At 61.7% G+C, this 115,343-nt stretch carries 101 protein-coding genes, 2 other RNA genes and 1 pseudogene (1 of these 104 only partly in view); 36 read left to right on the forward strand and 68 right to left on the reverse strand.

Features of this window, described 5'->3' with window-relative positions:
• Window positions 1-33: 33 nt before the first annotated feature.
• The 5 genes from RHEC894_RS14270 to RHEC894_RS14290 all read right to left on the reverse strand — a co-directional run bounded on the left by RHEC894_RS14270 (window position 34) and on the right by RHEC894_RS14290 (window position 5,469).
• On the reverse strand, window positions 34-1,743 hold the full coding sequence (locus tag RHEC894_RS14270) for a DegQ family serine endoprotease (protein WP_085737748.1): 1,710 nt from the start codon (window positions 1,741-1,743) through the stop codon (window positions 34-36).
• Between the two features lie 205 nt (window positions 1,744-1,948).
• Entirely contained in the window at window positions 1,949-2,908 is a 960-nt protein-coding gene (locus RHEC894_RS14275) for a protease modulator HflC (protein WP_085737749.1), read from the reverse strand.
• A 3-nt stretch (window positions 2,909-2,911) separates the two neighbouring features.
• Window positions 2,912-3,994, reverse strand: coding sequence for an FtsH protease activity modulator HflK (gene hflK, locus RHEC894_RS14280; RefSeq protein ID WP_085737750.1), 1,083 nt, complete (start codon window positions 3,992-3,994; stop codon window positions 2,912-2,914).
• A gap of 149 nt (window positions 3,995-4,143) precedes the next feature.
• Window positions 4,144-4,662, reverse strand: a complete 519-nt coding sequence (locus RHEC894_RS14285) for a dihydrofolate reductase (RefSeq protein WP_085737751.1) — start codon at window positions 4,660-4,662, stop codon at window positions 4,144-4,146.
• Window positions 4,663-4,674: 12 nt separating this feature from the next.
• On the reverse strand, window positions 4,675-5,469 hold the full coding sequence (locus RHEC894_RS14290; RefSeq protein ID WP_085737752.1) for a thymidylate synthase: 795 nt from the start codon (window positions 5,467-5,469) through the stop codon (window positions 4,675-4,677).
• A gap of 111 nt (window positions 5,470-5,580) precedes the next feature.
• Here RHEC894_RS14290 and ssrA point away from each other — a divergent pair.
• The 4 genes from ssrA to RHEC894_RS14310 all read left to right on the forward strand — a co-directional run bounded on the left by ssrA (window position 5,581) and on the right by RHEC894_RS14310 (window position 7,170).
• Window positions 5,581-5,943, forward strand: a transfer-messenger RNA (tmRNA) gene (ssrA, locus tag RHEC894_RS14295).
• 128 nt (window positions 5,944-6,071) lie between these two features.
• Window positions 6,072-6,587 (forward strand): SspB family protein, encoded by a 516-nt coding sequence (locus RHEC894_RS14300; RefSeq protein WP_085737753.1) that lies wholly within the window; start codon window positions 6,072-6,074, stop codon window positions 6,585-6,587.
• Window positions 6,588-6,636: 49 nt separating this feature from the next.
• Window positions 6,637-6,831 carry a DUF4169 family protein gene (locus tag RHEC894_RS14305; protein WP_085738989.1) on the forward strand — a complete coding sequence of 65 codons (195 nt, stop codon included), beginning with the start codon at window positions 6,637-6,639 and terminating at the stop codon, window positions 6,829-6,831.
• A gap of 120 nt (window positions 6,832-6,951) precedes the next feature.
• Window positions 6,952-7,170: a ribbon-helix-helix domain-containing protein gene (locus RHEC894_RS14310; protein ID WP_085737754.1), complete on the forward strand. Its 219-nt coding sequence runs from the start codon at window positions 6,952-6,954 to the stop codon at window positions 7,168-7,170.
• Window positions 7,171-7,180: 10 nt separating this feature from the next.
• On the opposite strand, the gene RHEC894_RS14315 is transcribed toward RHEC894_RS14310, so the two are convergent.
• The 3 genes from RHEC894_RS14315 to RHEC894_RS14325 all read right to left on the reverse strand — a co-directional run bounded on the left by RHEC894_RS14315 (window position 7,181) and on the right by RHEC894_RS14325 (window position 13,759).
• A complete protein-coding gene (locus RHEC894_RS14315) occupies window positions 7,181-10,873 on the reverse strand; it encodes an AsmA family protein (protein ID WP_085737755.1) in 3,693 nt (1,230 codons plus the stop codon).
• Between the two features lie 205 nt (window positions 10,874-11,078).
• The gene (locus tag RHEC894_RS14320; RefSeq protein ID WP_085737756.1) at window positions 11,079-12,491 is read right to left on the reverse strand and encodes an FAD-linked oxidase C-terminal domain-containing protein; all 1,413 of its coding nucleotides are present in this window, start codon (window positions 12,489-12,491) and stop codon (window positions 11,079-11,081) included.
• A 233-nt stretch (window positions 12,492-12,724) separates the two neighbouring features.
• Window positions 12,725-13,759 carry an aldo/keto reductase gene (locus RHEC894_RS14325; RefSeq protein ID WP_085737757.1) on the reverse strand — a complete coding sequence of 345 codons (1,035 nt, stop codon included), beginning with the start codon at window positions 13,757-13,759 and terminating at the stop codon, window positions 12,725-12,727.
• A 93-nt stretch (window positions 13,760-13,852) separates the two neighbouring features.
• Here RHEC894_RS14325 and RHEC894_RS14330 point away from each other — a divergent pair, with 93 nt between their 5' ends.
• Window positions 13,853-14,755, forward strand: coding sequence for a LysR family transcriptional regulator (locus tag RHEC894_RS14330; RefSeq protein ID WP_085737758.1), 903 nt, complete (start codon window positions 13,853-13,855; stop codon window positions 14,753-14,755).
• A gap of 210 nt (window positions 14,756-14,965) precedes the next feature.
• Entirely contained in the window at window positions 14,966-16,060 is a 1,095-nt protein-coding gene (locus RHEC894_RS14335) for an AbrB family transcriptional regulator (RefSeq protein WP_085737759.1), read from the forward strand.
• Here RHEC894_RS14335 and RHEC894_RS14340 read toward each other — a convergent pair.
• Window positions 16,020-16,907, reverse strand: a complete 888-nt coding sequence (locus RHEC894_RS14340) for an AraC family transcriptional regulator (protein WP_085737760.1) — start codon at window positions 16,905-16,907, stop codon at window positions 16,020-16,022. The genes RHEC894_RS14335 and RHEC894_RS14340 overlap by 41 nt on opposite strands.
• Window positions 16,908-16,946: 39 nt before the next feature.
• Between RHEC894_RS14340 and RHEC894_RS14345 the strand changes: the two genes are divergently transcribed.
• Window positions 16,947-17,354: a DUF2000 family protein gene (locus RHEC894_RS14345; RefSeq protein WP_010066476.1), complete on the forward strand. Its 408-nt coding sequence runs from the start codon at window positions 16,947-16,949 to the stop codon at window positions 17,352-17,354.
• A gap of 51 nt (window positions 17,355-17,405) precedes the next feature.
• On the opposite strand, the gene RHEC894_RS14350 is transcribed toward RHEC894_RS14345, so the two are convergent.
• The 10 genes and pseudogenes from RHEC894_RS14350 to RHEC894_RS14390 form a co-directional block, all read right to left on the reverse strand.
• On the reverse strand, window positions 17,406-18,071 hold the full coding sequence (locus RHEC894_RS14350; protein WP_085737761.1) for an OmpA family protein: 666 nt from the start codon (window positions 18,069-18,071) through the stop codon (window positions 17,406-17,408).
• A gap of 247 nt (window positions 18,072-18,318) precedes the next feature.
• Window positions 18,319-19,317 (reverse strand): flagellin, encoded by a 999-nt coding sequence (locus tag RHEC894_RS14355; protein ID WP_085737762.1) that lies wholly within the window; start codon window positions 19,315-19,317, stop codon window positions 18,319-18,321.
• Window positions 19,318-19,595: 278 nt separating this feature from the next.
• A complete protein-coding gene (locus RHEC894_RS14360) occupies window positions 19,596-22,751 on the reverse strand; it encodes an efflux RND transporter permease subunit (protein ID WP_085737763.1) in 3,156 nt (1,051 codons plus the stop codon).
• Window positions 22,748-23,953, reverse strand: a complete 1,206-nt coding sequence (locus tag RHEC894_RS14365; RefSeq protein ID WP_085737764.1) for an efflux RND transporter periplasmic adaptor subunit — start codon at window positions 23,951-23,953, stop codon at window positions 22,748-22,750. Before RHEC894_RS14365 ends, RHEC894_RS14360 begins: the two co-directional genes overlap by 4 nt.
• A 263-nt stretch (window positions 23,954-24,216) precedes the next feature.
• Window positions 24,217-25,125 (reverse strand): adenylate/guanylate cyclase domain-containing protein, encoded by a 909-nt coding sequence (locus tag RHEC894_RS14370; RefSeq protein ID WP_085737765.1) that lies wholly within the window; start codon window positions 25,123-25,125, stop codon window positions 24,217-24,219.
• 237 nt (window positions 25,126-25,362) lie between these two features.
• Window positions 25,363-25,482: pseudogene (locus tag RHEC894_RS33025) on the reverse strand (VapC toxin family PIN domain ribonuclease); the annotation flags it as partial.
• A 132-nt stretch (window positions 25,483-25,614) separates the two neighbouring features.
• On the reverse strand, window positions 25,615-27,165 hold the full coding sequence (locus tag RHEC894_RS14375) for a SpoVR family protein (RefSeq protein ID WP_085737766.1): 1,551 nt from the start codon (window positions 27,163-27,165) through the stop codon (window positions 25,615-25,617).
• Window positions 27,162-28,436: a YeaH/YhbH family protein gene (locus RHEC894_RS14380; protein WP_085737767.1), complete on the reverse strand. Its 1,275-nt coding sequence runs from the start codon at window positions 28,434-28,436 to the stop codon at window positions 27,162-27,164. Before RHEC894_RS14380 ends, RHEC894_RS14375 begins: the two co-directional genes overlap by 4 nt.
• Window positions 28,437-28,448: 12 nt before the next feature.
• A complete protein-coding gene (locus RHEC894_RS14385; RefSeq protein WP_085737768.1) occupies window positions 28,449-30,392 on the reverse strand; it encodes a PrkA family serine protein kinase in 1,944 nt (647 codons plus the stop codon).
• A 398-nt stretch (window positions 30,393-30,790) separates the two neighbouring features.
• A complete protein-coding gene (locus RHEC894_RS14390) occupies window positions 30,791-31,267 on the reverse strand; it encodes a VOC family protein (protein ID WP_085737769.1) in 477 nt (158 codons plus the stop codon).
• 229 nt (window positions 31,268-31,496) lie between these two features.
• Here RHEC894_RS14390 and RHEC894_RS14395 point away from each other — a divergent pair, with 229 nt between their 5' ends.
• Window positions 31,497-33,974, forward strand: coding sequence for a UvrD-helicase domain-containing protein (locus RHEC894_RS14395; RefSeq protein ID WP_085737770.1), 2,478 nt, complete (start codon window positions 31,497-31,499; stop codon window positions 33,972-33,974).
• A 29-nt stretch (window positions 33,975-34,003) separates the two neighbouring features.
• Here the strand turns inward: RHEC894_RS14395 and RHEC894_RS14400 are convergent, their stop codons facing one another.
• Window positions 34,004-34,351, reverse strand: a complete 348-nt coding sequence (locus RHEC894_RS14400) for a hypothetical protein (RefSeq protein ID WP_085738990.1) — start codon at window positions 34,349-34,351, stop codon at window positions 34,004-34,006.
• On the opposite strand from RHEC894_RS14400, the gene RHEC894_RS32455 reads away from it, so the two are divergent.
• The 3 genes from RHEC894_RS32455 (at window position 34,350) to pncA (ending at window position 36,205) form a co-directional block, all read left to right on the forward strand.
• Window positions 34,350-34,667, forward strand: a complete 318-nt coding sequence (locus RHEC894_RS32455) for a hypothetical protein (protein WP_125460968.1) — start codon at window positions 34,350-34,352, stop codon at window positions 34,665-34,667. The genes RHEC894_RS14400 and RHEC894_RS32455 overlap by 2 nt on opposite strands.
• A gap of 83 nt (window positions 34,668-34,750) precedes the next feature.
• A complete protein-coding gene (locus tag RHEC894_RS14405) occupies window positions 34,751-35,257 on the forward strand; it encodes an EF-hand domain-containing protein (RefSeq protein WP_085737771.1) in 507 nt (168 codons plus the stop codon).
• Between the two features lie 321 nt (window positions 35,258-35,578).
• Entirely contained in the window at window positions 35,579-36,205 is a 627-nt protein-coding gene (gene pncA / locus RHEC894_RS14410; RefSeq protein WP_085737772.1) for a bifunctional nicotinamidase/pyrazinamidase, read from the forward strand.
• Between the two features lie 73 nt (window positions 36,206-36,278).
• Here pncA and RHEC894_RS33785 read toward each other — a convergent pair whose 3' ends face one another.
• A complete protein-coding gene (locus RHEC894_RS33785) occupies window positions 36,279-36,404 on the reverse strand; it encodes a hypothetical protein (RefSeq protein ID WP_010068606.1) in 126 nt (41 codons plus the stop codon).
• Window positions 36,405-36,472: 68 nt separating this feature from the next.
• On the opposite strand from RHEC894_RS33785, the gene RHEC894_RS14415 reads away from it, so the two are divergent.
• Complete coding sequence (locus RHEC894_RS14415; RefSeq protein ID WP_164517692.1) at window positions 36,473-37,591, forward strand: GGDEF domain-containing protein; 1,119 nt, start codon at window positions 36,473-36,475, stop codon at window positions 37,589-37,591.
• Between the two features lie 147 nt (window positions 37,592-37,738).
• Here the strand turns inward: RHEC894_RS14415 and RHEC894_RS14420 are convergent, their stop codons facing one another.
• Both RHEC894_RS14420 and RHEC894_RS14425 read right to left on the reverse strand, forming a co-directional pair.
• Window positions 37,739-39,328: a hypothetical protein gene (locus tag RHEC894_RS14420; RefSeq protein ID WP_085737774.1), complete on the reverse strand. Its 1,590-nt coding sequence runs from the start codon at window positions 39,326-39,328 to the stop codon at window positions 37,739-37,741.
• 91 nt (window positions 39,329-39,419) lie between these two features.
• The gene (locus RHEC894_RS14425; protein ID WP_010066796.1) at window positions 39,420-39,665 is read right to left on the reverse strand and encodes a DUF2164 domain-containing protein; all 246 of its coding nucleotides are present in this window, start codon (window positions 39,663-39,665) and stop codon (window positions 39,420-39,422) included.
• A gap of 132 nt (window positions 39,666-39,797) precedes the next feature.
• Between RHEC894_RS14425 and RHEC894_RS14430 the strand changes: the two genes are divergently transcribed.
• Window positions 39,798-40,529: an AzlC family ABC transporter permease gene (locus RHEC894_RS14430; RefSeq protein ID WP_085737775.1), complete on the forward strand. Its 732-nt coding sequence runs from the start codon at window positions 39,798-39,800 to the stop codon at window positions 40,527-40,529.
• Between the two features lie 3 nt (window positions 40,530-40,532).
• Complete coding sequence (locus RHEC894_RS14435; protein ID WP_085737776.1) at window positions 40,533-40,841, forward strand: AzlD family protein; 309 nt, start codon at window positions 40,533-40,535, stop codon at window positions 40,839-40,841.
• A gap of 12 nt (window positions 40,842-40,853) precedes the next feature.
• On the opposite strand, the gene RHEC894_RS14440 is transcribed toward RHEC894_RS14435, so the two are convergent.
• Window positions 40,854-42,689: an aminopeptidase P family protein gene (locus tag RHEC894_RS14440; protein WP_085737777.1), complete on the reverse strand. Its 1,836-nt coding sequence runs from the start codon at window positions 42,687-42,689 to the stop codon at window positions 40,854-40,856.
• Between the two features lie 279 nt (window positions 42,690-42,968).
• Between RHEC894_RS14440 and RHEC894_RS33030 the strand changes: the two genes are divergently transcribed.
• Entirely contained in the window at window positions 42,969-43,142 is a 174-nt protein-coding gene (locus RHEC894_RS33030) for a hypothetical protein (protein ID WP_010068771.1), read from the forward strand.
• 432 nt (window positions 43,143-43,574) lie between these two features.
• Here the strand turns inward: RHEC894_RS33030 and RHEC894_RS14445 are convergent, their stop codons facing one another.
• Window positions 43,575-44,453 (reverse strand): 50S ribosomal protein L11 methyltransferase, encoded by an 879-nt coding sequence (locus RHEC894_RS14445; protein ID WP_085737778.1) that lies wholly within the window; start codon window positions 44,451-44,453, stop codon window positions 43,575-43,577.
• 68 nt (window positions 44,454-44,521) lie between these two features.
• Window positions 44,522-45,124 (reverse strand): SCO family protein, encoded by a 603-nt coding sequence (locus RHEC894_RS14450; protein ID WP_010069060.1) that lies wholly within the window; start codon window positions 45,122-45,124, stop codon window positions 44,522-44,524.
• Between the two features lie 107 nt (window positions 45,125-45,231).
• Between RHEC894_RS14450 and RHEC894_RS32460 the strand changes: the two genes are divergently transcribed.
• Window positions 45,232-45,462, forward strand: coding sequence for a hypothetical protein (locus RHEC894_RS32460; protein ID WP_125460969.1), 231 nt, complete (start codon window positions 45,232-45,234; stop codon window positions 45,460-45,462).
• Window positions 45,463-45,539: 77 nt separating this feature from the next.
• Window positions 45,540-46,010, forward strand: coding sequence for a chemotaxis protein CheW (locus RHEC894_RS14455; RefSeq protein WP_085737779.1), 471 nt, complete (start codon window positions 45,540-45,542; stop codon window positions 46,008-46,010).
• A gap of 292 nt (window positions 46,011-46,302) precedes the next feature.
• Here the strand turns inward: RHEC894_RS14455 and RHEC894_RS14460 are convergent, their stop codons facing one another.
• Window positions 46,303-46,797 (reverse strand): CreA family protein, encoded by a 495-nt coding sequence (locus tag RHEC894_RS14460; protein ID WP_085737780.1) that lies wholly within the window; start codon window positions 46,795-46,797, stop codon window positions 46,303-46,305.
• Between the two features lie 78 nt (window positions 46,798-46,875).
• Complete coding sequence (locus tag RHEC894_RS14465; RefSeq protein WP_085737781.1) at window positions 46,876-47,466, reverse strand: 3'-5' exonuclease; 591 nt, start codon at window positions 47,464-47,466, stop codon at window positions 46,876-46,878.
• 272 nt (window positions 47,467-47,738) lie between these two features.
• Between RHEC894_RS14465 and RHEC894_RS14470 the strand changes: the two genes are divergently transcribed.
• The gene (locus tag RHEC894_RS14470; protein WP_085737782.1) at window positions 47,739-48,275 is read left to right on the forward strand and encodes a GNAT family N-acetyltransferase; all 537 of its coding nucleotides are present in this window, start codon (window positions 47,739-47,741) and stop codon (window positions 48,273-48,275) included.
• 32 nt (window positions 48,276-48,307) lie between these two features.
• Here the strand turns inward: RHEC894_RS14470 and ligA are convergent, their stop codons facing one another.
• The 8 genes from ligA to RHEC894_RS14510 form a co-directional block, all read right to left on the reverse strand.
• Window positions 48,308-50,464: an NAD-dependent DNA ligase LigA gene (ligA, locus tag RHEC894_RS14475; protein WP_085737783.1), complete on the reverse strand. Its 2,157-nt coding sequence runs from the start codon at window positions 50,462-50,464 to the stop codon at window positions 48,308-48,310.
• 446 nt (window positions 50,465-50,910) lie between these two features.
• Complete coding sequence (gene recN / locus RHEC894_RS14480) at window positions 50,911-52,584, reverse strand: DNA repair protein RecN (RefSeq protein WP_085737784.1); 1,674 nt, start codon at window positions 52,582-52,584, stop codon at window positions 50,911-50,913.
• Between the two features lie 5 nt (window positions 52,585-52,589).
• On the reverse strand, window positions 52,590-53,459 hold the full coding sequence (locus tag RHEC894_RS14485) for an outer membrane protein assembly factor BamD (protein ID WP_174824440.1): 870 nt from the start codon (window positions 53,457-53,459) through the stop codon (window positions 52,590-52,592).
• Between the two features lie 268 nt (window positions 53,460-53,727).
• Entirely contained in the window at window positions 53,728-54,684 is a 957-nt protein-coding gene (gene lpxC, locus RHEC894_RS14490) for a UDP-3-O-acyl-N-acetylglucosamine deacetylase (protein WP_010066960.1), read from the reverse strand.
• Window positions 54,685-54,945: 261 nt separating this feature from the next.
• Window positions 54,946-56,661 carry a cell division protein FtsZ gene (gene ftsZ, locus RHEC894_RS14495; protein WP_085737785.1) on the reverse strand — a complete coding sequence of 572 codons (1,716 nt, stop codon included), beginning with the start codon at window positions 56,659-56,661 and terminating at the stop codon, window positions 54,946-54,948.
• A 56-nt stretch (window positions 56,662-56,717) separates the two neighbouring features.
• On the reverse strand, window positions 56,718-58,049 hold the full coding sequence (gene ftsA, locus RHEC894_RS14500; RefSeq protein ID WP_003565034.1) for a cell division protein FtsA: 1,332 nt from the start codon (window positions 58,047-58,049) through the stop codon (window positions 56,718-56,720).
• Complete coding sequence (locus RHEC894_RS14505; RefSeq protein WP_085737786.1) at window positions 58,046-58,978, reverse strand: cell division protein FtsQ/DivIB; 933 nt, start codon at window positions 58,976-58,978, stop codon at window positions 58,046-58,048. Before RHEC894_RS14505 ends, ftsA begins: the two co-directional genes overlap by 4 nt.
• Window positions 58,966-59,892, reverse strand: coding sequence for a D-alanine--D-alanine ligase (locus RHEC894_RS14510; RefSeq protein ID WP_085737787.1), 927 nt, complete (start codon window positions 59,890-59,892; stop codon window positions 58,966-58,968). The genes RHEC894_RS14505 and RHEC894_RS14510 overlap by 13 nt, the downstream gene beginning before the upstream one ends.
• A gap of 363 nt (window positions 59,893-60,255) precedes the next feature.
• Here RHEC894_RS14510 and RHEC894_RS14515 point away from each other — a divergent pair, with 363 nt between their 5' ends.
• Window positions 60,256-61,185: an SDR family oxidoreductase gene (locus RHEC894_RS14515; protein WP_010067083.1), complete on the forward strand. Its 930-nt coding sequence runs from the start codon at window positions 60,256-60,258 to the stop codon at window positions 61,183-61,185.
• 2 nt (window positions 61,186-61,187) lie between these two features.
• Here RHEC894_RS14515 and murB read toward each other — a convergent pair whose 3' ends face one another.
• From murB to RHEC894_RS14605, 18 genes are all read right to left on the reverse strand, one after another.
• Window positions 61,188-62,162 carry a UDP-N-acetylmuramate dehydrogenase gene (murB, locus tag RHEC894_RS14520; RefSeq protein WP_085737788.1) on the reverse strand — a complete coding sequence of 325 codons (975 nt, stop codon included), beginning with the start codon at window positions 62,160-62,162 and terminating at the stop codon, window positions 61,188-61,190.
• A complete protein-coding gene (gene murC, locus RHEC894_RS14525) occupies window positions 62,159-63,574 on the reverse strand; it encodes a UDP-N-acetylmuramate--L-alanine ligase (RefSeq protein ID WP_085737789.1) in 1,416 nt (471 codons plus the stop codon). Before murC ends, murB begins: the two co-directional genes overlap by 4 nt.
• A complete protein-coding gene (gene murG / locus RHEC894_RS14530) occupies window positions 63,571-64,695 on the reverse strand; it encodes an undecaprenyldiphospho-muramoylpentapeptide beta-N-acetylglucosaminyltransferase (RefSeq protein WP_085737790.1) in 1,125 nt (374 codons plus the stop codon). The genes murC and murG overlap by 4 nt, the downstream gene beginning before the upstream one ends.
• A gap of 6 nt (window positions 64,696-64,701) precedes the next feature.
• Window positions 64,702-65,856, reverse strand: coding sequence for a putative lipid II flippase FtsW (gene ftsW, locus RHEC894_RS14535; RefSeq protein ID WP_085737791.1), 1,155 nt, complete (start codon window positions 65,854-65,856; stop codon window positions 64,702-64,704).
• Between the two features lies 1 nt (window position 65,857).
• A complete protein-coding gene (murD, locus tag RHEC894_RS14540; protein ID WP_085737792.1) occupies window positions 65,858-67,270 on the reverse strand; it encodes a UDP-N-acetylmuramoyl-L-alanine--D-glutamate ligase in 1,413 nt (470 codons plus the stop codon).
• Window positions 67,271-67,277: 7 nt separating this feature from the next.
• Window positions 67,278-68,378: a phospho-N-acetylmuramoyl-pentapeptide-transferase gene (mraY, locus tag RHEC894_RS14545; RefSeq protein WP_085737793.1), complete on the reverse strand. Its 1,101-nt coding sequence runs from the start codon at window positions 68,376-68,378 to the stop codon at window positions 67,278-67,280.
• A 22-nt stretch (window positions 68,379-68,400) separates the two neighbouring features.
• Window positions 68,401-69,834 (reverse strand): UDP-N-acetylmuramoylalanyl-D-glutamyl-2,6-diaminopimelate--D-alanyl-D-alanine ligase, encoded by a 1,434-nt coding sequence (locus RHEC894_RS14550; protein ID WP_085737794.1) that lies wholly within the window; start codon window positions 69,832-69,834, stop codon window positions 68,401-68,403.
• Window positions 69,831-71,348, reverse strand: a complete 1,518-nt coding sequence (locus RHEC894_RS14555) for a UDP-N-acetylmuramoyl-L-alanyl-D-glutamate--2,6-diaminopimelate ligase (RefSeq protein WP_206427865.1) — start codon at window positions 71,346-71,348, stop codon at window positions 69,831-69,833. Before RHEC894_RS14555 ends, RHEC894_RS14550 begins: the two co-directional genes overlap by 4 nt.
• Window positions 71,349-71,354: 6 nt before the next feature.
• Window positions 71,355-73,112 (reverse strand): penicillin-binding protein 2, encoded by a 1,758-nt coding sequence (locus RHEC894_RS14560; protein ID WP_085737795.1) that lies wholly within the window; start codon window positions 73,110-73,112, stop codon window positions 71,355-71,357.
• Window positions 73,112-73,678, reverse strand: a complete 567-nt coding sequence (locus RHEC894_RS14565; RefSeq protein ID WP_085737796.1) for a hypothetical protein — start codon at window positions 73,676-73,678, stop codon at window positions 73,112-73,114. The genes RHEC894_RS14560 and RHEC894_RS14565 overlap by 1 nt, the downstream gene beginning before the upstream one ends.
• A 1-nt stretch (window position 73,679) precedes the next feature.
• The gene (gene rsmH, locus RHEC894_RS14570; RefSeq protein WP_085737797.1) at window positions 73,680-74,705 is read right to left on the reverse strand and encodes a 16S rRNA (cytosine(1402)-N(4))-methyltransferase RsmH; all 1,026 of its coding nucleotides are present in this window, start codon (window positions 74,703-74,705) and stop codon (window positions 73,680-73,682) included.
• A 17-nt stretch (window positions 74,706-74,722) separates the two neighbouring features.
• Window positions 74,723-75,160 (reverse strand): division/cell wall cluster transcriptional repressor MraZ, encoded by a 438-nt coding sequence (gene mraZ, locus RHEC894_RS14575; RefSeq protein WP_085737798.1) that lies wholly within the window; start codon window positions 75,158-75,160, stop codon window positions 74,723-74,725.
• A 427-nt stretch (window positions 75,161-75,587) separates the two neighbouring features.
• Window positions 75,588-75,985: RNase P RNA component class A (gene rnpB, locus RHEC894_RS14580), an RNA gene on the reverse strand.
• 55 nt (window positions 75,986-76,040) lie between these two features.
• Entirely contained in the window at window positions 76,041-77,216 is a 1,176-nt protein-coding gene (locus RHEC894_RS14585) for an FAD-dependent oxidoreductase (RefSeq protein WP_085737799.1), read from the reverse strand.
• Window positions 77,217-77,226: 10 nt separating this feature from the next.
• On the reverse strand, window positions 77,227-78,414 hold the full coding sequence (locus tag RHEC894_RS14590) for an FAD-binding oxidoreductase (protein ID WP_085737800.1): 1,188 nt from the start codon (window positions 78,412-78,414) through the stop codon (window positions 77,227-77,229).
• 101 nt (window positions 78,415-78,515) lie between these two features.
• Window positions 78,516-79,043 (reverse strand): lytic transglycosylase domain-containing protein, encoded by a 528-nt coding sequence (locus RHEC894_RS14595; protein WP_010068760.1) that lies wholly within the window; start codon window positions 79,041-79,043, stop codon window positions 78,516-78,518.
• A 261-nt stretch (window positions 79,044-79,304) separates the two neighbouring features.
• Window positions 79,305-80,066 (reverse strand): N-acetylmuramoyl-L-alanine amidase, encoded by a 762-nt coding sequence (locus RHEC894_RS14600; protein WP_085737801.1) that lies wholly within the window; start codon window positions 80,064-80,066, stop codon window positions 79,305-79,307.
• A complete protein-coding gene (locus tag RHEC894_RS14605) occupies window positions 80,063-80,770 on the reverse strand; it encodes a DnaJ family molecular chaperone (RefSeq protein WP_085737802.1) in 708 nt (235 codons plus the stop codon). The genes RHEC894_RS14600 and RHEC894_RS14605 overlap by 4 nt, the downstream gene beginning before the upstream one ends.
• Before the next feature lie 389 nt (window positions 80,771-81,159).
• On the opposite strand from RHEC894_RS14605, the gene RHEC894_RS14610 reads away from it, so the two are divergent.
• The 3 genes from RHEC894_RS14610 (at window position 81,160) to RHEC894_RS14620 (ending at window position 84,115) form a co-directional block, all read left to right on the forward strand.
• Window positions 81,160-82,371 carry a pyrophosphate--fructose-6-phosphate 1-phosphotransferase gene (locus RHEC894_RS14610; protein WP_085737803.1) on the forward strand — a complete coding sequence of 404 codons (1,212 nt, stop codon included), beginning with the start codon at window positions 81,160-81,162 and terminating at the stop codon, window positions 82,369-82,371.
• A 57-nt stretch (window positions 82,372-82,428) separates the two neighbouring features.
• The gene (locus RHEC894_RS14615; RefSeq protein ID WP_085737804.1) at window positions 82,429-83,064 is read left to right on the forward strand and encodes a LysE family translocator; all 636 of its coding nucleotides are present in this window, start codon (window positions 82,429-82,431) and stop codon (window positions 83,062-83,064) included.
• A 115-nt stretch (window positions 83,065-83,179) separates the two neighbouring features.
• Entirely contained in the window at window positions 83,180-84,115 is a 936-nt protein-coding gene (locus tag RHEC894_RS14620; protein WP_010067336.1) for a lytic transglycosylase domain-containing protein, read from the forward strand.
• Between the two features lie 38 nt (window positions 84,116-84,153).
• On the opposite strand, the gene RHEC894_RS14625 is transcribed toward RHEC894_RS14620, so the two are convergent.
• On the reverse strand, window positions 84,154-85,578 hold the full coding sequence (locus RHEC894_RS14625; RefSeq protein WP_085737805.1) for a serine hydrolase: 1,425 nt from the start codon (window positions 85,576-85,578) through the stop codon (window positions 84,154-84,156).
• 190 nt (window positions 85,579-85,768) lie between these two features.
• Between RHEC894_RS14625 and RHEC894_RS14630 the strand changes: the two genes are divergently transcribed.
• The 5 genes from RHEC894_RS14630 to RHEC894_RS14650 all read left to right on the forward strand — a co-directional run bounded on the left by RHEC894_RS14630 (window position 85,769) and on the right by RHEC894_RS14650 (window position 90,961).
• Complete coding sequence (locus tag RHEC894_RS14630) at window positions 85,769-87,013, forward strand: DUF3419 family protein (RefSeq protein ID WP_010069631.1); 1,245 nt, start codon at window positions 85,769-85,771, stop codon at window positions 87,011-87,013.
• The gene (locus RHEC894_RS14635) at window positions 87,010-87,684 is read left to right on the forward strand and encodes a class I SAM-dependent methyltransferase (RefSeq protein WP_010069632.1); all 675 of its coding nucleotides are present in this window, start codon (window positions 87,010-87,012) and stop codon (window positions 87,682-87,684) included. Before RHEC894_RS14630 ends, RHEC894_RS14635 begins: the two co-directional genes overlap by 4 nt.
• A gap of 126 nt (window positions 87,685-87,810) precedes the next feature.
• Entirely contained in the window at window positions 87,811-88,608 is a 798-nt protein-coding gene (locus RHEC894_RS14640) for a GH25 family lysozyme (RefSeq protein WP_010069633.1), read from the forward strand.
• An 81-nt stretch (window positions 88,609-88,689) separates the two neighbouring features.
• Window positions 88,690-89,910, forward strand: a complete 1,221-nt coding sequence (locus RHEC894_RS14645) for a lytic murein transglycosylase (RefSeq protein WP_085738992.1) — start codon at window positions 88,690-88,692, stop codon at window positions 89,908-89,910.
• A 145-nt stretch (window positions 89,911-90,055) separates the two neighbouring features.
• Entirely contained in the window at window positions 90,056-90,961 is a 906-nt protein-coding gene (locus RHEC894_RS14650) for a DMT family transporter (RefSeq protein ID WP_085737806.1), read from the forward strand.
• 462 nt (window positions 90,962-91,423) lie between these two features.
• Here the strand turns inward: RHEC894_RS14650 and metF are convergent, their stop codons facing one another.
• From metF to RHEC894_RS14670, 4 genes are all read right to left on the reverse strand, one after another.
• On the reverse strand, window positions 91,424-92,326 hold the full coding sequence (metF, locus tag RHEC894_RS14655; protein ID WP_085737807.1) for a methylenetetrahydrofolate reductase [NAD(P)H]: 903 nt from the start codon (window positions 92,324-92,326) through the stop codon (window positions 91,424-91,426).
• A 1-nt stretch (window position 92,327) separates the two neighbouring features.
• Window positions 92,328-93,353: a metalloregulator ArsR/SmtB family transcription factor gene (locus RHEC894_RS14660; protein ID WP_085737808.1), complete on the reverse strand. Its 1,026-nt coding sequence runs from the start codon at window positions 93,351-93,353 to the stop codon at window positions 92,328-92,330.
• Window positions 93,354-93,565: 212 nt separating this feature from the next.
• Window positions 93,566-95,215 carry an energy-dependent translational throttle protein EttA gene (gene ettA, locus RHEC894_RS14665; protein ID WP_085737809.1) on the reverse strand — a complete coding sequence of 550 codons (1,650 nt, stop codon included), beginning with the start codon at window positions 95,213-95,215 and terminating at the stop codon, window positions 93,566-93,568.
• Between the two features lie 98 nt (window positions 95,216-95,313).
• Window positions 95,314-96,054 (reverse strand): ribonuclease, encoded by a 741-nt coding sequence (locus tag RHEC894_RS14670; protein WP_085737810.1) that lies wholly within the window; start codon window positions 96,052-96,054, stop codon window positions 95,314-95,316.
• A gap of 160 nt (window positions 96,055-96,214) precedes the next feature.
• Here RHEC894_RS14670 and RHEC894_RS14675 point away from each other — a divergent pair, with 160 nt between their 5' ends.
• From RHEC894_RS14675 to RHEC894_RS14690, 4 genes are read left to right on the forward strand one after another with little or no spacing between them, the layout of a single operon-like run.
• Window positions 96,215-97,144 (forward strand): alpha/beta hydrolase, encoded by a 930-nt coding sequence (locus tag RHEC894_RS14675; protein ID WP_085737811.1) that lies wholly within the window; start codon window positions 96,215-96,217, stop codon window positions 97,142-97,144.
• Between the two features lie 17 nt (window positions 97,145-97,161).
• Window positions 97,162-98,118 carry a DMT family transporter gene (locus RHEC894_RS14680; protein ID WP_085737812.1) on the forward strand — a complete coding sequence of 319 codons (957 nt, stop codon included), beginning with the start codon at window positions 97,162-97,164 and terminating at the stop codon, window positions 98,116-98,118.
• 16 nt (window positions 98,119-98,134) lie between these two features.
• Complete coding sequence (locus tag RHEC894_RS14685) at window positions 98,135-99,334, forward strand: CaiB/BaiF CoA-transferase family protein (protein ID WP_085737813.1); 1,200 nt, start codon at window positions 98,135-98,137, stop codon at window positions 99,332-99,334.
• Window positions 99,331-100,989 carry a thiamine pyrophosphate-binding protein gene (locus RHEC894_RS14690; RefSeq protein ID WP_085737814.1) on the forward strand — a complete coding sequence of 553 codons (1,659 nt, stop codon included), beginning with the start codon at window positions 99,331-99,333 and terminating at the stop codon, window positions 100,987-100,989. The genes RHEC894_RS14685 and RHEC894_RS14690 overlap by 4 nt, the downstream gene beginning before the upstream one ends.
• A 39-nt stretch (window positions 100,990-101,028) precedes the next feature.
• Here RHEC894_RS14690 and RHEC894_RS14695 read toward each other — a convergent pair whose 3' ends face one another.
• The 3 genes from RHEC894_RS14695 to RHEC894_RS14705 form a co-directional block, all read right to left on the reverse strand.
• Window positions 101,029-101,373, reverse strand: coding sequence for a RidA family protein (locus RHEC894_RS14695; protein WP_010066925.1), 345 nt, complete (start codon window positions 101,371-101,373; stop codon window positions 101,029-101,031).
• A 72-nt stretch (window positions 101,374-101,445) separates the two neighbouring features.
• The gene (locus RHEC894_RS14700) at window positions 101,446-101,784 is read right to left on the reverse strand and encodes a TIGR01244 family sulfur transferase (protein ID WP_085737815.1); all 339 of its coding nucleotides are present in this window, start codon (window positions 101,782-101,784) and stop codon (window positions 101,446-101,448) included.
• 72 nt (window positions 101,785-101,856) lie between these two features.
• Window positions 101,857-102,696: a DUF4432 family protein gene (locus RHEC894_RS14705; protein WP_085737816.1), complete on the reverse strand. Its 840-nt coding sequence runs from the start codon at window positions 102,694-102,696 to the stop codon at window positions 101,857-101,859.
• Window positions 102,697-102,951: 255 nt separating this feature from the next.
• Between RHEC894_RS14705 and RHEC894_RS14710 the strand changes: the two genes are divergently transcribed.
• The 4 genes from RHEC894_RS14710 to RHEC894_RS14725 all read left to right on the forward strand — a co-directional run bounded on the left by RHEC894_RS14710 (window position 102,952) and on the right by RHEC894_RS14725 (window position 107,096).
• On the forward strand, window positions 102,952-104,343 hold the full coding sequence (locus RHEC894_RS14710; protein ID WP_085737817.1) for a L,D-transpeptidase: 1,392 nt from the start codon (window positions 102,952-102,954) through the stop codon (window positions 104,341-104,343).
• Between the two features lie 166 nt (window positions 104,344-104,509).
• On the forward strand, window positions 104,510-105,478 hold the full coding sequence (locus RHEC894_RS14715; RefSeq protein WP_085737818.1) for an aliphatic sulfonate ABC transporter substrate-binding protein: 969 nt from the start codon (window positions 104,510-104,512) through the stop codon (window positions 105,476-105,478).
• Between the two features lie 21 nt (window positions 105,479-105,499).
• Complete coding sequence (locus tag RHEC894_RS14720; RefSeq protein WP_085737819.1) at window positions 105,500-106,339, forward strand: ABC transporter permease; 840 nt, start codon at window positions 105,500-105,502, stop codon at window positions 106,337-106,339.
• A 1-nt stretch (window position 106,340) separates the two neighbouring features.
• Entirely contained in the window at window positions 106,341-107,096 is a 756-nt protein-coding gene (locus RHEC894_RS14725; protein WP_010068447.1) for an ABC transporter ATP-binding protein, read from the forward strand.
• A 59-nt stretch (window positions 107,097-107,155) separates the two neighbouring features.
• On the opposite strand, the gene RHEC894_RS14730 is transcribed toward RHEC894_RS14725, so the two are convergent.
• The 6 genes from RHEC894_RS14730 to RHEC894_RS14755 all read right to left on the reverse strand — a co-directional run bounded on the left by RHEC894_RS14730 (window position 107,156) and on the right by RHEC894_RS14755 (window position 114,813).
• Window positions 107,156-107,854, reverse strand: coding sequence for a ParA family protein (locus RHEC894_RS14730; RefSeq protein WP_085737820.1), 699 nt, complete (start codon window positions 107,852-107,854; stop codon window positions 107,156-107,158).
• A 231-nt stretch (window positions 107,855-108,085) separates the two neighbouring features.
• Complete coding sequence (locus tag RHEC894_RS14735; protein ID WP_085737821.1) at window positions 108,086-109,237, reverse strand: iron-containing alcohol dehydrogenase; 1,152 nt, start codon at window positions 109,235-109,237, stop codon at window positions 108,086-108,088.
• A complete protein-coding gene (locus RHEC894_RS14740; RefSeq protein ID WP_085737822.1) occupies window positions 109,234-110,619 on the reverse strand; it encodes an aldehyde dehydrogenase family protein in 1,386 nt (461 codons plus the stop codon). Before RHEC894_RS14740 ends, RHEC894_RS14735 begins: the two co-directional genes overlap by 4 nt.
• Before the next feature lie 208 nt (window positions 110,620-110,827).
• A complete protein-coding gene (locus tag RHEC894_RS14745; RefSeq protein WP_085737823.1) occupies window positions 110,828-112,192 on the reverse strand; it encodes a glutamine synthetase family protein in 1,365 nt (454 codons plus the stop codon).
• Between the two features lie 137 nt (window positions 112,193-112,329).
• The gene (locus RHEC894_RS14750; protein ID WP_085737824.1) at window positions 112,330-113,922 is read right to left on the reverse strand and encodes an amino acid permease; all 1,593 of its coding nucleotides are present in this window, start codon (window positions 113,920-113,922) and stop codon (window positions 112,330-112,332) included.
• A 120-nt stretch (window positions 113,923-114,042) separates the two neighbouring features.
• Window positions 114,043-114,813, reverse strand: a complete 771-nt coding sequence (locus RHEC894_RS14755; RefSeq protein WP_085737825.1) for an N-formylglutamate amidohydrolase — start codon at window positions 114,811-114,813, stop codon at window positions 114,043-114,045.
• Window positions 114,814-114,988: 175 nt separating this feature from the next.
• Between RHEC894_RS14755 and RHEC894_RS14760 the strand changes: the two genes are divergently transcribed.
• A protein-coding gene (locus RHEC894_RS14760; protein WP_085737826.1) for a MurR/RpiR family transcriptional regulator crosses the window boundary here: on the forward strand, window positions 114,989-115,343 show its beginning. Its footprint extends 518 nt past the window's final position; 355 of the gene's 873 nt are visible here — the first part of the coding sequence; the start codon lies at window positions 114,989-114,991; the stop codon falls past the right edge of the window.

Below are 115,343 nucleotides of genomic sequence, written 5' to 3' on the forward strand. Positions count from 1 at the left end.
ACAGGAATGCAGCGGCTAGTCGCCGCCGTCCCCTTACTCCATCGGCACCGCCACGAACCGCAGATCGCCATTTGCCGATGCGATCATCAACTGGGCGTTGCGGCGCCCTTCCTGCTTCAGCGCCTGCACCTTGGCGGCGACCGCATCCGGCGACTTCATGAACTCCTGAGCCACCTCGACGATCACGTCGCCGGGCTTGAGCCCTTTTTCGGCCGAGGCGGAGCCGGGCGTCACTTCGGTGACGACGACACCGTCGACGCTTTCGGCAATGCCGAAAGCCTTGCGCGTCTCAGCGCTCAGAAGCGAGAGCGACAGCCCGAGCACGTTCCTCGGCGTGGCCGCATCCGGCGCCGCCTGGCCCTTATGCTGGTCGGGCGCGCCCGGCGCCGGCTGCGCCTGATCGCCGCCGTCGGGCTGGTCCATATCATTGTTCTCGTCGGGATCCGGCGTAATCACACCATCGTCCTGCGAACCGTCACCATCGCCGGGTGCTGCCGCCTGATCGCTGTCTTCCAGCCGGCCAAGCTTCACTTTGACGGTCTGCTCCTTGCCGTCGCGCAGCACGACCACGTCGACTTCCTTGCCGACCGTGCTTTCCGCCACGACGCGCGGCAGATCGCGCATTTCGCTAACGGTCTTGCCGTCGAATTTGAGGATGACGTCGCCCGCCTTGATCGAGCCGTCGTCGACCGGTCCGCCCTTGATGACGCCGGCGACCAGCGCGCCCTTGGCGCTGTCGAGCCCGAGGCTGTCGGCGATATCGTCGGTCACCGGCTGGATGCGCACACCGAGCCAGCCGCGCCGCGTCTCGCCATATTCGCGCAATTGCTCGACGACGCCGGAGGCAAGCTCCGAAGGCACCGAGAAGCCGATGCCGATCGAGCCGCCGCTCGGCGAAATGATCGCCGTGTTGATGCCGATCACCTCACCCTTCATGTTGAAGAGCGGCCCACCGGAATTGCCCTTGTTGATCGCCGCATCCGTCTGGATGAAATTGTCGTAGGGCCCGGCATTGATGTTGCGGCCGCGCCCGGAAATGATACCCACCGTCACCGAACCGCCGAAGCCGAACGGGTTGCCGATCGCCATCACCCAGTCGCCGATGCGCATCGTGCTGGAATCGCCGAATTTCACGAATTTCAGCGGCGTCTTCGGCTCGACCTTGAGCACCGAAAGATCGGTTTTCGTATCCGTGCCGATCAGCTTCGCCTTGAGCTTCGAACCATTGGCGAAATTGATCTCGATGTCGTCGGCGCCTTCGATCACATGGTTGTTGGTGACGATATAGCCTGTCGGATCAATGACGAAACCGGAGCCGAGCGAGCTGACATTATGGTTGCCGCCCTTGTTGCCCTGCTGTTTGTTGAAGAAATCGTTGAAGAATTCCTGGAACGGCGAGCCGTCGGGCGCGCGCGGCGCCGGGCCGGCGCCCTCGTCGTCCTTCACATTCTGCGAGGTCGAGATGTTGACCACGGCATCGAGCAGCCCCTCGGCAAGATCGGCAACCGAAGCCGGACCATTGCCGGGAACTCCGGCTTGCATCGGCGCGGTCTGCTGCGGTGCGGCAGGTGCAGGCGGTGTAAGCACAGGAGCAGCCGGAGCCGGTGCAGCAACCCCGGGCACCGTCGTCTCAGGCGCGGCTTGCGCATAGGCGACCCCGTTCATGCCGGCATGCGCAAGAATTGCAGCGCTGGCCATAAGCGCGAGCGTTCGTCTGAAGGGCGAGCGATTCGTGGGGGCCATCAAGCTTCCTCATAGGGGGTAAATGCGCACATTGAGCACCAGCATAAGGCGGAATGATGGAGGGTGAAATCACCTTTTCGCGAAATCCCCGTGCAATGTGACGTCGCCTCGCAAATGCCGGATCATCTCAATCATCCCACGAAAAAAGGGCCAGCACGCGGCCGGCCCTTTCAGGATTTTCAGGATGCGCATGGCATCCTCGGCGTCAGTTCGCCGGCTGAGCAGGCGCTGCCGGAGCCACTGCGCCAGGAACTGCCGGCGCCGGATTTGCCGGCGAGCGCAGGGCACCGGCGGCATTGTCGAAATAGCGGAAGAATTCCGTATTCGGCGACAACACCAGCGTCGTATCCTGCGACGAAAGCGCAGAGGAGTAGGCAGCCATCGAGCGATAGAACTCGAAGAAGGCCGGATCCTTGCTGAAGGCGTCGGCGAAGACGCGGTTGCGTTCCGCATCGCCTTGACCGCGCAGGATTTCCGCGTCGCGCTGCGCGCCCGCGGTCAGCTCGACGACCTGGCGGTCGGCGACGGCCCGGCGCCGCTGACCTTCTTCATTGCCCTCCGCGCGGATACGCTCGGCTTCGGCCAGACGTTCGGAGCGCATGGCATTGTAGGTGTTGGGCGCAACCTCCGGCGAAAGATCGGTGCGGCGGATACGAACGTCATCGATATGCAGGCCGAGATTTTCGGCATCCGTGCGCAGGTCGTCGCGGATCTCCAGCATCATCGCGACACGCTCTTCCGAAAGCGCGGCATTGTAGTCACGCAGGCCGTAGACACGGCGAAGCGATGAATCGAGCTGCGCCCTCAGCCGCGCTTCGGCGGCCTCGCGATCACCCGAGACCGTTTCGCGGAAGCGGCGAACATCCGAAATATTGTAGATCACGAAGGCGTCGACGTCGAAGGTCTGGCCGTCCTGAACTTGAACGCGGATATTGTCGAGATCGAGCCTTAGCGCCTGCTTTTCGACCAGTTGGACGCGATCGGCATCCATGAAGCCGAAGGGCAGCTTGAAATAGATGCCGGGTTCGGTCTTGACCGACTGGATCTGGCCGAAGCGGACGACAATCGCCTGTTCGCGTGCATTCACCACGAAGATCGACGAATAAAGCCCGACCAGCACGATGGCGAGGATGAGGAGAATGATGGGAAGTCTGTTCGATGTCATGGTTCAACCTCCCTGCTGCGCCGGCTTGCCGATCTCGTTGAGCGGCAGATAGGGCAACACACCCTGCTTCTCGTCGATGATCACCTTCTTCGAGTTCTTCAGCACCTGTTCCATCGTTTCGATGAACAGCCGCTTGCGGGTCACTTCGGGAGCCTTCGAATATTCGTCGTTGATCGCAGTGAAGCGTTGCGCTTCACCTTCCGCCTCCTTGACGACGCGGTCCTTGTAGGCGGCAGCATCTTCACGGATTCGCGCCGCATCGCCACGCGCCTGACCGAGCTTCTGGTTCGTGTAGCGGTTGGCGTCTTCGATCGTGCTGTCGCGGTCCCGGCCGGCACGCTGCACTTCTTCGAAGGCATCGGCGACTTCGCGCGGCGGCGCCACGTTCTGGATCGTCACGCCGGTCACGGTCACGCCCGCGCCATAGCGGTTCATCGTATCCTGCACGATATTGAGCACATCCACTTCGATCGGCTGGCGATTGCTGCGGAAGGCATCCTGCGCCGGACGGCGGCCGACGATTTCGCGCATGGCGCTGTCGGAAACCTGCTGCAGGGTCTCGGCCGGATTTTCGACGTTGAAGAGATAGGCCTTCGGATCACTGACCGTATAGAACACGGCGAACTGCACGTTGATGACGCTCTTGTCGCTGGACAGCATCAAGCCGTTCGAAGACGACGCCGAGGTCGCCCCGATATTCAGCTGTTGCACGGTCACCTTGACCGTCTCGACGCTTTCCATCGGCCAGAAATGGAAATGCAGACCGGGCATCGAGATCTCTTCCTTCGGCTTGCCGAACCGCAGTTCGACGCCGCGCTCGTCCGGCTGCACCACGTAGACGCACTGGATCAGCCAGAAGATGGCGACGATCGCCACGACAATCACCGCCACGCCGCCGTTGAAACCGCCGGGCACGATGTTGCGCAGTTGGTCCTGTCCACGCCGGATGATGTCTTCCAGGTCGGGCGGTCCGCCCTTGCCGCCGCCGCGCGGGCGGTTCGGCCCCTGGCCCCATGGTCCCTGATTGTTATTACCGCCGCCGCCGCCCCAAGGGCCGCCGCCGCCATTCTGATTGCTCCAGGGCATCAAAACCTCGTTGTTCGTTAAGTCTTCCACGCATCCGGAACCGTGGGGGCTGAGCGGTGGATGCGTTGGTGACCGTTATAGGTATCGCCGCATCGGCTTTCAACGCAACGTGAGAAACTTGGTCAATTTAATTGGAAAATAGTTCATTTTCAGGCGTGTCGGCGTTCATAGACGACGAAGCGCGTGGGATAGGTATCCTTCTCGCCGGCCGGGACCGCGATGGTCTCCCCTGCCCGCCAGATATCGGGATCGATCGCCGGGAACGAAGCGTCCCCATCGAGGGCAGCCTCGACATGCGTGATGCACATCCGGTCGGCAAGGTCGATCGCCTGTGTATAGACCTGCCCGCCGCCGATAATGCAGATCTCGTCGACGCCGGTCTCTCGCGCCAGCCTTTCAGCCGCGGTCATCGCCTCCGGCAGCGAATGGGCCATCTGCACGTCCGGGTGGCCTATCGTCGCCTGCCTTGATATCACCACATTCGGCCGCCCCGGCAGCGGCTTGCCGATCGAATCGTAGGTTTTGCGGCCCATCACGATGGGCTTGCCCAATGTCAGCGCCTTGAAGCGCTTGAGGTCGCTCGAAAGCCGCCAGGGCATGTCGCCGTCGCGGCCGATGATGCCGTTGCGGGCAACGGCGGCGATGATGGTCCTGCGGATGTCGGCCATGAAATATCCCGGTCAGACGGCGATCGGCGCCTTGATGCTGGCATCGGCCTCGTAGCCGATCAGCTCGAAATCGTCGAAGGTGAAGCCGAAAATGTCCTTCACATCGGGGTTGATGCGCATAAAGGGCAGCGGCTTCGGCCGGCGCTCCAGTTGCAGCTTCGCCTGGTCGAAATGGTTGTGGTAGAGGTGGGCGTCGCCCAGCGTGTGGACGAAATCGCCGGGCTTCAGCCCGGTTACTTCAGCCACCATCATCGTCAAAAGCGCATAGGAGGCGATGTTGAACGGCACGCCGAGGAAGATATCGGCCGAGCGCTGATAGAGCTGGCAGGAGAGCTTGCCGTCGGCAACATAGAACTGGAACAGGCAATGGCAGGGCGGCAGCGCCATCTCGTCCACCTCGGCCGGGTTCCATGCCGAGACGATGTGGCGGCGCGAATTCGGGTTGTTGACGATACCTTTGACGAGATTGGCGATCTGGTCGACATGGCCGCCGTCCGGCGCCGGCCAGGAGCGCCATTGGGCGCCGTAGACCGGCCCGAGATCGCCGTTTTCATCGGCCCATTCATCCCAGATCGAAACGCCGTTTTCCTTGAGATAACGGATATTCGTGTCGCCCTTGAGGAACCATAAAAGCTCGTGAATGATCGACCGCAGATGCAGCTTCTTCGTGGTCAGCACGGGGAAGCCTTCCTGGAGGTCGAAGCGCATCTGGTAGCCGAAGACCGAGCGCGTGCCGGTGCCGGTGCGGTCGCCCCGGTCGGAGCCCTTTTCCATCACATGGGCGAGGAGATCGAGATATTGCTTCATGGCGCGCTGATTCCGTTTGGCCTAATTTATGCTCCCAGCAGCAGGAAACCAATCACCGGCGAGTATTTTCCCAATGTTTCTGATGCGGTCCATAACGCTTTTATGACGTTGGCCCTTTCCTTGGGCTGAGGAAACCACTATATCAGCCTTGCCGGCTTTCGGGCCGGCTATGGCGATAAACGAGCGGTGTAATAAGCCTATTGGACCCGGGGGCGGTACCCGGCGCCTCCACCAAAAACCGGCGGCCTTGAAGGCCGGCTTTTGATGGGGGCGAAACAGGATCGACAAGGGTGTAAAGATCGTCTTTTTGCTCGGCATTGTACCGCCGTTATCGGGCTAAAATTATAGTTGCAAACGACAACTATGCGGAAGCTCGTCTCGCTGCTTAATCGCAGTGTGACACTTCAAATCAAGTCCTAGTGGTTCGCACCTCTAGGCGGGGTCCGAAGGCACCTGGCAACAGAAGCCTTCACCTTCTCCCTGCCGCCGAAATCATGTATGCTGCTGAAAAACGTGACTCGGCTCCGGTCTTTCCCAAGGCGCCCGGACGTGGCATATAACCGTGTGAAAAGACTTCCGAACCGACGAAAGACAGGAAAAGCATGGGGCAGGATCATATCCGCTACGACATTCTGGCACAGGATGCACTTCGCGGCGTCATCCGCAAGGTTTTGGCGGAAGTCGGAGCGACGGGCCGTCTGCCCGGCGACCATCACTTCTTCATTACCTTCCTCACCGGTGCTGCCGGCGTACGCATCTCCCAGCACCTGAAGTCGAAATATCCCGAGCAGATGACCATCGTCATCCAGCACCAGTTCTGGGATCTGAAGATCACCGAGACGCATTTCGAGATCGGCCTTTCCTTCTCCGACGTTCCGGAAAAGCTGGTCATCCCGTTCAATGCGATCCGCGGTTTCTACGATCCCTCCGTCAATTTCGAACTCGAATTCGACGTGCCGCTTGCCGATGGCGAGGAGCTGCCGTCAGGCGAGATCACCGCCTATCCTGTCGACGCGGCAGGAAAGCCCGATGAGGCCGCCGCCGCAAAACCCTCCGAAGGTGATGAAAAGAAACCAGGCTCCGTCGTCTCGCTCGACTCTTTCCGCAAAAAGCAGTGATCTGAGGGAGGCCATGCCTCCCTTTTTCATCGGGAATTCAGGCAACCGCATGAGCGCCGAAATCGTCAATCTGCGCCAGTTCCGCAAGAAGCAGGCCCGCTCCGAAAAGGAGAAGCAGGCCGAGCAGAACCGTATTTCCTTCGGCCGCACCAAGGCCGAAAAGCAACTGACCCGCAGCCTGAACGAAAAGGCCGACAGGGCTCATCGCGACGGCCGGATCGAGACGGATGACGACGGCGCGTGACGGCTTCCTCGACTGCATAATTCAAAGCCGGAATGATTCTGCGATCAGTCGCTTGCGCGGATTTCTTGAATCGATCTGCCAACCCATACCCGGCCCATACACGGGATGTGAAGCCGCTTCATGATCCGCAAGCATTCGGCGACACTGCACGGTCATCGCACCAGTTTCTCACTGGAAGATGAGTTCTGGGACGAGTTGAGGACGATCGCCGCAAGCCGTTCGATACCGCTTGCCGCCCTGATTTCCGAAATCGACGATCACCGTCCTGCCGGCAGCAACCTGTCCTCGGCGCTACGCCTCCATGTTCTCGCCTGGATAAAGGCCGGCGGCCAGTCATGACGGCCGCGATTTATTGCGCCTGAACGCCCGGCAATTGGTCGAAGTTGAGTTGGCCAGGCTGTCCCTGCTCGCCGCGCCGTGCCGCCTCTGCCTCCGCGGCCGCTCTGGCTTGCGCTTCCGCCTTCACCTTGGCTTCTGCCTCGGCCGCGGCCTTTTGTTCGGCCGCTGCCTGCGCCAATGCACGCAGCCGCTCTTCCTCCGCCTGCCGCTGCTTTTCGATTTCGGCCGCCTTGACGCGCTCGGCGTCGTTGAACCGGTAGAGCGCCGCCTCGCGGCGCAGCCGCTGCTTTTCGAGCACGATCGCCTGCAGCCGCTCGACACGCCGACGCTCGCGCTCGAAGGCGCGCAGCGACAGATAGCTGGTGATATCGGTCACATCCATCGTCTTGCCGGGTGACGGCAGCATCCCGGAAAAATTCAGCTTGAGCGCCGGTTCGGCGCCGGAAAGCACCTCCGCGCCCGGATTGAACCCGACGCCCAGCGTGGCGCTGATCCGTTCCTCCGGCAGCGCGATCTGCGCGTCGGCGGTGATGCGGGCGAGATCGTTGGCAACCGTGACATTCTGCACGCGCAATGTCCCGTCGGTGATATTGAAGGGAATGCCGAGCGGCGGCAGCTTCGCCTCGCCGTTGCTGAGCAGCGTCTCGACGATCGGATGCACCTTGCCGGCATTGATCTGCTCCTGCATCGTATCGGTCGCGGCAAGCAGCGGCGGAAGGATGGCAAGGTTCAGCCCGCGTATGCTGGTATCGCCGAGCCTCAGTTCACCCGAACCATTGAGCGAGCTGGCGATTTCGCCGACCGTCTTGCCCGAAGCCTCCATCGACAACGACAGGCCGAACTTGCCGTTGGCGATCGGCGCGCCGTCGCGCAGCCAGACGACACCGGAGAGATCGGAATCGGCAAGCGCAAGCTTCGTCTGCACGAAACCGGTGCCGTCGGCGTTGGTGAACAGCAGATTGCCGGAGAGCTTTCCGCCGTCCCAATTGCCAGCCATGTCGTTGAGCTGAAGCTCATCGCCCTTGTAGGCAACGTTGCTGGTGAAGTCGGACACCGCCGTTTCCGGCAGGCCGGGCCAAAACTGCTTGGCCGTCAGTTTCACGTTGACGTCGAGATCCTTGAAGACGGGCAGCCCGAGCGGCGCCGTCGTCAGCGCGCCATTGGCAGGATCGACGATCTGGCCGAACACCGCCTCTCCAAGCCAGCCGGCATCCGCTTTGGAAAGGGTCAGCTCGCCGCTGGCGGTCGTCTTCGCAGCCTTCCGGTCGAAGCGCAGCGCGCCTGAAAACTCGTTGTCGGCCGCATGGCCCTTGAGATCGGAAAAGACGATCTTGTCGCTGTCGATGCCGGCATTGACCTGCAGACCGAACGGCAGCCCGGTTCCCGTCTGAGGCAGAGCGATCCCGTTCATGATGAGATAGGGGTCGATATCGGCGCTGTCGAGCGAAAGCGCGATCTGGCCGTTCATGAAAGTCTCCGGCCGGACATCGACCTTGCCATTGGCGGTGAACGAGGTCCGGTCGGTCGCAAAGGTCAGCGCCGCATCGGCGGGATCGTTGTCCGATGCCTTTACCTTCAGCGTCAGGCGGCCGTTGGCGCCGACATCGACCGGCAGCGGGTCGAGCCCGGCCTGCCCGAACAATATGGAGGGCACGGCATTTTCGAGCGTCGCCTCGAGGCTGGTGGTGCCGTTGCCGGTCAGCGCCAGGAGGTCGGACATGCGGTAGTCGAGATTGACGCGGCTGCCGTTCGACACACCGGCGAGCGTCACCGTCAAGGCGTTGCCCTCGTCGCCGCCGAGCGTCAACGCGCCGCGCAGCGCCGTATTGCCGTACCAGCCGGCATTGCGCACCAGCCGGTCGAGCACCGGATGATGCGGCAGGTGCTCGCGCAGCATGGTGAAAAAGCCGCCGGGATCGGCCGATTTGAAGGTGATCTCGCCCGCGCCCTTATAGTCGAGCAGCGAGCCTTCCGCCCTGCCCGTCGCCGTCAGTTCGGCGCCCGCGATATTCTTGATCGACAGCCGGTCGACGGCCAGCGCGCCGTCGGCGATGGTGAAGGTGGTCTCGACATTCTCGGCATCGACGCCGAAGGCCGTGAACTTGTCTGCCTTGAGCTGGGCTGCGATCTTGTGGTCGAGCACGTTGTCACCGGCATCCTGGCCGGTCATGAGCCCGCTCAGCGCCTGCAGCGCGTCGAGATCGAGCGTGTCGCCGTTCAGCGCCACAGACAGGGTCGGCGTCTGGCCGGAGATTGCCTGCCGCTCCAGCCGGCCCTTCAGCGTCGCCGGTCCGATGGCGATCTCGAGATTTTCGAAACGCTGCAATTCGTGTGTCAGGCTGACATTGGCGGAAAAGCCCGCCTGCCGCAATTGCCGGATGGCCGGATCGACCGAGCCGGCAAGCCAGGAGGCAAGTCCCGTCGGCTGGCTGGAGGCGACCACGATCTGGCCGTTGAACGAGGGGTCGCCCTGAAGCAGCAGCTTGCCCTTGCCTTCCACCTGTGTACGCCCCGGCAGCGTCCCGGTAGCGCTGTCGATCATCCAGCCGGTGCCGGCCGGCTCCAGCTCCAGCTGCACGTCGCGCAGCGTCGTATCGCCGGCGACGATCGCCGGCAGCTTGACACTCGCTTTGCCCGGCACCTGCGGGATCGGCACCTGCCCGATGACATCGATCAGCGAGCTCAGCCGCTGGCGCGCCGAAACTGCCGCATCGCGCGTCGTCTTGCCGGACGCGCCCTGATTGCCGATGCGGTTGACGTCGATCTGCTGCCCGTCGGCGGTCAACAGGAATTCCGGCGCATTGCCGGTATCGAGCGTCGCCTCTCCGGTTATGACGTAGGGATCGTCCGTCGGGCCGATCTCCATCCTGTATTCGGGAATGCGGATGCGTTCGTTGGTGAGCTCGAAACGGCCCTTGACGCGCGGCGGCTGCTCGTTCTTGTTGGCGGACTTGGCCATATTGCGGTTTTCGATCGCCGCCGAAAGCTGGCCCTGATAGTTCGGTTTGCTGTCGACGAGCTTCAGTTCTCCGTCGAGATCGATGCTGACGGGGTGCTTGTCCGGCGAAAGTTTCGTGCGCATGCGCAGCACGCCCTTCTCGTCCGGCTGGCTGCTGGAAATCGAAAATTTGCCGTGGTCGCCGTCGAGCGCCGCATCGCCCTCGATCCGCCAGGGGCCGGCCAGCGACTTGGCCGACATTTCCGCATTGAGGCCGGTGATGCGGCGCGAGCGGCCCGACTGATCGTCGATGAACTCGACTTCGCCGCCATTGACATGCACGTTTTCGAGAACGACGGTTTTTGCCGGTATTTCCGCGCGGCTGCCGTGCGTCCAGTCGAGCGTGCCGTCCTTGAGCAATCTCAGGCGCACCTTCGGATTGACGACGCGCATGTCGAAGATCAGCGCCTCACCCGAGAGGAAGGGCGCGAGCTCCGCATCCATGGAGAACTGCTCGACCTTGACGATCGGCGTGCCGTCCGCTTCCTGGCCGACGCGCACGTCATGCAGCGTCACCGACGGAAACGGCAGCAGGCGTGCATCCACTGTGCCGTAGACGGTGACTTTCTTGCCGATGATGCGGCTCGCCTGATCCTCAAAATTCTTGCGGAAATCCGTCCAGTCGATGAATAGCGGCGCAAGCAGCGCCATAAACAGCACTACGACGATCACTCCCCCCAGAAAGACGAGGAACCGGCCTACCAATGCAAGGAGTCTCCATTCGGGATTTTGTTGCCGACACTAGCGCATGATGTCGAAAAGTGTGCGCGGCTTTCGGACGACATCATGCTCTAACTCTTTAATTGAGAACAGGATTCGGACTTATGCCCGATCGGCATAAATCCAAATCCTGTTCTAGCGCTATTCATGCCGGGAGCAAGGCCCAAGTTCACGAGAATATTCCGCGCTTTCAGCCATGGTGGAAAATCTTGCCGGGATTGAAGATATCGTCCGGATCGAGCGCCTGTTTCACCTGTCGCATCAGATCCACGGCGCCCCCGAGCTCCTGTTCCAGAAACGCCATCTTGCCTTGCCCGATCCCGTGTTCGCCAGTGCATGTCCCGTCCATGTCGAGCGCCCGCCGGTTGAGCCGCTGCACGAAGCTCTCGGCCATGGCGATGTCTTCCGCGCTTTTGTCGTCGAACAACAGCAGCACATGGAAGTTCCCGTCGCCGGCATGGCCGACGATCGGTCCCAGCAACCCGTGCTCCTCGATATCCGCCTGCGTTTGCGAAACACAATCGGCAAGCCTCGAGATCGGAACACACACATCGGTCGAAAGTGCGGCAAGCCCGGGCGCCAGCGCCCTTGCAGCCCAATAGGCATCGTGGCGTGCCTTCCAGAGCCTCGTCCGCTCCTCGGCGTTGGCGGTCCAGAGGAATTCGCCCCCGCCGCACTCCGCGGCGATCTCGCCAAAGGCTGCCGATTGCAGCGGCACCGTCTCGTCGGTGCCGTGGAATTCGAGGAAGAGCGTTGGGCTTTCGGCGTAGGAAAGTTTGGAATAGGCATTGCAAGCCCGCATCTGCACCGTATCGAGCAGCTCGATGCGCGCCACCGGAATGCCCATCTGGATCGTCATGATGACGGCATCGCAAGCGGCCTTGATGCTGGGAAAGGCGCAGGCCCCGCCGGCGATCTTCTGCGGGATCGCCTGCAGGCGCAGCGTCACCGAGGTCAGAACGCCAAGCGTGCCCTCGGCGCCGACGAAGAGCCGCGTCAGATCGTAGCCGGCCGAGGATTTGCGGGCACGCCGGGCGGTGCGGATCTCCTCGCCATTGGCCGTGACGGCGGTAACGGCAAGCACATTGTCCTTCATCGTCCCGTAGCGCACAGCATTGGTGCCGGAAGCCCGCGTCGAGGCCATGCCGCCGATCGAAGCATTGGCGCCGGGGTCGATCGGGAAGAACAGGCCGGTATCGCGCAGATGGATGTTCAGCGCCTCGCGCGTCACACCCGGCTCGACGGTGCAGTCGAGATCCTCGGGATTGACCTCGAGCACCCGGTTCATGCGGCTGAAATCGATCGAAATACCACCATTGGCGGCATTGACCTGGCCCTCCAGCGAGGTGCCGACACCGAAGCCGATCACCGGCACCTTGTGGGCAGCACAGACCTTGACCGCAGCCTTCACGTCCTCGGCGCCCTCGGCAAACAGCACGCCGTCCGGCAACTGCGGCGGGATGTAAGTGGTCGTGTGGGCATGCTGTTCACGGAAGGACTGACCGGTCTGGAAGCGCTCGCCGAAGCTCTGTTTGAGGATGCCGAGCACGGCTGATATCCCCGCCTCGTTGCGTATGCCGGCCTTCGCGTCCTTGAGCGCCATCCCTTTGATCTCCCTGCCATTCCGCAGAAACCATATCGTGTTTCGCTGGGTATGCGGCAAGTCAAAGCGGCTGTCCAGTTAAGAATGGGGAAGATTTCATTCCCCTTTTGTTATACGCCGATGCGTCGTCTAAAGCGCCTCGCACTAAACTTGATTCATGCGACGCGCTTTAGCTCTTTGTTTTTATGCATGTCGTTATCCCGGAACCGCTGCACACTTCCGGGCGACATGCATTAGACGATCGGTGGATTGAGCCGCGCAAAACCTTCCTGCCGCCGATAGGGGAAATAGGGATAGGGAGCCGTCACGGCGCTGACGGCGTCGAGCCTCTCGATCTCATCCTTCGACAGGCCCCAGCCGACCGCGCCGAGGTTCTGCCTGAGCTGCTCCTCGTTGCGGGCGCCGATGATGACGCTCGACACCGTCGGGCGGTTAAGCAGCCAGTTGATGGCGATCTGCGGCACCGTCCGGCCGGTCTCGGCTGCGATGGCGTCCAGCACCTCGACAATGTCGAACAGCTTCTCATCGTCGACAGGCGGGCCATATTGCGCCGTTTCGTGCAACCGGCTCGCCTCAGGCAGCGGCTGGCCACGGCGGATCTTGCCGGTCAGCCGTCCCCAGGCAAGCGGGCTCCAGACGAGCGCACCCACACCCTGGTCGGCGCCAAGCGGCATCAGCTCCCATTCGTAATCGCGCCCCGCCAGCGAATAATAGACCTGATGGGCGACATAACGCGGGTGGCCATGGCGCTCGGCCGCGGCCAACGACTTCATCAGCTCCCAGCCGGCAAAATTGGAAACGCCGGTATAGCGGATCTTGCCCGCCGCAACGAGCCCGTCGAGCGTCGACAGCACTTCGTCCACCGGCGTCGAGGCATCGAAAGCGTGAAGCTGCAGAAGGTCGATATAGTCGGTCCCCAGCCGGCGCAAGGCAGCCTCGACGGCGCGGATCAGCCGCGCCCGCGACGTTCCCCAGTCCTGCGGCCCCTCGCCCATCGGCAGCGCCGTCTTCGTCGAGATCAGCACGTCACCGCGACGGCCGCGGATCGCCTGACCGAGCACTTCTTCGGACGCGCCGCCGGAATAGACGTCGGCCGTGTCGAACAGATTGACGCCCGCTTCAAGACAGATGTCAACCAGCCGCCGCGCCTCTTCGGCATCGGTATTGCCCCAGGCGCCGAACAGCGGGCCACTGCCGCCGAATGTGCCGGCGCCGAAACTTAAAGCCGGCACCCTGAGGCCGGATGCGCCGAGATTTCTGTATTCCATGGATCTGTCTCCTTCGATTTCCCATGAGATAGACGTTGGTCACTTGGTGATATAGATTGCCTGCCGGCATTTCATCTATGACTTGAATTCATCATGGGCCGTCAGGACATCAACCGCTCCGGCGAAATGGAAGTTTTCGTCAGCGTCGTCGAGCGCGGCGGCTTTTCGGCTGCCGCAAGCAGCCGGCGCATGACACCGTCGGCCGTCAGCAAACTCGTCGCCCGGCTGGAGGCGCGCCTCGGCGCCCGCCTCGTCAACCGCTCGACCCGAAAGCTGCAACTGACACCGGAGGGCTGCGCTTTCTATGAGCGCGCCATCGCCATCCTGGCCGATATCGCCGAGGCCGAGCACCAGGCCTCGACGGGCGAAGAAACCGCCGGCCGCATCCGCATCAACACCAGCGGCTCCTTCGGCAATCATGTGCTCGCGCCGCTCGTGCCGGCCTTCATGGCGCTTCATCCCGCCGTGACGCTGGATATTTCTCATACCGACAGGATCGTCGATCTCATGGAGGAGCGTGCAGACGTCGCGATCCGCACCGGCCCGTTGAAAAGTTCCAGCCTGATCGCCCGCAAGCTCGGCGCCACCGGCAAGATCATCGTCGCGTCGCCGGATTACCTCAAGCGTCAAGGCGAACCGCGCACGGTCACCGATCTCCGCCGCCATTGCCGCATCGGTTTTTCCTATGCCCGCGCCGTCGAGGGCTGGCCGCTGCGCGAGGACGGCGAAACGGTAACGCTTCCGATCACCCCTGGCATCCAGGTCGGAGATGGCGAAGCCATGCGGCATCTCGCACTATCCGGCGCCGGCCTTGCTCGCCTTGCCGCCTTCACGGTGCGCGCCGACATCAATGCCGGCCGCCTCGTGCCGGTGCTCGAAGCGGCCAATCCCGGCGATATCGAGGAATTCTATGCCCTCTATATGGGCCAGGGCGGCCCGCTGCCGGCGCGCCTGCGCGCCCTGCTCGATTTTCTCGCCGGCCATGTGCACCTATAATACATACAATGACTTAAAGCGGCCTGATGAATCAGTTTCGCATGCCCGGGCGGCGAGAAACCGGATTTCGCAATTGACCCCGCGCCTCGCGTCCACCTATATCGAACCCGCACCGGCCGCTCCTTGCAGCCGGCCTCTCGTCGTCATGCCGGAGCTTCCTCCCATCTTCAGCCTTAGAGCCTGGCACCGGCCAGGAAAGGTACGGGGATCATGTCATTCAGCGACACCAGCCGCCTGCTGCGCGATACCGGCCTGCCGAAATGGGCGTTGCTGCTGGCGCTTTCGACCGCTCTCGTCATCTTCCTCGAACTCTTCGCCCTGCCCGCCTCGCTGTTGATCGGACCGATGGCTGCGGCCATCCTGCTGGCGCTGACCGTCGGCAAGGGAAAACTTCGCATTCCCGCCTCGCCGCTGCAGTTCGCCCAGGTTCTCGTCGGCCTGATGATGGCGCGCACAATCACTCCCGACATTCTCGCCACCATGGCGAAGGACGCACCGCTTTTCCTGCTGTTCATCTTCTCGGTCATCGCCATTGCCACCGGCCTCGGCTGGCTCCTGACACGCTGGCAGGTGCTGCCGGGGACGACCGCCGTCTGGGGCTCGTCACCGGGCGGCGCTTCCGCCATGGTCATCATGTCGGAAGCCTATGGCGCCGATGCCCGCCTCGTCGCCTTCATGCAATATCTGCGTGTCGTCTTCGTCGCCGTCGGCGCCTCGGTAATCTCGCGCCTGTGGGCGGCGGCCGACGGCGCCGAGCCGCCGCCGCTCATCCTCTTCCCCGAAGTCGACTGGCCGGCCCTTGCGGCGACGATGGCTTTTGCAGCCATTTGTGCCTATGGCGTGCGCCGCCTGCGCATCCAGGGCGGCACGATCATCGTACCGCTCTTCCTCGGCGCCTTCCTGCAGGGTATCGGCCTTTTGAAGATAGAGTTGCCGATGTGGCTGCTCGCCATCGCCTATGCGCTCGTCGGCTGGAGCATCGGCCTGCGTTTCACCCGTTCGATCCTTGAGCATGTGGCGCGTGCCCTGCCGAGAGTGTCGGCTTGCATCATATTGCTGATGGCGCTTTGCGGCGGCATGGCGGCCGCCCTTCACATCTTCGCCGGCATCGATCCGCTGACGGCCTATCTCGCCACCAGCCCCGGTGGTGCCGATTCCGTCGCCATCATCGCCACCGCGAGCGATGTCGACGTGCCCTTCGTCATGGCGATGCAGACCGGCCGCTTTCTTGTCATTCTGATGATCGGCCCGACGCTCGCCCGCTTCATCGCCCGCCGCTCCGGTCTTGCGGAAAATCCCGTCTGAGCGTGACCCATTGGCCGGGCGTCATGCCATAAGCCTTCTTGAAATGCCGATTGAGATGGCTCTGGTCGGCAAAGCCGGTGGCCGCTGCCGCGTCCGATATCCCCTCGCCCGCGCCGATCATCGTGCGTGCCCGCTGCAGCCGCCGCATCAGCAGGTAGCGATGCGGACTGGTGGCGAAGGCCGCCCGGAAATGCCGCGACAGTGCGAAACGGTCGAGCCCGGTCACCGCTTCGAGCTCCATCGAACGCACTGCTCGGGTCGCATGCGCCTCGAGATAATCCCGTGCCGCCCGCGCCTGGCGCCAGGCCACAGTCCCGAGCGGCCGGCGCGGCGCACGCGCATGCCGGGACAGCCCATTTGTTATCCGCGACAGGAAATCGTCGACGAACAGCTCGTCCAGCTCGCGGTCGAGTTCGCCGAGCGCCGCCAGCAGCACACTCGCCAGTGCGGAATCGCCGATGACGGGTTCGTCGACGAAAGGCAGGCCGAGCCCATCCGCCTCCAGGCATTCGAGAAGCAGCGACGGCTCCAGGTAGAGCATGCGGTATTGCAGCCCGTCCTCGGTACCCGCCCCGCCGTCATGCTCCTCGTCGGGATGCAGCACGATCACCTGCCCCGGCAGGCTGAAGCGCTGTTCGCCGCGATAGCGGAAGGTCTGCACGCCTTTCAGCGTCACACCAAGCGCATAGGTGTCGTGCCGGTGCGGTTCGAAGGCATTGCCTGAAAACTGCGCCTCGATGCGCTCGATGCCGGGAAAGGCAGGCGCGGCCAGTATGGCGTTGCCGGAGGATCCCGCGCACAAACGTTCAAGACCTCCGAAGGCCTGCGGATGTAGATCCTGGCTCAACGCGCCCGATACTCCGATAGCTAGATGAAGGAACGTCTGATGTTTGATACCAAAATTGCCGTCGTCCTGCGAAACAATCTTGCCGGCTGGCAGAAACTGAACGTCACCGCCTTCCTGATGACCGGCGTTGCCGGCGGACACCCCGAAATCATCGGAGAGCCCTACAAGGACCGTGCCGGAAACCTCTACAATCCGCTATCGATCCAGCCGATCATCGTGCTCTCGGCCGATGAGGCGACGATGTCGGCCATCCACCGCCGCGCGCTGGAGCGCGATGTCACTCCTTCTCTTTTCATCGAGGAGATGTTTGCGACCGGTCACGATGCGGCCAACCGCGCCGTGTTCGCCGAATTCGCACCCGACGACGCCAAGGTGGTGGGCATCGCGTTGCGCGCCGAAAAGAAAATCGTCGACAAGATCACCAAGGGCGCGACGATGCAGCACTGACGAGAAAGGCCGGGAGCGACCCGGCCTTTCCCAAAGGAGCATGAGCCGGACTCAGCCCTGGGTGATCGGCGCGATCTGGATTTCGACGCGGCGGTTCTGGGCGCGGCCGGCCTCGCTCGCGTTGGATGCAACCGGCTGGGACGGACCGAAGCCGACAGCGGAGACGCGGCGCTGATCGATGCCTTGGCCGCCGAGATAATCGGCAACCGAAAGCGCGCGGCGCTGCGACAGATCCTGATTATGCTGCAGGCTGCCGGTCGAATCCGTATGACCGTTGACGTCGATCAGCGTGCGATTGAATTTGCGCAGCACGATCGCCACCGAATTCAGCGTCGGATAGAAGCCCGGCTTCACCGCGTCCTGGTCGACGTCGAAGGTGATGTTCGACGGCATGTTGAGAATGATGTTGTCGCCGTTGCGGGTCACCGAAATGCCGGTGCCTTGAAGCTGGGCGCGAAGCTCGGATTCCTGCTGGTCCATGTAATTGCCGATCGCGCCGCCGGCGAGAGCGCCGACGCCGGCGCCGATCAGCGCTGCGTTACGCTTGCCGTGGCCGCCGCCGCCGACGGCCACGCCGACGAGAGCGCCGCCGATCGCGCCAAGTGCTGCGCCACCCGCCGTATTGGAAACCTTCTGCTCGCCGGTATAGGGATCGGTCGTCGTGCAGGCGCTGAGATAACTTGCTGCAACAGCCAGAAGTAGGAATTTCTTGATCATGGACAGGACGGTCTCCGTTCAAAACTGATGCGAGCAAATGGCAAGGATTGCGGCAAGAAAATGAAGATGTTCCCTTGATAGGGGAATTTCAGGCGCCGAAACAGCCGCCATGTTGCGGGAATGCGCTGATATCACCAGTTTTAGCAACTGGGCAGGCCTCATGGGCAGCAGGCAACGATAAGCCCTCATGGTGAGGAGGCCCAAGGGGCCGTCTCGAACCACGAGGGCGGATGGTTATGATCAGCTCTTAGAAATTCTGGAACAGCTGCCTGACCGTGTCGTAGGTTGCATTGGCGATATTGAGCGATTGCAGCCCGAGCTGCTGCTGCGTCTGCAATGCCTTGAGCCTACTCGATTCTTCCTCCATGTCGGCATCGACGAGCCGGCCGATGCCAGCGGTGTTGTTGTCGTGCAGCTTGGTGGCGAAGTCGTTCTGCAGGTTGATGCGCTTTTCCAAAGCACCGAAAGCCGAGCCGACTGTCGTCAGCTGCGACAGAGCGGCATCGACGACACTGATCATTTCGCTGACCTGTCCTTGCGTCGTGGTGGACGAAAGCGAGATCACCACTTGTCCCGTGGTGGTGCCGTTTTTGCTCGTCATCAGCACGTAGTTCTGCGAGACGCCGAGTTCGGTGGCAAAATGGTCCGATGTCAGCACGCCGTATTCGCCCGTACCGGTGGCGCGATCGTCGATCAGGTAACGCGCATCCTTGGAGGTGGTGGACCCCACAGGCGTGTTGTCGATATGGTAGCTCAGCATGCCCACGGACACCGTACCGTCGGCGTTACGGATGAAGGAGGCCGGGATTTGGCGCGGCTGCGTCGGTGTCGCGTCGTTGTTGAGGACCACCCAATTGTCGCTGTTGAAGGTCGCCGACTCCGAAACGCTGCGCAACCGCTCCTGCAACTGCTTGAGCTCTTCGTTGATCTTGTCCTTGTCCACCCCGTCTTCACTCGCGGCCACCAGCTTGGCCTTGATCTCCGAGACGACGTCGATGACGTTCTGGACGCCTGTATAGGCCGTGCCCATCGTGGCGGCTGCCATGCCGAGTGCATCCTGTACCGCGGAAATTGCCTTGTTGTCGGTACGCGCGGTGGTGGCGACCGACCAATAGACTGCGTTGTCGCTGGCTTTGGCGACACGCTGGCCAGTCGTGACGTGGTTCTGGGTGACATCCATCTTCCGGTTGATATCGCGCAACACATGGAGCGCCGCATCAACGGAGACGCGCTGGTAAATACTCACGGGACTAAACTCCAAGACACAACAAACGCAAACTGAACAAGAAATGAACCGTCCGCGCAGACAATCATGTCCGGGGTCGCTGGATTTCCAGCGCATTGCGGCCCTCAAGAACGGCGAAGACCAGTCGGTTCCTGCGAACGATCATTGCCGTTTTATGCTTAATAAACGGCTAATCTTCAGAAGTAATTTAGCTTATTTCTCAAGCCTTCATAAACCATAGGAAACTAGGAAACGCCGCCAAACGGGCGTCTGGCGGCGTTACGAAATCGTATGAAAATCTATTCGGCAGCCTGCAGCTGCTCATCGTCAGGCGCGGCACGCGGCCGCGTGGCGATCGCCATCTCTTCGTGCAGCCGCGCTTCCTCATGGGCGTGCGGCTTGGCGAAGCGGGCAAGCAGGAGATAGGCGACCGGCGTGATGAACAGCGTCACCAACGTCGCAAAACCGAGACCGCCGACGATCACCCAGCCGAGCGCGACGCGCGCTTCCGCGCCCGCGCCATGGGCAAAGACCAGCGGCACGCCGCCGAGGATGGTGGCGATCATCGTCATCATGACAGGCCGAAGGCGCAGCGCACAGGCCTTCTCGATCGAGGAACGAACGTCCTCGCCCCTGTCGCGCAGCTGATTGGCGAATTCGACGATCAGGATACCGTTCTTCGCCATGACGCCGACGAGAAGCACGAGGCCGATCTGGCTGTAGATATTCAAGCTGGAGCCGGTGATCACAAGCGCGAAGACAGCGCAGGCAAGACCAAGCGGCACCGTCGACATGATGATCAGCGAGGACAGCACGCTTTCGAACTGCGCGGCCAGCACCAGGAAGATGATGACGATGGCAAAGCCGAAGGTCAGCGCCATACCGCTCGAATTCTCCTCGAGCGTTGCGGCTTCCGCCAGCGGCAACAGGCGCGAACCTGCCGGCAGCAGGGGCGCGGCAAGTTCCGTTACCTGTTTGACGGCGTCGCCGAGCGACATGCCGTTCTTCAGGCCGGCGGTGATCGCCACGGAAGCGAGCTGCTGCTCGCGGTTGAGCTGCGGCGCCACCGAGCCTTCTGTCATCGTAGCGATGACCGACATCGGCACGATCTTGCCGTCACCGGTCTTCAGGAACACGTTTTCGAGATCGGTCGGGTCGTCGATCGGCCGCGTCGTCGAGGTCAAAAGCACGGGATAGGATTCGCCGTCGACGAAGACGTCGACCACCGAGCGCCCTTCGAGCAGCGACTGGATCGCCGTCGAAAGCCCTGATATGTCGATGCCGAGATCGGAAGCGCGCTCGCGGTCGATCGCCACCGACACCTGCGCCTGGCTGGGCTCGTTGGTCAGGCGCGGCGTGTCGTACTGGCCGGTGGCGTCGAGCGCCTGGACCAGCTTGGCGGCCGCCGCCGTCAGCGCCTCGTGATCGTTACCAACAAGCGCCATCTGCACGCCGCTGCCGGCGCCGCGGATGCGCAGGCTGTTGGATGAGATGGCGTTGCCGCGCAGTGCCGGCACCTTTGATGCCGCCTGATTGATGTCGCCGATGATCTCCGCCTGCGTCCTGTGCCGCTCTCCCCAGGGAGCAAGCGTCAGCACCATGAAGCCGCTATTCAAAGAACCACCCTGGCCGGAGATCGAGAAGATGTTGCGAATGTCGCCGCTCGTCACCAGCGGCTGCAGATATTCCTCGACGAGCTGCATCTTGTCGCGGGTATATTCGAGGCTCGATCCCTGCGGCGTCGTCAGCCGCATCATCACCATCGACCGGTCCTCTTCGGGCGTCAGCTCGCTCTTGACTGTGGAAAAGGCGATGACCGCCGCGCCGGCGAAGATCACCGAGAACAGGATGACGACAAAGGGCGCGCTGAGGCAGCCGTGCAGCGCCCATTTATAGAGATCGGCAAGCGCCCCGCCGAAGCGGCCGAGCGCGCCGTGATCTTCCAGCATCGGCTTTGTCAGCATGCGCGAGGCAAGCATCGGGCAGAGCGTCAGCGCCACGATCGACGACAGCCCGACCGAGAAGGCGAGCACGAAGCCGAATTCGCGGAAGAGGCCGCCGACCTGCCCCGGCAGGAAGGAGAGCGGAATGAAGACTGCCGCGAGCGTCGCAGTCGTGGCGATGACGGCGAAGAATACTTCGCGCGTTCCAAGAACCGCCGCCGCGCGTGGACCCATGCCTTCGGCACGCCGGCGCACGATGTTTTCGAGCACCACGATCGCGTCGTCGACGACGAGGCCGGTCGCCAGCACGATGGCGAGCAGCGTCAGGATGTTGATCGAGAAGCCGACCATATAGATCGCCGCCAGCGTGCCGATCAGCGCCACCGGCATGCTGACCGCCGGGATCAGCGTCGCCCGCCAGTCGCGCAGGAAGAGATAGATGACGGCGGTGACGATGACGGCGGCAAGCACCAAGGCCAGCACCACCTCGTGGATCGCGCCCTGGATGAAGACGGCGTCGTCGCTGGTGATGGCGATCGTCGTTCCCTCGGGCAGCGTCTTCGACAGCTGGTCGACGGCGGCCTTGATGCCGGTCGAGATATTGAGCGTGTTCGACTGTGCCTGGCGAATGATGCCGAGGCCGATGCCAGGCTTGCCGTTGGAGCGCAGTGCGGTTTCACCGTCCCGCGGCCCAAGCGTCACCGTGGCGACGTCGCCGAGCCGGATGCGGTCCTGCAGCATGACGTTGGAAAAATCCGCCGGCGTTTGCAGGCTGGCGGTGGCGCGCACCACGATATCCTGCGTATTGCTCTTCAGCGATCCGGCCGGCACGTCGAGTGCGGCATTGTCGAGCGCCTTCGTCAGATCGCCGATGGTCAGCCCGCGGCTGGCAAGCGCACCCTGGTCGACGTCGACGCGGAAGACCTTCTCCTGATCGCCGTATTCCTCGACGTCGGCGACACCGTCGACAGAGGCAAGACGATCAATCACCTCGTTCTCGACGAGTTGCGTCAGGTCGTCCATGTTGAGTTTGGTCGAGGTGACGGCAAGGCGCATGATCGGCGAGGAATCCGAATCCGCCTTGACGATCTGCGGCGCATCCGCCTCGTCGGGCAGATTCTGGGTGATCCGGCCGATCGCGTCGCGCACATCGTTGGCGGCAACCGCGAGGTCGATCGCATCGGAGAATTCCAGCGTCACCCGGCTCTGGCCGAAGGAAGAGGTCGACGAGATCGACTTCAGGCCGCTGACGCGGGCGACCGCCCCCTCAATGACCTTGGTCAGCTCCTGGTCGATGGTCTGTGGCGACGCACCGTCGAAGCCGGTGCGCACGGTGACGACGGGACGGTCGACATCCGGCAGTTCGCGCACTTCGACGCCGACATAGGCCGCAAGGCCGGCGACGACGATCAGCGTATTGAACACCAGCGCCAGGATCGGCCGGCGCACGAAAAGCGCGGTGAAGCTCTGCTTGCCCGAGGCCCTGTCCTGATGAAGCTCGGTCACGCTCATTGGGTAACGGCCTCCCCATTCGAGGCCACGTCGGCCGAGACGCGCACTGCCCCTCCCTCGCGCACGCGCTGCAGGCCCTCCGTCACGATCTTGTCGCCGTCCTTGAGATCGGCTTTGACGAGCACGAAATCCGGGTTGCGCTGTACGACGCTGACCCGCACCTTGTGCGACTTGTCGTCGTCGACCTGCCAGACGAAGGCCCCTTGAGAATCCCACTGCACGGAAACCGGATCGACGGCCGGATATTTGTCACCCGGAAATTTCATGCTGACGCTGAAGGACATGCCGGCGCGCAGTTCATCCGAACTATTGTCGATCTTGGCGCGCAGGCGAAGCGTGCGGCTTGCCGCGTCGATGCGGTTGTCGACAGACTCGACCGTGCCCGAAAAGACCTGTCCGGGCTTTGCCACCGACATAGCCTCGACCGGCTGGCCGACCGACACCGTGTTGGCGAAGCGCTCCGGCACCCAGAAATCGACGAGGATTTCCGACCGGTCGTCGAGTGTGACGATCGGAATGCTTGTCGTGACGTTATCGCCGATATTCACCGGTACGATGCCGACGATGCCGTCGATCGGCGCAATAATGTTGCGCCGCGCGAGATTGAGTTCGGCCGCCTGCAGCTGCAGCCGCGCCCCCTGCTCGGCGATCTCGGAATCGAACACGTCCATGCGCGACACGCTGGATTTTATGTTGTGATAGAGATTGGATTTCTCGACGGCGGCTTTGACCGCCACATCGGCCTGGCCCCGGGCAATCACCTGTTCCTCGCTGTCGAGCTTGGCAAGCACCTGGCCGGCCTTGACCTTATCGCCCGACTTGATGAGGATTTCGCGGATCGTGCCCGATGCCTGTGCGGTCACCGCCACCGAACGGATCGCGTCACCCGTGCCGATGGCGTTCAGCCGGTCGTTGACGACGCCCTGGACGACGGCCTGCGTTGCGACGAGAGTGGCGCCGTTGCGCCCGCCGCCATTGCGGCGGTTCTGTCCCTGCCCCTCGCCCCGCTGCTGCCCTTGTGCCCGGGCGGGCGTGTCGGCATCCGCCGTCTCCTCAGCCTTCGGCGCGATCCTGGAAACGATGCCGTCTGGAATACCTGCATCGCGCATCCTATCGCCGGCACCGGGCACAAAGAAAACCCACGCGGCAAAGCCGGCAACAATGATGATGAGCGAAAGTATAAACTGCTTCCAAAAAGCCATTCACGTCTCCGGAGGGACTCGAGGTTGGGCCAGGGTCGGTCGAAAGAGGCGCTGCGGGATCACAATCCCATGGTGCGACAATATCGCGCGTTTACAGCTTACCGGCAAGCATAAGCAGCCGGCATTACGGATTTGTAATATCAACAAAGAATGGAAATAATCCGGCCGCTCACTTTTGCTTGAACGAACCCTCGCCATCTCTTCGACACCGCCGATTGCCGGGCGGGCTGCCGCGCGAAATCTCTACCAATATCGGCTGACGCCTATCGACGCATCGACCATCGCACGCCCATGACGGCCGCAATCCCCAATATCGGCCACACCGCCCAGAACTGCCCCGTCCAGGTGAAGAGGTTGATGCCGACAATGCCGAGCGCCACGATCGCCAGCGAGGTGATCTTGCGGTTGAACCGGGTCTGGTCGCGATTCCAGGCGAGTGCCGCGACGACGGCGAGCGCAAGCACCGGAAAGCGCGCCCAGAAAACGCCCTGCCACGACAAAAGATTGATGGCGATCAGGACGGCCGCGATGACGCCGAGCACACCGAACAACCTGCGTCTGCCAGACACCGCTCTTGCCCCGGCGATTTCAGCCACCGGCTGCGGCCGTGCGTGACCTGACCGTTCGGCAGTCGGCGCTTGGTCCCTGGCATTGCCGATCCTAACCGCATAGCTCGGCACGCCTTCGTCGACATTCTTCACCATCAGCGGTCCGAGAAACTCGAAACCGACCGCGACCTTGTTGCGAACCTGATCGTAGACGGTACTGGATATGACGATGCCGCCGGCCGCAGCCGAGGCCTGCAGCCGCGCGGCGATGTTGACGCCGTCGCCGTAAATGTCGTCGCCTTCGACGATCACATCGCCGAGATTGATGCCGATGCGGAACAGCATGCGCCCGTCGGACGGGCGGCGGGCGTTGAAGCCGGCAAGTTCATTCTGGGTATCGACAGCCGCGCGCACTGCCTCGACCACGCTCGGGAAATCGGCGATCAGCCCATCGCCCCAGGTATTGATGACGCGGCCGCCATGGCTTTCGATCAGGCGCCCCATCGCCTCCCGGCAGCACTTCAGCGCCGCAAGCGTCTCTTCCTCGTCAGCCCCCATCAGCCGGGTATAGTCCTGCACGTCAGCACAGAAGATCGTCGTCAGCTTGCGCCGCGTTTCACCCATGGTCTCTCGTCTCCGCGCTATCCGTCCCGGAAAGATCGCCGCAAAGGCCGAACCTGGTTGAGTAAATCGGCAGAGCGATCACAGCGGTCGCAGATTACGAAGGCTTTGCCTTTGTTGCTATCGATAATTGCCGATCATCGATCGATCATTTCCGAGCGTAACCGGTTCCGCTTTTTTCGCTCGCCCGGTCGTCGACCTTCAAAGCCCCCGAAATGCGGGCAAAAGCCTTGTCACGCGTGTGACCGATGAGATGACGATCTCGTCCGTCGGAAGCACCGCCGGCCTTTCAGGGATTTCCGGCCGATCGCCCTTGATGACATGGCTGGCGATATTGGTGTCGAGCATCCACGCCGTCATTCCTTCCGGCCTTCGAACGGATCACGATCTGGCGAAGACTGGTCGCGATCAGCCGACCCCATGAAATCGTCCGGAAACCGACTCACCACCGGCTCCAGAGCCTTCCAAATCAGGGCTCAAGAGAAAACGCTCTCACTGAACGATCTTGCGCGGGCTCGCCGTGTGTTCCCTTCCCACAGTGTTCGAACCGTCGATTTCCTGTAGCAGGACGTCATAGCCCCAGAGATCGGCGAGATGCTGCAGGACGAGTTTCGTATCGTCTTCCTGGAGATAGCAGCCATTCATGACGATGTGCTGCAGCAACAGACGCCGGTCGCCGGCGAGATCGACATCGACGATATCGATGGCCGGATCGGTCCAGCCGATATCGTATTCGCGCGAGAGCTGGCGGCGAATACGCAGATAACCGCGCTCGTTGTGAATTGCCGAAACGAGCACCCCCTCGGCCTGTTCCGGATCGTCATAGAGATGGAACAGCCGCAACTGCCGTATCAGGTGCGGGCTCAGGAACTGGCTGATGAAACTTTCGTCGCGGTAATTGGCCCAGATATCGCGCAGGACACCCATCGCATCGCCGCGGCCCGCGATATCGGGAAACCATGCGCGATCCTCTTCCGTCGGCGCCGTCACGATCCTCTCGATGTCCTGCATCATCGCAAAACCGAGCGCATAGGGATTGAAGCCGGAGAACCGCCGGTCGTCGTAATTCGGCTGGAACACGACATTGGCATGCGACTTCAGAAATTCGAGAATGTTTCCATCGCTGATCTGCCCGCGTTCGTGCAGCCGGTTCATGATCTGGTAATGGACGAAAGTGGCAGTTCCCTCGTTCATCACCTTGGTCTGCCGCTGAGGATGGAAATATTGGGCGACATGGCGGACGATGCGAAGGATCTCGCGCTGCCATGGCTGCAGCCGCGGCGCCGTCTTCTCGAGAAAATAAAGGATGTTGTCCTGCGGAAGGCCGAGGGCGGCGCGACGCTTTTCCAGGCCGATGTCGCCCGCCTTCTTGGCCTTGCCGACGGGAACCGTGCGCCACAGATCGTTGAACATCTGTTCTTCGTGAGCCCGGCGCTCCTGTAGCCGCTTCTCCTCCTGGCGGAGGTCGAGAGTATTCTTGCCGGCATATCGGTGCACCCCATGCGACATCAGCGCATGCGCCGCATCGAGCGTGCGCTCGACGGCCACCTCTCCATAACGTTCCTCGCAACGGGAGATATAGCCCTTGGCGAAATCGAGGTAGTCGAGGATGCCTTCCGCATCGGTCCAGAGCTTGAAGAGATAGTTGTTCTTGAAAAAGTGGTTATGGCCGAAAGCTGCATGCGCGATGACGAGCGTCTGCATCGTCGCCGTGTTTTCCTCCATCAGATAGGAGATGCACGGAGAGCTGTTGATGACGATCTCATAGGCAAGGTCGCGCATGCCGCGGCGGTAGAAGGCTTCATGATGGGCAAAGTGCTTGCCGAAGGACCAATGGCGGTAGAAGAGCGGCATGCCGGTCGAGGAATAGGCATCCAGCATCTGCTCGGAAGTGATGACTTCGATCTGGTTCGGATAGACGTCGAGGCCGAGTTCGCCGAGCGCGATTGCCTCACAGGCATCGTGGATCCGCTGCAGTGTTGAAAAATCCCAATCGGCACCTTCGAACAGAAGCAGCTCTTTCGACCTCAGCATCGTGGTCATGGCGTTACCTTCGATTGCGCGTCACGTTTCTGGAAGAGATCGTGGAAAACCGGGAATATTTCGTTTCGCCGGCAGACCTTGCGCATTGAGAGCGGCAGCAGTTCGGACCGGATCCCGTCATAGAGCATCCAGAGAGGCGAACGGGATATCGAGGAGTCGCCGCCTTCTTCCCCGACCTCGATATAGGCGAAATACTGGCACAGCGGCAAAATATCGCGCACCAGCTGGCCGGTCAGGTTTCCGTCCGAATGGGCGTTGTCGCCGTCCGAGGCCTGGGCGCCGTAGATGTTCCACTCCGCCGGATCGAAGCGCGCCGCGATGATCGCCCGCATCGCCGCCAGCGCGCTGGATACCAGCGTGCCGCCCGTCGCCGGACCGTAAAAGAAGGTTTCCTCATCGACTTCTTCGGCCCTGTCGGTATGGCGGATGAAGACGATCTCCACTTTCTTGTAGCGCTTCGACAGGAAGAGGTAGAGCAGCAGGTAGAACCGTTTCGCCAGGTCCTTCATGTGTTCCGACATGGAGCCGGACACGTCCATCAGGCAGAACATCACCGCCTTTGCCACAGGCTTCGGCTCGTTTTCAAAGCGGCGATATCTGACGTCGAGCGGATCGATATAGGGAATGCGCCGGCTTTTATCCGTCAGGGTCTTGAGTTTCGCCTCAAGTGCCACGCGGCTCTCATCGTCCTCGCATTCCTCGATCTGCCGCTGCAGGGCTTCGATCTCTTCGCGGCGCGGGCGGTGAAGCGCGACGCGGCGCATCATCGCGAGCTTCGTCGTGCGACCGACGGCGATGTTGGACGGCGATCCGGATACGGAATAACCGGCCCGGAACGGCGTTTCCTCCTCGGTTTCGGCCAGGCGCCGCTTGGCAAGGTCCGGCAGTTCCAGATCGTCGAGGAACACGTCGAGGAATTCTTCGCGCGTCAGCACGAAACGGAAGCCGTCCTCGCCGTCGCCCTCGCCTGCATCCTTGGGTTTTCCGCCCCGGCTCCCCGGCGGGCGCGGAAGGATGTCACCCTCGACGAAGGCCCTGTTTCCAGGCAGGATGTGATCGCGGATGCCACCGCCGCCCCGGCGCAAATTCGGTTCGGCCATTCCGTCGATCGGCAGGCTGATCTCCCCGCCGTCGAGCACGTCGCGGATATTGCGGTTTTGCAGAGAGCGTTTCACCGCCTGCTGCACGGCGCCCTTCATGCGTCGAAGGAACCGCTGCCGATTTTCCAGACTTTTACCGCGCGGATTTAACCGCCGGTCGACAATGTGCATAATGGCTCCGCATTAACTTGCCTGTTTGACGCGCATGTACCATTCCACAAGGCGTCGAACCTGCCTCTCGGTGTAACCCCGCGCGGCCATGCGCGAGACGAATTCGCTGTGCTTCTTTTCCGTTTCGGAATCTTTCTTCGATCCGAAGGAAATGACCGGCAAGAGATCCTCGACCTGCGAGAACATTCGCTTTTCGATGACTTCCCGAATTTTCTCGTAACTGGTCCATGACGGATTCTTTCCGCCGTTGGCTGCCCGCGATCTCAAGCAGAACTTGACGATTTCGTTGCGGAAATCCTTCGGATTGGCGATGCCGGCGGGCTTTTCGATTTTCGTCAGTTCCTGATTGAGGAGCTCACGGTCGAGAAGCTGGCCGGTATCGGGATCCTTGAAGTCCACATCTTCGATCCAGGCATCGGCATAATCGACGTAGCGGTCGAACAGGTTCTGTCCGTAGTCCGCATAGGATTCAAGATAGGCCTTCTGGATCTCATTGCCAATGAACTCTGCGTAACGCGGCGCAAGATCGGCCTTGATGAACTCCAGATAGCGCTTCTCGACATCGTCGGAAAATTGCTCGCGGCGGATCGACTGCTCCAGCACATACATCAGGTGAACCGGATCGGCGCCGATGTCTGTCGTGTCGTGGTTGAAGGTGGAGGCAAGCACCTTGAAGGCGAACCGGGTCGATATTCCGTCCATGCCCTCATCGATGCCGGCAGCATCGCGGTATTCCTGAACGCTGCGGGCGCGCGGGTCGGTTTCCTTGAGGCTCTCGCCGTCATAGGTGCGCATCTTCGAGAAGAACGTCGAGTTTTCGTGTTTGCGCAGGCGTGAAAGCACGGAAAAACGGGCGAGCATTTCGAGCGTTGCCGGGGCGCATGGCGCATCGGCGAGTTCCGACCCCTCGATCAGCTTCTCGTAGATCTTCTGCTCTTCCATCACGCGCAGGCAATAGGGCACCTTGATCACGCAGATACGGTCGATGAATGCCTCGTTGTTCTTGTTGGCCTTGAAGGTCTGCCATTCCGCTTCGTTCGAATGCGCCAGCACGATGCCGGAGAAGGGGATCGCGCCGATATTCTCGGAGCCGATATAGTTGCCCTCCTGCGTCGCCGTCAGCAGCGGATGCAGCATCTTGATCGGCGCCTTGAACATCTCGACGAATTCAAGGATGCCCTGATTGGCGCGGTTGAGCCCGCCCGAATAGCTGTAGGCATCGGGATCGTTCTGGGAATAGGTTTCCAGTTTGCGGATGTCGACCTTGCCGACCAGCGAGGAGATATCCTGATTGTTCTCGTCACCGGGCTCGGTCTTGGCGATGGCGATCTGGCGCAACCGCGAAGGCTGAACTCTGACGACGCGGAAGCGGGAAATATCGCCGCCGAAATCGTCGAGGCGTTTCAGGCACCACGGGCTCATCAGCCCGTTCAGGCGCCGCAGCGGGATGCCGTATTGCTCCTGGAGCAGCGACCCCATCGTCTCCGGATCGAAGAGATTGAGCGGACTTTCGAAAACAGGGCTGATCTCGTCGCCTGCCTTCAGCACATAGATCGGATGAACTTCCATCAAGAGCTTCAGCCGCTCCGCCAAGGACGACTTGCCGCCGCCGACCGGGCCGAGCAGATAGAGGATCTGCTTGCGCTCCTCCAGCCCCTGCGCGGCATGCCGGAAGAAGGAAACGATGCGTTCGATCGTCTCTTCCATGCCATGGAAGCCGGCAAAGGCCGGATAGATGCGGATGGTCCTGTTCATGAAAATGCGGCCGAGGCGCGCATCCCTGGCGGTGTCGACCATCTGCGGCTCACCTATCGCGGCGAGCAGACGCTCCGTCGCATTGGCATAGGCGATCGGGTCCTTTTTGCAGAGATCGAGATACTCCTGCACCGACATATCGGTTTCGCGGCGCGCTTCGTAACTGCGCGTAAACGCATCGAATACGGATTCACTCAGCATGGTACCTCCATTAAGGTTATGCCGCAGGCTCTAAGCCGTATAACCATCGAGATGGTCACGGCGTTCCTAAGAATCAATAATTTCGCAGATATATTCGACGCCCACCGGCTGTTTCTAGCAATGCACAAAAGTGTGCATGCACCGGTTCTTTTTTGAACTCTACGAAACTGTTCATTATTGTAGTTGAGAAGGGTGCCTTCGCGATATCAGCACATTTCGCGACGTGACAGAAAGATGAAAAGGGTGTGCAATGTCGCCCGTGATTCGAACTCTCGAAAAATCGACGATTGGCAGCCGGATCTGCGCAAAGTCGATGCTGGACAGCACGTGCCGAGGCGCCCCAGACAGATGGAAGCGGGCGCATCCCGGCAACCGGATCATGCGCCCGCCGAGACAATTCAGCCGTTGAACGCCTTTTCCAGTGCACCGACATCGATCTTGACCATGCCGAGCATCGCCTCGGTCACGCGCTTCGCCCGCTCGCGGTCGCTGTCGGCGATCATTTCAGAAAGAACACGCGGCACGATCTGCCAGGAAAGCCCCCAGCGGTCCTTCAGCCAGCCGCAGGCCTCCGGCGTGCCGCCATTGGCGAGAAAGGCATCCCAGACCCGATCGATCTCCGCCTGGCTTTCCAGCAGGATTGCAATCGAGAAGGAATGGTTGAAGCTGTCGAGCGGGCCGGCCTTCATCGCCAGGAAGGCCTGTTCGCCGAGCGTGAACTCGATCAGTTCGACACTGCCGGGAGGCCCGCTCGGCGTTTCCGCCGGCAATATGGTGCTGCGGCCGATCTTGGAATTCGGAATGATCGACACGTAGAATTCGACGGCCTCGCGGGCTTCCTCCGCAAACCAGAGATTTGAAACGACCTTCGGCATGAACAGCCTCCTTGTTGACGATTGATCCGGACTGTTGTCCGCTGCTCCAAGGACGGCCGCCCCGGATCGGTTCCGACAGGCTGCATCAGGATTTTTCGGCCGCCTCCGCTGGAGGGAGATCGCAGCCGCGACTTCCGCGCCTGGAAACCCCTTGGGATAGCGCCGGTTCGGGAATGAAAGCAGAACATCTTTTCTGGTCTTTCCTTCCCGAATCACTACATTACGCGCCATGAGCAATAGTTTCGACGATATTCCCTTCTTCGACGAAGAGCCGGGCGAGATGGCGCGCAAGCCGCAGCCGCCTGCCGCGCCCGCCGGAAGAGCGCCCGCCGGCGGCGGCATCGCGGCGCGCGCCATGGCGGCGCGTGACGGCGGCAAGCGGCCGGATTATCTCGCCGGGCTGAACCCGGAGCAGACCGAAGCCGTCGAAACCCTGGAAGGCCCCGTCCTGGTGCTCGCCGGCGCCGGCACCGGCAAGACGCGCGTGCTGACCACCCGCATCGCCCATATCCTCAATACCGGCCGCGCCTTCCCCTCACAGATCCTCGCGGTCACCTTCACCAACAAGGCCGCCCGCGAGATGAAGGAGCGCATCGCGCTGCTCGTCGGCGGCGCCGTCGAGGGCATGCCCTGGCTCGGCACCTTCCACTCGATCGGCGTCAAGCTTCTGCGCCGCCATGGCGAACTCGTCGGCCTGAGCTCCGGTTTCACCATTCTCGACACAGACGATGTCGTCCGCCTGATCAAGCAGCTGATCCAGGCCGAAGGCCTCGACGACAAACGCTGGCCGGCCAAGCAGTTCGCCGGCATGATCGACACCTGGAAGAACAAGGGCCTCGGCCCCGCCGATATCCCCGAGGGCGATGCCCGGGCCTTTGCCAACGGCCGTGGCCGCGATCTATATTTCGCCTATCAGGCGCGCCTGACGACGCTGAACGCCTGCGATTTCGGCGACCTTTTGATGCATCCGATCGCGATCTTCCGCAAGAACCCGGACCTCTTGAAGGAATATCACGGCCGCTTCCGCTATATCCTCGTCGACGAGTACCAGGACACCAACACCGCGCAGTATATGTGGCTGAGGCTTCTGGCCCAGCGCGCCAGGGGCGAGCCGCAGAATGTCTGCTGCGTCGGTGACGACGACCAGTCGATCTATGGCTGGCGCGGCGCGGAGGTCGACAATATCCTGCGCTTCGAGAAGGATTTCCCCGGCGCCAAGGTCATCAAGCTGGAGCGCAACTACCGTTCGACCGAACATATCCTCGGGGCAGCCGCCCATCTGATCGCCCACAATGAGGGCCGCCTCGGCAAGACGCTGTTCACCGACCGCGCCGATCCCGACGACGTCAAGGTGCAGGTCCACGCCTCTTGGGATTCGGAGGAGGAAGCCCGCGCCATCGGCGAGGAGATCGAGCAGCTCCAGCGGAACAAACATCTCCTGAACGACATGGCGATCCTGGTGCGCGCCTCCTTCCAGATGCGCGAATTCGAAGACCGCTTCGTCACCCTCGGCCTCAATTACCGCGTCATCGGCGGCCCGCGCTTCTACGAGCGCCTCGAAATCCGCGATGCCCTGGCCTATTTCCGGCTGGTGGCGCAGCCAGCCGACGATCTCGCCTTCGAACGTATCATCAACACGCCGAAGCGCGGTCTCGGCGATACCACGGTGCGCGCGCTACACGACTATGCCCGCGCCCGCGACATTCCAATGCTGGCAGCGGCCGCCGACATCATCGAGACGGACGAGCTGAAGCCGAAGGCGCGAAAAGCCCTCTTCGACGTGATTCAATCTTTCCGCCGATGGCAGGAACTGCTTGAAAACACACCGCATACCGAACTTGCCGAGCAGATCCTCGAAGAGTCCGGCTATACCGACATGTGGAAGAACGACAAGAGCGCCGAAGCGCCCGGCCGCCTCGAAAACCTGAAGGAACTCATCCGCTCGATGGAAAGCTTCGAGTCGATGCGCGGCTTCCTCGAGCACGTGTCCCTTGTGATGGATGCCGAGACCAACGAGAACCTCGACGCCGTCTCGATCATGACGCTGCACTCGGCCAAGGGCCTGGAGTTCGACACCGTCTTCCTGCCGGGCTGGGAGGAAGGCCTGTTCCCGCATCAGCGCTCGCTCGATGAAAGCGGCCGCGCCGGCTTGGAGGAGGAGCGCCGCCTCGCCTATGTCGGCATCACCCGCGCCAAGCGCCGCTGCCACATCTGGTTCGTCTCCAACCGCCGCATCCACGGCCTTTGGCAATCGACCCTGCCCTCGCGCTTTCTCGACGAACTGCCGGAAACCCATGTCGAGGTCGCCGCGATGGAGCAGAGCTACGGCGGTTACGGCCGCGGCGGCTACGGTCAATCCCGCTTCGACAAGGCGGAACCCTTCGCCAACTCCTATTCCACGCCCGGCTGGAAACGCGCCCAGGCCAACAAGACAGAGGCCACCCGCGACAACTGGGGCAGCCGCTCCGGCCACGCCGTCGAACGCATCGGCTACGGCGAAAGCGGCCCGAAGGGACGCACGATCGACGGCGAACTGGTGGCGAAATCGACCTCGTCGGAACCGTCAAAATTCACCCTCGGCGACCGCGTATTCCACATGAAATTCGGCAACGGCAACATCACCGGCATCGAAGGCAACAAGCTGACGATCGAATTCGATCGCGCGGGCCAGAAGCGCGTACTGGACGGGTTCGTCGAGCGCGTATGATTATCAAGGTCGGCGCGGCGCCGGCCTCTTCAGCCGAGCATCCGCATGCTTCCGAGCCCGAGAATATCGTTGATCAGGGCAATCCCCATCCCAACGGCAACGATCGACAATCCGATCAGGAAGAGCCGCCGAGCCTTGTCGTATTTGAGCGCAAGCAGCGAGTCGCGCGCCAAGAGGTCGGCAAAAACCTTTACCTGAATGGCGATGCCGACGGTCAGGAACACCATCGGCAGCAGATCGACACGGCTCCAGTCATTGGGATTGGACACCCACAGACTGATGAAGTTGAGGGAGAAACCGAGGATGATCCCGGTCGCCGTCAGCGATCCGTTGCGGAACGTCGCATCAATCTTTTCGTCTGGCCCAGGCTCGGACATGGCTTCGGTTCCGGCTCGCTTTTGCGCAAGAAAGGCAGAAATCACGGCGACGAGCAAGATCGATCCGGCATTGCCCGCTGAGAAGGCGGACGAAATGCCGCAGCCGCACAAGGCAGGCCGCATCCTCCATCGCTCGTTCCACCCGCCGCGCCGGCACGATCTCAGCCGAGAAAAGGCATGGATTTGCACGGCTGCGAACACGAATGCGGCCAAAAAATCCAATATTTTCAATGAAAAAATTTTGGTAACCGAAAGATTAACGTGCGTCGCCCGGCCTCGTCAATCGCACTTCTCCCCTGTCAAAACGTCGCTTTGACGCTTTCCGCAAATCAGCTTAGCCCGAAGGCTGTCCGTCCATGAAAGGCGGGCTTCACGACGAACTTTTTGAAGGAGGTTCAAGTGACCAGTGTTTCATCTCTCGGCAGCACATTAACCCAATACCAGTCTCCGCTTTCAAGTCTCGACAAAAATGGCGACGGCGTGATTTCGCCCGACGAACTTGCCGCCGCTTCCCAATCCTCGACAACGAGCAAGACCTCGACCTCGGCCGGCGACAGCGACGACAAGAGCAGCGATATCGTCAAGAAGATCACCGCCGACATCCTGTCGCTGATGTTGTCCATGCAGAAGACCGACGGCAGCGACGATCAAAGCGACAGCAGCGATCAGAGCGACGACTCTTCCAAGGGCGTCTTCGCCTCGATGGATACGAATGGCGACGGCAAATTGACCGAGTCCGAATTCCTCGCCGCCGATCCGAGCAGCATCAAAACGTCAAGCGACAGCGATCCGCTCCTCACCAAGGTGTTGAGCGACATGCAGACAGCCCTTCAGGCCTACAACAATACCTACGGCTCATCAGCCGCGGCGACCGATACGGCAACCGACGACGTGAGCGCGGCCTAACCGGCCGAGATGGGGCTCCGCCGGGGGAGCCTCGATCCATCGATACCGCGAAAAGCGTCTTGCCAGGCAGCCGAGTTTGGCGGCAGTCGCCGGCTTGCCGCTGCCTGCGATCCCGCATCATCAAAGGAACATCGCCCTCCATTTCAACACGAGAGCCCGCCCAGAAGCAACTCATTGGTTGTATTAGGATATTCTTTTTCAGTCGTTTGCTACCGCTAGTACCAGAATTAGCACTTGCATGTGCGCGCTCGGAAATTCACTAGTTGATGCGTTCAATGTGCTTGGCGTCTTACACTGACATAAGCGAAGGGATTGGCCTTGATGAAAGCGCTGCTGCTCGTCGACATTCAGAACGGCTTCTGCCCGGGCGGCAATCTGCCGGTGCCGGATGGCGACAAAGTGGTTCCCATCGCAAACAGCCTGATCGATAGCGGCAAATACGACCTGATCGTCGCCTCGCAGGACTGGCATCCGCCGGGCCATGGCAGCTTCGCTTCCGCCCATCCGGGCGCTGCTCCCTTCGAGATGGGCGAACTCGCCGGCAAACCGCAAATGATGTGGCCGGACCACTGTATCCAGGGCACGCTCGATGCAGAACTGCATCCCGCGCTCAAATCGGCTGAGATCGACCTGATCCAGCAGAAGGGCGAGAATCCCCGGATCGACAGCTATTCGGCCTTCCGCGATAATGACCGGGATGCCTCCACCGGCCTTTCCGACTTCCTCGAGGATCAGGGCATCACCGACCTCGATGTCTGCGGTCTCGCGACCGATTACTGCGTTAAGTTCTCCGCGCTCGACGCGCTGGAAATGATGCCCCATGTGCGCGTCCGCTTCATCGAGGATGCCAGCCGCGGCATCTCGCCCGAAGGTGTGGCCGCTGCGATCGAGGAGATGCGCGCCCATGGCGTCACCATTATCGACAGCGCCAAGGTTTTGACCGGCTGACTCCAATACTTTCTCCCCACGAACATACGGTTTAAGCCTCAAACCGCCGCGTCGATCGCCGTCGGCATCACAATCACGAAATCCGCCGGCCGGTGATCGCTGACGGGATGTCGCGGTCGCCGAGATCGGCCTGAAGGTCTCCGTATTGCGGCGAAAGGCCAGGGCCAGCGCCGCGCCCATCAAGCAGGAATTTATTCATCCGCATCGCCTATAAATATGAACACATGGGTGCAAGGGTGCGGGGCAATGGACGGGACGCGCAGACGCTTGTCGGAGATATCAAACGTTAAATCTCATTGGCACGGCCTGCTGATCTCCGTGCTCCGGCCTTCGCCCGATTTCGCCGCCCGGCATTATGATGAGCACAGGTTCAATTGCCTCGTCATGACGCTGGTGACAGCCTTGGCCGGCACTTCGCTCTGGACGTGGGACTTTACCCACGATCCCGCCGGCGCGGCCCATACGGTTTGGTTACGCCTCGCCACGCTGCCTGTCGCATTGCCCTACATGGCGGCGCTTTGGTTGCGGCTTGATCGGCGTCTTGCCCTTGTCGCCGCATTGTTCATGTTCCTCGGCTGGGAGGCATGTTTTTTCGTCATCATGGGACGCATCGAAGGCGGTTTTGTCTATGGCCTTGCCGGCTTCATGTATTTCGTCTTCATGCCGCTTTTGGCAACCCGATGCTTCACATTCGCCGGCAATGCAGCACTGGTCGTTGCCATTGTCGCCTTTCCGGAAGTGGTTGCCATGACGGGCGCCGTCCCGCTGTTTGCTGCGGACAAATACGCAGCTTTGCTGGTGCCGGCGGGAAACATGAGCATCATCGCTGCCTTTATCATGGCATGGCTTTATGGCGCCAATGATGCTTTCCGGCAAAAGCTCGAGCTTGAGGCTGCGACCGACGCGCTGACGGGACTTTCCAACCGGCGGCGGTTCCGCCAGAAGCTTGAAGAAGTCGCTCGGCGGCAGGGCGTGGTCGGCCTTTTGACGCTCGATCTCGATCATTTCAAACAGGTCAACGACACGATTGGTCACTTCGGCGGTGACGAATTGCTCATTCAGGTCGCTCGCCGCCTGCAGGCCTGCGTCCGCGCCGAAGACGAAGTCGCCCGCCTGGGTGGCGACGAGTTCGCTGTCATCCTCGGCGGTGAAATAAATGAGCGCGAAGCGCGTCTCGTCGCCGAGAGGATGCTGGAGGCACTCGAGCGGCCGTTCTCGATCAGCGGCCAGAACTTAACGATTTCAGCCAGCATCGGGGTGTCGATCCGCCCGACCCATGACGGAACTGTGACGCAGATCTACGAAATTGCCGATGCCGCCATGTATGCGGTCAAGGCTAAGGGGCGGCGGGGGTACGGGTTTGAAGCGGTGAAGACGGCGGTCTGAGAGAAAATCTCGCCGTTGACTTCTCGCGATCACAATGCCGTCGCTTGGCGCCTAAACGTAAGAATGCATGTTTGGCATTCAAATACCAGAATCATTGAGGCCGATAGGCGCCGACGAGCGAAAAGCTGGGGGTGAGAAGGTAGCACCTTATTTCAATAGATAGGCGTCGTACGTCTCATCGCTGCCGACGACCGGTCCGAAACGTTTGACGAGGTCGGTTGCGCTCAGGAAAGCTGCAATCTCATCCGGCGTCAGCGACAACCGCCACGCGTAGCTCTCATGCAAGGAGACAGGCGCGTTAATCTGATCAAGCCGCTGCGAAAGAAGAACGATAACAGGTACATGCTCGCTCTGTTGCAGCCGGCGTGCCGTTTGGAGAATATCGGCAAGGCTGAGCGAAAGCCGCGCATTGCGGGTATATCGCACGATGGCGCCGAACCGCTCCTCCCGCATCAGATAAGTGCGATTGGAAATATAATAAGGCAAGGCTTCCACGAGATAGTCGGGATCTGCCATGATGATCGCATCCTTGAGATCAGGGCGCGATTGAATGAACGCACCGAAATCCTTGCTTCGGCTCAAGGGGATTTCGGCGACGAAGGCCCGATTGAATTTCTCGAGACCGGACACAGCCTGTAGCGCCAACAATATCAGGAAGCATAGACGCCCGAACTTTACGATGCCGCCAGCATTCGTCACGCCGGTAACGCCCGCCTTTTCGCGCCGGACGTGTGCAGCGGCTGAGATCGCGATCATGAAAACCAGCCAGAGCGCCTGATGTCTGTATCCGCCGGGATAGACAAGCGTAAAAAGCAGCGAAAGCCCTAAAAGAACGAGTGCCACTGCGATCATTGCCGGCGGCCGGTTCGCCAGCGCCAACAGACTGCCGTAGACAAGCACGGACATCAACGTCGCGAAAATTCCGGAAGCCAACGGATACGCCACGATCAGTTCAAGGATCCTGTCGGGATAGAACCCCATAAAATGCGAGCTGGGCGCGGCAAGAGCACCAAGGGCAAGCAAAACGAAACTCTTGCCGGCGAGATCGTTCTGCCCCGTATCGTTGAAGGTCGGATAGACTGTCACGAAACATAGAACAATTCCAACCGCGGCGATGGCAGCGGCCGTTGCCAAGGCCCGATATTCCGTCACGGAAGGCTTTGGTCGCACCAGAATCAGATCGAAAAACCAATAGGCAAGGAAACCACCGACGAGGACCACCGAATGGACGTTGGTGTTTGCCAGCAGTGCAAACAGCAGACCGAGCAATATCCCGTTGCGTGTCCGTTTCTCCCAACTCAGCACGATGAGGAAAACGACAAGCATGCTGATGCCATAATTTCGCGACATCGCGGCATAGTCGAAAATCGAAAAACTACTGCACAGCGACAGCAGCATGATGGAAGGCGGCAGTTTCAGCCTGAAAACAAGGAGATAAGTCGCCGCCGCCGCAATCATCAGCGCGAGGATCTTCAGGACGACAGGTGAGCCGACCACGATATAGCCGGCGCGCAGCAGAATATACCAGAGAGCAGGATGACCCTCGCCATGCATCTGGCGAAGCATGTCGATGAAATTGTTCCCCTGAAGGGCGAGTGACAATGCGCGAACCTCGTCACGCCAGACCGTTTCGGACCAGCAAAGCGCGGACGCCACCGCAAGCCAGACCATAAAGATCAGCACCTTGCCGAGCTTGGCGGATCGAGATTCACCGATAATAGACACAATCAAGGCCAAGCAGCACGCACCCCAGTGACGAAAGCATGACGACCGTATCGGCGCGGAAATAATTTGGCGTTAAGTGTAGGCCTGAGCTGATTTTAGGGCGCTAGAATTTTCTCTCCCTCTCAAGAAGATGAATATCCTCGGCGACGTCTTCCATCCTTGCCAACAAGGCGGCTTGAGCGTCTCTTAAGCCCTGATTGTAGAAGTGCGGCCCAATCTCCTCGGCGAAGAAATCGAGCAGGAATTCGGCCGGCAATGCGCCGATGGGATCGAGTTCCCGGTCGAAATAAGCGCGGATGCGCGAAACGAGCCCAGCCTTTTCTTCCTTGGAAAATTCGATCTTCTTCATACGTGCCTCTCCGACGAATGCGATTAGCACTTTGATGGTTCAGCGAAATCGATTGGTCAATCAACGAAATTCAATTGCCGCCGCAGGCCTTAGATCATAAGGAAAACCTGAATTTCCAACAGGATCACCCACATGAATCGCGCCGACTTTGTTGAAGGTTTGCGGGGCGGCTCCGCCGTTGCGCTGGCGTCGGCGCCGTTTGGCGCGCTGTTCGGGGCGCTCGCGGTCGAAAACGGCCTGTCGCTTTCCGAGATCGCGTTTATGAGCGCCACCGTCTATGCCGGCGCCAGCCAGATGGTCGGCATCGAGCTCTTCGGCCACAATGTCCATGCCTGGCTGATCGTGCTGTCGATCCTCGCCGTCAATTTCCGCCACGTGCTCTATTCGGCGGCCCTCGCGCGCTATATCGGCCATTTCACGCCGCTGCAGAAATTCCTCACTTTCTTCCTGCTCGTCGATCCGCAATTTGCCGAAGCGGTGAAACGCAGCGAGTCCGGCCGGCCACTCACCTTCGCCTGGTATTTCGGTTTCGGCATCATCATCTACATTCCCTGGGTGCTGATCAGCGTCGCCGGCGGCCTGCTCGGCAAATTCATCGGCGACCCCAAGGCGATTGGTCTCGATATCCTGCTGCCGGCCTATTTCCTCGGCATCGTCCTCGGCTTCCGCAAGCGTGACAATTTCCTGCCCGTGGCCCTCGTCAGCGCCGTGGCTTCCGTGCTCGCCTATCGCTATGTCGGTTCGCCCTGGCATGTGAGCCTCGGTGCGGCCGCCGGCATCGTGCTCGCCGCGCTGCTGCCATTGCCGTCGCCGGAGCCTGATCTCGAAGCCGACGCTCTGCAATCCGAAGTGCACGAGGTCTGAGCCATGGAATTCGATCTTCACATGGCGCTCGTCATCCTCGCCGCCGCAGTCGCCACCTTCGCCACCCGCATCGGCGGCTATATCCTCATCACCCGGATGAAAAGCATTCCGCCGCGCATGGAAGCGGCGCTGAACGCCGTGCCGGCCGCCGTGCTGACGACGCTGGTCGCACCTGCCTTCTTCATCGGTGGATGGGAATCGAAGCTGGCGCTGATCGTCGCTCTCTTCGTCGGCCTGCGCTTCAGCCATACATGGATGCTGGTTGCCGCCTGGATCGTCGTGATGATCTGGCGCCATGCCGGCGGCTTCTGAGCCAGTATTCTCCTAATACTCCAGCGGCAGCGTGGCGTTTTCGAGCCATGCCCTGGCATCGCGATCGTGGATCAGCGGCATCAGCGCCTCGCATGTGCGGCGGTGATAGTCGTTGAACCAGTGCAGCTCGTCATGGGTCAGAAGCTCCGGAATGACGAGGCTGCGGTCGATCGGGCAGAAGGTCAGCGTCTCGAAGCCGAGCATCGGCGCATCGCCGCCATCGATCTCCTCGGCGCCGCGCACATAGACGAGGTTCTCGATGCGGATGCCGAAGCTGCCGGGCCGATAATAACCCGGCTCGTTAGAAAGGATCATGCCGGGCAGCAGTTCCTGCGTCGAAAGCCTGGAAATGCGCTGTGGCCCCTCATGCACCGAGAGATAGGAACCGACGCCATGGCCCGTGCCGTGAGCGAAATCGGCGCCGGCCCGCCACAGAGCGATGCGCGCCAGCGGATCGAGGTCGCAGCCGCGCGTGCCCTTCGGGAAACGCGCCGTGCTGATCTGGATCATCCCCTTCAGCACCAGCGTGAAGAAGCGCCGATGCTCTTCCGAGACCGTGCCGATGCCGACGGTGCGGGTGATATCGGTAGTGCCGTTGATATATTGCGCGCCGGAATCGATCAGGAAGAGTTCGCCGGCCTCGATCATCCGGTTGGTCTCGGTCGTCACCCGGTAATGCATGATCGCCGCATGTTCGCCGGCGCCCGAAATCGTGTCGAAGGAAATATCCTTCAGCGGGTTCTGCATGCTCTCGCCGACGCGGGCCCGCGTCGCTTCGAGATGTTCGGCGGCGGCGATTTCGCTCACCGTGCCGGGCTTCGTCTGTGACAGCCAATAGAGGAATTCCACCATCGCCGCCCCGTCCTGCAGGTGCGCGGCCGCCGAGCCGTTGATCTCGACGTCGTTTTTCACCGCGCGCGGCAGCTTGGCGGGGTCGGCGCCTTCCACCACCTCGCCGCCGGCCTTGCGGATGATCTCAGCCAGCGCATAGGAGGCGATATCGGGATCGATCAATATCCGGCCGCCGTCCCTGGAAACGGCAGAAAGCCTCTCCTCCAGCGCCGAGGGCGGCAACTGCGTAGAGATTTGCCCGAGATAGGCTTCGGGCTCGATGCCGGTCTTGCGCTTGTCGAGGAAAAGCTCGGCTCGCCCCTCGGCATGGATGATGGCGCGCGCCAACGGATGCGGCGTGTGCGGCACATCGGCGCCACGGATATTGAAGGTCCAGGCGACCGAGGAGGGATCGGCGATCAGCACTGCAGAAAGGTTCTTCTTCGAAAGATCGGCTGCGATCGTCGCGATCTTGTCGCTCGCCAGCACGCCTGCCTGGGCGACGTTCTGGATGCCGACGGCGCCGAGCGGCTCGGCTGGCCGGTCGCTCCAAAGCCTGTCGAGCGGGTTGTGCGGCAGGAAGACCAGCGTCCCGCCGATCTGCGAAAGCGCCCTATCCAGACGGCGCACCTCGGCACCGGCATGCAGCCAGGGATCGATGCCGAGCCGCAGGCCCTTGGCTCCGTTGGCGCCTAGCCAGAGATGCGGCGGCTCATTGACGAGATCGCCGCCCGTAAACACCGAACCGTCGACCTGTTCGGCAAGCTGCGTCACATAGCGCCCGTCGACGAAGACGATTGCCTGCGTGCGCAGGATCAGCGCAATCCCGGCCGAACCGGTGAAGCCCGTCAGCCATGCCAGGCGTTCCGAACATGCCGGAACATATTCGCCATTGAACTCGTCGGCGCGCGGCACGAGGAAGGCGTCGATGCCGAGCGAATCGAAAGCAGCGCGCAGCGCCGATACCCGATCCCTGCCGAAATGCGGCGTGGAAGTGACCTCGAAAGACTGGAACATGCTGGAAAACCCGAATGGTTGAGACGAATCCGGTTAATGGGATGCCGGCCATGTTATCGAAATTTCAACCGATGGGGAGAAAAAGCGACGAAACGAGTCGAAACCCCTGGGGCCTCTCAACATTTTGACAGAACTGTGACGCCAAAAGTTAATTTGGCACGCTTTATGCATTGGCCGCATGGCTCCCATGAGCGAAACCCTCTGCCTCCGCATTTCAGAATAGCTATATAGGCGCCATCGAACGGTTTGCGATGAACCGGCAACAAAGGAATTATTGAAATGACCGCCTCTCTCTCGCGCTTCGCATATGGCAGCCCGGTTCAGGCTGGCGAACGCCAGACCGTACGTCACGTGATCGGCGCCCGCCGCCCGCAGAATGAGGACAGCCTCAAGCTGCTCGGCGCCGGCCAGCGCGCCGCGCGCCACAAGGGCGCCCCCAGCTACGCGTTCTAAGTCAGAAAGCCTGTCCGTCTCCTCCCTCCCGGACCGGCCTATTGGAATGCAGTAGAGCCCGCTCGAGCCTCCTCCCCTTGAGTTCGCGGGCATTGACCGGATAGACCGGTCCAAGGCGGTGCCATCGGCGCCGCCTTTTTTGTTGTGTTGAGGCGAGTTTGATTATTTTCGGGGCGGTGCAAAGAATGGTTTCGCCTCGGTGAAATGCACAACCTCTCCTCCCTCATCCCTGTGCTCGTCACAGGGATCCAGCGCGCCCAAGTCCTTGGGCGTGGGAAACTCTTCAAAGTCTGCTGGAGTCATTCACGGCGCGGACGCGCCGTGGCTGGATTCCTGTGACATCCCTCGGGTCGAAGCCCGAGGACAGGAATGAGGGTGGGAGGACGCGGAGCGCCTACAGCAGGCGTGCTGCAGACCCAGCCTCAAAAAAACTCACGGCCGATCGAAATGGATCGTCACCCAGCCGTTGCGCCAAATCGTCCTGACATGCCGAAGCCGCGCGCCGCTATAGGCGGCAATCACCTTCCAGCGCTGCGCGGCGAGAATGCCCGAAAGGATCACCGATCCGCCGGGTGCCAGATGCATCGCAAGCTTCGGCGCCATCTTAATCAGCGGCCGGGCCAGAATATTGGCGATGATGAGATCGAAAGGACCGTGTTCGGAAAAGGCCGTCGAATGGAAACCCGGCGCGGTCCGGGTGACGATACCCGAGGCGATGCCATTGCGGCGCACGTTTTCAGCGGCGACCTTGGTTGCGATCGGATCGATGTCGGTGGCAAGCACCGGAATGTTCTTAAGCTTACGCACCGCAATCGCCAGCACACCGCTGCCGGTGCCGAGATCGAGCGCATTGCGGACCGGGCGTGAACGCACGACGGCGTCGATCACCTCGAGGCAGCCTGCCGTCGTTCCGTGATGGCCGGTGCCGAAGGCCTGGCCGGCATCGATCTCGATGGCGATATCGCCGGGGCGGACCTTGTCGCGGTCATGCGAGCCGTGCACCAGAAAGCGCCCTGCCCTGACGGGCTTCAGCCCCTCCAGCGATTTCACCACCCAGTCGACATCGGGAATGACTTCCCGCTGCAACTGGGCATCAGGAAAGGCGCTCTTGAGAGCTGCCTCGACGCGGGAGCGCACATCGGCCTCGTCCTCGGTCATCATATAGATCGAGGCTTCCCAAATATCTTTCTTCTCATCAATTTCGGTGGTGCCGATGGCAAAGTCTTCTTCGCCGAAGACTTCGCTCAGAAGGTCGAGAATCTCTTCGGCCTTGCTTTCGGTCGTCGTCACGTAAAGGCGGATTTCACTCACGATAGGCGGTCTTTCCCGTTGCCGTTGCCCGCCACCGATCGAGCCAACGCCCTGTCATGCGCAAGCCGTCATCCCTTGTTGACGAGATTCTCCAGCTTCTTTACCGCCGTGTCCGGGTTTTCGCCATAGGCGATCGTTCCGGAAAACCGGCCGGCCGAATCGAGCAGAAACACCGAGGCGGTGTGATCCATCGTATAGTCGCCGTTCGGATCCTTCTCGTCGACCGGCACTTTCTTGGCGTAGACGCGGAACCCCTTGATCACCTCGGCGATTTTATCAGGCGGACCCGAAATGCCGATGATGCGCTTGGAAACATTGGAAACATATTCGTTCATGATCTCGGGCGTGTCACGCTCCGGATCGACGGTCACGAAATAGGCCTGCAGCTTGTCACCCTTGGGATCGACCTTCTCCATCCAGCCGTTCAACTCGAAAAGCGTCGTCGGGCAGACTTCCGGGCAATGGGTGAAGCCGAAAAACAGAGCCGTCGGCTTGCCGCGCAGCGCCTCTTCGGTGATCGGCTGTCCGCTCTGGGAAACCAGGGTAAAGGGTACGCCGAAGGGCGGTTCCGCCACGACATCCCCGGACTTCGTGGGGAAGAACTCAATCGCGCCGAGAATGCCGGCAAGTATCAGGACACCGACCCAGACGGCGATGCGGAATGTCTTCATTGGCATGATCCTCGATCCAGGCGGCTATCTGCCGTCCGCCCCTTGGCTCGCGTGATTATAGTTCCGATCGCAGGCGCGCAATTCAAGAATATGTTTCCCAAGCTGTGATGAATTATCTCGCCGCTGGAAATTGCCACGGCGACGAAATCGTCAAAGGAATCGGCATGGACCAAAAGTGCCATGCCCTTCAACGGCTTGCCTTCAAAGCGCGTCGTATCGAACTTGCCTCGTACGACGGTTTTGGCGTTTTGTTTTCCTGCCTGTCGTTATCCCCCAGCGGCCCACGTCCGGGCGACGGACGCACGAAAGAAGGGCAATCCCAAAATACATATCGTTAGGAAAGACTTAAGCCGTCACATCTATATTTAAAAGCCATCACTTCTGCCGCCGGGGACAACTGGGAAGAATTCTGATCATGAACAACAACAATGCCATCAAGCAGTCGGGTGCTTATCTCGAAATCGTTTCGTTCCATCTGGGCGATCAGGAATTCTGCATCGACATCATGGCCATCCGCGAAATCCGCGGCTGGGCGCCCGTGACGCCGATGCCGCACACCCCGCCCTATGTGCTGGGCCTGATCAACCTGCGCGGCGCAGTCATCCCGGTCATCGACATGGCCTGCCGCCTCGGCATGAAAATGACCGAGCCCTCCGAGCGCTCGGCGATCATCGTCACCGACATCGCCGGCAAACTGGTCGGCCTGCTGGTCGAACAGGTTTCCGACATGATGACCATCAAGAGCGAAGACCTGCAGCCGCCGCCGGAAATCATCCCGGAAGCCCAGCGCGCCTTCTGCCGCGGCATCGTCGCGCTGGAAAAGACCATGGTCTGCTTCCTGAACCTCGACACCGTCATCGCCGACGAACTGAATCAGGCGGCTTGATATTTTTCCATTCTGGCGTTGGAAGGCCCGGTTTGTCCGGGCCTTTTCGTTTGAAGAAGACATCTCCAATCTCTCCGAGTCGCATGGCACACCCTCTCCTCCCTCATCTCTGTGCTCGTCACATAGATCCAGCCACCGCGCGTCTGCGCGGTGAATGGCTCGCTTGTCAAAAAGAGTCTCCCGCGCCCAAGGACTTGGGCACGCTGGATGCCTGTGACAAGCACAGGCATGAGGGAACTCGGAGAGATGCACTACTCAAGATGAAACTCGCGTTGCGCACCAACCTGCAGCCTTATTGCGGCTTCCCATTTTTCCACGTCACACTCTGCCCATAGAGCGGTATCGTCGAGATCGACATCTTCGCCGAGCCGTCCGTCAGTTCCCTGGAATGGGCGAGGTATATCAGCGTGTCGTTGGTCTTGTCGTAGATGCGGTTGACGACCAGCGTCTTCCAGATCAGCGACATGCCCTGGCGGAACACTTCGCTGCCATCCTTGGACAGGTCGATATTGCCGATCTCGATCGGCCCCGTCTGCCGGCAGGCGATGGAATTGTTGGAGGGATCTTCGAACCAATTGCCGTTCTTGAACCGATCGATCAGGCTGCGGTCGAAATAGGTGACGTGGCAGGTGACGCCCTTGACCTCGGGATCGGAGAGCGCCTCAACAATGATGTCATTGCCGATCCAGTCGACCCCGACCTTGCCGACGACTTCGGCCGAGGCGGTGCCTGCGGAAAGGGCGGCGAAAGAAAAGGCAGCGAGGAAAAGATTGCGCAGCTTGGACATGGCGGCTCCCTGGATGATCCGCCTTCTAGATAAGCATGCACCCATGCTTTGCAAGAAATGGCGCCCCGGCGGAAGCGATCAGCCTTTCCGGCAGGTGCAGGGCTCGTAGGCCCTCGCCGTCAACCGTCCGGGCTTCATGCCGATCAGCGCCGGTATGGCGTGAACGGCGTTGGCCTTGACCGCCTTGGCCATCTCGATCGCTGCGGCCGCGCAGACAGCGGCATCTTCGGCGGCGTTATGGTGCACGAAGCGCAGGCCGAGGTGCTCGGCAATCAGGTTCAGCCGGTGCGAGAGGAAATGCGGCCAGATCCGCTGCGCCATCTTCAGACTGCAGAGATAGGTCAACTCCGGATAGGATTGCCGATAGTGATCGAGGCTCGCCCGCCAGACGCTGAAATCGAAGGCGGCATTATGCGCGATCATCGTCGCGCCGCTGATATCCTCGTGGAACTCGTCCATCACCTCGGGAAATTCCGGCGCATCCTCGACATGCTCCGGCCGGATGCCATGGATCGCAATGTTCATTCCGGAAAAGCGCATCTCCCGCGGCCGGATCAGCCGTTCCTCGACCCGCGTGACCCTGCCCTCCTCGATCCAGGCAAGCCCGACGGAACAGGCGCTGCCGCGCTGTTCATTGGCTGTCTCGAAATCGATGGCGATGGTCTTCAAGGGCAAAATCCGAATCGTCTGCCCTACCGGAATAATCATAGCCGCAGGCGAAGGCAAATTGCGGCCTGTTGACATCTGCACGCGAATGGGGAAACTTCCGCGCATGATCAACTCGGTGACCCTTACCATGCATCATATCGCCACGACCCTTCCGGGGTACGCGGGAGCGATGGTGCGTCACTAGCCGTCCGATCATCCCGAAAACCCTGCCGAGGCGAGCAGGGTTTTCGAAAAATCCGGCTCTCCCCCTGAAAACCCAAGGAGAGCATCCCATGTCTGAAAACGAACAGAATGCCCCCCGCAGCCGAGCGGGCCTGCCGGCCGACGTCGTCGTGCGCGCTGTACGCCTTTCCGATGCCGAGGAGATCACCGATCTCATAAATTTGCCGGGCTATCGGGCGGGCACCCTGCGGCCGCCGTACCAGAGGGTCGAAGAGGTTCGCAAGAGCATGGAGAATCCGTCGCCAGGCGCGCTCAACCTCGTCGTCACCCTCAATGGCAAGATCGTCGGCAATTGCGGCCTCAACCGCTTCTCCGGCCGCCGGCAGCACGTTGCCAGCATCGGCATGGGCGTGCATGACGATTTCACCGGTCGCGGTTTCGGCCGGATCCTGCTCGGCGCCATGGTCGACGCCGCCGACGACTGGCTTGACGTCAAACGGCTGGAACTGACCGTCTACACCGACAATGACGCCGCCATCGGCCTCTATGAGAAGTTCGGCTTTGAGCGGGAAGGCCTTCTGAAGGCCTTCGGTTTTCGATCGGGAGAGTATGTCGACGCCTATACGATGGCACGGCTGAGACCTTGAACGAACCAGGCTGACGGCCCGCCGTCAGCCCCTCACCCGCTGATCAGCGCCAGCCACTCGTCCTCGTCCATGGTCTGCACGCCGAGTTCGCGTGCCTTATCGAGCTTGGAGCCGGCGCCGGGGCCGGCGACGACAATATCAGTCTTCTTGGAGACCGATCCCGCCACCTTGGCGCCGAGGCTCTCGGCCCTCGCCTTTGCCTCGTCGCGGGTGAATTTTTCCAGCGAGCCGGTAAAGACCACGGTCTTGCCGGCGACCGGGCTGCCTGTCGTCACCGGCTGTTCGGCCTCCGCCGGCGTCACCTCGCCGATCAGGCGATTGATCACCTCGATGTTGCGCGGCTCCTTGTAAAACTCGACCATGGCGCGCGCCACGACCTCGCCGATGCCCTCGATGGCGTTGAGATCGTTCCAGGCCTCGCCGGAAAGCGGTGCCGCCTCCTTCATCGCAGTCGCAAAGGCCTCGTAGGTGTTATAGGAGCGCGCCAAGAGCTTCGCCGTGGTTTCGCCGACGTGGCGGATGCCGAGCGCGTAGATGAAGCGGTGGAGCGCAATGCTGCGCCGTTCGTTGATCGCCGCATAGAGCTTGCCGACGCTGACCTTGCCGAAGCCGTCGATATTCTCGAGTTTGGTCAGCGATTGCTGCTGCCGCTTTTCCAGCGTGAAGATATCGGGCGCCGTACGGATTTGCAGCGACGGATCCTCGTTTTCGAAGAAGAAGTCGATCTGCTTCGAGCCCAGCCCCTCGATATCAAAAGCGTTGCGCGAGACGAAGTGCTTCAGATGCTCGGTCGCCTGCGCCCGGCAGATGAAGCCGCCGGTGCAGCGGCGCACCGAATCCATCTTGCCGGTCTTCTCGTTGACCTCGCGCACGGCATGCGAGCCGCAGACCGGGCAGGTCCTCGGAAACTCGTAGGAGCCGGCCTCGGCGGTGCGTTTTTCCATCACCACGTCAAGGATCTGCGGAATGACGTCGCCGGCGCGCTGGACGATAACGGTATCACCCTCGCGGATATCGTGGTCTTCAGGCCGAATGCGCTCGCCGTTATTGCCGATACCCTTGATGTAATCCTCATTGTGCAGCGTCGCATTGGTGACGACGACGCCGCCGACGGTGATCGGCTTCAGCCGCGCGACCGGCGTCAGGGCGCCGGTACGGCCGACCTGGATCTCGATCTTCTCGACCTCGGTAAAGGCCTGTTCGGCCGGAAATTTGTGCGCCGTCGCCCAGCGCGGCGAACGCGAGCGGAAGCCAAGGCGCTGCTGCAGTTCCAGACTGTCGACCTTGTAGACGACGCCATCGATATCGTAATCGAGATCCGGGCGTTTCAGACCGATCTCGTCATAATGCGCCAGGACGTCGGCGACCGAATTCAGCCGCTTCATCAGCGGGTTCACCGGAAAACCCCAATCCTTGAAGGTCTGCACCATGCCGAACTGCGTATCGGCGGGCATGTCAGACATCTCGCCCCAGGCATAGGCGAAAAACTTCAGCTTGCGGCTCGCCGTGACCTTGGCATCGAGCTGGCGCAGCGATCCGGCGGCCGTATTGCGCGGGTTGACATAGGTCTGCTTGCCCTCCGCCTCCATCTGCCGGTTCAGCGCCAGGAAGTCGCTCTTGGCCATATAGACCTCGCCGCGGATCTCCACCACCGCCGGAACACCCTTCGGCAGCTCATTCGGAATTTCCGCAATGGTGCGGATATTGGCGGTGACATTCTCCCCCGTCGTGCCGTCGCCGCGCGTCGCGGCCGTCACAAGCCTGCCATTCTCGTAGCGGATCGACATCGACAGACCGTCGATCTTCGGCTCGGCGGTAAAGGCGATCGACTGGTCCGGCAGGCGGCCGAGGAAGCGATAGATGCTGGCGACAAAATCCTGCACGTCTTCCTGCGAAAAAGTGTTGTCGAGCGACAGCATCGGCCGCGCATGGACGACAGGCGAGAAGGTCACGGAGGGCGCAGCCCCCACACGCCGCGACGGGCTGTCCTCACGGATCAGTTCCGGAAACCGCACTTCCAGCGCGTCGTTGCGGCGCTTCAGCGCATCGTAATCGGCATCCGAAATCTCCGGCTGGTCCTTGCCGTGATAGAGCGCATCGTGATGCGCGATCTCCTTTGCCAGCCGCTCAAGCTCGGCGGCGGCCTCTTCGATCGTCAACGTGTCGACGGCGGAACCTTCGGTGGACATGGAACATCACTCCAGAGAATCTGGCCCAAGAAATCTGGATTGTTTTTAGAGCAAAATTGCCGGATGAAAAGAGAGGGTGGATATGCTGCATTGGGAAGATTGCCTGCCCAGGCAATGAGGGAGTTTGGAGACGGCGGCCTCGCCAAACTTCACTCAAAGGAGCAGACAGCATGCCGGATGATTCATGATCGAGCGGCGCACCCACCTCTCCTCCCTCATTCCTGTGCCCGTCACAGGAATCCAGCCACCCGCGCGTCCGCGCGGTGAATGAGTCTACGTGACTCCGAAGAGATATCTCCTGCGCCCAAGGACTTAGGCGCGCTGGATCCCTGTGACGAGCACAGGGATGAGGGAGATTGAGGAAGGCGTTCGCGCTCAATTTTGGTCCTTGGAACGCGAAACGAAACGCATGTTATCGCCGCCAGCCTTACAGACGGTTTTGGCGATCAGCCGTTGCCCGCCAGCAGCCGCTTCGCTGCCGCCCTCGCCTCTTCGGTCACCGAAGCGCCGGCCAGCATGCGGGCGATCTCCTCGGTGCGATCCTTGTGCGCCATCGCCGCCACGCGCGTGGCGATCTTTTCCGATCCCTCGGCCGCTGGTCCCTTGGAAATCAACAGATGTGTCGCCGCCCGTGCCGCCACCTGCGGCGCGTGCGTGACCGAGAGCACCTGCACCCGCTCGGACAGCCGCTTCAGCCGCTGGCCGATCGCATCGGCCACGGCGCCGCCGACGCCGGTGTCGATTTCGTCGAAGACGAGCGTCGGGGCCGAGCCGCGGTCAGCGAGCGCCACTTTCAGCGCCAGCAGGAAACGCGACAGTTCGCCGCCCGAGGCGACCTTCATGATCGAGCCCGGCCGCGTGCCCGGATTGGTCTGGACATGGAACTCGACGACGTCGATGCCTTCGGCGAGCGCCTCCTGCGCATCCGTGGTGATCTCGACCATGAAACGGGCGCGTTCGAGCTTCAGCGCCGGCAGCTCGGTCATGACAGCGGCGGCCAATGCGGTGCCGGCGTGATGGCGCTTGTCGGAGAGCGAACGCGCCGCCGCATCGTAATTTTCCCGCGCCAGGCCGAGTTCGGCTTCGAGGCGCGCGAGCTTCTCCTCGCCCGCATCGAGATCGGCAAGATCGGCAAACATCCGGGCGGCGAGCGCTGGCAGTTCGGTGACCGGCACGGAATATTTGCGCGAGGCGGCCCGGAGCGCGAAAAGCCGCTCCTCCACCCGCTCCAGCTCCCTGGGATCATATTCGGTCTTGCGCAGCGCCGCCTCTACTTCCATCTGCGCGTTGGAGAGCTGGTCGAGCGCAGCATCAAGCAGCGTCACAGTGTCTTCGAGCAGGCCCGGCGCCTCGTGGCTCTTGCGCTCCAGCCGGCGCACCAGCGAAGCGATATGAGGCACGGGCGAGGCATTGCCGTTCAGGAATTCGGACGCCTCGGCAATATCGCCGGCGATTCGCTCGGCCTTCATCATTTTCTGCCTGGTATCGGCGAGTTCGTCCTCCTCGCCATCCTGCGGCGAGAGCTTCTCGAGTTCCTCGACCGAAGAGCGCAGATAGTCGGCTTCGCGCGCTGCACCCTCCACCTTCTCGCGATGCTTCTTCAGCGTCCGCTCGCTGTCGCGCCACAGGCGATACAGCCGGGAAACCTCCGAAACCTCATCGGCAAGGCCGGCGAAAGCATCGAGTAGAGTGCGGTGGGCATTGGTGTCGACCAGGGCGCGATCGTCGTGCTGACCGTGGATTTCGACCAGCAACTGACCGGCCTGGCGCATTAGCTGCACGCTGACCGGCTGGTCGTTGACATAGGCCTTGGTGCGCCCATCCGCCGATTGCTGGCGGCGGAAGATCAGGTCGCCTTCATCGTCGATGCCGTTTTCACGCAGCAACGCGCGGGCGCTGTGATCCATGCCGACGTCGAACACCGCCGTTACCTGCCCCTTGTCCTCGCCATGGCGCACGAGGCCACCATCGCCGCGCCCACCGAGCGCCAGCGAAAGACTGTCGAGCAGGATGGATTTGCCTGCCCCGGTCTCGCCCGTCAGCACGGAAAGACCGGTCTCGAAGGCAAGATCCAGCCGCTCGATCAGGACGATATCGCGGATCGAAAGCTGGATCAGCATTGGACTTATGAACCGAGCAGGAGTTTCTTGCCTGCCGCAGCGATCCAAGAGCCCTTGTTTTCCCGTGGCTCGGCGCCACCGGTCTGTAGCAGCTTGTAGGAATCGGCGTACCACTGGCTGTCGGGATAATTGTGGCCGAGAACGGCGGCCGCCGTCTGCGCCTCGTCGACGATACCCATCGCGTAATAAGCTTCGACGAGACGCGCCAAGGCCTCTTCGATCTGGTTCGTGTTCGGATATTTCTCGACGACGATGCGGAAGCGCGAGATCGCAGCGAGATATTCCTTCCGCTCCATGTAGTAGCGGCCGATCTGCATTTCCTTGCCGGCGAGCTGGTCGCGCGCAAAGCGGATCTTAGCCTGCGCGTCGTCGACATATTCGGAGTTCGGATAATTGTCGATGACGGCCTGCATCGCCTCGATCGTCTTTGCCGAGGCGCGCTGGTCCTGCGTCACGTCGACGATCTGCTTGGAATAAGTGAGACCGATGAGATACTGCACATAGGCGGCATCCTGGGATTTCGGATATTGCGACATGTAGCGGTTGCCGGAAGCAAGCGCATCGTCCAGGCGGCCCTGGCGGTATTTGACGAAGGTGCTCATCACGAGTGCCTTGCGCGCCCATTCGGAGAACGGATTCTCGCGGTCGATCGCGTCGAACTTGCGCGCCGCTTCCGCCATGTTGCCGGCCTTCATGTTGGCAAGGCCCTGGGTATAGAGCACATCCGGCGGATCGGTTTCGAGGCCGAGTTTGGTGATGTCGATATCGGGATCCGACTGGCAACCCGAGATCGCGGCGCCTGCGCTGAGCACCAGAAGCGATGCGAACAAAGCGCGCGCTGTCTTCATCATACCTTCAGATCCTGCATAACCCATTCGAAAGAACCCCACTGCCGCCGCTCGCTCCACGGCAGCCACGCCTCGCTGGCGTTTCTAGCCACAAATGTGCATCGAGAGCAACGCAATGATAAGGCATTAACGCATTTTTGTGGCAGCAGCCGCCAGAATGACCGGCTTTTCCTCTTCTCTCCAAGCTGTGGCAGCTAAGCAACTGCGATAAAACACCTACCGCCGCAGATTAAGGTCCACATAAAAAAACCGCCTCCGGGAAAGAGGCGGCCTGGTCTTGAGAATATGCTGGAGGTCATGCCGACCAGGGAGCGAATTCGGAAGCGCTGACCGCAATCAGTTCGCGGGCAGCGACACGCTGGCGCCGAGTCGACGTCTCCACCACCTCGTAGGCGGAAGGATCGGCGAGCAGCGCCTTCAGTGCATTGGCATTCATCTTGTGACCGCCGCGATAGGAACGGTAGCAGCCGATGAACTGGGCGCCGGCAAGCGACAGATCGCCGACGGCATCGAGCGTCTTGTGGCGGACGAATTCGTCCTTGGCGTAACGTAGCCCTTCGACGTTGATGACGGTATTGTCGTCCGAAATGACGACGGAATTTTCGAGCGAGGAGCCGAGCGCGTGGCCCGAAGCCCAGAGCCGCTCGACATCGCGCATGAAGCCGAAGGTGCGGGCGCGGGAAAGCTCGGCCTTGAAGACGGCGGCGGTCATGTCGCCGGCCCACTTCTGCCGACCGATCAGCGGGCAATCGAAATCGATCTCGACTTCGAAGCGCGTACCGTCATAAGGACGGAACTCGCTCCAGGAGCCGCCGTGTTCGATGCGCACAGGCTTGGTGATACGGATATAACGGCGCTTGACGCCGAGCGAGACGAGGCCAACCTGCTCGATCGCCTCGACGAAGGGCAGCGAACTGCCGTCCATGATCGGCATTTCCGAGCCCTGCACTTCGATCACCACATTGTCGAGGCCGAGCGCATAGATGGCGGCCATGACATGCTCGATCGTCGCGATCGAATGAGCCGGCGAGAAGCCGAGCACGGTGCAGAGGTCGGTATTGCCGACCTGCGATGAGACGGCCTTAAGTTCGGTGATGTCGCCATTGTCATGCAGGCGCTGGAAAACGACGCCGGTGCCCGATTCGGCCGGGTTCAGGGTGATCGAGACTTCAGCGCCGGAATGCACTCCGATGCCCGAAAGCGTCACGGGACGCGATACCGTCGTTTGAAAACCCAGCAAGCCAATAGCCATAAAATCTGCCTTTATTTTTCCGCTCCAGCGGTTGGTGCCACGGCGCGGTTATCATTCATTCTGCAGAAGGAGCTTTATCCAGAGGACTCCGACGGCAGTTTTCTCGCACCATACTTACGTGCGCCGGCGCTCCAATCCAAATCACTGTTTCTTTCGCTTTGTTACGAAGTCAGGCGATTGAAATCGCTCGCGAATCACAGGCTGAAAAACAGCAATGCCCGGGACCTCGATCCCGGGCATGAATGGTGCTGAAGAAGCCCCTCAGTTCGACTGGCGACGCAGGAATGCCGGGATTTCCAGCTGGTCGTCTTCCTGCATCATCCGGGCCTGCGGAACCGCGCGGCCCTGGTCGTCGAGGTTGCCGCGACGCGGTGCGTAAAGGCTTGCCTCCGGCGACAGCGGACGGCGCTGCTGCGAAGCGGCCGGCGGTGCTGCCGTCATGTCGGCGGCAACGGCGTCGTCTTCGCGGCGGCCGAGCGAATTGGTGATTCGCTTCAGCAGGCCCATCGGACCGCGCTCTTCCGCCGCATGAGCGGAGGCCGGCTGCGTGCGGTGGTCGAGTTCCGCCTGAACGACAGGCGGGAAATCCTCAACCTTCGGCATGCGCATCGGCTCAGGCGCCTGGCGGATGATCGGCTCCTGCCGAACCGGCTGCTGCTGGATGGGCTGGCTCACGACCGGCTGGCTCATCACGGGTGCCGGAGCTTGCTGCTGCACCTGGGGACGCATGATCGGAGCTTCCGGTGCAGGCGCGAAGATCTTGCTCTGCGGACGGAAGGTTTCCTGCTGTACCACCGGCTGCTGGAGCGGTGCGGCGGCACGCGGGGCCGGGATTTCGAGCTCGCGTTCCATCTCGGCTGCGCGGATGGTCTGCGCGATCGGATCCACGGCCTTCGGCGCCTGCATCACGGGGGCAGGCTGGACTGCGGCCGCTGCCGGAGCAACAGCCGCGGAAGGACGGATAGCAGGCTTTGCGGCCGGCTGGAAATTGCGCTCGACGGCTTCGTTCACCGCCCGGTCGATGCCGGTCGCGACGACCGAGACGCGGATGATGCCTTCAAGCGATTCGTCGAAGGTGGCGCCGAGAATGATGTTGGCATCGGGATCGACTTCCTCGCGGATGCGGGTCGCGGCTTCGTCGACTTCGAAGAGGGTGAGGTCGCGACCGCCGGTGATGGAGATCAGCAGGCCCTGGGCACCCTTCATTGAGGTCTCGTCGAGCAGCGGGTTGGCGATTGCCGCCTCGGCGGCCTGCAGCGCGCGGCCGGAGCCGGAGGCTTCGCCGGTGCCCATCATCGCACGGCCCATTTCGCGCATGACCGAGCGGACGTCGGCGAAGTCGAGGTTGATGAGACCTTCCTTCACCATCAGGTCGGTGATGCAGGCAACGCCCGAGTAGAGAACCTGGTCGGCCATCGCGAAGGCGTCGGCGAAGGTCGTCTTGTCGTTGGCAATGCGGAAGAGGTTCTGGTTCGGAATGACGATCAGCGTATCGACAGACTTCTGCAGTTCCTGGATGCCCATCTCGGCCAGACGCATGCGGCGGCCGCCTTCGAAATGGAACGGCTTGGTGACGACGCCGACCGTCAGGATGCCCTTGTTGCGGGCGGCCTGTGCGACAACGGGCGCTGCGCCCGTTCCGGTGCCGCCGCCCATGCCGGCGGTGACGAAGCACATATGCGTGCCGTTCAGGTGATCGATGATCTCGTCGATGCACTCTTCGGCGGCTGCACGGCCGACTTCCGGCTGCGAACCGGCGCCGAGGCCTTCGGTGACGTTGGCGCCGAGCTGGATGACCCGTTCGGCCTTCGTCATCGTCAGTGCCTGGGCGTCCGTGTTGGCGACGACGAAGTCGACGCCCTGGAGGCCGGCGGTGATCATGTTGTTGACGGCGTTGCCGCCGCCGCCGCCGACGCCGAATACGGTGATGCGCGGCTTCAGCTCTGTGATGTCAGGCTTTTGCAGCTTGATGGTCATGGTACCTGTTCCTTCTCTCTCTGGCCGCATCGCCACGCCGGCCAATTACGCAAATTTCAGAAGCTTTCCTTCAGCCACTGGCCCATCCGGGCTATGCGGCTGTTATTTCCCCCAAGCGACATGAGCAGACCGCTCTGTGACGCATGTGTTTCCATGTCCGCGACCTGCGGATAGATCATCAGGCCGACCGCCGTCGAAAAGGCCGGGCCCTTGGCCGCCGTCGGCAGTCCCGAGACGCCCATCGGACGGCCGATGCGGACGTTGCGGGCAAGGATGCGCCGCGCCACATCGGCAAGGCCGGTCAATTGGCTCGCGCCGCCGGTCAGGACGACGCGCTTGCCGACGATCGGGCTGAAGCCGGAGCGCTGGATGCGGTCACGGATCAGTTCCATCGTCTCTTCGATTCTGGCCGAAACGATGCGCGAAACCAGCGCTCGCGGCACCTGCGACGGCTGGTCGCGATCATCCTCGCCGATCGGCGGGATCGAGATCAGTTCGCGCTCGTCGGAGGAGTTCGAAAGCGCCGTGGCGTGCACGACCTTCAGCCGCTCCGCATCCTCGATGCGGGTCGAAAGGCCGCGCGCCAGATCGGTGGTGACGTGATGGCCGCCGAGGCCGACGGCATCGGTATGAACGAGCTTGCCTTCGGCAAAGACCGAGATCGTCGTCGTGCCGCCACCCATGTCGATCGCCGCGCAGCCGAGTTCGACCTCATCGTCGACGAGAGCCGCAAGGCCGGATGCATAGGGCGTCGCAACAATGCCCTCGACCGACAGATGCGCGCGGTTGACGCTGAGTTCGAGATTCTTCAGCGCCGAGCGCTCTGCGGTGACGACATGCATGTCGACGCCGAGCGCATCGCCGTACATCGCCAGCGGATCGCGGATGCCGCGCTCACCGTCAAGAGAAAAGCCGGTCGCAAGCGAGTGCAGCACCGAACGGTCCTGGCGCAGAGACTGCTGGCAGGCCGCCGACAGCACTTTCTTCAGATCGTTGAGTTCGACTTCCTGGCCACCGAGATCTATCGTCGCGGTGTAGATGTCGCTGCCGAGACGGCCAGCCGTCAAATTGACGATCAGGCTCTCGACGGTCAGCCCGGCCATGCGTTCAGCGGCGTCGACGGCCAGCCGAATGACGCCTTCCAGCGCATCGAGATCGGCAATCACGCCGGTCTTGATGCCGCGGGAGCGCTGATGGCCGATGCCGATGATCTCGATATTGTGCGTGCGGCCCGGCAGGATCTGGCTTTCCTCGCGCGGCGTCAGCCGGCCGATCATGCAGACGACCTTGGTCGAGCCGATGTCGAGCACCGAAACGACATGCGACCGCTTCGACGAAAGCGGCTTCAGGCGCGGCAATCCGAAATGGGATGAACCGAACAAGCTCATATATTCTGCCCCGCCTTCTTCAATTCCTTGGTACGCTCCGTCACCGCCGCCTGCCTGCGGACCGCCGCCTCCGGCGTCAGCTGGATCGCGGTTCTGTCCGACAGCCTGAGATCGACCGCAGCAATGTCCCGCTCCAGGAGTTGGTGCTCCTTGTCGAACTTCGACAGCGTCGCCAGCGCCTGGTCGATACCGTCTTCCGGCAGCTTGACGACGACGCCGTTATCCATGTGCAGGTCCCAGCGACGGCCCGATATCCAGACATAAGCCTTCACGCGGGCCTTCACATCAGGCCACTTCGAGAAGGCATCGTCGAGCGAGGCTGCTGCCGTTTCCGCATCGCGGCCGACAACGAGCGGCAGCGCCGAAAACTTGTTGTCGCGCAGCGGCGCAATGACGCTGCCGTTCTTTTCGATCAGCGAAAGCTCCTGCCCGTGCTGCCAGATCGCGTAGGCCTGGCGCTCCTTGAGCTTCACCTCGATCGTCTTCGGATAGACCTTGCGGACCTCGACACTTTCAACCCAGGGAAGATGCGCGATCTTCCGGCGGGCAGCATCGACGTCGAGGGCGACCAGCGAAGTCGTGCCGTCGAGGCCGATCAGTTGCAGGATTTCGATTTCGGAAGTCTCCGAATTGCCGGAAACCTTCACGTCCTCGATGGCAAAACCAGCCGCCGTCGTCGTTGCCTGGGCGACAGCTTCCGTGTGACCGCCAAGCGACATGCCGTAAAGCCCCGTCGCAGCCAGAAAAACCAGCGCCGAAACCGTGCCCGTATGGGCGGGAATGTAGATACGGCCGCTGCCGAGGCTGATCAGGAAGCGGGTGACGCGGCGCAGGGGACGCGGCAGCACGAATCGCTCTTCGGCTTCCATCATCGGAAGCGCGGCATGATGGCTGGGGCGCCCTATCTTCTTGACCGTCAACGCAAACAAGACGCGTCCTCCACCATCCACCGGAGAAACTCACCAAAGGAATAGCCGGCATGACCGGCCATTTCGGGCACGAGCGAAGTTGGAGTCATGCCTGGCTGGGTATTGACCTCCAGCCAAATGATTTCGCCGTCTTCGGAGAAACGATCGTCGTAACGAAAGTCCGACCGACTGACGCCGCGACAACCGATTGCCTGATGCGCCCTTAGGGCCAATGTTTGTATTTTTTGGTAAATATTCGGTGAAATTTTCGCTGGGATGACGTGTTTTGAACCGCCTGCCGCGTACTTGGAATCGTAATCATAGAAATTGTGTCCCTGCGGCACCACCTCCGTGACGCCGAGCGCAGTCTCGCCCATAACGCCGCAGGTGAGCTCACGGCCGTAGACGTAGCGCTCGACGAGCACATCCTCGCCGTAATGCCACTCGGGCGAACTGACGACCTGTGGCGGATGCGCCTGATCCTCCGTGACGATGACGACGCCGAAGCTTGACCCTTCACGCACCGGCTTCACCACATAGGGCGGCCTCATCGGATGCACCGAAGGAAAAGCGAAACGATTGATGACTTGCGATTCGGCGACCGGAATGCCGGCGGCAGCGGCGACAAGCTTCGCCTTGTCCTTGTCCATCGCCAGAGCCGAGGCAAGCACGCCCGAATGCGTATAGGGGATCTGGAGATATTCGAGGATACCCTGGATGGTGCCGTCCTCACCGAAGGGCCCATGCAGCGCATTGAAGACCACGTCGGGCTTCAGCGCCGCAAGCTTCTCGGAGACGTCGCGCGCCACGTCGATGCACGTCACCTTGAAGCCTTCGGCTTCGAGGGCCTCTGCGCAAGCCTTTCCCGAGGAAAGGCTGACGGGCCTTTCCGAGGAAAATCCGCCCATCAGGACAGCGACATGCTTGCGACTCATCAACACCCCCAAAAATAACTTCCACTCTCGAAATCGAGGCTTGCGCGAAGCTGTCGGCACCATTTCAGGCCTTTGTCCGACGCGAATGCATTAGAGCATCATTATGGTTAATGAAGTGTTTACTTTCGTTAACTTCGTCTTCCCTGGCTCGGCATTTGTCCGTGCCGCGGACTCGTCTCGGGAATGCCAGAGCGAACACGCCCTCCGAATCGAGAAACTGCGGGTTCGGGCTGTGAAATAGGCGACACGAGGAGAGGTTTTCTCGGGGTTGAGGCGACAACAGCCGCCCTCGCGGCTTAATTTATTGATGCGGTGAGCAGTTCCGGCTAACCGGAGCACTGAAGGTAAACCGGGGAACGGATCATGCGATGCCTCATTACCGGCGCAGCCGGCTTTGTCGGCGGGCCTCTCGTCGACAGACTGCAGAAAGAGCGACACTGGGAGCTTCAGGTCACCACGCGATCTGCAGGCGCAAGCTTCCCGGCGGACATCCGGCATTTCCCTATCGAAATAACAAGCGAAACGGACTGGACGGCAGCGCTCGACGGCGTCGATGTCGTCGTCCATCTCGCGGCCCGCGTCCATATCATGAATGACCGCGCAGCCGATCCGCTGAGCGAATTCCGCCGGATCAACACCGCCGCCACGCTGAACCTCGCCGAGCAGGCCGCACACGCGGGGGTAAAAAGGCTCGTTTTCATCAGCAGCATCAAGGTCAATGGCGAAGAAACCGACCGGGCTTTCCGCCACGACGACACGCCGATGCCGCTTGATCCCTATGGCATTTCGAAGCTGGAAAGCGAAATCGGGCTGCATGAAATCGCCGCCCGAACAGGCATCGAAGTCGTCGTCATTCGACCGCCCCTCGTCTATGGGCCCGGCGCCAGGGGCAACTTCGCCCTGCTCGTCGGGCTTGTCCGCAAGAGAATACCTCTGCCCTTCGCGTCGCTGAAGAACCGCCGGACACTGGTTGCGCTTCCAAATCTCGTCGATCTGATCGTGACCGGCATGACGCATCAGCGCGCTGCCGGCCAGACCTTTCTCGCCGGCGACGGAGAAGATCTCTCAACGCCCGGGCTCATCGAGGGGATTGCCGCAGGCTTGGGTGTCAAGCCGATGCTGCTCCCCTTCCCTCCCGCCTTGCTGCAGCTGGGCGCCAGAGTCACGGGCAAGGACGCCGTCTACCAACGTCTTTGCGGCTCCCTGCAGGTCGACATATCCCATGCCCGCGACGTTCTCGGCTGGTCGCCCATCGTCACGCCGCGCGAAGGTCTGAAGCTTGCTGTGAAATAAACCTATTCGCTGGTGACGCCGTGGAACGGGCGCACTTCGCGGCCGGGCATGAAGACGCCGAGGCGCTTGATTTCCCATTCGAGCTTGATGCCCTCTTTCTCGAAGACCTCGCGACGCACCTGTTCGCCGAGATATTCGAGATCGTAGCCGGTCGCCTGCCCCATATTGATCATGAAGTTACAGTGAAGCGACGACATCTGCGCACCGCCGATGACGAGGCCGCGACAGTCTGCTTCGTCGATCAGCTTCCAGGCGGAATGGCCCTCCGGGTTCTTGAAGGTCGAACCGCCGGTCTTTTCACGAATCGGCTGCACCGTCTCGCGATGATTGCGAACAGCGTCCATCTCGGCGCGAATCTGGGCGCGCTCCTCCGGATACCCCTCGAACAGCACCGAGGTGAAGATCAGGTCGGCGGGAGCTGAGGAATGCCGGTAGGAATAGCCCATCTCGGCATTGGAGAGCACATGCTTGTTGCCCTTGCGGTCGACGGCGTTGACCTCGATCAGCCGCTCGCGCGTCTCCACGCCGTTGGCCCCGGCATTCATGCGCGCCGCGCCGCCGATGCTGCCCGGAATACCGTAGAAGAAATGAAAGCCGCCAATACCGTTGTCCATCGCCATCGCCGCCACATGTTTGTCCGGGCAGATGGTGCCGGCCAGAATGCGGTTTTCGCCGGCAAGCTCGACGAAGCCGAACCCCTTGGCCGACAGGCGCAGTACGACGCCGGGAATGCCGCCGTCACGCACCAGGATGTTGGAGCCGACGCCGACCACCGTCAGCGGTACCTCTTCCGGCAATATCTTCAGGAAGGCGACGAGATCGTCGATGTCGTGCGGCTGGAACATCAACTCGGCCAGGCCACCGGCCCTGAACCAGGTGACGCGGTCCATGGGAGCATCCGGCGTGATACGGCCGCGGATATCCTTTACACCGTCTCCAAGAGACGCGAGAAGCTTTTCCCCATTCACCTGTTTCATGCGGACTTTCCCGATAGGCCTTCCAGTTGCTTGGGCAGCGCCGCCGCCCAGGATGTGATGCTCCCAGCCCCCAACAGAACCACGAAATCGCCAGGCTTTGCAACCTCGGCAACCATCTGCGGCAGAAGTTCCGCGGAGGTGAGAAAACGGGCGTCGCGATGGCCGCCGGATTTGATCCGCGAGACGAGCGACGTGGAGTCGACGCCTTCGATCGGATCTTCGCCCGCCGCATAGACCGGCGCGAGGAAAATGCTGTCGGCATCGTTGAAGCAGGCGGCGAATTCCTCGAACAGGCTTGCGAGGCGGCTATAGCGATGCGGCTGGTGGACCGCGATGATCCGGCCCTTGCAGGCTTCGCGGGCAGCCTTCAACACCGCCTTGATTTCGACGGGATGGTGGCCGTAATCGTCGAAGATCTGCACTCCGTTCCATTCCCCGGTCAGCGTGAAACGGCGCTTGACGCCGCCGAAGGAGGCAAGCCCCTTGGCGATATCGGCGTTCGAGATGCCGAGCCGGTTGGCAACGGCGATCGCCGCCGTCGCGTTGGATATATTATGGCGCCCGGGCATCGGCATGACCAGCCCCTTGAGCTCGATCAACTGGCCGGTGCGGCGGCGGCGGATTGCGACATCGAAGATCGACCGCGTGCCGTCGATGCGCACATTGGTGAAACGCACGTCGGCCTGCGGGTTCTCGCCATAGGTGATGATCTTGCGATCCTCGATGCGGCCGACCAGCGACTGCACTTCGGGATGGTCGAGGCACATGACGCCGAAGCCGTAGAACGGCACGTTCTCCACGAACTGCCGGAAGGCGGCGCGCACGGCATCGAAATTGCCGTAATGGTCGAGATGCTCCGGGTCGATATTGGTGATGACGGCGACATCGGCCGGAAGCTTCAGGAAGGTGCCGTCCGATTCGTCGGCCTCGACCACCATCCACTCGCCCTCGCCCATGCGGGCATTGGTGCCGTAGGCGTTGATGATGCCGCCATTGATGACGGTCGGATCAAGCCCGCCGGCTTCGAGCAATGTGGCGACCAGCGAGGTGGTCGTCGTCTTGCCGTGGGTGCCGCCGATGGCGATCGCATTGCGGAAGCGCATCAGTTCGGCCAGCATTTCGGCGCGGCGCACCACCGGCAGCAGCTTTTCGCGCGCGGCGATGAGTTCCGGATTGCTCTTCTTGATCGCCGTCGAAACGACGACGACTTCGGCATCGCCTAGGTTTTCCGCCCGATGGCCGACGAACACCTCGATGCCCTTGTCGCGCAGGCGCTGGACGTTGGCGCTGTCGGCCTGGTCCGATCCCTGCACCTTGTGGCCGAGATTGTGCAGCACCTCGGCGATACCACTCATGCCGATGCCGCCAATGCCGATGAAATGGACGAGACCGATCGCCTTCGGCAGTTTCATGCGCGTGTCCTCTTGAATTCCGCTATTGTCCGTTTGGCGGCAATAGCCTCAACCATGTCGGCAAGCAAGTTCGCGGCATCGGGTTTTCCGGCGAGTTTCGCCGCCGCCGCCATATGCTCGAGCTTTTCGGGATCGTTCATCACAGCCGTCAGAATCGCCGCGATCTTCTCCGGCGAAAGCTCCGATTGAGCAATTACCTTCGCCCCGCCGGTGGCCGCCAGTGCGGCGGCATTCGCCGCCTGGTCGTGATCGAGAGCATACGGGTAAGGCACGAGCACGGCAGGCCGGCCGATGACGGAGATTTCCGAAACCGTCGAGGCGCCAGAGCGGCAGATGACGAGATGCGCTTTCGCCAGCCGCTCGGCCATGTCGGTGAAGAAGGGGGCGATATCGGCGCCCATCTCCAGCTTGGCAACGCAGCCGCCGACCCTTTCCATGTCCTCGGGGCGCACCTGCTGGGTGATGCGAAGGCGCAGGCGAAGCGCGTCGTCGAGCAGGCTGATCGCCGTCGGCAGCGCCGTGGAGAAATACTGCGCGCCCTGGCTGCCGCCGAAGACGACGAGATTGAAGGCCTCGCCTGCATGCGACGGCGTATAAGGCACCTCGGCGGCTGCGATGATTGCCGGGCGGACGGGATTGCCCGTCGTCACCGTCTTGTCCGCGAAGGCAGTGCCGCCCTCCGGCAGGAAGCCGCCGGCAATGGCCTGCACACGGGTCGCCAGGGCCTTGTTGGCGCGACCCATCACGGCATTCTGCTCGTGGATCATCGACGGTACGCCGAGCCGCGTAGCGGCAAGCAGCGGCGGCACTGTCGGATAACCGCCGAAACCGACGACAATGACCGGCCGCAACCGCTGGATCAGCTTCTTTGCCGCCCGCATACCGTTCCAAAGTGTCCATAGCGAGCGGGCGACGGCGATCGGGTTTTTCGAGCCGATCGTTGCCGACGGCACGACATGGATCTCCTCGGCCGGGAACTTGCCGGCATAACGCTCGGCCCGGCTGTCAGTGACGAGATGCACCGAATAGCCGCGCTCCTTCAGCTTGAAGGCGAGCGCCTCCGCCGGGAACACATGGCCGCCGGTCCCCCCGGCGGCAAGCAGCACGATGCCTTTGCTCATAATCTTTTACTCCGCCGGCATGCCGTGCGGGACGCGGAAGAGGCTCCGGTCCTGCGCACGTTTTTCCGGCCGATGGCGCGTCAACGCCAGAATGAAGCCTGCGGTGACGCAGATCGCCACCATCGACGAGCCGCCGTAGGAAATCAGCGGCAGCGTCATGCCCTTCGCCGGCAGCAGTTCGAGATTGACGCCGACATTGATGATCGACTGGATGCCCATCTGCAGCACCAGGCCGGCGACGGCGAAGCGGTTGAAATCGTTGCGCTCGCGATAGGCATGCGAGAGGCCGCGCAGCACCAGCACGGAAAACAGCGCGACGAGCGCCATGCAGAAGACGATGCCGAACTCCTCGGCCGCGACCGAGAAGATGAAGTCGGTATGCGCATCCGGGATGATGCGCTTGACGATGCCTTCGCCGGGTCCCTGGCCAAACCAGCTGCCGCGAATGATTGCCTCGCGCGCAGTGTCGATCTGGAACGTGTCGCCTTCGCCGGTCATGAACTTGTCTATTCGCAGCGCCACGTGCGGGAAGACGTAATAGGCAGTGACCAGGCCGCCGGCCCCGCCGACGCCGAGCAGCATGATCCAGATCCACGGCATGCCGGCCATGAAGAACATCCCGCCCCAGACGGCCGTCGTCAGGATGGTCTGACCAAGGTCCGGCTGCGCGACGAGAAGAGCGGCGACGATGCCAAAGAGGATGATGGCGAAGAGATTGCCGGGGATTTCAGGCTGGCGCGCATGTTCGGCAAACAGCCAGGCGCAGACCACGACGAAGGCGGGCTTCATGAACTCCGAAGGCTGGATGGAGAGGCCGGCGATCCAGATCCAGCGCCTGCCGCCCTTGACCTCCTGCCCGACGAACAGCACCAGCACCATCATGGCAAGCGAGATGATCAAAAGCAGGATTGCGGTTCGCCGCACCTGGCGCGGCGTCAGGAACGACAGCCCGAGCATGACGCCGATCGAGGGGATCATGAAGGCGGCGTGGCGCTTGACGAAGTGGAAGGGCTCGAGCCCGATGCGCTCGGCAACGGCAGGAGATGCCGCGAAGGACAGCATGAAGCCGATGCCCATCAGGAAGATGAACATCGCCAGGAAGAAGCGGTCGATGGTCCAGAACCAATCGGCCAGAGGCCCACGTTCCGCGCGGCTTACCATGTCATTTCTCTCCTGTTGCCGGACCGATCAGCATCGTCATTCCGTCAAGTGCCGCCACGTGGCCGACGAAGGCATCGCCCCTGACTTCGAAGTTCTTATACTGGTCGAAGCTTGCGCAAGCCGGGGATAACATCACCGCCGAAGAGCCGCTCTCGTCGCGCTCCGCATCGGCTGCCGCGTGCGCGACCGCCCGCTCCAGTGTGCCGGAGATCTCGTACGGCACGGCCTCGCCGAGAGTGGCTGCAAATTCCGCCGCCGCCTCACCGATCAGATAGGCCTTGGCGATATGGGGGAAATAGGGCGCGAGCGTCGTGATGCCGCCTGATTTCGGCAGACCACCGGCAATCCAGTAGATGCGATCATAGCTCGAAAGCGCGGGTGCTGCCGCATCGGCATTCGTCGCCTTGGAATCGTTGACGAAGACGACGCGGCCGCGTTTACCCACAGGCTGCATGCGGTGCTTGAGGCCGGGAAACGAGGCAAGGCCTGCGCGAATGTCGTCGGCGGAAACGCCGACCGCAAGGCAGGCGGCAACCGCGGCGGCCGCGTTCTGCGCATTGTGGCTGCCGCGCAGCGTCTGGATACCGTCGAGATCGGCGAAAGGCAGCATGGCGCCGCCGCCGGCCTGAACGAGCTTGCTGCCCTCGGCATAAATGCCCGATGCCACCACGTTGCGGCGCGAGATGCGCACCACCTTGACGCCTGCCCGCTCGACGCGGTCGGCGATCAGCGCCGAATGACTGTCGTCGATGCCGACGATCGCGGTATCGCTGCCGGCGACCAGCCGCTCCTTGACGTCGGCATAATGCTGCATCGTGCCGTGACGGTCGAGATGATCGGGCGTCAGATTGAGCAGGATGCCGGCAGAGGGGTCCAGCGTCGGCGCCAGGTCGATCTGGTAGGAGGAGCACTCGACAACGTAGTAACGCTCGGCCTTCGGCGGATCGAGCGTCAGAACCGCGGTGCCGATATTGCCGCCGAGCTGCGTATCATAGCCCGCGGATTTCAGGATATGGGCGATCAGCGCCGTCGTCGTCGACTTGCCGTTGGTGCCGGTGATGGCGATGAAGGGGCAATCCGGCGCATGGGCGCGGCGCTCGCGCACGAAGAGTTCGACGTCGCCGACAATATCGACGCCGGCGGCGCGCGCAAGATCGACGGTCCAGTGCGGCTTCGGATGAGTGAGCGGCACGCCGGGCGACAGCACGAACAGTGCCTGCTGGCTCCAGTCGATCGTATGAAGGTCTTCGGTCCTGATACCCTCAGCCGCAGCCTTGGCGACGCTGTCAGGATTATCGTCCCAGGCGGTCACATCGGCGCCGCCCGCAATCAGCGCGCGGGCAGTGGCAAAACCGGAGCCGCCGAGCCCGAAGAGCGCGACCTTCCTGTCCCTGAGCGTCGTGACCGGGATCATTGCCACCTCACCGCAGCTTCAGCGTCGACAGGCCGAGCATGGCAAGGCCGACCGCGATGATCCAGAAGCGGATCACCACCTGGCTCTCGGTCCAGCCCTTCTTCTCGAAGTGATGATGGATCGGCGCCATCAGGAAGACGCGCCGGCCGGTCATCTTGAAGAAGCCGACCTGGATGATGACCGAGAGCGTCTCCATGACGAAGAGGCCGCCGATGATCGCCATGACGATCTCGTGCTTGGTGGCGACGGCGACGGTGCCGATCGTGCCGCCGAGTGCGAGCGAACCGGTGTCACCCATGAAGATGGCCGCCGGCGGCGCGTTGAACCAGAGAAAGCCGAGGCCGGCGCCGATGACGGCGCCGAGCACCACGGCAAGCTCGCCGGTGCCGGGCACGAAATTGATCTGCAGATAGTTCGCAAACACCACGTTGCCGGCGAGATAGGCGATGACGCCGAAGGAGGCGGCGGCGATCATGACAGGCACGATGGCAAGCCCGTCGAGGCCGTCCGTCAGGTTGACGGCATTACCGGCGCCGACGATGACGAAGCCGCCGAAGACGACGAACATGATGCCGAGATTGATCAGGAAGTCCTTGAAGAAGGGAAAGGCAATCGAGGAACCGAAGGTCGAGCCGGCAGTCCCCGAGGCAAGGGCGGTGCGCATCATGAAGTAGACGGCGATGCCGGCGATCACGAATTCGATGCCGAGGCGCGCCTTGCCGGAGAAGCCCTTGTGGCTCTGCTTGGTCACCTTGAGATAATCGTCATAGAAGCCGATCGCACCGAAGCCGAGCGTCACCAGCAGCGTGGCGACGACATAGACGTTGGAAAGATCGGCCCAGAGCAGCGACGCGCCGACGATGCCGGCAAGGATCATCAGCCCGCCCATGGTCGGCGTGCCGGCCTTCTTGAAATGCGTCTGCGGTCCGTCGGCGCGGATTGGCTGGCCTTTGCCCTGGCGGATGCGCAGCGAATTGATGATCGTCGGCCCGAACAGGAAAACGATCAGCGCTGAGGTGAAAAGAGCGGCCCCTGTGCGGAAGGTAATATATCTGAACAGGTTCAGAAATTTGAAATATTCCGACAGTTCGACAAGCCAGATCAGCATTCAGGGCCCCTTGTTTACCCGATCAAAGTTCGCGTTGCGTGTCGGAAAATGGTGGGAACTTGTCAAGGAGCGCGGCGACGATCTTGCCGAAACCGATGCCCAGAGACGATTTCACCATGAACACGTCGCCTGGTACGACCGAGTCCAGTACATAATCCGTCAATTCGCTGGTGTTCTCGCGATATTCGACATGGACGCTTTCCGGCAGTGATTCCTTGAGCGCAGCCATCTCCGCTCCGGCGAGCCAGACATGTTCGATGCCGGCCGCAAGCAGCGGCACGGCGAGATCGCTATGAACCTTCTGCGCATACTCGCCCATCTCCAGCATGTCGCCGAGCACGGCGATACGGCGTCCGCGGCCGGTCGGCTCGGAGGCCGCCAGCAATGCGATCGCCGCGCGCATCGAAGCCGGATTGGCGTTGTAGCTCTCGTCGATCAGCGTGAAGCTGCCGTTGCCGATCGAAAGCCGATGGCGCTTGCCCCTGCCCTTTTCCGGCTTCAGCGTCGCAAGCGCTTCGATCGCCTTTTCCATGTCGGCGCCGACGATCCTGACGACGCCGAGTGCGGCGAGCGCATTCTCGGCGATATGGCGGCCGGGCGCGCCGATCGCGACTTCAAGCGTCTCGCCGCCGATCGTCAGCCACAACGTCGAATTCTCGTCCGAGCCGTTGAATTCCGCCAGCCGGAATTCGGCCTTGGCATGCTGGCCGAACGAATGGATACGCTCGATGCCGAGCGACTGCGCCGTGCGGTCGAGAAAATTGAACTGGTCGTTGTCGCGGTTGAGCACCACATGGCCGCCGGGTTCCAGCCCCTCGAAAATCTCCGCCTTAGCGGCCGCGATCTCCTTGATACTCTTGAAATTACCGAGATGCGCCGGCGCGATCGTCGTGATGACGGCGACATCGGGACGGATCATCGCCACCAGCGGCCGGATCTCGCCGGGATGGTTCATGCCGACTTCGAAGACGCCGTAATCCGTATCGTCAGGCATGCGTGCCAGCGTCAGCGGCACCCCCCAATGGTTGTTGAAGGAGGCGACGGAGGCATGCACCTTGCCCGACGGCGACAGCACATGCCGCAGCATTTCCTTGGTGGTCGTCTTTCCAACGGAACCCGTGACCGCAATGATCCGAGCCCGCGAGCGCTCGCGCGAGGCAAGGCCGAGCCGGCCGAGCGCGGAGAGCACGTCTTCGACGACGATCATCGGCACCGTCAGGCGGCCCATGGCGGGAAGCCTCGCCTCGCTGACGACGAGCAGTGCGGCGCCGTTCGCCACCGCCATCGATGCGTAATCATGACCGTCGACACGGTCGCCCTTGATCGCGAAGAAGGCCTCGCCTGGAGCAATCGAACGGCTGTCGATGGAAATGCCGGTGATGCCTTCGGGCAGAGTGCCGAAGGGGCGCCCCGCCATCGCCGCGATCATGTCTTCGGTCGTCCAGAGCCAGCTCAAGATTTCAGTTCCTCCAAGGCCTTGCGCACCTCCGCATGATCGGAGAACGGCAGTGTGACGCTGCCGATCGTCTGTCCTTCCTCATGCCCCTTGCCGGCGACGATCAGCGTATCGCCTGATTTCAGCATGCCGACCGCCTCGCGGATCGCCGCAGCGCGATCGCCGATCTCGGAGGCGCAGCCTGCCGCCGCCATGATCTCCGCCCGGATCGAAGCCGGCTCCTCCGAACGCGGATTGTCGTCGGTGACGATGACGACATCGGCAAGGCGGCAGGCGATTTCGCCCATGATCGGCCGCTTGCCGCGGTCGCGGTCGCCGCCGCAGCCGAAGACAACGACGACGCGGCCTGTCGTGAATGGCCTGACCGAGCTCAGCACGTTTTCCAGCGCATCCGGCTTATGGGCGTAATCGACATAGGCGAGCGCGCCGTCCTTGGTGTGGCCGACGAGTTCGAGACGGCCGGACGCGCCGATGAGTTTCTCGAGCGCGGCCATCGCGACCTTCGGCTCGATGCCGGTCGACATCGCAAGACCCGCCGCGACAAGCGCGTTGGCAACCTGGAAATCACCGGCCAGCGGGATATCCACCTCGAAAATCTCTCCGCCGATATGGATCTCGGCCGTCTGCTTGTGGCGAAAATGCTCGACGCGCTTCAGCGTGAGATAATCGCCTTTGCGTCCGACGGTGCGCACGTCGTGACCGGCATCGGCTGCCGCCTTGATCGCCTCAGCCGACCAGGGATCGTCGGCAAAGATCACCGCCGGCGAGCCCTTCGGCAGCAGCTGGAAAAGCCGCATCTTGGCGGCCATATAGTCCTCGATCGTGGGATGATAATCCATGTGGTCGCGGCCGAGATTGGTGAAGGCGGCCGCCGCCAGCCTCACGCCGTCGAGCCGGCACTGGTCGAGACCGTGGCTGGAAGCCTCCATCGAGGCATGGGTAACGCCTTCGTCGGCAAGTTCTGCAAGCAGCTTGTGAAGCGACACCGGATCGGGCGTCGTCAGCGAGCCATATTCGTTGCGTGTCGGCGAAACCACGCCCGTCGTGCCGATCATCGCGGCCGCATGGCCCGCATGCGCCCAGATCTGCCTGACGAAGGAGGCGACGGAGGTTTTTCCCGCCGTGCCGGTAACGGCAACCATGATCTCGGGCTGCCTGCTATGGAAGCGCGAAGCGGCGATCGACAGGAAACGGCGCGGCTCTTTAACCACGAGCACCGGAATGGAGGCATCGATGGCTTGGGAGGCAATCGCCACCGCAGCACCACGGCTGGCGGCGTCCGCGATGAAGCCCGCGCCATCAGCCTTGGTGCCGGCGACTGCGACGAAGACATTGCCCCGCTCCACCTTGCGGCTGTCCGACGACAGGCCTGAAATATCAAGCAAGCCTGCGGGGCCTTCGAGCTGTGCTTCAAGTTCCGGAAAATGCTTTCCGGCCAGGTCTCGCAATTTCATCGAATGCACTTTTCTCTGTTGAAGCCGGTTCACCCCTCGCGAATCGGTGTCGCTATTCATTCACACTCAATAAGACACCAGCAAGGCCGATCCCCCTTCCCCGAATTTCGGCTCAATGCCGAGAATGGGGGCCGCGCGGCGGATGATCTCACGGGCGATCGGGCCGGCGGTGCCGGCGGAGATCGTTCCGCCATATTGCTTTTCGCCGGTCTTCGGCTCATCGCAGAAGGTGATCACGGCATATTTGGGATCGTTGATGGGGAATGCGGCAATGAAGGAGTTGAAGTTCAGCGTCGCCGAATAACGTCCGTTCACCACCTTGTCGGCCGTCCCTGTCTTGCTGCCGACGGCAAAGCCCGGCACGCGGGCGACGCGGCCCGATCCCTTGTATCCGTTGAAGTCAAGCAGATAGCGGATCTCGTCGCTGGTCGTCTTCTTGATCACCTGCGTCGCGATCTCATCGGCCTGTTCGCGCGTACGCGGCAGGAATGTCGGCTCGATCAGCTTGCCGCCGTTGACGAGAGCCGCGGCCGCCACCCCTGTCTGCAGCGCCGTCGTCGAGACACCGTGGCCGAAGGAAATCGTGATCGAATTAATCTTCTTCCAGACGCGCGGCTGGCTCGGCATCTTCACCTCAGGCAGTTCGGTCTGCATCTTCGTCAACAGGCCGAACTTGGTCAGATAATCCTTCTGCGCGTCGATGCCGACGATGTCGATGACGCGCGCCGTGCCGATATTCGAAGAATACTGGAAAATCTCGGGAACGGTCAGCCAGCGGCGCTGGCCGTGAAAATCGTGGATGGTGAAGCCGCCGATATAGATCGATTTGCTGGCATCGAAACTGTCGGTCATCTTCACCTTGCCGGTGTCGAGCGCCATGGCCAGCGAAAAGGTCTTGAAAGTCGAGCCCATTTCGAAGGTACCGTTGGTCATCCGGTTGAGCCAACCGTCCTTGGCGCCTTGCTGCGGCTCGTTCGGATCGAAATCCGGCGCCGACGCCATCGCCAGCACTTCTCCCGTATGCACGTCGATAACAGCGGCACCAGCACCCTTGGACTGGAAGTTGTTGACGGCGTTGACGACCGCGTCGCGGACGATGTTCTGCACACGAAGGTCGATCGAAAGCCGCACCGGCTCGAGAGGCTGATCGCTGGTCATGCCGACCGAAGCCAGGTCGGCAAGTCCCTGGTCGTCGATATATTTCTCCATGCCGGCGACGCCACGGTTGTCGATATTGACGTAACCGAGGATATGCGCGGCAGTCGAGCCGCCCGGATAGAAGCGGCGCTTCTCCGGCCGGAAGCCGATGCCGGGAATGCCGAGCGCCAGGATCTGACTCTGCTGCTTCGGCGTCAGCTGCCGGCGCAGCCAGGCGAAATGCGAGGTCTTGACCGATAGCTTCTTATAGGTGTCCCTGACGTCGAGCTCGGGCAGAACAGTTGCGAGCTTCTCCACGGCCTCGTCGGCATCGACGATCTTGTTCGGCTCGGCAAACAGCGAGACGGTGCGGATATCGGTCGCCAGCACCTCGCCGTTGCGGTCGAGAATGTCGGGGCGCGAAGCCATCAGCCGGTCCGGGGGCAGGATGCTGGAGACGACCTCCTGATCCTTCATCGCATATTCGACGAGACGGCCACCGATGATGACGTAGACGCCCATGAAACCGAGGATCAGCAGGCCGACGCGGCTTTTTGCCTGTCCCGATTTCTTCTTGCGGGTTCCCTCGATCGCCACGCCGGCGGAAGGGCCGCCGAAACGATTATAAACGCCGGCAGAAAAATGCGCCTGGCTCTTCAAAACCATGATGCGGGAAAGAAACGACATTATTCCACCGACCCCGTTTCGATCTCGTCTGCGTCTGCGTCATCCTCCGCCCCGCCGTCGGGCGCCACTGCGCCGTGCGGTTCCACTGCGCCGCGAGACGCAGGCGTCGGAACGGGCTGCGCCTTGGAGGCACCGGCCGCGCCCTTGGCGCTGACTACGGTCGCGCCCTTGGCGCTGGCTACGGTCGCGTCTTTGGCGCTGGCCACGGTCGCGCCCTTGGCACCGGTTGCGGTCGTGCCGCCGGCCTTAGCCTCCGTTACATCAGGCACGGGAACCTCGGATTTCAGCATCGGCAATTCCTTGGCATGCACGAGCGCCGTCGAATCCGTCGGCTGCAGCTGCAACTCGTCGCTATAGGCGTTGACCAGCCGCTCCAGACGGTTCGGCTGCGATTGCAGCGCCCAGTCGGCCTTGAGAAGGTCGATCGTATCCTCCTCGAGCTTGATCTCGGCTTCGAGGCGATGAACCTCCTCAAGCTTCAATTCGGCGCGATGCTTGATCGTATAGGTGACGGCGGCTGTGGCCGTCATAACGCCGATGAGCACGAGATCGAACGTTTTCAGCATATCAACCTCCAAGCTTTCCGAGACTGGCGAGATTGGGAAACCCGAAGAGCGACATATCCGCAGCCTCGGCAGCGGCATCCGTCCGCAGACCGGCGCGGAGCTTCGCGGAGCGGGCACGCGGATTGATCTGCGCCTCCGCCTCGCTTGCCGAAACCATCGGCTTGCCGACCGCGGCAAAAGTTGCCGCCCGCTCATGCGCGACCGGCAGATGCCGCGATCCCGAGGCCTTGCCGGCGCGGTCGGAGAAGAATTTCTTGACGATGCGGTCTTCCAGCGAATGAAAGGTGACGACGACGAGCCGACCGCCCGGCTTCAGCGCCGCTTCCGCCGCAAACAGCGCCTGGGCCAGTTCGCCGAGCTCATCATTGACGAAAATGCGCAAGGCCTGGAAGACACGCGTTGCCGGATGGATCTTGTCCTTCATCTTGCGCGGCGTGACGAGCTCGATGAGACCAGCAAGATCGCGCGTCGTTTCGAACGGCTTTTCCTCGCGACGCTTCTCGATCGCATGCGCGATGCGCGGCGACTGGCTCTCCTCGCCGAGAAAGTGAAAGATGCGGATGAGGTCAGCGACCTTGGCGCGATTGACGACATCGGCGGCCGAAACGCCTGTCGCCGACATGCGCATGTCGAGCGGCCCGTTCTTCTGGAAAGAGAAACCACGCTCGGCTTCGTCGATCTGCATGGAAGAAACGCCGATATCGAGCACGACGCCGTCAAGCCCGCCTTGCGGCACATGATCGGCAAGATGCGAAAATTGTGAATGAACGAGCTTGAGACGGCCGCCATGGGCGGCGACCATCGCCTGGCCAGCGGCAATGGCGCTCGGATCGCGGTCGAGCGCAATCACTTCGGCACCGGCCGCAAGAATGGCCGAACTGTAACCGCCCGCACCGAATGTGCCATCAAGGATGAGCTTGCCGGGTGCAGGCGCCAGCGCCGAAAGCACCTCATCGAGAAGAACCGGAATGTGACGAACCGGTCCACCACCGGCGTCAGCTGAACCTCCGCCAGGATTCGCCACCATTCCGTTCCCTCGCTCTTTCAGGAACGCTTGCCCGCCAGCTTGCGCTCCCCTCGTGCCTGCGCCTGCGCAGCCACAAAAGCCTGCGGCTGCCAAAGCTGAAAATGATCCGCCCGACCGACGAAGGTCACTTCGTCCGAGATGCCGGTGAAGCCGCGAATGAAATCCGTGACCATCAGCCGCCCCTCGGCGTCGAGCTTCATGAAGATCCCGCCCCCATGAATGAGAAGCGACATCTCGTTCGCGTCCGGCGAAAACGGATCCTCCGCAGCAATCTGCCGCTCGAATCTTTCGAGAAGATCCGGACCGCCGACGCTGATCGCCGGAAACACAAAGTCCTGAAAGCAATAGAGCTCTTGAACATTGCGCTGCGCCAGCACGGAACGAAATGCCGAAGGCACGGAAACCCTGCCCTTGGCATCGATCCTGTTGGTCGCGTTCGAAAGGAAGCGGCTCATCACACGAAACATCCGTTCCCGTAGGGATCCGGACCAAAAGACGCCCGAAACTCCCGATATCAGGCACAGCTTCGCAAGCCGGATGAGTAAGAACCCTTCCGACGCTTCCGGAGAGGAAGGCGCCTTTGCTTTGCGATGAGTGGGCAGGTGATTGCCCCGGTGCAGTGCACATTTGGGATAGCATGGGACCATATGGGCGTCAATGGGATACGCCCAGTTTGCAATGGACGCATGATCAAAAATTTATAAGCTGTTAAGTTTAACAAAGGGTTAGGATCACCACCCGCAAGAGGCGCGAAGACGCCACTTTCACAAAAAGAATTTTCGCCCGAAGGAACACATCAGCATCCCCTTGAAAGCGTTTTATTTCAGCGGCTTATATGAAAATTATCCCGTAATTCGGCGGTTGATCGCGCCACAAATGTTAATCGCCAGTTGGCCTGTAAGCCGGGTTCTGTATGGCTCCGGCGTGAACCGGAACGTGGCAGCCATTCCTCTGGGACAGCGTTCGCACGCTGCCTCGCGCAACCCACCCGGATGACTGGCCTGGAAACCGGCCGGAGGGCCTTTCGGCCTGCCGCGTCATCCCTATTCGGTCTTGCTCCCGGTGGGGTTTACCGTGCCATTTCCGTTGCCGGAGATGCGGTGGGCTCTTACCCCACCCTTTCACCCTTACCTGTCATGACAGGCGGTTTGCTTTCTGTGGCACTTTCCCTGAGGTCGCCCTCGCCGGACGTTATCCGGCACCGTGTTTCCGTGGAGCCCGGACTTTCCTCACCCTACCGCCTTTCGGCATTGGTAAAGCGCGGCTGCCCAGCCAACTGGCAGGGCTCCCATAAACGAGAGAGATGGCAATTGCTATCGAATAAATGATTATGAGTTAGCGAAATTGCGGTGTGAAATCCGTGGAGTAGCCCTGCTGGCTGATTCCGCCCGCCAAAAGCAGCTCGGCCCCAAGCCGGCCGATTTCATCCGAACTCTTGGCCGAAGTACCGGCACAGCCCGTCAGCACGGCGATCTCAGGCGAAGAGGTATAGCCGATCATCGGGTAGCCGCTTTCCGTCTGCGACACGACGCAGGCAGCCGTCGAAATCGAGAGCGGCACGATGTCGGGCACGAGATTTTCGACGATACGGGTAAGATGCCCGCGCACGCTGTCGCGCCCCTCGGTCTTGAACCAGGCACGCATCGCCGCATCGTCGCTAAGCGCCAGATCGTCCGGGTCGCCGCCGATCTTCAGGTAGAATTTGCCGTCGGGATAACGGATCGGCGGCAGCAGATAGATATGAATGTCGGGTGTTTTGAGAATGAGCGACGGCATCCCGGCAAGGCGCGCCGCATCGGCCTCGCTTACCCCGAAAAGCGTTACTGTCCGGCCATAAACCGTCATGGCAACCGGACGCGGCAACAGATTCTTCGCAATGGAAAATCCGCCCGCCGCCAGCAGCACCTTTTCGGCGCGATAGCTGAGACCGCCAGCGGTCCTGACCACAGCCGTCCCGCCCTCGCTTCTGATCGAGACGACATGGTCGCGGATCACAGCAGCACCCGCCTTTTCCGCCAGCAGCGACTGCGCCTTGACCAGCTTGCGCGGACTGACATGCCCAGCCCCCTTCGCCTCGAAGACACCGCCGCCGCCGTCAGGAAAGGCGAAGAAGGGAAATGCCTCCTTCAGCCCGCCCTCATCGAGAAAGCGGGTCTCGACGCCGAGCGAAATGGCCGCCCGCCGGGTTCTCTCGAGATAATCGCTTCCATCAGGCGCGACGACGACGCAGCCGGCCTCCCGATAGAAGTCGATGCCGCTCTCGCTCGCGATCTCGCCGTAACGGCCGATCGAGCGGTTGGCGAGCAGCGCCCAGTTGCGGTCGGGATCGATGGTGCGGGTGATGCGCCCCTCGTCGTAGTGGCTGGCGAAGACGCCCTGATGCGCCTTGCGATCCTCAGGCTCATCCGGGCCGATCACCGCCACGCCATCCGCTTGGCGCGCCAGATGCCGCGCAGCCGCAGCCCCCATCAACCCGCGGCCGACGACGATATATTTGAAATCGACTGCCATGATATTCCTCTCAAGAAAAGACGGGCGTCAACTCGCCGCCGAAGTCCTTGTCTTCAAGCGCGCCCTCCGCCAGAAGCAACGCTCCCAGCCGCCCGAGTTCGTCGGAGGATTTTGCCGCGACGAAATTGCCGCCGGTCAGCACCGCGACGCGCGGCGATTGCGTGAACCCGATATAGGGATAGCCGGTCGAAGTGAAATTCGCCACGCACGGCGCAGAAGTGACCGGGCAGCCGGCAAGCGCCGGCATCAGTTGCAGGGCGAGGCGGCAGAGATGATCGCGCTCGGCGGCGCTGCCGTCCGAACGGAACCATGCGCCGGCATCCTCCAGCCTGCCAAAGGAAAGCCCCTCGGTGTCGCCACCAAGCTTCAGATAGGTCTTGCCGTCAGGATAACGCACCGGCGGCAAGATATAGATATGATCCTCCTCCCGGTCGCCGAGCACGATGGTCGATGGCATATCGCCGAAGACCGCCATCTCGCGCTCACCTATTTCATAGAAGACGACCGTGCGCGCCATGACCCTGCTATCGACAGGACGCGGCAGCAGGGCATGAAAATTGCTGAAACCGCCGGCAGCGACCAGCACGCGCTCAGCGCTGTAACGTCTGTCGCCGGCCGTCACCTCGACATGGGAACCGACGTCGCGCACCAATGTCACGGTGGCCTCGATCAGCGAGACGCCACCCTGTTCGGCAAGCCTCGCCTGCGCCTGCACCAGCGCCCGCGGGTTGATGTGGCCGGCGCGCTTGCGCTCGAAATATCCTGTGAAATCGGGATCGACGGAAAGATAGGAAAAACGTTCGCGAAGTTGCGACGGCGCGATGGTCTCGATATCGCTGCCGAGCGTCCGGCTGACCGTCAGCGCCCGGTTGATATAGTCCTGCTCATCCTTTGGCGTCGGACCGGCAAAGAGGCAGCCGACCTCGGAATAAAAGGAAATGCCGCTCCTCGCCTCGATCTCGCGGTAGCGCTCGAGCGCGCGGGCGGCGAAGGTTCCCCAGGCCAGATTGCCGTCGAAGGTGCGGGTGATGCGGGCTTCGTCGTAATGACTGGCGAAGACGCCGTGATGGGCCTTTCGCTCTTCCGGCTCGCGCGGGCCGATCAACGCAATGCCGTCGGCCATCGACGAGAGGTGGCGTGCGGCAGCGGCACCCATCATGCCGCGTCCGATGATGATGAACCTGAAGTCGACTGCCATATCCCGCCTCGTTTCGCGAAGGTGGAGTATCACGGCAAGCGTCCTGATTCATATCGCAAAAATCCCGGGAAGGATTTTCACCGGGATGCGTCCGGCCACACTCAGTCGAGCATCGCCAGGACCTTGCCGCAATAGGTCTTCGACACCGGGTTCATGCGGGTTGCGGCATGGCCGGCATTGTATTTCAGGATGGTGTTGCAGGTCTGTCCGCCGCCGAGCTGATGGGCGGCCGCCAGGTATTTCATGCCGTATTTGATGTTGGTCTCGGGATCGAACAGGCCCTTCCGCGTGCCGGCATAGCCCATCATCCGCGCCGTCGCCGGCTTGATCTGCATCAGGCCGATTTCGCCGGCGCTGCCGCGTGCCTTCGGATTGAAGTTGCTCTCGACCCGCACGACGGCCTGGGCAAGTGCGACCGGCACGTTGTATTCAGCCGCATATTTGTTGATCAGTGCAGCATAGGGAATGCTGGCGGAGAAATCGGGCATGGCATAGCCGCTCTGGCGATCGACGGTTTTCAGCGGGATGGTTTGCGCCCTGACGCCCCAGTCATCGTTTGCCGAGGCAAAGCTATATCCCGCCAGCAGCATGCCAACGCATGTCGCAGCACCAACAATCATATTCTTCATAAAGTCTCTTCACTCCGACCCAAAGAATTGCATGACTGCGCGCCTCGCCGTCATCCGGTCGCACTCGATCAAGGACTGATCGTATTCCGCAACAATTCTTATCGTTTCATTTGGCGCTCATGGTTACACTTGAAAAAGCCGCGAGCGCTGTTCAGCGGGCGTTCTTAGACCATCGCAATGAGGAGATAATAGGGAAATGATGTGGCGGGAGGGATTTCTCGCCGGCCGGGAGAAATCCGCCCGGATATCCGGTTCTTCGGCTCAGGAATAACGCGGCAGCGCCGACAGCAGCCGGTGCAGCGTGTCGATCGTCGAGAAATCGGCGATTCCATCGACCCGTTCGGGCCGGAAGTGGCGCTGGAAAGCTTCCACGTCGCCCGCCGTCTTTTCGGAAAATTGGCTTGTGATCTCAGTGCCATAACCATAGAGCGACAGCATCGACTGCAGCGCTTCGACGGGCTGGCCGGCATCACCCCGCTGGAAGAAGCGCCCACCGGCGATTGTTGCCGGCTCGACCCAATGTCCGATGCCCGCCCGGTGGAGCTCGGCCCAGGGGAACTTTTCGCCCGGATCGACCTTACGAACAGGGGCGACATCGGAATGCCCAAGGACCCGTTCCGGCGCGATCGACCAACGTTTGACACAGTCGCGACACAATTCGATCACCGCGGCGATCTGCTCTTTCGGATAGTCGGGAAGCCCGCCGGGATGGCCGGCATTGGCGATCTCGATGCCGATCGACAGCGAATTGATATCCGTTTCGCCGTGCCAGCTGCTCTTTCCCGCGTGCCACGCTCGGCGCGTTTCCGGCACCAGCTGCACCACTTCACCATTCTCATGCACGAAATAATGGCTGGAGACCTGGCTCTCCGCGCGGCAGAGCCAGTCGAGCGCGCTGTCTGCCGTCGGCATGCCGGTGTAGTGCAACAGGACCATGTCTGGACGACGCCCGTCCGCCCGCTCGCCATGGTTCGGAGAAGGCTGCACACGGGCGCTTCTGAAGTCGGCCTCGAACGAGGTCATGCGGCGCGGCGTTCCTTCTCGATCGCCGCATAGGCGGCGTTCAACGCCGCCATGCGTTCATTGGCGATCACATGGAATTCCTTCGGCACCCCGCGCGAGATCAGCCGATCGGGATGATGCTCGCTGACGAGGCCATGATAACGGCGGCGGATGGTCGGGAAATCATCCGAGGGCGAGACGCCGAGCACCTTATAGGGATCCCGGCCGGACGAGACGTGGCGGGCGGCGATCTGCTCGAAGCGGGTCTCGCTCATCTCGAAGATCTCGCCGATATGGCGCAGGAAAATCAGTTCCTTCTCGTGGATCAGCCCGTCGGCCTTGGCGATATGGAAGAGGCCGTCGAGCACGTCTTCCAGCACCGTGCAATTGGCCGCACAAGTGACGCAGAGCGTCGAGAGTCGCTCGGCATAGGCTTCGTAGCCGGCCACATCCTGGCGTGCGAGATTATAGAGCCTGGCGACGTTCTTGGCCTGGTCCTCGGGAAATTCGAAGATTTCTCGGAAGGCTTCGACCTCCTTCTCGCTGACGATGCCGTCGGCCTTGGCCATCTTGGCCGAAAGCGCGATGATCGCCACGGAGAAAGCCACTTTGCGCCGGGTCTCGGGATCGCCTTCGAAAACCGTTCGGATAGCCTCGACCACCGCGGAAAGCGCATTGCCCGCGGTATTGCCAATGGCATTCAACAGTTTTTCCCAGAAGGACATCGAAAATCTCGCACATGCTTGTCAACTTATAGCAAACAGCTTGACCAAAGAATCGTAGCCTTTGCAAGGCGGCTATTGGTCGTAGGGCCGAACACAGTTTTCACGATTCTGTAATTATTGCATCGCAACAAGCGATCGATCCATTTCGCCTGATCGGCCGTGGGAGTTCCGCCCGCTCCATCCTCCTCAACGCTTAACCGTCAATTTCCACAACTGTTCCCGACAGGCAGATCGGGCTTGAAACGATTATATCGACGCTTCGCACCACCTTTACCGTTCAACCCGGCAGAAAGGCGCGTTTTCGTAAATTCTTTACTTTACAGGGCCCTTTCCCTGCCGCATCCATGCGCTAGCTAACGCTGCCGCACTGAAACACCATAGGAGGGATCATGGCCAAACAGAAAGTCGCAATGCTGACCGCTGGAGGCCTGGCGCCCTGTCTTTCCTCCGCCGTCGGCGGCCTCATCGAACGCTACAGCGACGTCGCTCCCGAGATCGATATCGTCGCTTACAAGTCCGGGTACCAGGGCGTATTGCTCGGCGACAGCATCGAGATCACCCGCGACATGCGCGAAAAGGCGCCGCTGCTGCACCGTTACGGCGGTTCGCCGATCGGCAACAGCCGCGTCAAACTCACCAATGCCGCCGATTGCGTCAAGCGCGGCCTGGTCAAGGAAGGCGAGAACCCGCTCAGGATCGCGGCCGAACGTCTTGCCAATGACGGCATCACCATTCTCCACACGATCGGTGGCGACGACACCAACACCACCGCCGCCGACCTTGCCGCCTATCTCGCCGCCAACGGCTACAATCTGACCGTCGTCGGCCTGCCGAAGACCGTCGACAACGACGTCGTGCCGATCCGCCAGTCGCTCGGCGCCTGGACGGCCGCCGAAGTCGGCGCGCATTTCTTCGACAATGTCGGCAACGAACAGACCGCCGCCCCCCGCACGCTCGTCATCCACGAGGTCATGGGCCGCCATTGCGGCTGGCTGACGGCTGCAACCGCCCGCGCCTACCTCCAGCGCACCAGCCGCAACCAGTATGTCGACGGCCTGATGATGGATGCGCATCTGAAGAGCATCGACGCCGTCTACCTGCCGGAGATGGCCTTCGACCTCGATGCCGAGGCCGCCCGCCTGAGGGAGAGCATGGACCGCAATGGCCACGCCACGGTCTTCGTCTCCGAAGGCGCCTGCCTCGACGCCATCGTCGCCGAGCGCGAAGCCGCCGGCGAGACCGTCAAGCGCGATGCCTTCGGCCATGTGAAGATCGATACGATCAATGTCGGCGCCTGGTTCCAGAAGCAGTTCGCCAGCCTCTTGAACGCCGAACGCTCTCTCGTGCAGAAATCGGGCTACTTCGCCCGCTCGGCGCCCGCCAATAGCGACGACCTCAGGCTGATCCAGAGCATGGTCGATCTCGCCGTCGAAAGCGCGCTCAACAAAGTCTCCGGCGTCACCGGTCACGATGAAGCGCAGAATGGTAAATTGCGCACTATAGAATTCCCGCGCATCAAGGGCGGCAAGGCTTTTGACCTTTCGACGGCATGGTTTGCCGAAGTCATGGACAATATAGGTCAGAAATACAAAGAAGCGTGATTGACGGATGGTTAATATGATGTCTTTGCTTGTTCCTGAGGAATAGGAGGAGACACCATGTCAGTTGAAGCCTGGCTCGCTTTTGCGGCCGCATCCGCCATCATGCTGGCCATACCGGGGCCGACGATACTGCTCGTCGTCTCCTATGCGCTCGGTCATGGACGCAGGACTGCGCTTGCGACGGTCAGCGGCGTGGCGCTTGGTGACTTCACCGCGATGACGGCGTCCCTCTTCGGACTCGGCGCCGTCCTTGCCGCCTCCGCCACCCTCTTCACCGTCTTGAAGTGGATCGGCGGCGCCTATCTGATCTGGCTGGGAATCAAGCTCTGGCGGGCTCCGGTGATCGGCGAACCGGTTGCAGACAACGACAACCTGCCGGAAGAAAAGTCGCTCAAGATCTTCCTCCACGCCTATATCGTCACCGCCCTCAATCCGAAGAGCATCATCTTCTTCGTCGCCTTCGTGCCGCAGTTCCTCAATCCGGCCCTGCCCTTCTTCGGGCAGATGGCGATCATGGAAGCGACGTTCCTCGTGCTGGCGATCCTCAACGCCTCCACCTACGCCTTTCTCGCCCATACGGCACGCGGCCTGATTCGCAAGGCAAGCGTCCAGCGCGCTGTAAACCGCACCGGCGGCACCCTGCTGATCGCTGCAGGCGCCGTAACGGCCGGGTATCGCCGTATTGCAGCCTAGAAATATTCCGTGGTTGCCGGAATGCCACGAATAGGTTAATGGGGTCGTCAGGGCTTAAGGTATTTAGTAACTTTTATACGCTGCCGGGGCGGCGCGATTTCACGAAAGTGGCGGAATGGTAGCGATCGGATTATCCGGCCTGAAACGCAGTCTTGTCGTTTCGACGATACTCTGCGGTGTGATGACGGGATGCGCGAGCGTCGAATACACCTCGCAGGCCGAACTGACAGCCGCCCAGACCGTGGTGCCGATGCCGAAACCAGGCGAGGATGCAACCCTCGCCGCGATCCCGACCGCCGAAGGTGCAATTGGCCCGGCAGGCACCGCCATTGCCCAGGCATCTCCCTCTCTGACCGCAACGGCGATGCCGGCCGTCACAGGCTCTCAGCCGGCCGATCTCACCACGCAGGCAGGCATTCAGCCGGCCGCCTATGCGCAGATCCCGCTGACGCCCGAGATGACGGCCATCCAGTCCGTGGTGCCGACGCCGCGCCCGGGAACCCCGGCGCAGCCGACAACGCAGCTCGCCTTTGCAGCGACACCGCAAAACAGCGCACTTGCTGCACTTGCCGCAGTCGACACCACGCCGCGTGCCAGCATGGACTACGGTTTCGACGAATCCGGGCCGATCGATCCGCCGACGGCGCCGCCTATGTTCAGCGACGACGACAAAGACGATGCGCCGACGGTCGAAAAGAGCTTCGTCACCAAGCTTATCCAGAAATATTCGAAGATCTACGAAATTCCCGAGACGCTGCTCCATCGCATCGTCCATCGCGAGAGCCGCTACAATCCGAAGGCCTACAACAAGCGCGGCTATTTCGGCCTCATGCAGATCAAGTACAACACCGCCAAGTCCATGGGCTATGACGGTGCGCCAGGCGGCCTCTTCGACGCCGAAACCAACATCAAATATGCCGCGAAATATCTGCGCGGCGCCTGGCTCGTCTCCGACAACAAGGAAGACGATGCCGTCCGCCTCTACGCGCGCGGCTATTATTACGATGCCAAGCGCAAGGGCATGACCGACGTCGCCCAGGGCAACTACTGACGCCAGATAATTGCTGAAACTGCGATCGAAGCTCCAGCCTATGGCTGTGGCTGCGCCTGTTGCGGCGACCCGGCCTGCTGTTGCGGCGCCCCCGATTGCGGCAAGGCCGCCAGGATCGCCTTGAGAAGCGTCTGCGGCTGATAACCGAGCCAGCCCGGCGTCAGGCCGAGCCTGATGACGACCAGATCGGCTGAAGGCACGATCGCCATGCTCTGCCCGTCATGGCCCGTCAGCCAAAACGTATCCTCCGGAAGCCCGAACTGAGCGCTCGAGCCGCCCGGCGCAAGCCAGGCCTGTGCCTGCGTATACCGCCCGTTCGAAGCCGCCGTCGGCGTGCGCATGGCGCCGACGAAACCTTCGGGTAACAGCCGCCGGCCGTTCCACACACCATCCTGTAGCAGGAACTGCCCGAAGCGGGCCCAATCATGCGCCGTCGCATAGAGATAGGAGCTTCCGGCAAACGTGCCGCGCGCATCGAGCTCGAACACGGCGCTCGTCATGCCGAGCGGCGCAAACAGCGCGTCATGCGGATAGGAGAAGGCCGCCTGTGCATTGCCGACCCTGTCCATCCAGATGCGTGACAGAAGCACCGCCGTACCGCTCGAATAGCGGAAACGCTGGCCGGGCGCTGCCTCCATCGGCGCATTGGCCGGCAGCGACACCATGTCGGGATCGAGGTAAAGCATCCGCGTCACATCGGCGACGTCGCCATAATCCTCGTTGAAGGCAAGGCCGCTCTCCATGCCGAGCAGATCCGATACCCTGATCTTGGCGCGCGCATCGTTCTTCCACTGCGCCAGCAGATGATCGTCGTCGAAGGAAATCTTGCCGTCGAGCATCAGTCGGCCGAGGATCGCAGCATTCACCGTCTTCGTCATCGACCAGCCGATCAGCGGCGTCTTTGCCGAAAATCCGGGACCATAGGTCTCGGCGACGATGCGGCCGTTGCGCACCACCACGATCGCCCGCATGGCCGGGCCGGCAAGTCGGGCATCGGCCAGCAGCGTGGCGATCTTCGCATCCGGCTGATCGCCGGCGCCCTCACCCTGCGGCCATACCGCGTCGCTGGTCTGCGCCCCGGCCGGCGCATCGAAAGGCACGGCATTCGCCGCCGCCTCGAAATTGCCGTCCGGCACGCTCGTGCAGCCGAAGGCGCCGCGATAGAGCGCATAACTCGGGGCAAACAGCCCCATGAAACGCGCCGTCACATGGTCGTTGTCGCGGTCGACACTGACGCGCACCAGCCGCAGCAGCGGATTTCCGGGCGCCTGGACGTCATCTTCGAGCACCTCCTCCGCCTCACGGCCTGATATGAAGACATTGGAGCAGACGATCTTGGCCGCATAGCCGTCACCGACACGCAGCAGTTCCGGCGGCTGAACGAAGAGCCAGCCGGCGACGGCGATGACGACGAGCACGACAAGGAGAGCAAGCCCTTTCAGAATACGCAGGACAAATCGCATGGCATTCCTCCATGCCGGGAGAGAAGCAGGAATCGCACGCGCCGGAAAGGGGCCGGACAGAAGAAGAGCCGTCATTGCGATCACTTTACCAGGAAGGCGCTCTCTCCGGAGAACGGTGCCCACAGCCCGCGTCATCAAACTGTAGCAGTGGCGCGCTACACGCCCTGAACGCTAAAAAGGTGACAGACTCATGTCAGAATTTGCACCGGATGCCGGCTTCCGCAAGAACCGGAAACTCAAGGACGCCCTGCTCCGCCACAAGGCTTTTTCGAAGGACGGTTTCTCCGAGCGTCTCTTCGGCCTTCTCTTTTCCGGCCTCGTCTATCCGCAGATCTGGGAAGATCCGGATCTCGATATGCAGGCGATGGAGCTGAAGCCGAACCACCGCATCGTCACCATCGGCTCCGGCGGCTGCAACATGCTCGCCTATCTCTCCAAAGCGCCGGCCTCGATCGATGTCGTCGACCTCAACCCGCACCACATCGCGCTGAACCGGCTGAAGCTTGCCGCCTTCAAGCACCTGCCTGTCCATGCCGATCTCGTCCGCTTCCTGGCGATGCCGAACGAGAAGTCGAACAGCCGCGCTTATGACCAGCATCTCGCTGCCAAACTCGATGAAGCAACCCGCAGCTATTGGAACGGCCGCAAGTTCGGCCGCCGCCGCGTCACGGTCTTCGACCGCAACATCTACGAAACCGGCCTGCTTGGCCGCTTCATCGGCGCAGCCCACCTTCTCGCCCGCCTGCATGGCGTCAAGCTGCGCGAAATGACCAAGACCCGCTCGATCCGCGAGCAGCGCCAGTTCTTCGAAGAGCAGATCGCGCCGCTGTTCGAAAAGCCGGTCGTGCGCTGGATCACCGGCCGCAAGAGCTCACTCTTCGGCCTCGGCATTCCGCCGCAGCAATATGACGAGCTCGCAAGTCTTACCGCCGATCATTCGATCGCACCGGTGCTGAAGCATCGCCTGGAAAAGCTCGCCTGTCATTTCCCGATGCGCGACAATTATTTCGCCTGGCAGGCCTTCGGCCGCCGCTACGGCACTGAAGAGGAAGGCCCGCTGCCGACCTATCTGAAGTCGGAACACTATGAGGTGATCCGCGCCAATGTCGACCGCGTCAACGTTCACCACGCAAGCTTCACCGAGCTTCTGGCCCGCGAGCCGGCTGCCTCGCGCGACCGTTACATCCTGCTCGACGCGCAGGACTGGATGACCGACGCGCAGCTGAACGACGTCTGGCGGGAAATCACCCGCACGGCGCGTGAAGGCGCGCGCGTGATCTTCCGCACCGCCGCCGAAAAGAGCATCATCGAAGGCCGCCTGTCTCCTTCGATCCGCGATCAGTGGGATTATTTCGAGGAGAAGTCGCGTGAGCTGACGGCGCTCGACCGCTCGGCGATCTATGGCGGCTTCCACATTTACGGGAAGAAGGCGTGAGCAAGGTCGGCACCGAGACGGCAGGAAACAGCAACGAACATGCCAGCCTGATGGATGGCATGTATCGCTACCAGCGCCATATATACGACCTCACCCGCAAATATTACCTTCTCGGCCGAGACAGTACGATCCGCAATCTCGACGTGCCGGACGGCGGCACCTTGCTTGAGGTCGGCTGCGGCACTGGCCGCAACATGGCCTTCGCCCATAAGCATTTCCCGACCGCCAAGCTCTTCGGCCTCGACATTTCCCAGGAAATGCTGATCTCGGCGCGCAAGACCTTCGCCACCAAGGCGACAATCCCAGAATTCCGGGTCGCTGACGCCACGGCGTACACGCCGCGCGAATTCGGCGTCAGCGGCTTCGACCGCATCCTGATTTCCTATGCCCTGTCGATGATCCCGGATTGGGAGCGCGCCGTCGATGCATCGATCGCCGCACTCAATCCCGGCGGCCAGTTGCACATCGTCGATTTCGGCCAGCAGGAAGGCCTGCCGCGCTGGTTCCGCCGCATGCTGCAGTCCTGGCTTACGAAATTCCACGTCACCCCGCGCGCCGATCTGCGCGAGGTCCTGGAAGCCCAAGCCCATGAAAACAACGCGAGATTGTTGTTTGAAACCGTCGGCGGCGGTTATGCCTGGCGGGCGGCTATTATCAGCAAGCGCTCATAATTCGCTTGAAACTAACCGATTTTTTACGTTGATATGGTGAAAAGAGGGTTATTCCTCTGCTGGACTCGTTTTCTCGAAGGTCAGGCTGTGGGGCAAAGAGATCATTCGGTTCACGACGGGATACCCATGCGCCGGCTTTTGTTTTGCGTTTTGCCTCTGGCCATCATGCTGGCCGGCTGCTCCTCTTCCGGTCACGACTATCTCGAAACCGCATCGATAAAGCCGAAGACGCGCTTCCAGGACACCGATCCGCAGGATTTCGGCCCGAAGCATCCGCAGCAGAATGCGATCCATGGCATCGACATCTCCAAATGGCAGGGTGATATCGACTGGGCGACGGTGAGGAATTCCGGTGTCGGCTTCGCCTTCATCAAGGCGACGGAAGGCAAGGACAGGGTCGATCCACGCTTCGACGAATATTGGCGAGAGGCGCGCGCCGCCGGCATCCCGCACGCCCCCTACCATTTCTATTATTTCTGCTCCTCGGCCGATGAGCAGGCCGACTGGTTCATCCGCAACGTGCCGAAGGAGGCCATGCGCCTGCCGCCGGTGCTCGACGTCGAATGGAACGGCGAATCGAAGACTTGCCGCTACCGTCCCGACCCGGAAACGGTGCGCTCCGAAATGCAGCGTTTCATGGACCGGCTGGAGGCTTACTACGGCAAGCGCCCGATCATCTATACTTCGGTGGATTTCCACCGCGACAATCTCGCCGGCTATTTCCAGGATTATCATTTCTGGGTCCGCTCGGTGGCGAAACATCCCGAAGTGACCTATTCCGACCGCCGCTGGGCCTTCTGGCAATATACCTCGACCGGCGTTATTCCCGGCATCAAGGGGCCGACCGACATCAACGTCTTTGCCGGCAGCGCAAAGAACTGGAACAATTGGGTCGCGGCCGTTTCCAAGGATAGAAATTCTTAGTAACGTCTTTCAATGTTTCTTGCTTCCGTCACATTCCTCTGGGAAAGCGACGGACATCCGTTTGATATAAGGACCGCATTCATGCACCGCTCGCTCGCAAGCCGCTCTGCACTCGCCCTCCTGTTTGCCCTCGCCCTTGCCGGCGGCGCAGCCGCCCAACAGGCCCCCGCGGCCTCGGCCCCGGCAGCCCCTTGCGGCGGCGATCTTTCCGCCTTCCTCCAGGGCGTCAAGGCCGATGCGGTCGCCGCAGGCGCCAGCGCCGCAGCCGCCGACGAGGCCCTTGCCGGCGCCGAGATCGATCCCAAGGTCCTGAGCCGGGATCGCGCCCAGGGCGTCTTCAAGCAGACCTTCCTCGAATTCTCCCAGCGCACCGTCAGCCAGGCCCGTCTCGACATCGGCCGCCAGAAGATGAAGCAACATGCCGACGTCTTTGCCCGCGCCGAACAGGAGTTCGGCGTTCCCGCTGGCGTCATCACCGCCTTCTGGGCGATGGAAACCGATTTCGGCGCCGTTCAGGGCGATTTCAACACCCGCAACGCCCTGGTGACGCTGTCGCACGACTGCCGCCGCCCGGAACTCTTCCGCCCGCAACTGATCGCCCTCATCGAGATGGTCGAGCACGGCGATCTCGACCCCGCGACCAACACTGGCGCCTGGGCCGGCGAGATCGGCCAGGTGCAGATGCTGCCGCGCGATATCATCGCCTACGGCATGGACGGCGACGGCGACGGCCATATCCACGTGAAGCAGAGCGGCCCGGACGCCGTCCTGACGGCGGCGAAATTCATCCAGCACCTCGGCTTCGAACGCGGCCAGCCCTGGCTGCAGGAGGTCACCGTGCCCGACAACCTGCCCTGGGAGAAATCCGGCCTCGGCGGCACGATGAAGGCAGGCGAATGGTTCGCGCTCGGCGTCAAGCCGCGCGACGGCAACACCGCTTTCGGCGATCTCGAAGGCGATCTCGTGCTGCCGCAGGGCCGCATGGGGCCGGCTTTCATCGCCTATCCGAATTTCAAGATCTATCTCGAATGGAACAAGTCGTTCATCTACACGACTTCGGCCGCCTATTTCGCCACCCGCCTTTCCGGCGCCCCGACCTATCTCAAGGGCGCGCCTGAACAGGGGCTTGCCAACGACCAGATGAAGGCGCTGCAGACCAAGCTGCAGTCGCTCGGCCACGATGTCGGCGAGATCGACGGCATCCTCGGCTCCGGTACGCGTATCGCGATCCAGAAGGAACAGCAGCGCTTGGGCATACCGGCCGACGGCTGGGCCACACCTGCCCTTCTCAACGCGCTCTGATCGCCGCTGATGGCCTGTCGCCACCCGCTTCGCAAGAAACGGGTGGCGACGTTTCCCGCTTGCGCTAAAACTTCGCAATGAAAAGCCGCCGCCGGTTTTCGACGAACGATCCGGCGGCGTTGCGATTTGCGGTGGAGGACGCGGCGTGGAAAGCAGAATGAATGCCTGGACCTGGGGGCTGCTGGTCCTGCTCGGCCTGATCTGGGGCGGCTCCTTCTTCTTTGCCCGCATCGCCGTCCAACACGTACCGCCGCTGACCCTCGTCTTCCTCAGGCTGCTGCTGGCAGCGCTCGCGCTACATGTCTATATTGCCGGCCGTCTCGATATCTATTCGATCCTCAAGGCCCGCTGGCGCGAGTTCCTGATCCTCGGCCTTATCAACAATGCGCTCCCGCACGCGCTGATCTTTTTCGGCCAGACCCGCATCGGCGCCGGCCTTGCGGCGATCCTGAACGCCACGACGCCGATCTGGACCGTGATCATCGCCAACCACTTCACATCGGACGAGAAGCTGTCCTCGGCAAAGATCGCCGGTTGCCTCGTCGGCCTCGCCGGAACGATCGTATTGATCGGCCCCGGCGTTACGGCCGGCAGCGAAGCGCCGCTCTGGGCGCTGCTGCTTCCCGTGCTGGCCGCCGTCTCCTATGGTTTCGCCGCCACTTACGGCAAACGTTTCAGGGACGTGCCCGCCCCCGTCACATCAGCCGGTCAGCTGACGGCCTCCTCGCTGATCGCGCTGCCGCTATCGCTGCTGGCCGATCGCCCCTGGACGCTTGCCGTACCGCCGCTCGATGCAATCCTTGCCATACTGGCGCTGGCGCTGCTGTCGACCGCCTTCGGCTATATCCTGTACTTCCGGATCATGGCCGCCGCCGGCGCCACCAACGCCTCGCTCGTCACCCTTCTGGTACCGCCGAGCGCCATCCTTCTCGGCTTCCTCTTCCTCGGCGAAAGGCTCAGTCCTGCCGAATTCGCCGGCATGGCGTTGATCGGTTTCGGCCTCGTCATCCTCGACGGCCGCGCCTATCGCCGGCCGGCGGGGACAGCCTGAAAACCGGTTGCAGTTTCCTTATGTTTTCAACCGCTTGCGGCTCGGCCATGTTTTGGGCGCATAGATAAACCAGCAATCGCCCGATTTAACGGCACGTTAAATTCTGTGAACAAAAATTAATTCAAAATTATAAAGCCATTTCAATATCTTAAAAAATCATACTAAGACTTATCCACTGACTGGTTCGGCACTGCAGCATAAAATCCGCTTTTCAACCGACATATTTCAGACATAATATCGGCCGGTTAACGCGAGGAGACAGACATGGGACTTACGCAATCCTTGAATGTTCTGTTGGTCAGTGCAGCGTTTGCTTTCGTCCTGTCCATGCTCTTTATCTGAGCCGGATCACGAAGGCGTAACGACTGATAATGCCTAAACTCCTGAAGAACTGATCATCCGCCAACGAAAAAGCGCATGTCCCGCCCGACATGCGCTTTTCAATTTTGAGCCCCGCAAGGATCAGGCTGCTGCGCCCGCGCTCTTTGGCGCCCGGCGGGAGAAGCCGAGATTGTCGAGAACGGCGGAAACCAGCGGCGCGCGATTCATCGTATAGAGATGGAACTCATCGAGGCCGCGCCGCACGAGATCCTCAATCTGCTCGGCAGCAACGTCGGCCGCGACCTTCGCCCGCTCCTCGGGCTTGTCGTCGAAGCCCGCGAAACGCTCGTCGAGGAATGCGGGGATGACCGTGCCGCAGGCGCCGGCGAAACGCTTCAACTGCGTCAGGTTCTGGATCGGCATGATGCCGGGCACAACGGGGATCTTGATGCCGGCGGCGCGCACACGCTCCAGATAACGCTCGAAATTGTCGTTGTCGAAGAAGAACTGCGTCAGCGCCCGGTCAGCGCCGTTGTCAGCCTTGCGCTTCAGCATGTCGATATCGGCGGCCGTATCGCGGCTTTCCGGGTGTTTTTCCGGATAGGCGGAGACCGAAATCTCGAAATCGCCGACCGATTTGAGGCCGGCCACCAGTTCCGCGGCATTGGCGTAACCGCCGGGATGCGGCTGATAGGGCGCGCCTGCACCGCCGGGCGCATCGCCGCGCAGCGCCACGAAATGCGTCACGCCGACCTTGCGGAAGGTCTCGATCATCTGATGCGTCTCTTCCTTCGTCGCGCCAACGCAGGTCAGGTGCGACGCAGTGGCAAGCGGCGTCTGCGACAGGAAACGTGTGACGGCGGTGAGCGTCGGCGCCTTGGTGGTGCCGCCGGCGCCATAGGTCACCGAGACGAAATCCGGATCCCAGTCCTGCAGCTCGCTGACCGTCTGCCAGAGCTGGCCTTCCATCTCTTCCGATTTCGGCGGGAAGAATTCGAAGGAAATCCCGATGTTGCGGCCGCGTGCCTCGTTATTCAAAGCCATGTCATACTCTCCCGGCAAATGTAGGTTCGGCGCCTTCACTGGTCTGCGAAGCCATAAGGCGCCTCGGGTCGCGCGCGAGCCAGACGGTGACCGTCAAGCCCTGCCCGCTCTGCTGACCCGGATGAAGATCGACGACCTGCTCGACATCGAGCCCGGCCCTGTGCAGCCAGTCGGATATCGCCTGGTGCGAAAAACCGAGACGGACATGCGCATGCTCGTCGCGGAGATATTCGAGCGTGTGCGGCGCAAGGTCGATGACCACGAGCCGGCCGCCCGGCCGCAGCATGCGCGCCGCTTCGGCGATCGCAATCTCCGGCTGGTCGAAGAAATGCAGCACCTGATGGATCGTCACCAGGTCGAAATCCTGGCCCTCGAAGGGCAGGTTCAGGATATCGGCGTGACGCACGGTGGCCTTGGTGATGCGGGATTTGTCGAGATTGGCGCGCGCCACGCTCAGCATGTCGCGACTGGCATCGACACCGACCGCCCGGCGGTAGAGCCCGGAAAGAAGTTCGAGAATGCGGCCGGTGCCGGTGCCGAGATCAAGCAGCGAATCGATCGGCTGGCTGCCGAGCAGCCGGATGACGGCGGCGTCGACCTCCTCGTCGGCAGCATGCAGGCGGCGAAGCTCGTCCCATTCCGCCGCGTTGCGGCTGAAATAGGCCTGCGCCCGCTCGGCCCGCTGGCGCTTGACCGCCGACAGCCGCTCGCCGTCGCGAAGAATGGTCGGATCGTTCTCGGAGACATGCTTCAGCAATGCCCGCACCAGCATGGCCGCCTTGCCGTCCTGCTTGAGGCGGAAATAGGCCCAGGCGCCTTCCTGGTAACGTTCGATCAGTTCGGCCTCGCCGAGCAGCTTCAGATGCCGCGAGATACGCGGCTGGGATTGGCCGAGAATTTCGGTAAGGTCGGTCACCGTCAGGTCACCGCCGTCGAGAAGTGCGAGAAGACGCAGGCGCGTGGGCTCGCCGGCCGCCTTCAAGACGTCCACCAGCGCATCCAGTCCAAGCTTCAAGGGTTCGCTCATCTTCGATCCAATCAAGATATAAAGATATCTTTATGTGAGTTGGACTGCGATGACAAGCGGCAATTCGCACTGAAGCGAAATTGCCTACTCAAATTGCGACAGGGCCGGATATGAAAAAGCCCCGGCCGAATGAACTGCCCCCCGAAAGTTGGACATCAACCTTCGGGGGTCAGTTCACGCACCGGGGCTTTCTTAAACGAAAAGAAGGGCGATCAGCGCGTCAGGCGCTTGTGGGCCTGGCTACCCGGGTTCAGCGCATCAGGGCCGAGGCGGCGGATCTTGTCCTGTTCATAATCCTCGAAGTTGCCCTCGAACCATTCGACATGGCCTTCGCCTTCGAAAGCCAAAATATGCGTCGCCAGACGGTCGAGGAACATGCGATCGTGGCTGATGATGATGGCGCAGCCGGCAAAATTCTCCAGCGCGTTTTCGAGCGCACCCAGCGTTTCCGTATCGAGGTCGTTGGTCGGTTCGTCGAGCAGCAGAACGTTGCCGCCGGCCTTCAGCATTTTGGCGAGGTGGACGCGGTTACGCTGACCACCCGAGAGATTGCCGACCTTCTGCTGCTGGTCACCGCCCTTGAAGTTGAAGGCGCCGCAATAGGCACGCGAGTTCATGTCGAACTTGCCGAGCTTGATGACTTCGGCGCCGCCGGAGATTTCCTCCCACACCGTCTTGTCGGCGGCCAGCGCGTCGCGGCTCTGGTCGACATAACCCAGATGCACGGTCTCGCCGATGCGGATCGAACCGCCATCCGGCTTTTCCTGGCCGGTGATCATCTTGAACAGCGTCGTCTTGCCGGCGCCGTTCGGGCCGATGATGCCGACGATGCCGCCCGGCGGCAGCTTGATCGACAGGTCGTTGATCAGCGTGCGGCCCTCGAAGCCCTTGGTGATGCCCTCCATCTCGATGACCACCTGGCCGAGGCGCTCGCTGACCGGGATAATGATCTGCGCATCGCCGGGACGCTGCTTCTCGGCTGCATCCACCAACTGCTCGTAGGACTTGATACGCGCCTTGGACTTGGCCTGACGCGCCTTCGGGCTGGAGGCGATCCATTCCTGTTCGCGGCTGATCGCCTTCTGGCGCGAAGCCTCTTCGCGGTTTTCCTGCAGCATGCGCTTGGCCTTCGCCTGCAGATAGGCGGAGTAGTTGCCTTCGTAGGGAATACCCCGGCCGCGGTCGAGTTCGAGGATCCAGCCGGTGACATTGTCGAGGAAGTAGCGATCGTGGGTAATCATCATCACGGCGCCGGGATAGTCGCGCAGGTGCTTTTCGAGCCAGGCGATGGTTTCGGCATCAAGATGGTTGGTCGGTTCGTCGAGCAGCAGCAGATCCGGCTGCGACAGCAGCAGGCGGCACAGCGCGATGCGGCGACGCTCACCACCGGACAGGCTGGTGACTTCGGCATCGCGCGGCGGGCAACGCAGGGCTTCCATCGCCATCTCGACCTGGCTTTCCAGATCCCAGAGATTCTGGCTGTCGATGATGTCCTGAAGCTTGGCGCCCTCTTCCGCCGTCTCGTCGGAGTAGTTCATCATCAGTTCATTGTAGCGATCGAGGATCGCCGTCTTCGAGGCAACGCCTTCCATGACGTTCTCGAACACCGTCTTGTTGGGATCGAGGCGCGGCTCCTGCTCGAGGTAGCCGACCGTCGCTCCTTCGGCGAGCCAGGCTTCGCCGGTATACTCCTTGTCCTGGCCGGCAATGATGCGCAGCACGGTGGATTTACCGGCGCCGTTCGGCCCGAGAATACCGATCTTGGCATCCGGGTAGAAGGAAAGGTGGATGTTCTCCAGGATCTTCTTGTTGCCATAGGCCTTGTTGAGGCCGGACATATGATAGATGAACTGACGTGCCATGCTGCGCTGCTCCGGGCGGGAAACTTCGATTGTGCCGCTATGTAGGCGAAACGGCGCCTTCGAGCAACGCCGAAACCCGGTTTACGCAGGATTTCCGGTCAGAAGCCCGCAGCGTCGACGACACCCTCATCGCAGCCGAAGGAGGTTTTTCCCGCCCCCTGGATCAGATCGGCAAGGCCGGCGCTTTTGGCTGACGCCGTCCCGGCGGCTTCCGAAAGCCCGATCGTCAACCCGCTGACCATCTTGACATTGCCGACCCGCCGGCAGCTCATCTTGACACGGTCGCCGGCACCCGGCCCGAAGCTCTTGTCGAAAGCCGCCTTGATCGCCTCGGCCTTAACAGGCTTGCCGATATTGGCGGCGAAGAGATCGCGCACCGCCGATGTGTTGAGTGCGTCGAGAAGATGCACGCCAACGCCGAAATAATCCTCGGCGCTCATTTTCGTGCAGGTGCCGTGTTTCGTCCATTCATGCCGTTCCAGGCCGGATTGCGTGCCGGGCATCGCCTTTGCGAGCGCCGCCTTCGTCTCGGCCGAAAGCGTCACCTCCGGCAATGTGTTCCAGTTGCCGTCCTTGTCGGCGGCCTTCTGCTCGGCGCTCACATCGCAATAATTCTGCCGCATCGGCCAGAGCCCATGCAGCGAAAAATTCGTCGCATCGGGGCGCTCGCCGGTCTGGCTGGCGCATTCGGCCTTCTTCTGGTTCGTCTGGCAAAAGGCGGGCTGCCAGCTTGCCGCAAGAATAAAACGGGTGCGCCCGCCGGCCTCCTGCGCCACGGCGGCGCCGGCAAGAACCATCGACACGGCGAACGTCAAGGTACGCAACTGCATGCTGCTCATTTCAACCCCCAAAAAAAGAACAATACAGGAACAAATAAGCACGAAGATCGAAAGCCCGCAACCCTGAATCGCAACAGAAACGCAATTTGTTATCGGATAAACCCGGAACCGATGTTGCTTTTGGGCGCTGATCTGGTCTGTTGCGGCAAGGAGGACCCACATGTTTTCTGAAACGCAGAGGCTCGCCGTGCCGGGAGCGTCGCTCGCCTATCACCATGCCGAGGTCGCCGGCCCGCCACGCGGCATCCTGTTGATATCGCACGGCCTTGCCGAACATTCGAAACGATACCGCCGCTTTGCCGAGGCGATGGCGGCGCGCGGTTATCACGTCTATGCCCATGATCACCGCGGGCACGGCGAGACGACGGCGCCCGATGCGCCGATCGGCCGTTTCGCCCGGCGGGACGGCGTCGAAAAAGTGATCGGCGACGTCCTTGCCCTGCGCAACTATGCGGCCTCCCGTCATCCCGGCCTGCCGGTGATCCTCTTCGGCCACTCGATGGGCGGCCTGATCGCCCTCAACGCTGCCGTCACGGCGCCGGCCGATTTCGACGCCGTCGCCGTCTGGAATTCGAATTTCGCCGTCGGCCTTGCCGGCCGCGCCGCCCAGGCGATCCTGCTTGCCGAGCGCATGCTGAAGGGCTCCGATGTACCGAGCGGCCTGTTGCCGAAGCTCACCTTCGGCGCCTGGGGCAAATCGATTTCGGGCCATCGCACCGAGTTCGACTGGCTGTCGCACCGCCCTGACGAAGTCGACAAATATGTCGCCGATCCGCTCTGCGGCTTCGACGCTTCGGTCTCGCTCTGGCTGGATCTCTTCGAGCTCACCTTTCGAGCGCCGCAAAAATCTCATCTCGACCGGCTGCCGCGCGACATGCCGATCCATCTGGTCGGCGGTGGAGAGGATCCGGCGACCGAGCGTGGAAAAGCCATCCTCTGGCTGTCAAACCATTTGAAAGCCCAAGGCTTCTCTCGTATCAGCACTCAGATATATCAGGATATGCGACACGAAACGCTGAACGAGATCGGCGCCGACGCGGCGATCGCAGCCTTCGCGGACTGGTGCGACAAGGCCGTCGCAAGATCCTGAGCCAGAGAGATTCCATCATGAGCAGCATCTCCGCCCGCCCCGCTTCGTCCACCTCCGAGGTGACGACGGGGCTTGCGCTGATGTTTCTTTCGGTGATGTTCTCGCCGCTGATCGATATTTTCGCCAAGCTTGCCGTCGTCACCGTTCCCTCCGCCGAGGTCACTGCCGGCCGCTTCGTCGTGCAGGCGCTCTGCATGCTGCCGATCGTGATATGGCGGCGCAGCTTTGCCGATTTCTCCTGGCGCCAGAGCCTGTTCCATGCCATCCGCGGCGCCATCATCACCATCTCGATGATCTCTTTCGTCACCACGCTGAAATACATGGCAGTCGCCGACGCGATTGCGATCTTCTTCGTCGAGCCGATCATGGTGACGATCCTCGGCGGCATTTTCCTGAAGGAGACCATCGGCTGGCGGCGCTACACCGCCTGCGGCGTCGGTTTCTTCGGGGCGATGCTGATCATCCAGCCGAGTTTCGAGGAGGTCGGCTACATCGCGCTCCTGCCCGTCGTCAGCGCGCTCTGCATCGCGGTCTTCGTGCTGATGACCCGCGTGCTCTCGCACCGGGAAGATCCCTGGTCGATGCAGTTCCAGATGGGCATCTGGGGTCTCATCTTCTGCGCCCTCCTGCTTTTTATCGGCGACGGAAGCGGCTCCGATCTCTTCGACCCGGTCATGCCCGTGGGCAGCGCCTGGTTCTACGTCGCCGGCGTCGGCGCCATGGCCGCGATCGCCGGCATCTTCGGCGTCTATGCCTATCGCGCGGCCCCGGCCTCGACGCTGGCGCCGCTGCAATATTTCGAAATCGTCTCGGCGACGATCTTTGCCTGGCTTGTTTTCGGCGACTTTCCGGATGCGATCAAATGGCTCGGCATCATGATCATCACGGCATCGGGCTTGTACATCCTCTGGCGCGAGCGCCGCTTTGCTTCAAAGCCGGTATCCGATACATCTGAGGTGACGCTGGCGCCGTAGAACGGCACGAGGGAATATGACCGAGACGACGAAAAAGCCACCGCTTGCCGGCATCCGGGTGATCGAGCTAGCCCGCGTGCTCGCCGGTCCCTGGGCGGGGCAGATGCTCGCCGATCTCGGCGCCGACGTCATCAAGGTCGAAAATCCGGACGGCGGCGACGACACCCGCCAATGGGGGCCGCCCTTCGTCGAAGGTGCCGATGGCGAAAACCTCTCGGCCGCCTATTATCACGCCGCCAATCGCGGCAAGCGCTCGATCACCGCCGATCTGAAGACCCCCGAAGGCCAGGATCTCGTCCGTCGCCTGGTTGCGTCAGCCGATGTGGTGATCGAGAATTTCAAGCGCGGCGGCCTCGTCAAATACGGGCTCGATTACGACAGCCTGCGCAAGCTGAACCCGAAGCTCGTCTATTGCTCGATCACCGGCTTCGGCCAGACCGGCCCCTATGCCGGCCTGGCCGGCTATGACTACATCGTCCAGGGCATGTCCGGCTTCATGTCGATAACAGGCGAGCCGGACGGCCAGCCGATGAAGGCGGGCGTAGCGATCGCCGATATCTTCACCGGCATCTATGCCGTCGCGGCGATCGAGGCCGCCCTGATCCATGCGCTCAAATCGGGCGAAGGCCAGCTCGTCGACATGGCGTTGCTCGACGTGCAATCGGCCGTGCTCGCCAATCAGAACATGAATTACCTGGTCTCCGGCGCCCCGCCCAGCCGTCTCGGCAACGCACACCCCAATATTTCGCCCTATGAGGTCGTGCCGGTGGCGGACGGTTATCTCATTCTTGCGGTCGGCAACGACGGCCAGTTCCGCCGCCTCTGCACCATCCTCGGTCTGGAGACGATGTCAGGCGACGAGCGTTTTTCCACCAACAAGGCCCGCGTCGCCAACCGCGGCGAAGTGCACCGTCTCGTCTCCACCGAAACGCTGAAATGGCAGAAGGCGGATCTGTTGAAGGCCTGCGAGGAAAATGCCGTTCCTGCTGGCGCGATCAACACGATCGAAGAGATGTTCGCCGACCCACAGATCGAGGCCCGCGGCCTGCGCATCGACCTTGCGGATGCCGCCGGCACCGTCATTCCGGGGGTCAGGACGCCGGTGGTGCTGTCGGAGACGCCGTTGCATTACAGCAGGCCGAGCCCGCGTCTCGGCGAGCATCAAGCAGAAATTCTGGCGGAACTCGCCGAGTGCGAGAGGAAGGTATCGTCATGAAAAGAACGGGCGGGCAACTCATCGTCGAGGCGCTGAAGGCGAACGGCGTCAAACGTCTGTCCTGCGTGCCGGGCGAGAGCTTCCTCGCCGTCCTCGACGCACTGCGCGACAGCGAGATCGATGTGCTCGTCTGCCGCCAGGAGGGCGGGGCGGCGATGATGGCGGATTGCTGGGGCAGGCTCACCGGCGAACCCGGCATCTGTATGGTCACCCGCGGCCCCGGCGCCACCAACGCTTCAGCCGGCCTGCATATATCAAAGCAGGATTCGGTCCCGATGATCCTCTTCATCGGCCAGGTGCAGCGCGAAGCCCGCGAGCGCGAGGCCTTCCAGGAGGTCGAATTCCGGCGCGCCTTCACCGAATTCGCCAAATGGGTGGGCGAGATCGACGATGCCGCCCGCATTCCCGAATTCGTCACCCGCGCCTTTGCGATTGCCACATCGGGTCGCCCGGGTCCGGTGGTGCTGACGCTGCCTGAGGATATGCTGCGCGACGAGGTGGAAGCCCCCCGCGCCAAACGCTACGTCAGCATTGAGGCCCATCCGGGCCGAAGGCAGATCGACGATTTCTATCTGCGCCTTCTGAAGGCCGAGCGGCCGATGGTGATCCTCGGCGGCACGCGCTGGGATGCCGATGCCGTTGCCGATTTTCAGACCTTCGCGGAACGTTTCAAATTGCCGGTCGGCTGCTCCTTCCGCCGGCAGATGCTGTTCGATCATCTTCATCCCTGTTATGCCGGCGATGTCGGCATCGGCATCAATCCGGCGCTGGCCAAGGAGATCAAGGAGAGCGACCTGCTGATCCTGCTCGGCGCCCGCATGTCGGAAATGCCCTCCTCGTCCTATACGCTGATCGACATCCCCTACCCCCAGCAATCGCTGGTCCACATCTATCCCGACGCGTCCGAACTCGGCCGTCTCTACCGCCCTGATCTGGCGATCTGCGCCGCACCGGCCGATTTCGTCGCGGCACTGGCCGATCTGGAAGCGCCGGCCGAGCCGCACTGGGCAGAGCGCACGCAGCGCATGCACCAGGCCTATCTCGCCTGGTCGAAGCCGCCGGCGACAGGTCCGGGCGCTGTCCATATGGGGCCGATCATGGAGTGGCTGGAGGCCAATACCGGGCCGGATGCGATCTTCACCAACGGCGCCGGCAATTATGCCACCTGGCTGCACCGCTTCCATCGCTTCCGCCGCTTCAACACCCAGGCCGCCCCCACTTCCGGCTCGATGGGCTACGGCCTGCCCGCCGCCGTCGCCGCCAAGCGGCTGTTTCCCGAGCGTGAGGTCATCTGCTTTGCCGGCGACGGCTGTTTCCTGATGCACGGCCAGGAATTCGCCACCGCCATCCGCTACGGCCTGCCGATCATCGCTGTCGTCGTCAACAACGGCATGTACGGCACGATCCGCATGCATCAGGAGCGCGAATATCCCGGCCGCGTCAGCAGCACCGATTTGACCAATCCCGATTTCGCAGCCCTTGCCCGCGCCTATGGCGGCCACGGCGAGACGGTGGAAAGCACAGAGGAATTCGCCCCGGCTTTCGAGCGCGCGCGAGAGAGCGGCAAGCCGGCGATCATCGAGGTGAAGCTCGATCCGGAGGCGATCACGCCAACGCGGACCTTGTCGGAAATCGCGCAAACAAAAAGCCGGTAGGTTCCCCCACCGGCTTTCAGAGACATAACCGCGGCGACGTTAGTCGAGCGCGGCCGTGACGATGAACTCGACCTTGTACTTCGGCGCTGCGAGCTTGGCTTCGCTGGTGGCGCGGGCCGGCGGATTGGCCGGGTCGATCCAGGCTTCCCAGGCTGCGTTCATTTCGCCGAAATAAGCGATGTCGGAGAGATAGACGAGGGTCTGCAGGATCTTCGACTTGTTGCTGCCCGATGCGGCCAGCAGCCGGTCAACCTCGGCAAGCGCCGACTTGCACTGATCGGTGACGCTTTCGCCTTCGCCGACCTGGCCTGCGAGATAGACCGTGTTGCCGTGAATGACGGCGCCGCTCATGCGTGCGCCGACGTCGATACGCTTAATGCTCATCATAGTCTCCTGAGTGAATGGAACGTGGCGGCGCTGCGGCGCAGCGCCGTGAAATCGGTAGCCGGAATGGATTTAGCTGCGGATATGGTGGGTTTTCTGGTAGATCGCCGTCGAGCGGGCGCCGGAGCGGCAATAGCCGAGCATCGGCCGCGGGAATTCATCGAGCGCATCGACCATGCCCTGCACCGCTTCCTCGGTCACGCCCATCGGCCCGACAGGCACATGGGTGATCTCGAGTCCGAGTTCCCTAGCGCGCGCCTCGATGACGGAGAACGACGTCTGATCCGGGCTCTCGTGGTCGGGGCGGTGGCAGACGATCGATTTGAAGCCCAGCGCCTTGATCTCGTCGAGGTCTACAGGCGTGATCTGACCCGAAACCGAATATTCATCGTCGATCTGGCGAATATCCATCGTCTTGTCTCCTCATAAATCGTGGGCTGAAGGTCTACGACGGTAGCCCGGCAAGCGTCAACAACACTTCGCTTACAGGAAGGTGAAGGTCAGCGCATAGCTGCGGCTTTCGCCTGATGCCAGCATGTTGAACTCGCCGGCTGCCTCAAGCTCGTCACGCAACACCCAGCGATGCGAAACCGGCTCGATGCCGATGATATGGGCCGGCGCCTTCTGGTTCCGCCACACTTGCAGATGAGGCAGCGTGTCGGCGCGGAAGCGCACGCTGAGCGTCCTGCCGCCGATCGCGGCGATAGGCCCGAGGCGGATTTCCGCAAAGCCCTCCTCCCGCGCCGGCGTCGGCACGCAGAAGATGCCGCCCGGCTCCTCGCCGAATGTCCAGGGGAAGCCGCCGTTTTCCAGCATCCGGCCTTCGAGCCGTGTGCCCTCGTCCAACCATTTGCCGCCAATATTCATGTGATACATCAGAAAGGTCGGCACCGTCTGGTCGCTGGTATTGACGACCCGGTCCTCGAGCAGCACTTCGCCGGTCGCCCCATCGATCCGCCACAGCCGCTCGATGCGCTGCGGCAATCCCTCGACGGTCACGATGTCGATATCGGCGCGGCATTCGGCATTGCCATTCTCGAACTTCGTCCACAACACCTTGGCCGCATGGCCGGAGGCCGATCCGTGCAGCGGATAGACCTTGCCGTCGGCCCGGCCGGCGATCGGCTGGCGATGGCGGATATGGTCCGGCCCGCAGGTGAAGAGGAAGCCTTCGAGCGAGTGATCGATTCGTGGATCGCCATCGTCGGGAATGGCGCGCTTCGGTGCAATATCGACGCCTTCGACGATGCATCCGCCGATATCCAACACCGATGTTTCATCGAGCATCAGGCGCGGCCCGCTTACGGCGGCAAATTCGATCATCGCAGTCTCCTCAGGAGGTTGTCGGCGGCCGTAGCGTTAGGTTTCCCACCGCTCTTCGTCAATCGGCGCCATCTGCATCTTGTGTTTTTGCCGCAACCATGGATTTTGGGGAACTGACACGGAGACGCAAACGTTTATGAGTAAAAGGAAATCTTAGGGATTTTCATATTTTGTTCAGTACGCTTTCATAAATTCCACACTAGCGTCAAAATTCGCAGGTGTGTGTCTGCCAGTCACTGTTCGAGGTTTTGAGACGTGAATCGCTTTTTGAAGTCGGCATTTTCGCTTGCGGCCGTGCTGGCAGCCATTGCGGCTGCAGCGCCGGAAGCAGGCGCGCAGCAATTCCGCGACCGCCGTCAGAGCGATGTCGTGCTGGTGACGCCGAGCGGCGAAATCCTCGATTATGTCCCGCGCGGCTATATCTATGCCCGCGACCGCAGCGGCAACCGCGTGCTGATCGACGACTACGGCAACATCGTCGCCACCGAGATGCGCGCCCGCGGCTACTATCCGCCCCGGCCCGGCTCGCGTGATGTCTATGCCGACCAGGGCGCCAACGACCCCTATTCTGCCGAGGATGGCGATACGCGTTATTCCGAGCGCGGTGCGGTCACCGGCGGCATCCCGCGCGATGCGGCGATCGAACGCCAGCCGCTCGATGGGCAGCCTTATCCCGAGGATAACAGCATCGGCAATCCGCAACCCGGCGACGATTATGCCTCGATCGATCCCGACCAGCAGATTCCGCCCGCCGACGCGCCGAAGGCCGCGCCTGATGAACCCGTCATCACACTGAAGAACAAGTCGAAGCCCGAGATCGTCGCGCTGCAGGTCTTCCTTGACCGCGCCGGCATCTCTCCCGGCGTCATCGACGGCCATATGGGCTCGAACGTCACCAAGGGCATCTATGCCTATGACCAGATGACCGGGTCGAAGCTCGATCCCAACGACACCGATGCCATTCTGGAAGAGCTGCGCATGAACGGCGGCCTGCCGGTCGTCAGCTATACGATCACGCCGGCGGATGCCGCCGGCCCCTTCGTCGCTGAGATCCCGGAAGACTATTCGCATAAGGCGCTGCTGCCGTCGCTTGCCTACACCTCAACCACTGAAATGCTGGCTGAGCGTTTCCACATGGATGAAGCCTTCCTCAAGGAGATGAACCCCGGCGCCGATTTCAGCGTTGCCGGCACGGTCATCAAGGTCGTCAATCCGGGCGAGCCGAAGAGCGGCGAGGTTGCCCGCATCATAGCCGACAAGGGCCGCAAACAGGTCTTCGCCTATGACAGCGCCGGCAATCTGCTCGCAGCCTATCCGGCATCGATCGGCTCCACCGACACGCCCTCGCCGTCGGGCACCGTGACGGTCGAGCGCGTCGCCTTCAATCCCGGCTATACCTACAATCCGAAGATAAATTTCCAGCAGGGCGCCAACGACAAGATCCTCAACATTCCGCCCGGCCCGAACGGCCCCGTCGGCACCGTCTGGATGGCGCTCTCCAAGCCGACCTACGGCATCCACGGCACGCCCGAGCCTTCCAAGATCGGCCGTACCCAGAGCCACGGCTGCATTCGCCTGACCAACTGGGATGCCACCGAGCTTGCCAAGATGGTCAAGCCGGGCGTGACCGTTGAGTTCGTGGATTGACGAAGACACGGGCGAGATCGGCGCCGCCCGCCGTTTGACACAACAATCTAGCGCCCCCCGGAGCGGCAGTTCAAATTTACTTCTCCCATCCTGAAGTTTGGAATCTGAAAGCGCGCCAAAAGCCATTAAATCTGTAGATTTCATCTCCTGACATTTAGGAGGTCGTATGAAATCGTTTATTCGCTTGGCTTTGAGCGTGTTCGCGGGTTTGGTCGCAGTCGGGACGGCACGGGCTACCGATGTCTCGGAAATTCGGGTGGATTGGGCGACTTATAACCCGGTCAGCCTCATCCTCAAGGATGAAGGCATCCTGGAAAAGGAATTCGAAAAGGACGGGATCAAGATAACCTGGGTCCAGTCCGCCGGCTCCAACAAGGCGCTGGAATTCTTGAATGCCGGCTCCCTCGACTTCGGCTCGACCGCCGGTGCGGCGGCCTTGATCGGCCGCATCAACGGCAATCCGATCAAATCCATCTACGTCTATTCGCGTCCGGAATGGACCGCGCTGGTCACACGCAGCGATACCGGCATCGCCAAGGTCGAGGACCTCAAGGGCAAATCCATCGCCGTGACGCGCGGCACCGATCCGCATATTTTCCTGGTCCGCGCGCTCGCTGATGCCGGCCTCACCGAAAAGGACGTTTCGCTTGTTCTGCTGCAGCATGCGGACGGACGGCTTGCGCTGAAGCGCGGCGATGTCGACGCCTGGGCGGGCCTCGATCCGATCATGGCCTCCGCCGAGATCGAAGATGGCGATGTGCTCTTCTACCGCAAGCCGGAGAACAACAGCTGGGGCGTTCTCAACGTGCGTGAAGAGTTTGCCGCTGCCCACCCCGATATCGTCAAACGCGTGCTTGCTTCCTACGAGAAGGCACGCGCTGAAGCCTTGAAAGACCCGGGCAAGCTGAAAGCCGCCCTCGTCGCCGCCACCAAGCTGCCCGAGACCGTGATCGATCGCCAGCTGGAGCGCACGAATCTCGGCTATTCCGTCATTGGCGACGCACAGCGTGAGACGATCGTAGCCGCAGGCCTCGCCCTGCAAAAGGCCGATGTCATCAAGGCGGATGTCGATATCAAGCAGACGGTATCGGCACTGATCGATCCCAGCTACGTCTCCGCCGCTCTCGGCCAGTGACGCGATAGGAAACACATCCCCATGTCGTTGGTGGATATAGCGCTGTCATGGCGCAATACAGAAACAGGAAGGAAGACCCGGCTGCGCCGGGTTTCGTCTTTCGATCACCCCATGGTCGGCATCCTGTTTCCGGTTGTCTTGTTCGCCGCCTGGGAGATCCTGGTCCGCACCGGGACGGTCGGAGGCCGTTTGATGCCCCCGCCTTCGAAAATTCTCTATACGGTCTATACGCTGGCGGCATCGGGCGATTTGGCGACGCATGTCGGCGCGACGCTGCGCAGAGTGACGATCGGATTTGCCTTCGGCTCTTTGGCGGGGACCGTGCTCGGCGCGCTGACCGGGTATTCCAGGCTGCTCGCGCGTCTGCTCGATCCGACGCTGCAGGCGCTCAGAGCCATTCCGTCGATCGCCTGGGTACCGCTGTTCATCCTGTGGTTCGGCATCTTCGAGGCCTCCAAAGTCGCCTTGATCGCCGTCGGTGTCTTCTTCCCGGTCTATCTCGGGGTCTACGGCGCCGTCGTCGGCGTCGACCGGCGCATCGTCGAGGTCGGCCGCGTCTTCCGGCTTTCCGGGCTCGAACTCATTCGCCTGATCCTGCTGCCGGCAGTCCTTCCCGATTATGTCCTGGCGCTGCGCGCCGGCCTCGGTCTCGGCTGGATGTTCGTCGTCGCGGCGGAATTCATGGGTGCGTCGGAGGGGCTGGGATATCTCCTGGTGGACGGTCAGCAGCTCGGAAAACCGGATCAGATCCTGGCCGCTATCTTGATCTTTGCCATTGTCGGCAAGGCGACCGACAGCCTGCTTCTGATTGCGACCACACCGTTTCTGCGCTGGCGCGACAGTCATACGAGCGGGATCTGACATGCTCGATATCCGCTCTCTCTCCAAGATTTATCCCAACGGAACGCATGCGCTGCAAGATTTCTCCCTGAAGGTCGGAAAGGGCGAGCTGATCGCAGTCATCGGCGGGTCGGGCTGCGGCAAGAGCACTCTTCTGCGGCTGTTGTCAGGCCTGGAAGCGCCCACCCAGGGCGAGATCAGCCTGGAGGGACAGCGGCTGACGGAGCCGGACGCGCTCGTGAATATCGTCTTCCAGGAGCTCCGGCTTTTTCCCTGGCTGACGGTTGCGGGTAATATCGGTTTCGGCCTGCGCCATCTGGCAAGCGACGAACGCGAGGAGCAGGTATCGGCGGCCCTGGAGAAGATCGGCCTTGCCGGCTATGAGAAACGCTGGATCAAAGAATTGTCCGGCGGACAGGCTCAGCGTGTGGCCTTGGCGCGCGCGCTCGTGACAAAACCCTCCGTGCTTCTATTGGACGAGCCCTTCTCAGCACTCGATGCGATGACGCGTGTCGAACTCCAGGATCATTTGATCGATCTCTGGCGTGTGAATGCCACGACGATGCTGCTGGTCACGCACGATATCGAAGAGGCCGCTTTTCTCGCGGATCGCGTGGTCGTGATGCGCCCCTGGCCGGGGCGTATTCTCGAAGTGGTCGACATAGGTTTGCCGCGGCAACGCAATCGCATGTCGGACGAACTGGCCTCAGTCAAAAGACGCCTTTCCGACCTTCTGGCCCACTCCCTCAATGAGGGCGGCCGCTCCGCAACCGCCTGAAAGACGAAATGCGTCACGGGACGAACCGGACGCATTTCATTCGAGAATACGGGAAACTATCAGGCTGCCGTTGCCATGCGGGCCGAGGCCGTCAGCCTGACCGGCAGTTTGCGCATGATTTCCTCGGCAAAACAGGTGGCGTTCTCACGCGCCTTGTCGAGATTGCTGACGCGTGACGGGTCGATCGTGTGCAGCGTACCGCCACAGTCGAAGATGTCGCGGAAGGCCGAGCGCTCGATGATCGCCGTATCCAGCACCGGCACGTGCCGCTCGCTGAGCAGCGACTTGACGAGCTGCAGCGCCCGCGTCGTCACCATCGAGTTGACGCGGGTCAGCACCACCGAATGTCCGATCTTGATGCCCGCCTTCTCGTCCAGATACTGCAGCAGTTCGAGCACCTGCGCGCCGCCGCGCGCATCCATCGCACAGCCCTGGATCGGGATCAGCACGTGGTCGGAAAGGCCGACGGCGGTGGCGAGCAGCGGATTGCGCGCGCCCGGCAGGTCGACGATGAAATAGTCGGTATTATGCTTGTTCTCGCTGATATGCTGCGGCAGCGAGGCGGTGGTCACGAAATCGATGACGGATATATTGGCCACATCGCCAGAGATCTCATGCCAGCGCGAAATCCAGTGCTGCGGATCGGCATCGAGAATGGTGACGCGGTAACCTTTGCGGGCAAGCTCGGTCGCGAGCAGCAGAACAGCGGTCGTCTTGCCGGCGCCGCCCTTGGTGTTTGCGAAAGTAATGACAGGCATGTTCGGTCCTCGGAGGAAAAATGGCGCGAGCCGGAATCGCTCTTTTTACGCACCGTCGGAGCATCGTGCGGTTAACCCATCCTTTCCAATCATGGTTAACAAAATCGAAACGCGCGCGGCGAAATTGCAGTCGGTATTTTTCACATCCCTAAAATTGGGGATGCCCCAAGACGAAAAAAGCCCGGAAAGCCAAAGCCTTCCGGGCCAATATGCAGGTCCACCCTCAAATTCTCAGAAGCAATCCCTGAAAAGGGCTTTGGTATTCTCAAGCGTCATCGCCACCGGGTTGCCGCCAGCACTCGGATCTTCGATCGCCATGGCCGACAATTCGTCGATGCGGTCGGGGGCGATTCCCATAGCCGTCAGCGTGTCCGGCACGCCGAGTTCGGAGCGAAGCTTCAGCACATAATCGTAGAAGCCGTCGAAACCGCCCGAAATGCCGAGATAGGCGGCCGCCCGGCCGATCTTCTCCTCGATCACGGCGCGGTTGAAGCGCAGCACCGCCGGCATGACGACCGCATTGGTCATGCCGTGATGGGTGTTGTAGACGGCGCCGATCGGGTGCGACAGCGCATGGATGGCGCCGAGCCCCTTCTGGAAGGCGACCGCGCCCATGGCGGCGGCTGACATCATGTTGGCGCGGGCTTCGAGATCGGTCCCTTCGCGATAGGCGCGCGGCAGGAATTCCTTGACGAGCCGCATGCCTTCGAGCGCGATGCCGGCCGACATCGGGTGATAGAAGGGCGAGGAATAGGCCTCCAGGCAATGGGCGAAAGCATCCATGCCGGTGCCGGCGGTGATGATCTTCGGCATGCCGACCGTCAGTTCCGGATCGGAGATGACGACACCCGGCAGGAACTTCGGATGGAAGATGATCTTCTTCACATGCGTGACGGAATTGGTGATGACGCTGGCGCGGCCGACTTCCGAACCGGTGCCTGCCGTCGTCGGCACCGCGACGATCGGGGCGATGCCTTCGAGGCTCGCACGTGTCCACCAGTCGCCGATATCCTCGAAATCCCAGACCGGCCGGCTCTGGCCGGCCATGAAGGCGACGCATTTGCCGAGATCGAGGCCCGAGCCGCCGCCGAAGGCAACGACGCCGTCATGGCCGCCGTCCTTGAAAGCCTTGACGCCGGCCTCGAGGTTCTTCTCGTTCGGGTTCGGATCGACATCGGCGAAGATCGCCCGGCCGAGGCCGGCGTCTTCGAGGATATCGAGCGCATTCTTGGTGATCGCCATCGCGGCGAGGCCGCGGTCGGTGACAAGCAGCGGCTTCTTGATGCCGAGGCTCTTGCAGGCGTCCGCCAGTTCCTTGATGCGGCCCCGGCCGAGCTTGACCGATGTCGGATAGCTCCAGTTTGCGGTGATGTTGCTGCTCATGCTGTGACTTTCTTCAGGTGGAAGGATTTCGGGCGAGTCAGATTCTGAAAACCGATGATCGACAGCGAGCCGCCGCGGCCCGTCTCCTTGACGCCGGTCCAGCAGAGCGCCGGATCGAGATAGTCAGCGCGGTTCATGAAGACGGTGCCGGTTTCGATCTCGCGCCCGAGACGCGCGGCCCGCTCGACATCCTTGGTCCAGAGCGAGGCGGTCAGCCCGTACTGGCTGTCGTTCATCAAGGCGAGTGCCTCCTCGTCGCTCTTCACCTTCATGATGCCGACGGCCGGACCGAAGGTCTCCTCGCGCATGAAGGCCATGGAATGGTCGACATCGACGAGGACTTGTGGCGCGAGATAGGCGCCGCCGTCATCCTGGGGGAAAAGCTTGGGGTCGACAAGCGCCTTGGCGCCCTTCGCGACCGCATCGGCGATCTGCTCGCGCACCACCTTGGCGAAACGCTTGTTCGCCATCGGCCCGAGCGTCGTTTCCGGATCGAGCGGATTGCCGAGCTTGTAGTTCGACACCCAGGCGACCGATTTCTCGACGAAGGCATCGTAGAGCGATTCATGCACATAGACGCGCTCGATGCCGCAGCAGCACTGGCCGGAATTATAGGTCGCGCCGTCCATCAGCGTGTCGACGGCCGCATCGAGATCAGCGTCTTCCATGACGTAGCCCGGATCCTTGCCGCCGAGTTCGAGACCGAGGCCGGTAAAGGTGCCGGCGGCGGCCCGCTCCATTGAGCGGCCGCCTTCGACCGATCCGGTGAAGTTGACGAAATTGAAGCTGCCGGCGGCAATCAGCGCCGACGTGGTCTCATGATCGAGGAAAACGTTCTGGAACACGTCCTCGGGAACGCCGGCCTCGACGAAGGCCTGTACCAGCCGCTCGCCGACGAGCAATGTCTGCGAGGCATGTTTCAGCACCACGGTATTGCCGGCCATCAATGCCGGTGCGATCGTGTTGATCGCCGTCATATAGGGATAGTTCCAGGGTGCGACGACGAAGACGACGCCATGCGCTTCGCGTTCGATACGGCGCTCGAAACGCTCGCTCTCCTCGACGACAACAGGCGCCAGCGCATCCGCTGCGATCGAGGCGACATAGTTGGAGCGTTCGTTGAAGCCCTTGTATTCGCCGCCATACTTGATCGGCCGGCCCATCTGCCAGGCAAGCTCCGGCACGACGACGTCGGACATCTCGTTCAGCCGTGCAGCACCCTTCAGGACAAGCTGAACACGCTCTTCAAGCGGCCGTCTCGCCCAAGCCTTCTGCGCCTTGCGGGCACGCGCCACCACGTCCTTGGCGGCATCGAGAGAAAGCGCTGCACGCTCCGCGTAAACCGATCCGTCGATCGGTGAAATGCATTGGATCATTGCCATGATCGATTTCCGTCCTCGTATTGATCAAAAATTCCGTCGAGGGCCATAGCCCCTCATCCGCCTGCCGGCACCTTCTCCCCGTAAACGGGGCGAAGGGGGATAGCCGCACCCTCTCCGGCCCTCGCCAACGTCTCGCAGGGCACGTCCCCTCTCCCCGTTTTTACGGGGAGAGGGTTAGGGTGAGGGGCAAGCAACCCGCAAAATGCTATTAAGCTCTTTCGAACCCGCGCGCCACTTCCCAATCGGTGATGCGGCGGTCGTATTCTTCCTGCTCCCATTCGGCAGCACGGGTGTAATGATCGATAACCTCGTCGCCGAAGGCTTTGCGCAGCATTGCCGATTCGGTCATCGCGGTCGTGGCCGCGCGCAGCGTGCGCGGAATTTCGCGAATATCCTTGCCGCCATAGGCGTCGCCGACGAAGGGGGCTTCGAGCTCAAGCTTGTTCTCGATGCCGTCGATGCCGGCGGCCAGCAGCGCGGCAAAGGCGAGATAAGGATTGAGGTCGGAGCCGCCGACGCGGCATTCGATGCGGATCCCCTTTGTTTCCTCACCGCAGAGGCGATAGCCGGCGGTGCGGTTGTCCTTGCTCCAGATCGCCTTGGTCGGCGCGAAGGTGCCGGCCATGAAGCGCTTGTAGGAGTTGATGTAAGGCGCCAGGAAATAGGTGATCTCGCTCGCATGGGCGAGAAGCCCGGCAACGTAATTGTGCATCAGCGGCGACATGCCGTATTTGCCGGTGTGATCGAAGAACAGCGGCTTTTCCTCGAGGCTCCAGAGCGACTGGTGAATATGCGAGGAGCTGCCGGCAGCGTTGTAATTCCACTTGGCGAGGAAGGTGATGGCCTTGCCCTTCGACCAGGCGATCTCCTTGCAGCCGTTCTTGATGATCGCATGCCGGTCGGCCATGGCGAGCGCATCGGCATAGCGCACGTTGATTTCCTCCTGGCCGGCGGAAGCCTCGCCCTTGGAGTTTTCGACCGGAATGCCGGCGCCCTGCAGGCCGGTGCGGATCGCCCGCATCACCTCTTCTTCCTTGGTAGTCTGGAAGATGTGATAGTCCTCGTTATAGGCGCTGGCGAGCTTGAGATTGCGGTAGCCCGCGCTATGCGCAGCCTCGTAGCTCTGGTCGAACAGGAAGAATTCGAGTTCGGAGGCCATATAGGCCTTCATGCCCATGTCTTCGAGGCGCTTCACCTGCTTCTTCAGGATCGCGCGCGGGGAATGGGCGATCTCCTCATGGGTGTGATGATCGAGCATGTCGCAGAGCACCAGCGCCGTGCCCTCAAGCCAGGGAATGCGGCGCAGCGTCGAAAGATCCGGCTTCATCGTATAGTCGCCGTAGCCCTTTTCCCAGCTCGTCGCCTTATAGCCGGAGACCGTCTCCATCTCCATGTCGGTGGCGATCAGATAGTTGCAGCTATGCGTTTCCTTCCAGGCGCTTTCGACGAAATATTCCGCCTGGAAACGTTTGCCCATCAGCCGGCCCTGCATGTCCACCTGGCAGGCCAAAACCGTATCGATGCGCCCTTCGGCAACATCCTTCTTGAGATCGTCGAATGTGTAGCTGCTCATGATTGATCCGCCTGACATTGGAATTGAGAAAATCGGGGCAACGAAATCGCATGCCCCCGGCCGGATGCGGGCCTGATGCCTTTTCGTTGAACCGGTGATGGGGCCGCAGGCTGCGGCCCCGTTTCCTTGCAATATGCCTAACTATTCGCCGGGACGGCGACGGTGCCGGTTTCGCCGACAGCCGCTTCCGCGGCGGCGATTTCGCCCCGTCGTTTGGCGATCATGTCGCCGATCGGCGGGCCCTGGAAGCGACGTTTTTCAACGGCGAACCAGATGACGATCGCCAGCACGATAAAGGCGAGGGTGATCTCGAAGACCTTGTCATTCGGCGGCTGGATCGCGATGTAGACGATGAGGATCATGCCGAGCGTCGCGAGAACGCCGACCACCTTGTAGAGGCCGCCGCCGAGATTCCACGGTCCCGGTGCCGGCCACTTCTTGGTACCGTAGGCGAAGATGCCGAGCACGATCGGGAAGAGGAAGGACAGGAAGAGGAAGATCAGCGTCGCGTTGACCACGGTGACATAGAGGCTTGCCTCGCCGACCGAGATAAACAGCGCGCCCCAGACGAACAGGCTTTCGAGAGCCGCACCCGTCCAGATCGCCGCAACCGGCGTGCGGAATTTCGGGCTGACGCTGGCGAGCGTTTTCGAGCCCACCGGAATGCCGCCGTCTCGCGAGAAGGCAAAGATCATGCGCGAGCAGGACGTAACAGTCGCAAGGCCGCACAGGAACTGCGAGATGAAGATCGCGATGTAAAGCAGCGTGACCAGCCAGGCCGGCATGATGGCGTTGATGGTCATGAAGAACACGCTCCAGCCCTGCTTTGCGCCCACCGCCATATCGGGAATGGCGATGACGAAGGCCGAAAGCATTACCCAGCCGGCAAGCGACGACCAGATAACCGCGGACACCATCGAACGCGGCACCGACAGCGCTGCCTTCTTGGTTTCCTCAGAGGTATGAGCGGAGGCGTCGTAGCCGGTGATTGTGTAGATCGGCAGAAGCAGGCCCAGGCCGAAAATATACCACATGCTGTCCGACTGCGGCCAAACCCCGCCGCCGGCATCGCCTGAATAATTGGTGAACGTCCATAGACGCGAGAAGTCATGGGTCGGGGCGAAATAGAAGCAGGCAATCGTCAGCACGGCGGCCGTCACAAGGATCAGCGTCCCCGAAAAATCGGTGAGCTTTGCCGTCAGGCCGATACCGAAATGGTTGATGGCAGCCTGCACGATCGTGAAGAGCACGACCAGAACGACCTGCATGCCGGGCGAGACGACGCCGCTGGCATCGGCGATGCCGAGCTGAGCGCCAAACGTGCCGCCGAGGAACAGGGCCGTGCCGATATTGATGGCGCCGAGAACGGTGATGAGGCCGAGCAGGTTCAGCCATGCGGTGAGCCAGCCGGTGAAGCGGGTGCCGAGAATGGAACTCCAGTGATAAAGACCACCGGCCGTCGGATAGGCCGACGAGATCTGCGCCATGCCGAGGGCAAAAAACAGGGAGATGATGCAGCCGACCGGCCAGCCGATGCCGATCGCGGCACCGCCGACGCCCGACGTCGCCTGCGCGAGCGAATTGATACCGCCCGAAAGGATGCAGATGATCGAAAATGAAATCGCAAAATTTGAGAACGAGCTCATACGCCGTTCGAGTTCCTGGGCGTAGCCCATCGAGTGCAGGACATGGACGTCCTGCGTCTTATCCTGATCGGTATAGTCAGACATGACTTCCCCCTGTTCACGATCGGCCGCGGGATTGCGGGCCGGTTCAGTGCCAAATTGTCCGCGGCATTTTCGCCGTGCGGACGCTCGCAGTTAGACTGCTCCCTCGGGTCTTCTTTTTTGTCAGGCGTCCAGGCTTTGCTGGAGCAACCCTTTTAGATAGTCGGCCATGACCCCTTGGCCGACATCGTCTGTGATGAGGTCGTTGCGGACCTCGATCATTACATTGCGCAAGCCGTTCGAAAGCCCGTGCAGGATCAGCGTGTGGGTCACGCCGTCCTCGGGCCCGTAAGGCTGATTGCGTTGCGTCCTGTAAAGCGGCGCTTCGGCCGCAGCCTCCAGCATGCGATCGGCAAACCGGCTGTCCTCGTCGTGCAATATGCCGAGTTCGACGGCGCGTTCGCGGCCATGATAGACCGGCGTGAAGCTGTGCATGGTCACGATAACGCTGTCCTGCCCCCTTGCCCGGCGATCGCGGATCAGCCCGCGAATGGCGTCGTGGAAGGGTACGTAAAGCGCATCGGTACGGGCAAGACGCTCTTCGGCGGTCAGATCCTTGTTGCCGGGAATGGCGTAAATCTCACTCGTCTCCGGCATGGCGCCGGGCGAACTGGGCGGCCGATTGCAGTCGTAGATCAACCGTGAGAACCGCTGGTAGACGAGCGTCGCGTCGAGGCCGTCCGATATGCCACGCGCGACTGCGAGAGCCCCCGGATCCCAGGCGATGTGGCTCGACAGCGCTTCGTCAGGCAAGCCAAGATCGCCGAAAGATGCGGGAAGCGTGTTCGAAGCGTGTTCGCAGACGATCAACACCGGGCTCCGACCGTCGATGCGCTCGATCCCGACGCAGTCGCCGTCCGCTTCGCTGAGGATTTTCGGCCGGGCCAGCACCAAAGGCGCCACTCCTTATCCATTAATAAAATATTTATAGAAAAGAATTCTTCAGGTTTCGGTCAGTGTCAAGCGTCCCCTGAAAATTTCTTTTCATGACAGCAGTTGACATGGATTATGACAGCGTTGTTAACTTTGGTTGGGAAAGTGGCGCCAGACCATCCCGGGGAGCATTGAAGTGACAGTTGCGTCGAAGACGGTTTCGGACGTCATACACTCGCATTTCGGGGTCTTGACTCGTGCCGAGAAACAACTGGCCGAAAGCCTTCTCGACAACTATCCGGTTTCCGGTCTCGGCAGCATCACCACCATCGCCGAGAATGCCGGCGTCTCGACGCCGACCGTCGTGCGCATGGTGCAGAAGCTCGGTTTCAAGGGCTATCCGGACTTTCAGGCGCATCTGCATCTGGAGGTCGAGGCGACGATCTCGAACCCCATCGCCAAGCACGATCGGTGGGCGCAGAACGCCCCAGGCACCCACATCCTCAATCGTTTCGCCGATGCCATCATGGGCAATCTGCGCCAGACATTGA

It is taken from the genome of Rhizobium sp. CIAT894 (assembly GCF_000172795.2).
GTDB lineage: Bacteria > Pseudomonadota > Alphaproteobacteria > Rhizobiales > Rhizobiaceae > Rhizobium.

Coding starts and splice junctions, on each gene's coding strand:
- RHEC894_RS14715 (WP_085737818.1), top strand. CDS start 104,510: ATGAAATCGTTTATTCGCTTGGCTTTGAGCGTGTTCGCGGGTTTGGTC.
- mraY (WP_085737793.1), bottom strand. CDS start 68,378: ATGCTGATCTGGCTTGTCGAACTGTCGGAATATTTCAAATTTCTGAAC.
- ligA (WP_085737783.1), bottom strand. CDS start 50,464: ATGTCCACCGAAGGTTCCGCCGTCGACACGTTGACGATCGAAGAGGCC.
- RHEC894_RS14705 (WP_085737816.1), bottom strand. CDS start 102,696: ATGATCGAATTTGCCGCCGTAAGCGGGCCGCGCCTGATGCTCGATGAA.
- RHEC894_RS14285 (WP_085737751.1), bottom strand. CDS start 4,662: ATGGCCGACATCCGCAGGACCATCATCGCCGCCGTTGCCCGCAACGGC.
- RHEC894_RS14425 (WP_010066796.1), bottom strand. CDS start 39,665: ATGAAGAAGATCGAATTTTCCAAGGAAGAAAAGGCTGGGCTCGTTTCG.
- RHEC894_RS14630 (WP_010069631.1), top strand. CDS start 85,769: ATGTCAGAATTTGCACCGGATGCCGGCTTCCGCAAGAACCGGAAACTC.
- RHEC894_RS14365 (WP_085737764.1), bottom strand. CDS start 23,953: ATGGCTTTTTGGAAGCAGTTTATACTTTCGCTCATCATCATTGTTGCC.
- pncA (WP_085737772.1), top strand. CDS start 35,579: ATGAAAGCGCTGCTGCTCGTCGACATTCAGAACGGCTTCTGCCCGGGC.
- RHEC894_RS14485 (WP_174824440.1), bottom strand. CDS start 53,459: ATGGGTTATGCAGGATCTGAAGGTATGATGAAGACAGCGCGCGCTTTG.
- RHEC894_RS14610 (WP_085737803.1), top strand. CDS start 81,160: ATGGCCAAACAGAAAGTCGCAATGCTGACCGCTGGAGGCCTGGCGCCC.
- RHEC894_RS14510 (WP_085737787.1), bottom strand. CDS start 59,892: ATGAGTCGCAAGCATGTCGCTGTCCTGATGGGCGGATTTTCCTCGGAA.
- RHEC894_RS14380 (WP_085737767.1), bottom strand. CDS start 28,436: ATGCACATTGTCGACCGGCGGTTAAATCCGCGCGGTAAAAGTCTGGAA.
- RHEC894_RS14585 (WP_085737799.1), bottom strand. CDS start 77,216: ATGGCAGTCGATTTCAAATATATCGTCGTCGGCCGCGGGTTGATGGGG.
- RHEC894_RS14725 (WP_010068447.1), top strand. CDS start 106,341: ATGCTCGATATCCGCTCTCTCTCCAAGATTTATCCCAACGGAACGCAT.
- RHEC894_RS14395 (WP_085737770.1), top strand. CDS start 31,497: ATGAGCAATAGTTTCGACGATATTCCCTTCTTCGACGAAGAGCCGGGC.
- mraZ (WP_085737798.1), bottom strand. CDS start 75,160: ATGAGCCGCTTCCTTTCGAACGCGACCAACAGGATCGATGCCAAGGGC.
- RHEC894_RS14275 (WP_085737749.1), bottom strand. CDS start 2,908: ATGACATCGAACAGACTTCCCATCATTCTCCTCATCCTCGCCATCGTG.
- RHEC894_RS14300 (WP_085737753.1), top strand. CDS start 6,072: ATGGGGCAGGATCATATCCGCTACGACATTCTGGCACAGGATGCACTT.
- RHEC894_RS14310 (WP_085737754.1), top strand. CDS start 6,952: ATGATCCGCAAGCATTCGGCGACACTGCACGGTCATCGCACCAGTTTC.
- murB (WP_085737788.1), bottom strand. CDS start 62,162: ATGAAACAGGTGAATGGGGAAAAGCTTCTCGCGTCTCTTGGAGACGGT.
- RHEC894_RS14670 (WP_085737810.1), bottom strand. CDS start 96,054: ATGAGCAGCATGCAGTTGCGTACCTTGACGTTCGCCGTGTCGATGGTT.
- RHEC894_RS14605 (WP_085737802.1), bottom strand. CDS start 80,770: ATGTCCTTCTGGGAAAAACTGTTGAATGCCATTGGCAATACCGCGGGC.
- RHEC894_RS14595 (WP_010068760.1), bottom strand. CDS start 79,043: ATGAAGAATATGATTGTTGGTGCTGCGACATGCGTTGGCATGCTGCTG.
- RHEC894_RS14685 (WP_085737813.1), top strand. CDS start 98,135: ATGACCGAGACGACGAAAAAGCCACCGCTTGCCGGCATCCGGGTGATC.
- RHEC894_RS14690 (WP_085737814.1), top strand. CDS start 99,331: ATGAAAAGAACGGGCGGGCAACTCATCGTCGAGGCGCTGAAGGCGAAC.
- RHEC894_RS14435 (WP_085737776.1), top strand. CDS start 40,533: ATGGAATTCGATCTTCACATGGCGCTCGTCATCCTCGCCGCCGCAGTC.
- RHEC894_RS14560 (WP_085737795.1), bottom strand. CDS start 73,112: ATGTCGTTTCTTTCCCGCATCATGGTTTTGAAGAGCCAGGCGCATTTT.
- RHEC894_RS14360 (WP_085737763.1), bottom strand. CDS start 22,751: ATGAGCGTGACCGAGCTTCATCAGGACAGGGCCTCGGGCAAGCAGAGC.
- RHEC894_RS14370 (WP_085737765.1), bottom strand. CDS start 25,125: ATGGGTGAAACGCGGCGCAAGCTGACGACGATCTTCTGTGCTGACGTG.
- ftsW (WP_085737791.1), bottom strand. CDS start 65,856: ATGGTAAGCCGCGCGGAACGTGGGCCTCTGGCCGATTGGTTCTGGACC.
- RHEC894_RS14680 (WP_085737812.1), top strand. CDS start 97,162: ATGAGCAGCATCTCCGCCCGCCCCGCTTCGTCCACCTCCGAGGTGACG.
- RHEC894_RS14305 (WP_085738989.1), top strand. CDS start 6,637: ATGAGCGCCGAAATCGTCAATCTGCGCCAGTTCCGCAAGAAGCAGGCC.
- RHEC894_RS14590 (WP_085737800.1), bottom strand. CDS start 78,414: ATGGCAGTCGACTTCAGGTTCATCATCATCGGACGCGGCATGATGGGT.
- RHEC894_RS14555 (WP_206427865.1), bottom strand. CDS start 71,348: ATGAATAGCGACACCGATTCGCGAGGGGTGAACCGGCTTCAACAGAGA.
- RHEC894_RS14450 (WP_010069060.1), bottom strand. CDS start 45,124: ATGAAGACATTCCGCATCGCCGTCTGGGTCGGTGTCCTGATACTTGCC.
- RHEC894_RS14455 (WP_085737779.1), top strand. CDS start 45,540: ATGAACAACAACAATGCCATCAAGCAGTCGGGTGCTTATCTCGAAATC.
- RHEC894_RS14700 (WP_085737815.1), bottom strand. CDS start 101,784: ATGGATATTCGCCAGATCGACGATGAATATTCGGTTTCGGGTCAGATC.
- RHEC894_RS14620 (WP_010067336.1), top strand. CDS start 83,180: ATGGTAGCGATCGGATTATCCGGCCTGAAACGCAGTCTTGTCGTTTCG.
- RHEC894_RS14440 (WP_085737777.1), bottom strand. CDS start 42,689: ATGTTCCAGTCTTTCGAGGTCACTTCCACGCCGCATTTCGGCAGGGAT.
- RHEC894_RS14400 (WP_085738990.1), bottom strand. CDS start 34,351: ATGTCCGAGCCTGGGCCAGACGAAAAGATTGATGCGACGTTCCGCAAC.
- RHEC894_RS14270 (WP_085737748.1), bottom strand. CDS start 1,743: ATGGCCCCCACGAATCGCTCGCCCTTCAGACGAACGCTCGCGCTTATG.
- recN (WP_085737784.1), bottom strand. CDS start 52,584: ATGCTGATCCAGCTTTCGATCCGCGATATCGTCCTGATCGAGCGGCTG.
- RHEC894_RS14600 (WP_085737801.1), bottom strand. CDS start 80,066: ATGACCTCGTTCGAGGCCGACTTCAGAAGCGCCCGTGTGCAGCCTTCT.
- hflK (WP_085737750.1), bottom strand. CDS start 3,994: ATGCCCTGGAGCAATCAGAATGGCGGCGGCGGCCCTTGGGGCGGCGGC.
- RHEC894_RS14735 (WP_085737821.1), bottom strand. CDS start 109,237: ATGAGCAGCAACATCACCGCAAACTGGAGCTATCCGACATCGGTCAAG.
- RHEC894_RS14675 (WP_085737811.1), top strand. CDS start 96,215: ATGTTTTCTGAAACGCAGAGGCTCGCCGTGCCGGGAGCGTCGCTCGCC.
- RHEC894_RS14385 (WP_085737768.1), bottom strand. CDS start 30,392: ATGCTGAGTGAATCCGTATTCGATGCGTTTACGCGCAGTTACGAAGCG.
- RHEC894_RS14375 (WP_085737766.1), bottom strand. CDS start 27,165: ATGACCACGATGCTGAGGTCGAAAGAGCTGCTTCTGTTCGAAGGTGCC.
- RHEC894_RS14640 (WP_010069633.1), top strand. CDS start 87,811: ATGCGCCGGCTTTTGTTTTGCGTTTTGCCTCTGGCCATCATGCTGGCC.
- RHEC894_RS14430 (WP_085737775.1), top strand. CDS start 39,798: ATGAATCGCGCCGACTTTGTTGAAGGTTTGCGGGGCGGCTCCGCCGTT.
- murG (WP_085737790.1), bottom strand. CDS start 64,695: ATGAGCAAAGGCATCGTGCTGCTTGCCGCCGGGGGGACCGGCGGCCAT.
- RHEC894_RS33030 (WP_010068771.1), top strand. CDS start 42,969: ATGACCGCCTCTCTCTCGCGCTTCGCATATGGCAGCCCGGTTCAGGCT.
- RHEC894_RS33785 (WP_010068606.1), bottom strand. CDS start 36,404: ATGAATAAATTCCTGCTTGATGGGCGCGGCGCTGGCCCTGGCCTTTCG.
- RHEC894_RS14335 (WP_085737759.1), top strand. CDS start 14,966: ATGTCATTCAGCGACACCAGCCGCCTGCTGCGCGATACCGGCCTGCCG.
- RHEC894_RS14615 (WP_085737804.1), top strand. CDS start 82,429: ATGTCAGTTGAAGCCTGGCTCGCTTTTGCGGCCGCATCCGCCATCATG.
- RHEC894_RS14390 (WP_085737769.1), bottom strand. CDS start 31,267: ATGCCGAAGGTCGTTTCAAATCTCTGGTTTGCGGAGGAAGCCCGCGAG.
- ftsA (WP_003565034.1), bottom strand. CDS start 58,049: ATGAGCTTGTTCGGTTCATCCCATTTCGGATTGCCGCGCCTGAAGCCG.
- RHEC894_RS14460 (WP_085737780.1), bottom strand. CDS start 46,797: ATGTCCAAGCTGCGCAATCTTTTCCTCGCTGCCTTTTCTTTCGCCGCC.
- murC (WP_085737789.1), bottom strand. CDS start 63,574: ATGAAACTGCCGAAGGCGATCGGTCTCGTCCATTTCATCGGCATTGGC.
- RHEC894_RS14625 (WP_085737805.1), bottom strand. CDS start 85,578: ATGCGATTTGTCCTGCGTATTCTGAAAGGGCTTGCTCTCCTTGTCGTG.
- RHEC894_RS14325 (WP_085737757.1), bottom strand. CDS start 13,759: ATGGAATACAGAAATCTCGGCGCATCCGGCCTCAGGGTGCCGGCTTTA.
- RHEC894_RS32455 (WP_125460968.1), top strand. CDS start 34,350: ATGGCTTCGGTTCCGGCTCGCTTTTGCGCAAGAAAGGCAGAAATCACG.
- RHEC894_RS14745 (WP_085737823.1), bottom strand. CDS start 112,192: ATGAGCAGCTACACATTCGACGATCTCAAGAAGGATGTTGCCGAAGGG.
- RHEC894_RS14720 (WP_085737819.1), top strand. CDS start 105,500: ATGTCGTTGGTGGATATAGCGCTGTCATGGCGCAATACAGAAACAGGA.
- RHEC894_RS14730 (WP_085737820.1), bottom strand. CDS start 107,854: ATGCCTGTCATTACTTTCGCAAACACCAAGGGCGGCGCCGGCAAGACG.
- RHEC894_RS14290 (WP_085737752.1), bottom strand. CDS start 5,469: ATGAAGCAATATCTCGATCTCCTCGCCCATGTGATGGAAAAGGGCTCC.
- RHEC894_RS14470 (WP_085737782.1), top strand. CDS start 47,739: ATGTCTGAAAACGAACAGAATGCCCCCCGCAGCCGAGCGGGCCTGCCG.
- RHEC894_RS14695 (WP_010066925.1), bottom strand. CDS start 101,373: ATGAGCATTAAGCGTATCGACGTCGGCGCACGCATGAGCGGCGCCGTC.
- RHEC894_RS14660 (WP_085737808.1), bottom strand. CDS start 93,353: ATGAGCGAACCCTTGAAGCTTGGACTGGATGCGCTGGTGGACGTCTTG.
- RHEC894_RS14750 (WP_085737824.1), bottom strand. CDS start 113,922: ATGTCTGACTATACCGATCAGGATAAGACGCAGGACGTCCATGTCCTG.
- RHEC894_RS14350 (WP_085737761.1), bottom strand. CDS start 18,071: ATGATCAAGAAATTCCTACTTCTGGCTGTTGCAGCAAGTTATCTCAGC.
- RHEC894_RS14645 (WP_085738992.1), top strand. CDS start 88,690: ATGCACCGCTCGCTCGCAAGCCGCTCTGCACTCGCCCTCCTGTTTGCC.
- lpxC (WP_010066960.1), bottom strand. CDS start 54,684: ATGGCTATTGGCTTGCTGGGTTTTCAAACGACGGTATCGCGTCCCGTG.
- ettA (WP_085737809.1), bottom strand. CDS start 95,215: ATGGCACGTCAGTTCATCTATCATATGTCCGGCCTCAACAAGGCCTAT.
- metF (WP_085737807.1), bottom strand. CDS start 92,326: ATGGCTTTGAATAACGAGGCACGCGGCCGCAACATCGGGATTTCCTTC.
- murD (WP_085737792.1), bottom strand. CDS start 67,270: ATGATCCCGGTCACGACGCTCAGGGACAGGAAGGTCGCGCTCTTCGGG.
- RHEC894_RS14740 (WP_085737822.1), bottom strand. CDS start 110,619: ATGGCAATGATCCAATGCATTTCACCGATCGACGGATCGGTTTACGCG.
- RHEC894_RS14320 (WP_085737756.1), bottom strand. CDS start 12,491: ATGGCGCTCAAGGACGCGAAGGCCGGCATACGCAACGAGGCGGGGATA.
- RHEC894_RS14515 (WP_010067083.1), top strand. CDS start 60,256: ATGCGATGCCTCATTACCGGCGCAGCCGGCTTTGTCGGCGGGCCTCTC.
- RHEC894_RS14330 (WP_085737758.1), top strand. CDS start 13,853: ATGGGCCGTCAGGACATCAACCGCTCCGGCGAAATGGAAGTTTTCGTC.
- RHEC894_RS14565 (WP_085737796.1), bottom strand. CDS start 73,678: ATGCTGAAAACGTTCGATCTCGTGCTCATCGGCGTTATGACGGCCACA.
- RHEC894_RS14345 (WP_010066476.1), top strand. CDS start 16,947: ATGTTTGATACCAAAATTGCCGTCGTCCTGCGAAACAATCTTGCCGGC.
- RHEC894_RS32460 (WP_125460969.1), top strand. CDS start 45,232: ATGAATTATCTCGCCGCTGGAAATTGCCACGGCGACGAAATCGTCAAA.
- ftsZ (WP_085737785.1), bottom strand. CDS start 56,661: ATGACCATCAAGCTGCAAAAGCCTGACATCACAGAGCTGAAGCCGCGC.
- rsmH (WP_085737797.1), bottom strand. CDS start 74,705: ATGGTGGCGAATCCTGGCGGAGGTTCAGCTGACGCCGGTGGTGGACCG.